Here is a 108,789-nt window from a genome sequence, read left to right as displayed (position 1 = left end):
TGAGCAGTTCGCGTTCGATCATCGTCGGCCTCAGGCATCGTCCAGGACCACCCCGTTGCGCGCGCCTGCGGCAGCGACGGCGGGGAGTTCCTCCAGTGGGAGTTCAGCATAATTCATCACGCGCAGCAGCATCGGCAAGCTCAGCGCGGAAACGCGGCGTGACGGCGTCCCCAGTCTGGACAGCTGCGCGGCGAGGTTGCTTGGGCTGGCCCCGTAGAGATCGGTCAGGATCAGCACGCCCTCGCCGCCATCCACGCGCCGCATCGCCGCGCTCGCCTGCGGCAGCAGCGAATCGGGATCGGCGTCGAAGGGCACCTCGAACGCGGCCAGCCGCAGCGGCAGGTTGCCGCGCAAGATGGCCTCGACCGAAGCGACCAGCGCGCTGCCGATGCCCGAATGGGTGAGTAGGAGGATGCCGACGGCCATCGCGCCAAGTTAGCAGACGGCGAGGACCGCACGATAGCGCCGCGCGCAATCGTCGTGCCGTCTTGGTGCGAGCGCCGCAAGGACGCTCAGTCCAGCTCCCGGTGGAAGGTCGCGACCTCGGTCCAGCCGCTGTCGCGCGCATGCGCCGCAAGCGCTTCGGCCAGGTAGACCGAGCGATGCCGGCCGCCGCTGCAGCCGACCGCCACGGTCACGTAGCTGCGCGTGTTGGACTGCATGCGCGGCAGCCAGACGTCGAGGAAGCCGGCGACGTGCGCCAGGTATTCGCCCATTTCCTGCCTGGCGAGGAAGTACTCGCGCACCTCGTGGTCGCGGCCGGACAGCGGCTTGAGCCGCGGCTCCCAGTGCGGGTTGGGCAGGCTGCGCGCGTCGAACACGAAGTCGGCATCGGCCGGCAGTCCGCGCCGGTAGGCGAAGGATTCGAACAACAGCGACAGCGACGAATCCAGGGTCAGCCCCAGCTCGGTGATCACGCGGTGACGCAGCTGGTGGACGTTGAGTTCGCTGGTGTCCACCACCACGTCGGCCAGCGCGCGCAGCGGCTTGAGCGCCTGCCGCTCAAGCGAGATCGCGTCGGCCAGCGCCAGCCCGAGGTGCGTGAGCGGGTGGCGCCTGCGGGTGTCGGCGTAGCGCCGGAGCAGGGCCGACTCGGCTGCGTCGAAGAACACCAGCTGCGGTTCGAGCCCCATCGCGCCGACCGCCGACAGCCATTCGGGCAGGTTGCCCAGGTCGCCGCGGTTGCGCATGTCGATGCCCACCGCCAGCTTCTGCTCGGCACGCTCGGGCCGGGCCGCGGCACGCACGAAGTCGGGCAGCAGTTCGGCCGGAAGATTGTCCACGCAGTAGAAGCCCAGGTCCTCCAGGGTCTTGAGCGCGACCGATTTGCCGCCGCCGGACATGCCGGTGACGACCAGCAGCGCGGCGGGCATCCGCGGCGTTGCGTCGTCGTGCCTGGTGGGCTGCGCCGGTGCGCTCATGGCAGGACCGGCTCCTCGCCGCTTTCCAGGAAATGCGAGTGCCGCGCCAGGAAGGCCGCGGCCGGGTCGATGCCCTTCGCGCGCAGGATATGCGTGCGCGTTGCCGCCTCGGTCAGCACCGCGAGGTTGCGGCCCGGCATCACCGGCAGGGTGATCATCGGCACGTCCAGGTCGAGCACGCGGCGCAGGCCGAGGTCGCCGGTGAGGCGCACCATGCCGTCCTCGTGCGGCTGCGGTTCGGCGCCCGGCCGGGCCAGGTGCACGATCAGGCGCAGGTACTTGTTCCGCTTGACTGCGGTGTCGCCGAACATCTGGCGGATGTTGAGCACGCCCAGGCCACGCAGCTCCAGCAGGTCCTGCAGCAGCTCCGGGCAGGTGCCGTCGAGCACGTCCGGCGCGATCTGGGTGAACTCGGGCGCATCGTCGGCAACCAGCCGGTGGCCGCGGCTGATCAGCTCCAGCGCCAGCTCGCTCTTGCCCGAGCCGGACTCGCCGGTGATCAGCACCCCGATCGAGTAGACCTCCATGAACACACCGTGCAGGGTCACCCGCGGCGCCAGCGCGCGCGCCATGTGGTACTGCAGGTGGTTGAGCAGTTCGTGGCCGCGGCGCGGCGAAATCCACAGCGGCGTCTGCGATTCCTCGGCGGCCTCGCGCAGGTCTTCGGGGCAGGACTGGCCTTTGCCGATCACCAGCGCCAGCGGCCGGTACTGCATCACCCGTTCGATGGTTTCCCAGCGCAGGCGCGAATCCAGGCCATCCAGCCAGGACAGTTCCTCGGTGCCCAGGATCTGCACCTTGTTGGGATAGATGATGTTGAGGTAGCCGGCCAGCGAGGGCCGCCGTGCATTGGTTTCCACCGACTCCAGCAGCCGCGACTGGCCGGCCTGGCCGGCCACCCAGCGCAGCCCGAGGCGCTCGTGCTGCTGGGCGAACAGTTCGCTGGCGGAGAGGCTCTGGTTCATCGGGCTCCGGCCGCGCGGTGCGCCACTGGCGGGGGCAGCAGCAGTTTGCGCAACTGCGCCACGTTGCGGGCCTCGCGCAGGCGCGCGCGGAATTCCGGGTCGGCCAGGCGCTCGGCCACGCCGGCCAGGTGCTCCAGGTGCAGCTCCGGGCGGTCGTCGCTGGCGGTCATCGCGAACACCAGGTCAACTGGCATGCCATCGCGCGCGCCGAAGTCGACCGCGCGCCCGAGCCGCAGGAACGCGCCGCGCCCGTGCAGGCTGTCGCTGCGCGCATGCGGGATGGCGACGCCGTGCCCGATCGCGGTGCTGGCCACCTGCTCGCGCCGATGCAGCGCCTCGGCCAGTTCGCGCGCCTGTTCGGGCGATCCGCCGGAGAGCAGGCGCGCGGCGTCGTCGAGCACCTGCTCACGGGTGCCGGGATCATCCAGCACCACGATGCGCCCCGCGCTGAGCAGGTCGGTCCAGGGCATGCCGGTCTCCGCCGGGGGTCAGCCGAAGCTGCCGTCGCGCGCGGCGCTGGCGCCGCGGTGGTGGTCGTTCTGCTTCTTGTGGTGCTTGAGCAGCAGTCGGTCGAGCTTGTCGGCCAGCAGGTCGATCGCGGCATACATGTCGATCGCGCTGGCGTCGGCGTGCAGGGCCTTGCCGGCCAGGATGAGGTTGGCTTCGGCCTTGTGGTTGGGCTTGTCCAGGCAGAGCTGCACGCGCACCTCGAACGGACGCTCGACGTGACGCCCGAGCCGCTCGAGCTTGGTTTCCACATATTCGCGCAGGGCCGGGGTCACTTCGACGTCGTGGCCGTAGGTCTGGATCTGCATTGGCTGCCTCCTGTCTGTGGAACCCCAGCATGGCCCAAAGCGGGTTGCCGCGGGTTGAAGACAGGTTAACGCAGCGTCCCGCGCGCGGCGACCGACAGGATCATGGACACGGTGCCGCAGAAGGGCTTCAATGGATCCTCACGCGCTCGTGCGAAGCGCCGATGTGCAGGGCTTCGCGGTACTTGGCCACGGTGCGGCGCGCCACCGGCACGCCTGCGGCCTTGAGCGACTCGGCCAGGCGCGCGTCCGACAGCGGCTTGCGCGGATCCTCGGCCTCGATCAGGACGCGGATCATCTGCTGGATGGCCACGCTCGAGGCCTCGCCGCCGCCGCCGGTCTCGATCCCCGACGCGAAAAAGTCGCGCAGCGCGATGGTGCCGCGCGGGGTGTGCACGTACTTGCGCGCCACCGCGCGCGACACCGTCGATTCGTGCATCCCGATCTCGGCGGCGACCGCGCGCAGGGTCAGCGGCCGCAGCGCGCGCGCGCCGAATTCCAGGAACCCCGACTGCTGGTGGATCAGGCAGCGCACCACCTTGAGCAGGGTCTCGCCGCGCGCCTCGAGGTTCTTGAGCAGCCAGCGCGCCTCCTGCAGGCGCCCGCGCAGGTAGCCCGCATCCTCGCCGCTGGCGTGCTTGATCATGCGCTCGTAGGCCTGGTGGATGGTCAGCCGCGGCATCGAGCCGTTGGCCAGCATCGCCAGCCAGACCCCGTTGCGACGCACGATCACGCAGTCCGGGACCACGTAGTTGTCCGCGGGCACGTCGCCGATCTGCGAGCCGGGGCGCGGGTCGAGCGAACGCAGCAGCGCCAGCGCGGTCTCGGCCTCGGCGGTGCTGCAGCCCAGTTGTTCGCACACGCCGGGGACGCCGAGCCGAGGCAGGCGGTCGATCAGGGTGGCGGCGACGCGCAGCGCCAGCGTGCGGCCGGGGGTGTCGGCAGGCAGGGTGTCGAGCTGGATGCACAGGCATTCGGACAGGTCACGGGCGCCCACGCCAACCGGGTCCATGCGCTGCACCTGGCGCAGCACGGCGAGGATCTCGTCGTCGCCGGGTGCCGGCTCGGGATGCATGGCCGCGGCGATCTCGGTGAACGGCGCACGCAGGTAGCCGTCGTCGTCGATCGCGTCGATCAGGACGGCGCCGATGCGGACATCGCGCGGGGAGAGATGGCTCAGGTGCAGCTGCCAGGCCAGGTGGCCGTGCAGGGTTTCCGATTCCGCCATGCGGCTGGCCGCATCGCCCTCGTCGTCCTCGCCACCGCGGCCGCTGCCGGCGCTGTATTCGAAGCTGCCGCTGTCGGGCCAGTCGATCGCGGACTCCTGCTCGCCCGCATCGTCGGGGGCAGCGGGAGCGGGGCCCGCCTCGCCGCTGGCGGAGGCCTCGTCCTTGTCGTCGGTGGCGGCTGGCGCGGCGTCTTCGGCCCAGTCGAGCAGGGGATTGCTCTCGACCGCGGCCGCGATTTCGGCTTCCAGCTCGATCACAGGCAGCTGCAGCAGGTGCAGCGCCTGGCGCAGCTGTGGCGTCAGGATCAGCTGTTGACCCAGCGATGTCTGGAGGCGCGGCTTCATCGTCCGTGGATCCCCTGGACGACGTGCACGGCTACAGGCGGAAGGATTCCCCGAGATAGACCCGGCGCACGTCTGGATTGGCGAGGAGCATGTCCGGAGCCCCCTGCGCGAGCACACTTCCTTCGTTGAGGATATACGCCCGGTCGCAAATGCCCAAGGTCTCGCGCACGTTGTGGTCGGTGATCAGCACGCCGATGCCGCGTTGCTTGAGATGCTCGACGATGCGCTGGATCTCGCCGACCGAGATCGGGTCGACGCCGGCGAAGGGTTCATCGAGCAGGATCAGGCGCGGACGGGCCGCCAGCGCGCGCGCGATCTCCACGCGCCGCCGCTCGCCGCCGGACAGGCTGGCGCCGATCTGGTCGGCGACATGGGTCACCTGCAGTTCGTCGAGCAGGCTGTCGAGCTCCTTCCTGCGCCCGGCGCGGTCCAGGTCCTCGCGCAGCTCCAGCACCAGCATGATGTTGTCGGCCACGCTGAGCTTGCGGAACACCGATGGTTCCTGCGGCAGGTAGCCGACGCCGCGGCGCGCGCGCAGGTGCATCGGCTCTGCGGTGATGTCGTGGCCGTCGAGCACGATCCGGCCCTCGTCGGCCGGCACCAGGCCCACGATCATGTAGAAGCAGGTCGTCTTGCCGGCGCCGTTGGGGCCGAGCAACCCCACCACCTCGCCCGCGTCCAGGGTCAGCCCGAAGTCGCTCACGACCTCGCGCTTGCCGTAGCGCTTGCGCAGCCCTTCGGCGACCAGCATCAGTCGCCTTTCCCGTCGACGGGCGTGGCGCTGGCCGGCGGGCGGTTGCGCGGCTCGAACTGCAGGGTCACGCGCCCGCCTTCGCTGCCGCCGCCGCCCTGCACCTGGCCGGTGCGCATGTTGTAGACGATGCGCTCGCCGGCGATGCTGCCGCGGCCCGGCTGCTGCACAACGGCGCCGCCGGTGAATACCACCGTGTCCTGCTGCAGGTCGTAATCGACCTGGGCGGCGGAGGCGTTCATGGTGCCGCCGTTGTCCATCGCCTGCTTCAGGCGCACCGGCGAACCGGTGAGCTTGGCGGCGCGGATCTCGCCGTCGCCCTGGCGCAGGTCGGCGCGCGCGGCGTCGATCACCAGCGAACCCTGGACGATGTGGACCGCGCCGGTCAGCACGCAGGGCCCGGTGTCGGTGACGGTGCAATCGCTCCGGTTGGCCTGCACCTGCATGGTCTGCTGGCGGTCGGTGGACTTGCCGTGTGCGGCGCCGATGCAGGCGACGGCAACCAGGCAGATGGCCAATCTAGCGGCGTGTGGGGTCATTGTTCAGGCTCACCTTGGACAGGAGCTGGATGCGCTTGCTGGCCAGGTCGGCCTCCATTCCGGTACCGCGCATTGTAGTGCCGGGGGTAGTGATGGTCACGACGGTCTCGGACGTGGCCCGGTTTTCCTCCGGGTAGACGTCCATCTGTTCGGTCCGGACCACGGTGGGCCGGGTGGCGCCCATCGGGCTGTCGGCCACGACGTCGCCGCGCAGCTGGACCAGGGTGCTCTTCTCGTTGACCCAGCCGGTCTTCGAGCGCACTTCCCAGCGGCTGCCGTGCTGGTCGGGCATCAGGAACAGCGGCGTGACCAGTTCGAGCGTGCGTGCGCCGGGGGTCTGCTGCAGTTCCGGCGCGCGCAGCGAGAAGGTCTCCTGCCCGCTGCTGTCGAGCGTGACCACCTCGAAGTCGCGCAGGATGTAGTCGGAGCGGACGGTTTCCTCCGCCTCCTCCACATCCGGGCTGTCCCCGCGCCATGCGAACCAGCCGCTCAGCAGCGCGCCGGCGAGCAGCGACACGATGAGCCACAGCCGCCAGTTCATCCCTGGCGGTCCTCGAGCAGCGCCGCGACGCGTCCCTGGGCATGCAGGATCAGGTCGCACAGCTCGCGCGCGGCACCTTCGCCGCCGCGCGAGGGCGTCACCCAGTGCACCTGGTCGCGGATCCAGTGGTGCACGCTGGCCGGCGCCACCGCGAAGCCGGCGATGCGCAGCACGGTGAGATCGGGCAGGTCGTCGCCCATGAAGGCGACCTCCTCGCGCGCCAGCCCGAGGCGGGTCCGGATCTCCTCGACGCAGGCGACCTTGTCGTGCACGTCGACATGCGGCTCGGCGCCGAGTTCACGCGCGCGGTTGGCCGCCACCAGGCTGTTGCGGGCGGTGACGAAGGCCACGGTGACGCCGGCCTTGCGCAGCTGCATCAGCCCCTGGCCGTCGAGCACGTTGAAGGCCTTGGACTCGCGACCGTCCTCGTCGAACCAAAGCCGTCCGTCGGTCAGCGTGCCGTCCACGTCGAAGCAGGCCAGCCGGATCCGGGCGGCGCGTTCAACGAGTTCGGCGGGATATTCGGGACGGTCGTGGGGCACGTCTCACCTCGGATGTCGGGAAGGAACCTGGACAGGAAACAGGGTGCGGGCTTTACCGGCCGCGAACCACGCTGCAGCCGCGATCACACCACACGCGCCCGCAGCAGGTCGTGCACGTTCAGCGCACCGACCACGCGCCGCTGCGCATCGAGCACCAGCAGCGCGTTGATCTTGCGGGTTTCCATCAGCCGTGCCGCCTCGACGGCAAGCGCGTCGCTGTCGATGGTCACCGGGTCGCGGGTCATCACGTCGGCGATGGCGGTGGCGTGCACGTCGACGCTGCGGTCGCCGAGCGTGCGACGCAGGTCACCGTCGGTATAGAGGCCGAGCAGCACGCCGTCGGCATCGACCACCGCGGTCACGCCCAGCCGCTTGCGGCTCATCTCCAGCAGCGCATCGCCGAGCGAGGCATCGCCGGGTACGCGCGGCACGTCGTCGCCGGTGTGCATCACGTCGGCGATGTGCAGCAGCAGGCGCCGGCCCAGCGCGCCGGCCGGGTGCGAGCGGGCGAAGTCGTCGGCGGTGAAGCCGCGCGCCTCCAGCAGGGCGACCGCCAGCGCATCGCCCATCGCCATTGTCGCGGTGGTGCTCGCGGTCGGCGCCAGGTGCAGCGGGCAGGCCTCGTCGGGCACGCTCACGTCCAGGTGCACGTCGGCGGCCTGGGCGAGGGTGGAGCGGGGGCGTCCGGTCATCGCCAGCAGCCGGTTGCCCTGGCGCTTGAGGGTGGGCAGCAGCATCAGGATCTCGTCGGACTCGCCCGAGTACGACACCACCAGCACGATATCGGCGTCGGTCACCATGCCCAGGTCGCCATGGCCGGCCTCGCCCGGATGCATGTAGAACGCCGGGGTACCGGTCGAGGCCAGGGTCGCGGCGATCTTGCGCGCGACGTGGCCGGACTTGCCCATGCCGGTGCAGACCACCCGCCCCGAAGCGCCCAGCACCAGGGTGCAGGCGCTGGAAAACGCGCCGTCTATGCGCGCGGCGACGGCCTCCAGGCCGCGGCCTTCGACCTCGAACACGCGACGCCCGCTGGCGGCGAAATCGGGTGCTGCGGGCGAGGGTGTGGGGTGCACTGCCATATCCGGTGGCCGGTCTTTCCGATAATCTAAGCCGTTCATTTTAGGCGCTTGCCGGCGCGAATGGTCCGCCACCTGGCTGGCGCGCGTGCCCGGCTCATGCGCGCTTCAGCAGGAATCCCCCCGTGACCCCCGATTTCATCCGCGATCTGATCCAGCAGGGCCTGCCCGGTGCCCGTGTCGAAGTGTCCGGCGACGACGGTGTCCACTTCGAGGCGCTGGTCGTCTCCGACGCCTTCGCCGGCAAGCTGCCGCTGGCCCGCCACCGCATGGTCTACGCCACCCTCGGCGAGCGCATGGGCGGCGAGATCCACGCCCTGGCGCTCAAGACCCAGACCCCGGACGAGGCGGCGCGCGGCTGATGGACAGGATCATCGTTGAAGGCGGCGTCGCGCTGAACGGGGAAGTCCGCATTTCCGGCGCCAAGAACGCGGTGCTGCCGATCCTGTGTGCGACCCTGTTGGCAGACGCGCCGGTGGAGATCGCCAACGTGCCGCACCTGCATGACGTGCGCACCACCGCGCGCCTGCTCGGCGGACTGGGCGCGGGCATCGGCCACGACATCGCCGCGGGCATCGTCCGCGTCGATCCGTCCACGGTCGACAGCCACCTCGCGCCCTACGAACTGGTCCGCACCATGCGCGCCTCGGTGCTGGTGCTCGGGCCGCTGCTGGCGCGCCATGGCGCGGCCGAGGTGTCGCTGCCGGGCGGCTGCGCGATAGGCTCCCGGCCGGTCGACCTGCACATCAAGGCGCTCGAGGCGCTGGGCGCGGAGATCGTGGTCGAACACGGCTTCATCAAGGCGCGCGCGGGGCGCCTGCGCGGCGGCCACGTCGATTTCGAAATGGTCAGCGTCGGCGCCACCGAGAACGTGCTGATGGCCGCGACCCTGGCCGACGGCACCACCACCATCGACAACGCCGCGTGCGAGCCGGAGATCGTCGACCTGGCCGACTGCCTGGTGAAGATGGGCGCGCGCATCGAGGGTGCGGGCACCTCGCGCATCACCGTGCACGGCGTCGACCGCCTGCACGGCGCGCGCCACGAGGTGATCGCCGACCGCATCGAGACCGGCACCTTCCTCGTCGCCGGCGCGATCACCGGCGGCCGCGTCACCGCCACGCATGCGCGCGCCGATACGCTTGGGGCGGTGCTGCACAAGCTGGCCGAGGCCGGCGCCGAGGTGACCGTGGTGAACGACCGCATCACGGTGGACATGCACGGCCGCAGGCCGCGGGCGGTGGACATCGTCACCGAGCCGCACCCGGGTTTCCCGACCGACATGCAGGCGCAGTTCATGGCGCTGGACTGCATCGCCGAGGGCGTCGCCACCATCGACGAGCGGATCTTCGAGAACCGCTTCATGCACGTCAACGAGCTGATGCGCCTGGGCGCGGACATCCACATCGAGGGCAACCGCGCCACGGTGACGGGCGTGCCGCGGCTGAGTGGCGCACCGGTGATGGCGACCGACCTGCGCGCCTCGGCGTCGCTGATCCTGGCCGGCCTGGTGGCCGAGGGCGAGACCACGATCGACCGCATCTACCACCTGGACCGCGGCTACGAGCACATCGAGCGCAAGCTGTCGGGGCTGGGCGCGCGGATCCGGCGGGTGTCCTGAGCATGCGCGCGCGATCCCGCAGCCGCTTCTCGCCACGCCGCAAGGCGCTGCTGGCGGCGGTGCTGTTGTTGCTTGCAACGATGTTTGCGCTGCGCCTGATGGGCATCGCCGGCTTCAACGGCACCCAGCCGCGCGAGATGGACTGGAACGACGACGGCGTGGCCACCCGCGACGAGATCCTGCAGGGCTACACCATCATCGCCATCCAGGAAACCCGCGAGGGCCTGCGCACCTGCCGGCACTACGCGCGCCTGCGCGATCGCCAAGCGCCGTTCCGGGTGGAATGCCGCGTGGAGTTCGGCAAGCAGGACGCGGAAGCCGCGGAGTAGCAGACGGCCCGCGCGAATCGTCAGCCGGAACGAAGTGCCGGCTGCACAAGCTGTCATCCCGAACGGAGTGAGGGATCTGCTCCTGCCCGGGGATCCCTCACTTCGTTCGGGATGACCAGGTTCGTTACGGGATGACCAGGTGCGATGATCAGGCCGCCGTCAGCGCACCGACTGCAGCTTCAGGTCGATGTGGTCGCGGCCACCGCGCTGCTGCAGGATTCGGGCGGGAACCGGCAGTCCATCCACGATCCATGCGGTGATGCTGCGGTCGTCGTCCGTCCAGGCCACCTTGGTGGCCTTGTGGCTCTTGCCACCGACCGTGACCTGTTCGGTGCCTGCCGGCTGGAAGACGCGACGGCGCACGCGACCGTCCTCGACCAGCCGGTAGCTCAGGTCCCTGCCGGCCTTGAAATCGCGCACCAGCGCGAGGTTGAGCAGCATGCCGTCGACGTCGCCAGCCTGGAGCTTCACCGGCCCGCGCCGGTCGTCCTTGACGTCGCCGTCCCACGTGGCCTGCCCGCTGGCCCAGTCGTAGGTCGCGTCGACCGAGCGCTTCTTCACCAGCATCGCCGCAAGGCCCGATTCGCCACCCTGGGAATCGTTGCCGGAGAGTGGACGCCACTGGTCGCCGTCCGCTTCGAACACCGTGCTCTGCGCCATGCGCGCGCCCGCGCCGCTCACTTCCAGGCTGTACTTCCAGCGGTCATTGCCTGCCGGGGCCAGGGTCATGCGACCGTTGGCCTGCATGCCCATGTAGTTGGCGCTGTAGTCGGCGCTGAACGGTTCGACTGCGGAGGCGGCCACCGGCGCGCCGGCGACGGCCAACACGAAAGCGCAGGCGGCGGCCTGGAGCGGGCGCCGGAACATGGTCGTGGTCTTCATGGTCATTGTATTCCCTGGTATTCGATCAGGCGCAGGTCGACGGCATCCTCGCCGTTCTCCCGCTGGAGGATGCGCACCGGCGTTGGCACGCCGTCGGCAATCCAGAAGATGGTTTCGTCGTTGCCGCCATTGGTGCGCTCCACGCGCATGGCCTCGTAGCGCAGCTCCGAAACGGTCACCGGCTCGGTCTGGTCGGCGACGCGGTACGCATGGTCGCGTACCCGCCCGCCGTCCACGAAACGGTAGTGCAGGGCCTTGCCGGGCTCGGCGTCGCGGATCACGGCCAGGTTGATCAGCAGGCCGCTCATGTCGCCGTACTGGATCGCCGCCGGCTCGCGGCGCTCCTTCTTGATGTCGCCGGTCCACTGCGCGGTGTTGCTGCGCCAGTCGTAGGTGCCGGTGATCCTGCGGTCGAACAAAAGCGCCTTGCGCACCGTGCTCTGCGACAGCGGACGATAGATGTCGTTGGCCACGTCGAACACCGTGCTCTGCTCGAGGTTCAGCCGGACGATGCCGGCCAGGCCCCGGTTGCCGCGGATCCCGAGGTCGACGCGCCAGCGTGATGCCGGGTCATCACGCACAAGGCGCATGGTCGCGGTGCCGGCGGGCTTGCCTTCGTACCAGGCCTCGTAGCTCGCCACGAACGGCTGCAGCGCGTGATCGCCGGTCGCCGGGTCGGGCACAGGCGACTGGGCGGCCGCGCGGCCGGACACGGCGACGCAGAGCAGGGCGCTGGTGGCGAGGGCAACGATGGAGGGGTTCAGGCGCATTGGCCCGACATCATGCAAAGGCGTTATTGGACGACAGCTGAAGCGGCGCGGTCCGTTCACCCCGGATATGGACGCTGTCTTCACGCAGCATGACGTCGCGATCGGCGAACAGCCGCAGCGTGGCCAGCAGCAGCGGGTGTTCGCGCACCAGCACGCGCGCGGAAAGCGCGTCCTCGTCGTCGCCAGGCAGCACCGGCACGCGCGCCTGCGCGATCACCGGGCCGCCGTCCAGGTCGGCGGTGACGAAATGCACGCTCGCACCGTGCTCGGACACGCCGGCCGCCAGCGCCTGCCGGTGCGTGTGCAGGCCCTTGAATGCGGGCAGCAGGGACGGATGGATGTTGACGATGCGGCCGGGCCGGGGCGCGATCGCGCAGGCGTCGATGAGGCGCATGTAGCCGGCGCAGACGATCAGGTCGGGCGCGACCGCGTCCACCGCCTGGAACAGCGCCTGGTCGAATTCCGCGCGCGAGGCGAAGTCGCGCGGCGACAGCGCCTGCGCGTGCGCGCCGGCATCACGCGCGCGCTGCAGCGCGGCGGCACGGGGGCGGTCGGAGAACGCGCCCACGACCGTGGCGTTCAGCGCGCCGACGGCGATGGCGTCGAGGATCGCCTGCAGGTTGCTGCCACGGCCGGAGGCGAGTACGGCCAGGCGCAGCGGCGCGGAGCGATGGGCGGCTGGCGCAGGAACGCCCGCCGCCTGCGCAGCGCCCGTACCGGCGTCCGCGGACGCGGCGGCGCGCGGGGCCATTCCCTGCTCGTGGTTCCCCATTCCCCGCGCTCAGCCGATGCGCACGCGTCCGTCGTCGCGTGCGGCGACGACCTCGCCGATGCGCCAGTGCGCCAGCCCCAGCCGCGCCAGTTCGCCGCCCAGCGCGGCCACGGCGTCGCGATCGACCAGCAGCACGAAGCCGATGCCGCAGTTGAAGGTGCGCCACATTTCCTCGCGCGCGACGTTGCCCTCGCGCTGCAGCCACTCGAACACCGGCGGCAGGGTCCAGGACGCGGCATCGATGTCCACGCCCAGCCCGTCCGGCACCACCCGCACGATGTTCTCGGTCAGGCCGCCGCCGGTGATGTGGGCCATGGCGTGGACGGCCGGGCCGTGCGCGCCGCGCAGCAGTCCCAGGATCGGCTTGACGTACAGGCGGGTCGGCGCCATCAGCGCGTCGGCCAGGCTCACGCCGCCGACGTCGAGCGAATCCGGGCGCCCGGCGCGGTCGTAGATGCGCCGGATCAGCGAATAGCCGTTGGAGTGCGGGCCGCTGGAGGCGATCCCGACCAGCACGTCGCCTTCGCGCACCGATGCGCCGTCGCGCAGCTCGGACTTCTCCACCGCAGCCACGCAGAAGCCGGCCAGGTCGTACTCGCCGGGCGGGTACATGTCCGGCATTTCCGCCGTTTCGCCGCCGATCAGCGCGCAACCCGACAGCTCGCAGCCCCTGGCGATGCCGCCCACCACGGCGACCGTGGTGTCCACGTCGAGCTTGCCGGTGGCGAAGTAGTCGAGGAAGAACAGCGGTTCGGCGCCCTGCACCAGCACGTCGTTGACGCACATGCCGACCAGGTCGATGCCGATGGTGTCGTGGCGGCCCAGCTGCTGGGCCAGCTTGAGCTTGGTGCCCACGCCGTCGGTGCCCGAGACCAGCACCGGTTCACGGTACTTGCCCGACAGGTCGAACAGCGCGCCGAATCCGCCCAGCCCGCCCATCACCTCGGGCCGGAAGCTGCGCCTGACCAGCGGTTTGATGCGTTCGACGACTTCGTTGCCCGCGTCGATGTCGACGCCGGCGTCGCGGTAGGTCAGGCCGGGGGAGGCAGGGGGAGGGGTGGTCACGGTGCGCAGCTCGGCCGGGCGGCCCGCGATTCTAGCAGCCGGGGGCGGCTCGGCCGGCCCCGGCGGGAGGGCGGGGGCAACCGTGCAGGGGCTTTGTGGCACCATTTCGCAACGCTGGGCTGCGGTGAAGGATTGTCGGATGCGATTGGCTGTGCGGGGTGCGTGGATGATCGGGTGGGTCGGGCTGGCGCTGCTGCTGGCGGCGCCCGCGGCTGCGCAGCGCGTGGAGGGCGACCGCGCCAACGCGGAAGGCCTGTACGAGGCGGAGGTGCCGGTGCGCACCCAGGCCGAGGCCGAGCGCACGGCCGGCCAGGCGCGCGCGCTGGCGCAGGTGTTCGCCAAGCTGTCCGGCGATCGCAGCATCACCAGCCGCCCCGGCGTGGCCCAGGAACTGCGCCGCGCGGCCGACTACGTCGACGGTTTCGACTACCGCCAGGACGAGAGCATCGGCGCCAGCGGCGCGCCGAGCTTCCGCACCATGCTGGTGGTGCGCTTCGTGCCCGAGGCAATCGATGCCCTCGCCGCAGCGCTTGGCCTGCCGGTGTGGCCGCAGCCGCGGCCCAAGCCGGTGGTGTGGCTGGCGATCGATGACGGCAAGGGTCCGCGCCTGGTCGGCCTGCAGCAGAGCAACGCGGCGCGGCCGCTGCTGCAGCGGGCGATCGAGCGCGGCTACCGTCTCGGCCTGCCTACGGGCAGTGCTGCCGAACAGGCTGCGGCGGCTGCGATCTGGCGCGGCGACACGGCCGCCATCGCGCGGCTGTCATCGCGCTACAACCCGCCGATGCAGCTGGTCGGCAAGCTCTACCGGGATGGAGCGGGCTGGAAGGCGGACTGGATCTTCGTCGACAACGGCCGCGTGCTGTCGCGCTGGTCCGAGTCGGAGGGCGACGCCCGCCGGCTGATGGCCACCGGCGCCGACGGCGCGGCCGACGCACTGATCAAGCGCTACGCAAAGGCCACGGCCCCGTCCGATCCGGTGGTGCAGCGCATCGTCTTCACCGGGCTGCGCGGTGGCGGGGATTACCTGCGGCTGTCGGCCGCGCTGCAGCGCATGTCGGTGGTGCGGGCAATCCGTCCGACGCTGGCCAGCGGCGACCGCCTCGAGGTCGAGCTGGACCTGCTGACCGGCATGGCCGGCTTCCGGCGCATGGTCGACGAGGCCGTGCTGCTCGAGGTCGAGGGCGGCGACGAACTGGCCGCGCCGGTCTTCCTGCTGCGCTGACCCTACGGAGCCGCACCGATGCAAGACACTCCCGCGACCGTCGACATCGCGCGCTTCCTCAGGCGCCTGCAGTGGGGCCTGGTCGCCTTCGCGGTGCTGTGGCTGATCGCGTTGCTGGGGCCGATCCTCACTCCGTTCGTGCTGGCCGCCCTGCTGGGTTGGCTGGGCGATCCGCTGGTCGACCGGCTCGAGGAATCCGGACGCTCGCGACCGGTGGCGGTGACCCTGGTCTTCGTGCTGATGGTGATGCTGGTGGTGCTGGTGGTGCTGATCCTGGTGCCCATGATCGAGGACCAGGTGGTGACCCTGGTCAATGCGCTGCCGGAGTACCGCGACTGGTTCATGCGGACCGCGTTGCCGTGGCTGGAGGCGCGCACCGGCATCGAGATCACCACTTGGCTCGACCCGCAGCGGCTGATCGAGCTGGTGCGCTCGCATTGGGCGGAGGCCGGCGGCGTGGCGACCACGGTATTCGGCTACCTGTCCAGCTCGGGCTTCGCCTTCGTGGCCTGGATGATCAACATCGTGCTGGTGCCGATCCTGACCTTCTACTTCCTGCGCGACTGGGACCTGCTGGTCGAGCGGGTGGCCGCGGTGATCCCGCGCGACCACATCGACACGGTCTCGCGGCTGGCGCGCGAGTCCGACGAGGTGCTCGGCGCGTTCCTGCGCGGCCAGTTCATCGTGATGCTGGCCCTGGGCGCGATCTACGCGATCGGGCTGTCGGTCGTGGGGCTCAAGCTCGGCCTGCTGATCGGCATCATCGCGGGCCTGATCAGCTTCGTGCCCTATCTGGGCGCGGCCGTCGGCATCGTGCTGGCGGTGCTCGCGGCGCTGGTGCAGGCGCAGGGCTTCGACCTGCAGCTGCTGGTGCTGGTGGGCGTGGTGTTCACCGTCGGCCAGCTGATCGAGAGCTACATCCTCACCCCGCGCATCGTCGGCGACCGCATCGGCCTGCATCCGGTGGCGGTGATCTTCGCGATCATGGCTGGTGGGCAGCTGTTCGGCTTCGTCGGCATGCTGATCGCGCTGCCGGTGGCGGCGGTGGGCAACGTGCTGCTGCGCTTCGCCCACGAGCGCTACACGCAGAGCCGGCTGTATGCGGGCGACGGTCCGAAGATCGTGCTCGAAGGCCAGCGCTCGGCGGGTGGCATCGTGCTCGAGGACGACATCGGCGACGCCCCCGACGCCCCCGACGGCCGCGGCGACCGCGACGACCGCGGCGCCTGAACGGTGATGCAGGCCGCCTCGCCGCAGCTGCCGCTGGCGTTGCGCTATCCGCCCGACCAGCGCCTGGAGACCTTCCACGCGCGCGACGCCTCGCTGGTCGCGCAGCTGCGCGCCTTCGCCACCGGTACCGGTAGCGACCGCGCGCTGCTGCTGGCCGGGCCCGCCGGCACCGGCAAGAGCCATCTCGCCCTGGCGGCTTGCGCGGAAGCGGATGCCGCCGGGCAGCGCGCCGGCTACCTGCCGCTGGCCAGCGCGGCCGGGCGCCTGGACGAAGCGCTGGAGTCGCTGCACGCGCTCGACCTGGTCGCACTGGATGGCGTGGAGGCGGTGGCCGGCAACCGCGACGACGAGGTCGCGCTGTTCCACTTCCACAATCGCATGCATGACGCCGGCCGGCGCGTGCTCTACACCGCCCGCGCCACGCCCGATGCGCTGGGGCTGCTGCTGCCCGACCTGCGCTCGCGGCTGGGGCAGTGCACGCGCCTGGTGCTCGAACGGCTGGACGATGAAGGCCGTGGCGAAGTGCTGCGCCTGCGCGCGCAGCGCCGCGGCCTGCAGGTTGACGCGGCCGCGATCGACTGGCTGCTGCGCCACGCCGACCGCGACCTGTCCGGCCTGACCGCCCTGCTCGACCGTCTCGACCGCGCCTCGCTGGCCGCACAACGACGCATCACCGTGCCGTTCCTGCGCGAGGTGCTGGGCGCGTCGGGCCAGGGCTGACGCGTTTCAGGCGGCGCCGAGCGTCGCATCCAGCTGGGCCAGCCGCTGCGGGGTGCCCACGTCGGTCCACGCGCCGGGATGGTGCTCGCCGGTGGCCGTGTCGCGCCGCATCGCCGCGCGCAGCAGCGGCGCAATGCGGAACCGCGGCGGCGTGGCATCGACGCCGGGCACTTCGCCGATCACGGCGCGCCAGTCGCGCAGCAGTCGCGGACGGTAGACGCCGATGCCGGAGAAGGTGAGGCGCTGGCCGTCGTCGTCGCGCAGGCGCCCGTCGGGCTGCAGCACGAAATCGCCCTGTGGGTGGTGCGGGGGGTTGTCGACCATCACCAGGTGCACGTCGCCGGCGGGTTCGCGCGGCAGGCGCGCGAAGTCGAAGTCGGTCCAGATGTCGCCGTTGACGGCGATGAACGGCGCCTCGCCCAGCCACTCCAGCGCCCGCAGCATGCCGCCGCCGGTTTCCAGCGGCACCGGGCCTTCATCGGAATACGCGATGTGCAGGCCAAACGCCGCGCCGTCGCCGAGCGCGGCGGGAAACTGCGCCGCCAGCCACGAGGTATTGACCACCACCTCGCGCACGCCGGTCGCGGCCAGGCGCTCGAGGTGCCAGGCGATCAGCGGCTTGCCGCCGACGCGCAGCAGCGGCTTGGGCGTGGTGTCGGTCAGCGGACGCATGCGCTCGCCGAGGCCGGCGGCGAAGATCAGGGCCTTCATGCCGATGCGCCGTTCATGCGGTTGCGGCGCCGGCGCTTGCCATCGCCGCGCGCACGCGCGCGTCGATGAGCGCGGCCAGCGGCGCCAGCTGCGGGTGGCACGGCAGCACGGCGTCGAGATAGGCGATGAAGCGCGGCGCGTCGGCGATGTATTTGGGCTTGCCGTCGCGATGCTTCAGCCGCGCGAAGATGCCCAGCACCTTGAGGTGGCGATGCACGCCGATCAGGTCCAGGTCACTGCGCCACTGCGTCAGCGGCGGCACCGGCAGGCCGGCGCGCGTGGCCAGGGCGTGGTAGCGGCCGTGCCAGTTGGCCACGCGCGAGTCGGGCCAGCTGGCGAACGCGTCCTTGAACAGGCAGGCCGGGTCGTAGGCGATCGGGCCGCGCACCGCGTCCTGGAAATCGAGGACGGCGACATCGTCGCCGCAGGGCATCAGGTTGCGCGGCATGTAGTCGCGGTGCACCAGCACCTGCGGCTGGGCGAGCGCGGATTCGACCAGCACGCGGTAGACCTCGTGCAGCTGCGCGCGCCGGGCTTCGTCGAGTTCGATGCCCAGGTGCACGCCGAGGAACCACTCGTCGAACAGCCGCAGTTCGCGCAGCAGCAGGGCCTCGTCGTAGGCGGGGAAGCCGTCGGGCAGGTCGATCGACTGCAGGTCCACCAGGCGCGCCATGGCGATATCGAACAGGGCGTCGGCGTTGCCTTCGTCCATGACGTGCAGATAGGTGTGCACGCCGAGGTCCTCGAGCAGCAGGAAGCCTTGCGCCAGGTCCTGCGCGATGACCGCCGGCACCCGCAGCCCGCCGGCCTGCAGCAGGTCGCGGATCGCCAGCCAGGGACGCACGTCCATCAGCTCCGGTGGCGCATCCATCAGGATCAGGCTGGGGCTGCGCCCGGTGCTGCGCCAGTAGCTGCGGAAGTCGGCATCGAACGACGCGCGCTCCAGGCCGGTGTCCGGCTCCGACAGCGCGGTGCGTATCCAGTCAATACGTTGCTGGTCGCGATCAAGCGTGGCGGTCGTTGCGACCATGGGTTCTCCTGCAGGGCGGCTGGCGGCGGGGCAAAGGGTAAACTGCCGCGCATTCCCTAGCGAGAGATGGCATGAAACTGCAGCCGGTATTGTTGTCGGGCGGATCGGGGACGCGGCTGTGGCCGCTCTCGCGCGAGGCCTACCCGAAGCAGTTCCTGGCGCTGGCCGGCGAGCATACGATGCTGCAGGACACGTGGCGCCGGGTCGCGCCGCTGGCCGCAACCGCGCCGATCGTGGTCGCCAACGAGGAACACCGCTTCCTGGCGGCCGAGCAGCTGCGGCTGGTTGGCGTCGAGCGCGCCGACATCGTGCTCGAACCGGTCGGGCGCAACACCGCGCCGGCGATCGCCGCGGCCGCGCTGCAGGCGATGGCGGGCGGCGAGGATCCGCTGCTGCTGGTGCTGCCGTCCGACCACGTCGTGCGCGACGAGGACGGCTTCCGCGCTGCGGTGCGCGCCGCCATGCCTGCGGCCGAGGCCGGCGCGCTGGTCACCTTCGGCATCGTGCCTTCGGCGCCGGAAACCGGCTTTGGCTATATCCAAGCCGGCCCCGGCGAGGGTGTGCGCCCGGTCCTGCGGTTCGTCGAGAAGCCCGATGCAGCGACCGCGGAGGCTTATGTCCAGGCCGGCGGCTATTTCTGGAACAGCGGCATGTTCCTGTTCCGTGCCTCGCGCTACCTGGCCGAACTCGAGCGCTTCCGCCCGGACATGCTCACGGCGGTGCGCCAGGCTTTCGACGCCGCCACGCGCGACGGCAATTTCATCCGCCTCGACCGCGAAGCCTTCGCCGCCTGCCCGTCGGACTCGATCGACTACGCGGTGATGGAGAAGACCGCTGACGCGCGCGTGCTGCCGGTGGACTTCGGCTGGAACGACGTCGGCTCCTGGTCGGCGCTGTGGGACGTGAGCGAGCACGACGGCGCGGGCAACGCCCACCACGGCGACGTGATCGCGGTCGATTCGCGCAACAGCTATGCGTATGCGCGGCGCCTGGTGGCGCTGGTCGGCGTGGACGACCTGGTGGTGGTGGAAACCGACGACGCGGTGCTGGTGGCGCACAAGGACCACGTGCAGCAGGTCAAGGACGTGGTGGCGAAGCTCAAGTCCGACCAGCGCAGCCACGCGGTGCTGCATCGCGAAGTGCATCGTCCCTGGGGCAGCTACGACTCCATCGACCAGGACGAGGGCTTCCAGGTCAAGCGGATCAAGGTCAAGCCGGGCGCCCGCCTGTCGCTGCAGTCCCACAAGTGCCGCGCAGAGCACTGGATCGTCGTGCGCGGCACCGCGCGCGTGACCCGCGACAACGACGTGTTCGAACTTCACGCCAACCAGTCGACCTACATCCCGCTGGGCGCGAAGCACCGGCTGGAGAATCCCGGCACCGAGATGCTCGAACTGATCGAAGTGCAGTCGGGCAGCTACCTGGGCGAGGACGACATCGTCCGCTACGAGGACGTGTACGGCAGGTCATAGGGTCAGCGTGAGATCTGTCATTTCGACCGCAGGGAGAAATCTGCCATCCGGACGATGAAAGCAGGTTTCTCCCTGCGGTCGAAATGACAACCTGATGGTCAAGTCAGAACCCGGCGGTTGAATGACAACTGCCTGGCCGGAAAGACAGCCAGCTCGCGGATCCCGCGCGACCGCACGCCGCCCGGATCCGCCCTGCTCAAGCCGGATAGATGCGGTGCCGCTGCACGCGCACGCCGATCGCGTCGCCGGGTGCGGGCGGACGCGCGTCCGGCGAGGCCACCAGGTCGATCTCGAGATTGCGCGGCTGCCCGGCCAGCGCCAGCTCCAGGGTGATGCGGCCGGCGTGGTGCTGGACCGTCGCAACCCGCGCATCCAGGCCTTCGCCGGGCGCAGCCGGCAGCGCGTCGTGCGGCCGCAGGTGCAGCCTGGCCGGTCCGTCGGCGAGGCCGGCGGCCTCGAACGACGCGGACTGTCCGTCCACCAGGAAGCGCCCGGCCTCGACCCGGCCCTCCACCACGCTGGCGCGGCCGATGAAGTCGAACACGTAGGCCGAGGCGGGCGCGTCGTAGATCTCGCGCGGCGTGCCGGCCTGTTCGATGCGGCCGTTGCGCAGCACCACCACGCGGTCGGCCAGCTCCAGCGCCTCGTCCTGGTCGTGGGTGACGAAGACGGTGGTCTGCCCGGTCTGGTCGTGCAGGCGCCGCAGCCAGCGGCGCAGCTCGATGCGCACCTTGGCATCCAGCGCGCCGAACGGCTCGTCCAGCAGCAGCACGGTCGGGTCGATCGCCAGCGCGCGCGCCAACGCCACGCGCTGCTTCTGCCCGCCCGACAGCTGCTCCGGATAGCGGTTGCCGTGTTCGGGCAGCTGGATCAGCGCCAGCAGCTCGTCCACGCGCCGGCGGATCGTGGCGCGGTCAGGCCGGCGGCGGCGCGGCCGGCTGCGCAGGCCAAAGGCGATGTTCTCGGCCACGGTCATGTGCCGGAACAGCGCGTACTGCTGGAACACGAAGCCGACGTTGCGCTCGCGCAGGCTGAGCTGGGTGGCGTCGGTATCACCGAAGCGCACGCGGCCACCGTCGGCCGGCAGCAGGCCGGCGATCACGCGCAGCAGGGTGGTCTTGCCCGAGCCCGACGGGCCGAGCAGGGCGACCAGTTCGCCCGCGCCGATGTGCAGGTCGACCTTGTCGAGCGCGATGGTCGCGCCGTAGCGCTTGTCGACGCCCTCGATCCGCAGGTCCACGCCGTGGCCGTTGCTGTCCATGGCGCGATGATCGTCGATCGCCCCGCCATCCGCCCGTGAATCCGGCACTGGCGCGCCGCCGTCCGGCGAGCGCGGCAGGCGGGTCTGTGGCAGGTTTTCATCGATCAGCAGCATGCGGGTGTTTCCGGGGCAATGGATGGGGTCATCGGTGCGGGCGTGCCTGGTTCAGTGCCTGCGACGGGACTGCGCGAGTCCGTCCGCATGCCGCGCCTCCAGCCAGAACTTCAGCACCAGCGTCACCAGCGCCAGCCCGGCCAGCAGGGACGACACCGCGAACGCGCCGGTGCTGTCGAACTCGTTGTAGAGGATCTCGATGTGCAGCGGCAGGGTGTTGGTCAGGCCGCGGATGTGCCCGGACACCACCGACACCGCGCCGAACTCGCCCATCGCGCGCGCGCCGCACAGCAGCACGCCGTACAGCAGACCCCACTTGATGTTGGGCAGGGTCACGCGGAAGAACATCGTCCAGGCGTTGGCCCCGAGCGAGCGCGCCACCACCTCCTCTTCGCTGCCCTGCTGCTGCATCAGCGGCACCAGCTCGCGCACCACGAAGGGAAAGGTGATGAACAGCGTCGCCAGCACGATGCCCGGGCGCGCGAACAGGATCCTGATCTCGTGTTCGCGCAGGAACTCGGCGAACCAGCCCTGCGAGCCGAACAGCAGCACCAGGCACAGGCCCGCGACCACCGGCGACACCGCGAACGGCAGGTCCACCAGCGCCAGCAGCACGCGCTTGCCCGCGAACTCGAAGCGGGTCAGCGACCAGGCCGCGAACACGCCGAACACGGCGTTGACCGGGATCACGATCGCGGCGGTGAGCAGGGTGAGCTTGAGCGCGGCGATCGCGTCGGGCGTGGTCAGCGCCGCCCACCAGGTGGAGAAGCCTTCGCCGAACGCCGACAGCAGCACCATCAGCAGCGGCAGCACCACCAGCAGCAGCATCGACAGCACCGCGCCGCCGATCAGCAGCCTGCGCAGCCACGGCGGCGTGTCCAGCCCCTGCGCGGAATGCACGTTAGCCATCCTGGCGGCTCCTGCGCTCGTGCCGGAACAGCAGCGGGATCAGGTTGATCGCCAACAGGCAGGCGAACGAGGCCGCCAGCATCAGCGCCGCCAGCGCAATCGCGCCGTTGTAGTCGTATTCCTCCAGGCGGATGGTGATCAGCAGCGGCGCGATCTCGGTCCGGTAGGGCTTGTTGCCGGCGATGAAGATCACCGAGCCGTACTCGCCCAGGGCCCGCGCAAAGGCCAGCGAGAATCCGGTCAGCAGGGCCGGCAGCAGTTCGGGCAGCACCACCCGGCGCAGCGTGGTCAGGCGCGAGGCGCCGAGCGAGGCCGCGGCCTGCTCCTGGTCGTAGCCAAGCGATTCGAGGATCGGCTGCACCGTGCGCACCGCGAACGGCAGGCCGATGAAGACCATGGCGATGACGATGCCGGCCAGCTGGTAGGCGATCTGGATGCCGAGCGGCTCCAGGTAACGGCCGATCCAGCCGTTGGGCGCGTAGATCGCGGTCAGTGCGATGCCGGCCACCGCAGTGGGCAGGGCGAACGGCAGGTCGACCAGCGCATCGAGCAGGCGCCGGCCGGGGAAGCGGTAGCGCACCAGCACCCAGGCCACGAGCGCGCCGACCACCAGTGCGATCAGCGCGGCGACGAAGGCGGTGCCGAAGCTCACCTTCAGCGCCGCCTGCACGCGCGGGTCCTGGATCGCGCGCAGCCAGCCGGCGCTGCCCAGGCCTGCGGCGCGGAAGGTCAGCGCCGCCAGCGGCAGCAGCACCACGACGCCCAGCCAGGACATGCCCAGGCCCAGGCTCAGTCCGAAGCCGGGGAGGGGACGTCGCCAGCGCGGACGCGGGAGGGAGGGGAGTGCGAGGGTGCTCATGGGTCCGGCTGTGGGCGGTGTGGTTTGCGTGGCTGCGGATTGGCGGCCGGGAGGCGGAGGGTGGCAAAGTTCCCGGGGGAGATCTCTCACTTCGTTCGAGATGACAATTTAAGGATTGCGGGACAATCTCGGGTCGGACCGGTCGAAAGCCCTGCTAGCGCAGCGAGGGATCTGCTGTTGCCGGGGATCTCTCACTTCGTTCGAGATGACAGCTTGTGCATCACTGCGGCTGGTAGATCCGGTCGAAGAAGCCACCGTCGCCGAAGTGCAGCTGCTGCGCCTTGGCCCATCCGCCGAACGCCTCGTCGATGGTCACCAGCGGGATCGGCCTGAAGTGGGCGGTGGCGCTGGCCGGCACCAGGTCCGGGCGCGACGGGCGATAGTGGTGCTTCGCCGCGATGCGCTGGCCATCGGCGCTGTACAGGTGCTGCAGGTAGGCCTCGGCCAGCTTCTGCGTGCCGCGGCGGGCGACGTTGCCGTCAACCACCGCGACGGGGGGCTCGGCCTTGATGCTGAGGCTGGGATAGACGATCTCGAACTTCGCCGCCGTGTCGCCATCGGCCAGGGCCAGCAGCGCCTCGTTTTCCCAGGCCAGCAGCACGTCGCCCATGCCGCGCTCGACGAAGGTGGTGGTCGAGCCGCGCGCGCCGGTGTCCAGCACCGGCACGTTGGCGAAGAGCTTCTTCAGGTAATCCACCACCTGGTCGCCCTTGCGGTACTCGCGCGAAGCCCAGGCCCAGGCGGCCAGGTAGTTCCAGCGCGCGCCGCCCGAGGTCTTGGGGTTGGGCGTGATCACGGCGATCCCGGGCTTGGCGAGGTCGCCCCAGTCGACGACCTGCTTCGGGTTGCCCTTGCGCACCAGGAACACGATGGTCGAGGTGTAGGGCGAGCTGTTGTTGGGCAGGCGCGCCTGCCAGTCCTTGGCCAGCAGGTCGGTGTTGTTGGCGATCGCGTCGATGTCGGCCGACAGCGCGAGCGTGACGACGTCGGCTTCCAGGCCGTCGATCACCGAGCGCGCCTGCTTGCCCGAGCCGCCGTGCGAGGCGCGCACGATCAGGGTCTGGCCGGTATCGGCCTTCCATTTGGCGGCAAAGGCGGTGTTGAACTCGGAGTAGAGCTCGCGGGTGGGGTCGTAGGACACGTTGAGCAGTTCGACATCCTGTGCGCTTGCCGACCCGGCCAGGGTGGCAAGGCCGAGGACCACGGCACCGAGGATGCGCTTGGCGGTTGTGTGCATGGGGATCATCCGGAAAGGGGTCAGAAGGAGAACTGGGCGCGGGTGAAGAAGGTCTTCTCGTCTTCGCGGTCGCCGCCCGCGGCGCCGCCATCGAAGTCCGCCTGCGCGTAGTTGGCCACCAGCTTGAGGTTGTTGTTGAGGTACCAGTTCAGGCCGACGGTCCAGGCCGTGGCCCGGCTGGCCGCGCTGCCGGGATCGGCATACAGCGGGAAGGCCGCATCGTCGATGTCCAGCCGCCCGTAGCGCGTGATCAGTTCGAACGCGCCCCAGCCGTCGTCACCCGGGGCGAAGGGGTGGTTGGGTTTGACGCCGCGATAGGCGGCCTTCTCGCCGGTCAGCACCCAGCTGCCGAGCAGCTGCCAGGCGCTGTGGTCGAGCGCGGCGCGCGCGCCCGTGGCAGTGTCCAGCACGTCCTGGCTGGAGCGGATGTACTCGCCCAGCAGCCCAACCGGCCCTGCGTACCAGTAGGCCTGCGGCGACCAGCGCGCGTGCGTGCCATCGGCGGCTGCGCTGGCGCGGTAGCCGAAAAAGGTCGCCTGCCCGGGCGTGCGGTAGCGCGGCAGGAAATTGTTGCCGCTGCCGTGCTTGTCGCCCGTGCTGGCGCCGATGCCGAAGCCCAGCCCCGACAGTGCGCCGTCGCCATCCTTCCAGGGTTCGAAGAACAGGCGGCCGGCGACTTCGAAGTCGTTGTCAGGGTTGGTTGTGGGACTGTCGCGGCCGTCCACCGCGCCGTTGTAGACGCCAAGCACGTAACCCAGCTTCGAGTCGGCCACGCTGCCCTGCAGCTGCACGCCGATGTCGCGATTGGGCGCGATCTCAGAGGGCAGGCCGCGCTCGACGAAGCCCAGCGCGCTGCTGCTCTGCAGCCGCTCCAGGCCGACCGGCAGGGTCGACTTGCCCAGTCGCAGCGTGGCGGCCGGGCTGAACTTCAGGTCGACCCAGGCATCGACGATGCTGGCGCTGTCGCCGGCGAACTCGGGGGTGAGGCGGAAGCCGACCAGATCGCCCCAGCTGCCCTCCAGCGTCGGCCGCAGCACGCGCCAGAGGAAGGTGTCGTTGTGCGCGATCGCGTCGTCGCCGATGAAGAAGCGGCCGTCGCCCTGCGCCAGCACGCCGAGCTTGAGCTGGGCCTTGCCGTCGGCGCTGCGGATCGAGGCGCCCTTGTCGGTGGACAGCGTGATCTCCGGGGCGGGCGGCTTCGCGGCCGGCGGCGGCGCGGCCGCCACGGCGGTGGCCTGGCGGTCGCGCTCGTCGAGCCCGGTTTCGATTGCGCGCAGGCGGCGCTCGAGTTCGGCCAGTTCAGGATGCGCGGGGCTATCGGCCGGCGCGATGCCGAGCCTGCGCTCGACGATGCGCAGACGTTCGGCGATCTGCTCGGGCGTGGGCGCGGTTTCCTGCGCCAATACCGCGGACGACAGCAGCGCCAGGCTCAGCGCGAGGGCGGTGCGGCGCGGCAACAGGTGTCTTGTAGGTGGGGATGGTCTGGACAAGCGCATGGCGTTTCCTCGGGTGTCGCTGGGGAAGCGCCTCCGGTCGTCCGGTCGGCACGGTGGAAGGGAGGTGGCAGGAACAGCGGCTGCGGCATCAATCGCCGAGCCGCAGCTTCTGGCTGCGCGTGATCTGCACGATCCGCGAGGAGTGCACGACCACCTCGACCTGGCCGTAGGACAGGTCGCGGACGGCGTCGAGCACGGCGCGTTCGGCATCGCTGATCCGGTAGCCGTCGCCGCGATCGGCGGCGACGGGGGGAACCGGGTCAAGGGGTGGAGTGGGGAATCGACTCATCGTGGCGATGCCCGTGCTGGGTGGGTGTCAGGCGGCGTCGCGCGCGCCTTCGACGCCGGCCAGCCACTCGTCGTCGGAGCCTTCGTTGACCCCGGCGAACAGCGGCGTGGAGAAGTAGCGCTCACCGGTGTCGGGCAGGGTCGCCAGCAGGACCGAGCCTTCCGGCGCATTGGCAGCGACCTTGAGCGCGGCGGCCACGGTGGCGCCGGAGGAGATGCCGACGAACACGCCTTCCTCGGTGGCAAGCCGGCGCGCGGTGTCCAGCGCTTCGTCGTCGGTCACCGGCAGCAGCTCGTCGTGCACGGTGCGGCTGAGCACTTCGGGCAGGAAGTCCGGGGTCCAGCCCTGGATCTTGTGCGGCGCCCACTCCTTGCCGCCGAGCAGCGAGGCCCCGACCGGTTCGGTGGCGATGATCTTCACTTCCGGGCGCGCGACCTTGAGCACCTCGCCCACGCCCGTCAGCGTGCCGCCCGTGCCCCAGCCGCTGACGAAATAGTCCAGGCGCCGCCCGGCGAAGTCGCGCAGGATCTCGGCTGCCGTGGTCTGGCGGTGGTAGGCCGGGTTGGCCGGGTTGGTGAACTGCGAGGCAAGGAACCAGCCATGCCTGTCTGCCAGTTCCTTCGCCTTTTTCACCATGCCGGTGCCGCGCTCGGCGGCCGAGGTGAGGATCACCTTGGCGCCGTAGGCGCGCATCAGCTTGCGGCGCTCGATCGAGAACGTCTCGGTCATCACCGCCACGAAGCGGTAGCCGCGTGCTGCCGCCACCTGCGCCAGCGCCACGCCGGTGTTGCCGGAGGTCGCTTCGACGATGGTGTCGCCGGGCTTGAGCACGCCGCGCTGCTCGGCATCGAGCACGATCCCGATCGCGAGGCGATCCTTGACCGAGCCGCCGGGATTGAATGATTCGACCTTGGCGTACAGCGTGACGTGCTTGGGCGCGATGCGGTGCAGCCTGACGATCGGGGTATCGCCGATGGTGTCGAGGATGCTGTCGTAGATGGCCATGGTGTGTGCCTCGTTGTCGTGAGTGGAACGGTCAGGCAGCGTCCGCGAGCGGGACGTCGGGCGTGCCGAGCGGAGCGGCGCCGAACCAGTGCAGGGCACCCGCCAGCCCGGCGACTTCGCCGACGATCAACAGCGCAGGCGACTGTACGGCGTGGTGCCTGGCGAGGTGTGACAAATCGGTTAGGCGCCCGTTGACCACGCGTTGCTGCGGGCGCGTGCCGTTCTCGATCAGGGCGAACGGCGTGTCCGGCGCGCGTCCGTGCGCGATCAGCTGCGCCTGCACGGTGTCGAGCCGCGACACGCCCATGTAGAACGCCAGCGTCTGCCGCTCCTGCGCCAGCGCAGGCCAGTCGAGCGTGTCGTTCCCGTCCTTGGCGTGGGCGGTGACCAGGCGCACCGACTGCGCGTGGTCGCGGTGGGTCAGCGGGATGCCGGCATAGGCGGCGCAGGCGGCCGCGGCGGTGATGCCGGGCACCACCTCGTAGTCGATGCCGGCCGCGCGCAGCGCCTCCAGCTCCTCGCCGCCGCGGCCGAACACGAACGGGTCGCCGCCCTTGAGCCGGACCACGCGCCTGCCCGCGGACGCGTGCTCGACCAGCAGCGCGTTGATGCCGTCCTGCGGCACCGAGTGGTGCCCGGCGCGCTTGCCGACCTCGATGCGCTCGGCATCGCGTCGCGCCAGGTCCAGCACTTCGGCGCTGACCAGGCGGTCGTAGAGGATCACGTCGGCCTCGTTGAGCAGGCGCAGCGCGCGCAGCGTCAGCAGGCCGGCATCGCCTGGGCCGGCGCCGACCAGCGCCACCTGTCCCCGCTGCCCCGGGTCCAGCGGCGAACCCGGCTCGGGCTTGCCGCCTGCATTGGCGGCTGGCTTCAGCAACGAGTCGAGCAGCCGCTCCGCCTCGATATGCCGGCGCCTGCGCAGCAGGCCCTGCAGCGGGCCCGACAGCAGGCGTTCGAAGCCGCGGCGGCGCGCGGCCAGGTCCGGCCAGCGCGCGACGATGCGCTGGCGGTGCCGCGCCAGCAGCCCGGCCAGCGTGCCGAAGGATTCATCGAACTGGGTTTCCAGCCGCTCGCGCACCAGCCGCGCCAGCATCGGCGCGCCGCCGCCGCTGGAAATCGCGATCTGCAGCGGGCCGCGCTCGACCCGTGCCGGCAGGTGCACGCGCGCCAGCGCCGAGTCATCGACCACGTTCACCCAGATGCCACGTGCTTCACCGGCTTCGGCGACCGCGCGATTCACCTCGGCATCGTCGGTCGCGGCGATGGCCAGCCAGGCGCCATCCAGCCAGGCCGCTTCGAACACGCCCGCAAGATGTTCGATGCGCCCGTCGAGGGCCTGCGCCGCCAGCGCCGGCTCCAGCGCCGGGGCGCCCACCCGCACCAGCGCGCCGGTGTCGTGCAGGGCCTCGACCTTGCGGACCGCCACTGCGCCGCCGCCCACGACCAGCACCCGGCGGCCGCGCAGGTCGGCGAACAGGGGGAACAGCCTGGCGGTGGAGGATGAGTCGGGCATCGGCACGGAAAGCGGGCTTGTGAGCTGGCGACGCTAGCGACTGCCGGGGCGCCTGAGGAAATGGCGACGGGTGCTGCGCTTATTCCGGCAGGGCATAAGCGACTGCCGGCGCGGCGTGGACAGCCCGCATGGGCGCGGCTATGATCCGGCCTTCCATCTTTCCATCATGATGAAAGGATGAAGTTGCGGCGGAAACCAGCGCCGCGCGGACTCGCGCCATGACCCTTACCCAGCTGCGCTACCTGGTCGCGATCGCCGATTCAGGGCTCAACATCACGCTTGCCGCCGAACGCGTGCACGCCACCCAGCCGGGCCTGTCCAAGCAGCTCAAGCAGCTCGAGGACGAGCTGGGCTTCCAGCTGTTCGTGCGCCGCGGCCGCAGCCTGGACTCGATCGCCCCGGCCGGCGAGCGCGTGCTCGAGCACGCACGCCGGATCCTGGCCGAGGCGGGCAACATCCGCAGCTATGCCGCCAACGAGCGCGGCGAGTACAGCGGCCGCCTGCTGCTGGCCACCACCCACACCCAGGCGCGCTACGTGCTGCCGCCGGTGATCGCGGCGATCCGCCGCGAGTTCCCGCGCGTGGACGTCGACCTGCAGGCCGCCAGCGACGCCGAGGTCCTGCAGCACCTGCACGATGGCGCCGACCTGGCCTTGATCAGCACCGCTGGCGGCACCCCGCCCGGCGGGCTGCCGGTGCCGCTGTACCGCTGGCGGCGCGTGCTGCTGGTGCCGCTGGCGCACCCGCTGGCCGAGCTGCAGCGCGCGCCGACGCTGGCCGAACTCGCGCGGCATCCGCTGATCAGCTACGAATCCTCGACGCGCGGCGATTCCTCGATGCGCCGCGCCTTCACCGCCGCCGGGGTCGAGCCGCAGATTGCGATGACCGCGCGCGATGCCAACCTGATCAAGACCTACGTGCGCGCCGGCCTCGGCGCCGGCCTGCTGGCGGAAATGGCGGTGGGGCCGCGCGAGGACGACGACCTGCGCATCCTCGAGGCGCCGGCCGAGATTCCCGAGTGCATCACCTGGGCCGTGATCCCGCGCGGCCGCGTGCTGCGCGAGTACGCCCTGGCGCTGCTGCACGGCGTGGCGCCACAGCTCGACCGGCGCGACCTGCGTCGCGTGCTGGAAGGAAACCTCGATGCGGACTGGCCGCTGCCGCCGACCTGGCGGGAACTGAGCCAGGCGATCACGATCTGAGGCTGCCTGGACGGGCAGAGCCAGGCGAAGATGCGCCAGGCCGCGCGATTGCGAGCTGGGCCGATCGCTTCGCCCCTCAGTCTTGCACCACCGAGATATAGGCGCCCGTGCTGCCGACCTGGAAGGTGTCGTTGTCCACCCGCCGCACCGGCGTGCCGTCGGCGAGCGTGTAGACAATCCGCGCCGCACCATGGTCCGGATCGTCCTTGCCCTGTTCCGGACCCTCGAGGCGCTGGATCACCTTGTGCCGGTTGCCGGCTTCGTCCTGCGCGTAAAGCGTCTGCGTCATGCCTGATCCTCCGTGGGTCGGGGCAGCATCAACGCTAACGACGCCGTCGAAGGAACGCGTGAAAAAAGCACGACCGTCGCGTTAAGTGCAGCCGCTCCGCGAATCGACAGGCTGCGCGTCGCACTGGCAACGCCGCTACGGTGCAGCCGTTGCCTTGCCCGCGGCGGACGCCGTAGGACTCCGGTGGTAGACGGCGTCGCGGAAGCGCTTGTGCAGGTCGGTGCCGCCGGGCGGGATGGATTGCGTGAACAGCACCGCGACGATGTCGTTCGCCGGATCCACCCAGAACAGCGTGTTGGCATAGCCGTCCCAGAAGAACTCGCCGACCGCCCCCGAAGCCTCTTCGGCATTGGCCGGGGGCGAGTGCCGCACCGCGAAATCGATCCCGAAGCCGACCTGGCCCTTGCCCGGCAGCCACGAACGGTCGCTGACCTCCGCCGGCAGCATGTCGGTGGCCATCAGCGCAACCGTGTCCGCGTCCAGCACGCGCGCGCCGTCGAAGCTGCCGCCGTCGAGCAGCATGCGGCCAAAGCGCATGTAGTCGTCGAGGGTCGAGACCAGTCCGTAGCCGCCGGGTGCGGCCAGGGTCCATTCCCGGTAGGCGTTGTCGAGCGCGGGCGAGTCGGGCAGGCGGGTGAACCCGCCGTCGGCGTACTCGTACATCGCCGCCATGCGTCCGCGCCGATCTTCCGCGACGTGATAGCTCGTCTCGCCCATGCGCAGCGGCTCAAGCACGCGCTCGCGCACCAGCTGCGCGTAGGGCTTGCCGGCCAGCACTTCGGCCAGCCGCGCCTGCACGTCGACTGAAATTCCGTACAGCCAGCGCGTGCCGGGCTGGTAGGCCAGCGGCAGCGCGGCAAGGCGCGCGGACATCTGGGCCAGGCTGATGTCGCGCGAATCCACGCCCGCCTCGCGGAACAGCCGCGCCGGCGTGTCGTCCTCGAACGACGCGGCGAAACCGGCGGTATGGCGCAGGATGTCGCGCACCAGGATCGGCCGCTCCGGCGCGACCAGGATCGGCTTGCCGTTCGCATCCTCGCCAGCATGCACCTGCACCGCGGCGTACTCGGGAAGATAGGTCGACAGTGGCTCGTCCAGATCGAACAGGCCCTCCTCGTGCAGCGACATCAGCACCACGCCGGTGACCGGCTTGGTCATCGAATACACCTGCGCCAGTGTGTCGCGCGCCATCGGTCGCCCGGCCTCCCGGTCGGCCATGCCGAAGGCGCCGAAATAGACCTCGCGTCCGCGCTCGTGCACCAGCGCCGACACGCCGACGGCGCGGCCTTCCTCGACGATCTCCTGCAGTACCGCGTCGATGTGCGTGGCGTCGACGACCGGCGCGCGCTGTACGTCGGCGGATGCAACGTCCGCGGCGGGCGCGATGTCCGCATTGGGTTGGCAGGCGGCAAGCAGCAGGCCCAATACGGCCGCCAGACGGATTTTCATGCAGGATTCCCCGGAAAGATGTCGGCAAACGCCTCGCGACGATCGCCGCACGAGTATGCGGCCCGGCCACGCATCGCTCCCGCTGCAGCGCAGCGTCGATGCAGATGCAACCATCGGGAGGTTGGAGCGGGCCAGGTGACGGCAGGTTGTGCATGCCGGGTCCATAGTGGACGGCCCCTTCCAACTGGAGCCGCCATGAAGGCCGTCCGCTTCATTGCCCCCGGCAGGCCCGCCGAGGTCGTCGACCTGCCCGAACCGCGTCCCGCAGCGGGCGAGATCCTGCTGAAGATCGGCGGCGCCGGCGTCTGCCATTCCGACCTGCATGTGCTCGAACAGGGCCTCGGCTTCGAGGGGCCGTTCACCCTTGGCCACGAGAATGCCGGCTGGATCGCCGCGCTCGGCAGCGGCGTGGAAGGCTGGAAGGAGGGCGACCCCGTCGCCGTGTACGGGCCGTGGGGCTGCGGGCGCTGCCGCACCTGCCAGGGTTCGGCGGAAAACTACTGCGAAAACCACGCATCGATCCCAGCCTTTGGCGGCGGCCTGGGTGCCGATGGCGGCATGGCCGACTACATGCTGGTGCCGTCGCCGCGCCTGCTGGTGCCGCTGTCCGGGCTGGACCCGGTGGACGCGGCGCCGCTGAGCGATGCCGCGCTCACGCCCTACCACGCGATCAAGCAGGCGCTGCCGATGCTCACGCCCGACGTGCACGTGGTGGTGATCGGCATCGGTGGCCTCGGCCACATGGCGGTGCAGCTGCTGCAGGCCACCTGCGCGGCGGAGGTGATCGCCTGCGACCTGGACGACGACAAGCTCGCACATGCGCGCGAGATGGGCGTGCGCCATACCATCAACACCGGCGATGCCGATGCGGCGTTCGAGCAGATCCGCGAGATCACCGGGCCGCGCGGCGCGCGCGTGGTGCTGGACATCGTCGGCGCGCAGCCGACCGTGGACCTGGCCGCGCGCATCGTCGGCCGCGACAGCCGCATCAGCATCATCGGCCTGGGCGGCGGTGTGCTGCACTACGCGGCCAACCAGCCGCCGTACGGCTGCCAGGTGAGCGTGCCGTACTGGGGCACGCGCACCGAACTGATGGAGGTGATCGCACTGGCCGCGAGCGGTGCGATCCATCCGTTGATCGAACGCCACCGGCTGGAAGACGCGCCCAAGGTCTACGAGCGCCTGCAGGCGGGCAAGGTCAGGGGCCGGGCCGTGCTGGTGCCCTGAGTCGACGTGCCGCCGGCGCGCTCAGGCCGGATCGGCGAGCGCGCGGGTGGGTGCCCGCGCATCGCTCGCACGCACCACGCGGTTGCGGCCGCGCAGCTTGGCTTCGTACAGCGCCTGGTCGGCGCGCAGCACCAGTGGCTGTGCCTGGGTGCCGTGGTCGGGACAACCGGCCACGCCGATCGACAGCGTGGTGCACATCGACTGGCCCGCTGAAACCACCTGCAGCGACTCGAAGGTCGCGCGCAGTTCCTCGGCCATGTCCAGCGCTTCGGCCACCGGCGTGCCGGGCAGCAGCATCAAGAACTCCTCGCCGCCGTAGCGGCAGGCGATCAGGCCGTCGTCGCGCACGCGCTCGCGCAGCAGGTCGGCCAGGCGCCGGATCATCTCGTCGCCGGCCGGATGGCCGTAGGTGTCGTTGATGCGCTTGAAGCGGTCGATGTCGATCAGCACCAGGGTCAGCGGCACGCCGGACTGGGTGCAGCTGGCCAGCTCGCGCTCCAGTGCATCGTCCAGGAAACGGCGATTGTGCAGGCCGGTGAGCGGATCGCGCTCGGCCTGTTCCTGCAGCTGCGACTGCAGACTGGTGATCTCGGCCAGCTGCTTGCCGAGCTGCCAGCGGCTGTCGCGCAGCTTGATGCCGCGGCGATGGGCGTCGTTGGCGAAGAACAGCAGGTAGGCGGTGAGCAGCACGATGCACAGCAGCGAGGTGTGCAGCTCGGTGTGCGGCCGGAATTCGAGCCCGTTCACCAGCGCCACCACGGCCGCGCCGGCAACCAGCGAAGCGATGCCCTTCCACATCCCGGGCACGCCCATGAAGATCACCACGTTCAGGCACACACCGACGAAGAGCGTGAAGCTGATCCACAGCGGCAGGCCCCAGACCGCGATCCAGGCGCCCAGCAGCACGCCGTCGAGCAGCAGGTTCTGCAGCTCCGCGCGCAGCGGATCGGGCGAGCGCGCGGCGCGCCAGTACACCAGCTGCGGATAGACCAGCAGCTGCAGCGCCAGCAGCGTCCACATCAGCGGACCGGCCTGCAGGTAGGCCAGGTGGGGGCCGAGCACGAACAGGCCGAGCGCAAAGAACAAGGACCGGTTGCGCCGGTTGAGCGTGACGACCCAATGGAGCTTGCCAGCGTGCACTGCATCCCCCCCTGTCTGCCGCGAGTCTTCGATCGCTGCGGCGCATGGATGTTCCATGCGGATCAGTATTGTAACGGGGCATCGCACGTGAGCGGGACGACGAAGCCCGGCGACCCCTGGCGCTGCCGGTCCGTGATTCCCGGTGCCGTCGCCGGCGTGGTCACGATGGCGCGGGGGCCGCAACCGGGGTGGGACAGATTGGGCGAAGCGCTATCACAGCCGGCCGCGAAGGTGCCGCGAAGACCGTATCGCGGCTGGCTATCATGCGGGCATGAAGAAGATCCTGATGCTGTGCGCGCTTGCGCTGCTGCTGCTCCCGTCCCCGCCGGTGCTGGCACAGGGCCAGTTCCGGGTGCTGGTGGTGGCCGCCCCCAACCGCTACCACCATGACTACACGGTGGTGGCCAAGCCGCGCCTGGAGCAGATGGCGCGCCAGCACGGCTTCGACCTGGACTGGAGCTGGAACACCACGCCCTTCGATGGGGACCTCTCCGCGTACGCCGCGGTGATGCTGCTCAACACGCCCGGCGATGAGCTGGCGAAGGGCCAGCGCGGCGCGCTCGAGGCCTACGTGCGCGCAGGCGGCGGGGTGGTGGCGGTGCATCGCGCGCTGATCTTCAACCCGCCGGGCGACTGGCCGTGGTTCGAGCGCATGATCGGGCGCGCGTTCCGTATCCATCCGATGGTGCAGACCGCGACGGTGCGGGTGGAGGATGCGTCCTTCCCGGCCACCTTCGGCCTGCCCGCGCGCTGGATCTGGAGCGACGAGTGGTACGAGTTCGACGCGCCCCTGGTCGAAGGACTGCACACCGTGCTGTCAGTGGACGAGTCCAGCTACGACCCGACCCGCATCTGGCCGGGGCAGGTCGCGCGCGGCATGGGCAGCGAGCACCCGGTGGCCTGGTACCACGCCTACGACGGCGGCCGCGTGTTCGTCACCGCGCTGGGCCATCCGCCGGCGGCCTATGACGATGCGGCCTACCTGCAGCACCTCTACGGCGGGCTGTGGTGGGCGGCAACCGGCCGCGGCGTCAGCGCGACGGCGGACTGACCGCCTCGCCGCGCTGTTCGCGCAGCCAGCGCATCTGGTTGCGGAAGGTGTCGGTCCAGTAGAGCTCGCGGTTGTCGGCGAGGAAATCGAGCAGTTGCTCGTGCGCCTGCGCACTGATCGACAGGTGGTCGCCGCCGATGCCGTGGAAGGTGAAGTTGACCATCGTGCCGCGCCGGCCCGCCTCCTCGACCAGTGCGATCAGCTCATCGCCGCTCGCGTCCACCGGCGCGGTCACCGGCACCGCGGACGGATCGAGGGTGCGCATGTCCGGCACGATCGCGCCGCCGACCATCTTGATGCCGAGGAAGAGATCTCCGACTTCGGCGATGTAATCGCCATCGCTTGCCATGCGGTCGCCGCAGGGCGCGGTGAAGGTGAACTCGCTGCTGCCGTCGATGGCGTGCAGCATGGTGTTGGCGACCTGCAGTTGGGCGCGCATCTGCGCCACCGTGGTGGCGTCGAGGTCCTGCGCCGGCTGCACCCACTCGCGCCCCGGCCCCCGCGCCGAGCACTGGTGGAACAGGCTGTGGTTGCCCAGCTCGTGGCCGTTGCGGGCAGCCGCGCGCCATGCCTCGAGCCGTTCGCGCATGGGCTCCGCAGCCAGGGTCAGGTAGAAGCTGCCCTTCAGTCCGTGCCGGTCGAGCGCCGGAATCGCCACGTCCAGCTGCGTGGGCAGCGTGTCGTCGTAGGACAGGCTGACCGCCGCGCGCTGGCCCTGTGGCCAGGCAAAGGCGCCGTCGTCCGCCGCCGCGCCGGTGCTTGCCAGTGCCAGTGCCGCGCAGGCCAGGCCGATCCGAAGTGCTGAGCGCATCATGTTCCCCCGTTGCATTCCCCGAAGGGCGCATGGTGCCGCAGATGGCCACCCGCCGCGCGCCCGACGCCGCCGTCGGGCGGGCCACGGTCGTGCCGGCGGATTGCTGCATCGCATGCGCAGGCATTCCGCGCGGCGCGGCGCGCGGTTATCGTGGCCGGTTCCCCGCACCCCGGTGTCCCCCTTGTCCCCCGATCCACGACGCGCGCAGCAGCGCGCGACCCGCGCCGCCTTCTTCATCCCCGGTTTCGTCATCGCCACCTGGGCGCCGATCGTGCCCTTCGCCAAGCTGCGCGCCGGGCTGGACGATGCGCAGCTGGGCCTGGTGCTGCTGTGCCTGGGCCTCGGCTCGCTGGGGGCGATGCCGCTGGCTGGCGCGCTGGCCGCACGCCAGGGCTGCCGCCGGGTGATGCTGGCCGCCTCGCTGCTGATGCTGGCGCTGCTGCCGCTGCTGGCGGTCGTGTCCGATGCCTGGCAGCTGGGCGGCGTGCTGCTGCTGCTCGGCGCTTCGATGGGCGCGATGGACTGCACCATGAACATCCAGGCGGTGGTCGTCGAGCGCGAAGCCGCGCGGCCGATGATGTCGGGCTTCCACGCCTTCTACAGCATCGGCAGCCTGGCCGGCGCGGTGCTGGTGACGCTGATGCTGGGCGCGGGCGCTCCGGTCATCGCGGCAACGCTGGCGGTTTCTGCGCTGGTGCTGCTGCTGGCGGGCGTGTCGTCCGGCGCCTGGCGCGGCGAACGCGCGCCGGGTGGCTCGGCGGTGTTCGCGCTGCCGCGCGGCGTGGTGCTGGGCATCGGCCTGGTGTGCTTCGTGAGCTTCCTGGCCGAAGGCGCGATGCTCGACTGGAGCGCGGTGTTCCTGCACGAGGTCAAGGGCGTCGAGCTGGAGCGCGCGGGCTGGGGCTTCGTGGTGTTCAACCTGGCCATGACCGCGACCCGGCTGGCCGGCGACGGCGTGGTGGCCCGGATCGGCCGCGTGCGCACGGTGCTGGTCGGCGGGCTGGTGGGTGCCTCGGGCCTGGCGCTGGCGATGCTGGCGCCCGATCTCGGCACCGGCCTGGCCGGCTATGCGCTGCTGGGCGTGGGCTGCGCCAACATCGTCCCGGTGATGTTCACCCTGGCGGGCGAACAGACCCGGATGCCCGGCCACCTGGCGATCCCGGCAGTCACCACCCTGGGCTACGCGGGCGTCCTGGCCGGGCCGGCCCTGATCGGCTTCGTCGCGCAGGGCGCCTCGCTCACCACGGCGCTGCTGCTGGTGGCGCTCGCACTGGCCATCGCCGCCACGCTGGGCTCGCACATCGGGCGCCGCAGCGGCTGATTCGTGCGCTGCGGCACGCTGTCACCAGACCTTCTCGAATCGGCAACGAGATATTGACGTTGCGCCGCCTAGGATGCGCGACCCGCAGACGGCGGAAGCATCCACGAGAGGTGTGCCGGTGACCCACGCCAGTACCAGGATTGAAGTGAAGCCCGACATAGAAGGTGGCTGGGCGGTGACACGGGACTGCATCATCGACGGCTACTTCGTCGACATCCGTGCCGCGAACGATTACGCCAGCGCCTGCGCAAAGCGTGCGCAGCGTGCCGGCATCACGGTGAGTCTGCAGGTCGCAGCGGCGCAGCCGTCGTCCACCGAGGCCGCGTAGCCTGCCAGCGGCGCGCAGGGTCCCGCATGCAGCGGAGATTTCTCCCTGCGGTCGAAATGACAGGATTCTGTGCGGCAGATCGCTCGCCTGTGTGCGGACAAGCGCGGCAACGCCCGGCCAGGACCATCAGCGGGAGCGCCGCCTCAGTACTGGTCGAGCAGCACCGGATCCGGCGGCGCTTCGGGTTCGGGCGGCGGCGCCGGGAGGGCCGATGGCGTTCCCGGCAGGTAAAAGCCGACGCGGTCGAACAGGCGCGTATAGAACTCCTGGTTCTGCACGGTATTGCTGCCCACGCGCACCAGGTTGGCGTTGCCGCCGCCGATCGGCACCGGCACCGAGAACGAGCCGATCATGCTCACGCCCAGGCTGGCCGAGCTGGACTGACCCTGGAGCGCGTAGCGCTCCTGCACCGCGTTGATGAACACGATCGCGCCGCCGTCCACCTGCGGCACGCAGGTCGCGCGCACGTTGAGCTGGGTGTGGATGTCGGACTCGGGCTGGAAGTGCTTGGACGCCTCAAGCGCCTCGGGCGCCATCAGCTTGATGATGTAGCCCTGTCCCAGCAGCGCACGCCGCGTCGCTTCGCAGGCCACGTCCGGCGCGACCGGATAGCTGCGCGCGTACGTGTCTTCGGCCCCGAACACCTCGCCCAGCGGCGGCGCCTGCGAGCGCAAACCGTTCGAGCCGCAAGCCGCCAGGGCGAGCACGGCAACGGCGACGAGGGCAATGGATCGGCGTGGCGGGGAGCTGCAGCGCATCGGGACGCGGTAGGCACGGAGAGGCGGGGATTCTAGCGGGCAGGCGATGCAGGAGGCCTGAATCCCGGTCCTGGCGGGCTGCTACAACGGGCTGACCCGGAACTTGCGCCCCTTGATCTTGCCTTCGCGCAGCGCCGACAGCGCGCGCGCCGCGTGCCTGCGGTTGATGGCGACATAGCTGCGGGTGGCGAACACGTCGATCCTGCCGATCGCATCCTTGTGCAGTCCCGCGTCGCCGGTCAGCGCGCCGACGATGTCGCCTGCGCGCAGCTTGTCGACGCGGCCGGCGTCGATGCGCAGCGTGGCCATGGCCGCGGGCTGAACATCGTGCGCCGGGCCGGTGAGGGGCTCCAGCTTTTCCCAGCGCAGCGCCTGCTGCTGCCGGTCCTCGATCATGTGCGCACGCGGCAGTTCGCGCGGCGCGCACAGGCTCAGCGCCAGGCCGTCGCGGCCCGCGCGCCCGGTGCGGCCGATGCGGTGCAGGTAGGTATCGGCATCGGTGGGCAGCTCGTAGTTCACCACCGCGCCCAGGTCTTCCACGTCCAGCCCGCGCGCGGCCACGTCGCTGGCCACCAGCACGCTACAGCTGCGGTTGCCGAACTGCACCAGGACCTCGTCGCGATCGCGTTGCTCCATGTCGCCATGCAGGGCGAGCGCGGAAAAGCCGTAATGCGTCAGCGAGCCGACCACTTCGACGGTGTCGGCGCGGGTATTGCAGAACACCACCGCCGACTCGGGACGATGGAGCAGCAGCAGCGCTCCCAATGACTGCGGGCGGCGCGCGCGGTCGATCTCGTAGAACAGCTGCAGGATCGTCGCCGGCTGGGCGCCGCCATCGATGCTGACCTCGAGCGCATCGCGCAGCATCGTGTTGCCCAGCGTGCGGATCGCCTCGGGAAAGGTGGCCGAAAACAGCAGGCCCTGCCGCTCTTTCGGCAGGCGCTTGACGATGTCGCGGATCGCCTCCTCGAAGCCCATGTCGAGCATGCGGTCGGCCTCGTCCAGCACCAGGGTGCGCACCCCGTCCAGGTGCAGCGCCTTCTTCTTCACCAGCTCCTGGATGCGGCCGGGCGTGCCGACCACCACGTGGGGGTCGTGCGTCAGCGAGGCCAGCTGCGGGCCCAGCGGAATGCCGCCGCACAGGATCGAGAGCTTGAGGTTGGCGATGCCGGTCGCGAGCTTGCGCAGCTGCTTGCCGACCTGGTCGGCCAGTTCGCGGGTGGGGCAGAGCACCAGCGCCTGGGTCTTGATGCGCGCAGGGTCGACGCGCGACAGCAGGCCCAGGCCGAACGCCGCGGTCTTGCCGCTGCCCGTGGGCGCCTGCGCGATCACGTCGCGACCCTCTAGGATCGCGGGCAGGGACTGCGCCTGCACCGGCGTCATCGCCGAGTATCCGAGCGCATCGATGCCCTGCAGCAGGGCCGGCGGCAGGGCAAGGGTGGTGAAGGCGGGTGCTGTACTCATGCGCCATGATCGCAGGTCATGGCGGCGAGGCGGCCTGTCGCGACGTAATGCACCGGAATCTCCGGCTGCGGACCGGGTTGTGAAGGCGCGCCATGAGCCCCTAGTGCCGCGTGCGGGCCCGCCGCGGCGGTTCCGGCGCCGCAACGCTGCCCGGTCCGTGCCTTTCCAGACCACAATCCCCATCCCCCCACGACCGACTCCGCGAGGCCGCGCGATGCAAAACGAACTGACCATTGCGGTGGGTGAACTGCACCAGGGCATCGGCCACCACCACTGGCACGGCAAGACGTTCCGCCAGTTCTGGGACTGGTTCAACCATCGCTGCATCCAGCTGGTCGGCGCTGCCGGGCAGGACGAGCTGGACGAACTGGAAGCCGCGCTGCTGGAGGTGCGGGCCGCCGTCGAGGATGGCGGCTACATGGTGTCGTCCGATCGCCTGGACGAGGTCATCGAACCGCCGATGTAGGGTCGGCCCGCACTCAGTGGGGCACGGTGGGATCAATCGGCTGGTCGGGCACGGGGTCTATCGGACGGTCCGGGATCGGGTCGACCGGCTGGTCGGGCACCGGATCGATGGGCTGGTCGGGCACAGGATCGATCGGCTGATCCGGAATCGGGTCGCGGGCCGGATGCGGAGCCTGGCCGGGGATCTCACGCTGCTGGGAAGCCATGCGGTACTCCGTGGAGAGCAGGCGGAGCGGACACGCTAGCGGACGCGTGCGTGCGCAAGGGGTGAACCCCCGCCCCGCCAGCCGGGCCGAGGCGTTACGATGCTGCGCCGCCGGTCGCCCCCCAAGATTCCGTATGAAGGCTCAACTTCCCGATCTGCCTCCTGCAGCATGAGCCAAGCGTCGAGCCTGGCCGATGCCAGGGTCGAAGCCCGGATCGAACGCCTGCAACCCTGGATCGCCGCGCTCCTGAGCGCGCTGCTGCATCTGGCCTGCCTGTTGCTGGCGCTGCTGGCGCCGCCGATCACGGTGAGCGCGCCGCAGGGCGCCTCCGGCGGCAGCGTCACCCAGGTCGACTTCATCGGCGAGACGCCGCCGCAGCCCGTGCCCACGCTCGCCGCGCCCGCTTCGCCGGACCAGCCCGCGCCTGCGCCGCCGGCCGCCTCGCGCCTGCAGTCCACGCCGGTCCAGCTGGCTGACGCGCCGGTGCCGCCGGTCTCGACCGATCCCGCGCAATCGCCGCTGCCGGCCCGCGAGCGTCCCGCGCGGCCTGCCACCGTCCCGCGCCCGCAGGCCGCCGTCGCGCCGCCCGCGGTGCCGCCACCGACATCGCGACGCCCCCAGCACCGCTGGGGCCAGCCGCCGGGCATGCTTCCCCGCGACACCGCGCCGGTGCACGCCGGCCCCACCAGCGGCCCGGGCAACGACCGCAGCCGCCGTCGCGACAGCCCGTCTGCACAGCCCAGCATGGAAGCCGGCGGCTACCAGGTCTATTACGACCTGGCCAGCGAGAGCCGCCTGCGCGAATGGCGCGACCAGGGCATGACCGAGGTCTTCATCCCGCTGCCGGGCACCCGCGACTACATGATCTGCCCGCTGGAAACCGCGCTGCGACGCGAGTCCGGCCCCTGCCGCCTGCTGCCTCCGGACGCGCCCGAACTCGCCGACATCGGCGACGCACGCCAGGTGATCACCATGCACCAGGTATACCGGCGCGGCGAGCTGGTCTGGCGCGGGCCGCGGCCCTACCGCTGAGCGGATCACCGCTGCCGCGCCAGCGCTGAAGACGCATCCCTGCAAGGCGTCAGCAGCGCCGCTTGCCGCACCGCTGCGCAGCCCCGGCGCAGTGCGATGCAACTGCCCCGTCATATGTACCCCGTAGCCTGTGCGCGTCCGGTCAAGCCGGACCGAACGGACCTCGAGACTCGGGGTCCTTTTTTTCTGCGTGCGCAGGCACGCAACGGGGACAGCAATCACATGACGCATCGCAATCCGCCATCGTGCCGCTTCAGGGTGCGGCCCACTACGCTGGGACGCGCCATCCGTCGCCTGCTCATCGCCGGCCTCGCGGCCGTCCCGCTGCAGGCGCTTGCGCAGGATGCGCCCGACGCGGTCGAACCCAAACAACTGGACGCGGTCAGCGTGACCGGCAGCTACAGCCGCAGCCTCGAGCGCGCGGTCGACCTCAAGCGCGACAACGTCGGTTTCTCCGACTCCATCGTCGCCACCGACGTGGTGGATTTCCCCGAGCAGAACCTGGCCGAGGCATTGCAGCGCATGCCGGGCGTGACCATCGAGCGCAACAAGGGCCTGGGCACGCGGGTCAACGTGCGCGGCCTGCCATCGGAGTACACCCACGTCTCGATCAACGACCTCGCCACGGCTTCCGGCAGCGGTGGTCGCGACGTCGAGTTCGACATCTTCGCCTCCGAGATCATCCAGCAGGTGACCGTGCAGAAGTCGCCCACCGCGGCCGACGAGGAGGGCGGGATCGCCGGCTCGGTGCAGATCTCCACCGCGCGGCCGTTCGACTACACCGGACGCAAGCTGGCAGTCTCGGCCGAGGGCGCGCACAACTCGATCTCCGGCGAGACCGATCCCAAGTTCTCGCTGCTGGCCAGCGACACCTGGGGCGACTGGGGCGCCCTGGTATCGTTCTCCAGCGCGCAGCGGACAAACCGCACCGATGCCAACTCGGGCATCAACTTCCGCCCGATGTCGCGCTTCCTGGGGGCCTCGGGCACCCGTGGCGAACAAGCGCAGGCGGTGCTGGAGCGCGATGCGGGCGTTGTCGTGCGCGACCGCGGCGACAGCGCCGAAACCAACCTCATCATCTTCCAGGACAAGGTTGGCGACCGCGTCTTCCTCAACGACCAGGACAAGTGGGGCGCCACCGCCTCGCTGCAGTACCGCCCAAGCCATGCCTTCAGCCTGTCCTTCGACGCGATGCTCGGCGGCTACGACACGGTCGAGGACGAGTACGATGCCGCGGCCTATTCCGCGTCCAGCCGCAGCACGCTCGAAACCATCCACGAGTACGACGCCACCACCCTGGCCGAGCACGGCATGGTGGTGCTGCGCGACGTGTCCTATACCGCCACGCAGCACGAGTTCCTGAGCAAGCAGCGCATCAGCGACAACGACTACGCACAGTACAGCCTGGCGCTGGACTGGCGCGGAGACAGCTGGAGCATCGACGCCATGGCAGGCTACTCGGGCGCGGACCGCACCGTGGACTACGCCAACCTCAAGCACGTGGCCTATGCACCTTCGCGCACCCGTTGGACAGACCGGGGCGGCGAGACCATCCCCAGCGCCAATCCGGCGACCATCGACATGTACGACGCGCCGGAGAGCTACCTGTTCGAGGCCTACGAGACCAGCCTCGAGCAGGTGAGCGACGACAAGTACGCAGCGCAGCTCAATGTGGGCAGGCAGCTGGACCTGGCCTTCCTGCCGGCGCTGCGCCAGGTGCAGTTCGGCACCCGCTATACCGACAAGTCCAAGCAGCGCCAGTACGGGCAGCGCAACATCCATGGCCCCGCGGACGGCGACAGTTCCTGGGCCAACGTACGCACCCTGGCCGACAGCGTGCTGCGCCCGGTTGCCGACATCGTCCCCGGTGGCCGCTACCGGGCCCGCGACCTGGCCTGGAGCCAGGTTGCCAACGACGACGCACGCGCCACCTTCCGCTACCCCGGCTTCGACACGCCGTTTGCCGACGGTGAGTACTACCGGGTGGACGAGGAGGTGGCCAGCCTGTACGCGATGGCGGACTTCGCCTTCGACCTGGGCCAGGTGCCGGTGACGCTCAACGCCGGCGCGCGCTACGTGGACACCTCGGTCCTGTCATTTGGCTACCACCCGGTGCAGAACCCGGACGGCACGCCGGGCTTCACCGACGATCCGGTGTCGCGCGAAGGCAACTACTCCAAGCTGCTGCCGGCACTGAACCTTACTGCGGAGCTGTCTGACGGACTGCTGCTGCGCGCCGCGGCCTCCGAAACCCTGATGCGCCCGGCGCTGACCGACCTGGCCTACAAGCGCACCGCCAGCTGGAGTTCGTTCCGTTTCACCGACGGCAATCCGGGCCTGGAACCCACCTCCGCCCAGCAGTGGGAGATCGGCCTGGAGAAATACCTGGACAACGGCGGCCTGCTGGCCGCCTCCTACTTCCGCAAGAAGATCGAGGGCGTGGTCGTCAGCGCCCTCACCGGCGTGGTCCCGAACGTGGCCGTGTACAACGCCAACGGCACGCTCAACGGCCACTACGACTTCGACGTCTACCAGCCGGTGAATGCTGCAGGGGCCTATGACGTCGACGGCGTGGAGTTGATCGGACACCTGCCGCTGGGTTCGCTGCATCCGGCACTGCAGGGGTTCGGCGTCAACGCCAACTACACGGCGCTGGAGAGTTCGCTGGCCGGCGAGTCTTCGCTCGGCATCCGCACGCCGATGCCCGGGCTGGCGGAGAAGACCTGGAACCTGACCCTGTACTACGACAACGACCGCTTCGACGCGCGCATGTCGCACAACCACAAGGGCGAGTACGTCGAGGGCCTGGGCTACAACATGTATCCGATCTACCGCGATGCCTACGGGCAGACCGATGTCTCGATCGGCTACCGGGTGGGCGACAACGTCAAGCTCAGTCTCAAGGCCATCAACGTCACCGACGAGGAGACCACCGGCTACACCATGGATCCCTCGTTCCCGACGATGTACGAGCTGTCCGGGCGCCGGGTCAGCCTGGGCGTGCGGGTCGACTTCTGATCCGGGCAGGACGGTAGCGGGCGTGAGGACATCCGGCAACGGCGCGGCGATGGTGCTGCGGGCCGCTTGCGCCCTGCTGCTGGCTGCAGCCGGTGGCGTCGTCCATGCCTCCGGCGGAGCGGCGGCGCAGGACGTGCCGCCGGCGTCCCCGCCGGCGTCGCTGCGCATCGCGTTCATGCCCGACGTGCACTTCCACGATGTCTACGCGGGCTTCGAGGACGGCTCCTTCCCGGGCGTGCGCAATCCGCGCAACGGGCGCAACGCGACCATCCGCCCCATGCAGGCGCAGCTGGCATCGACGCGCCTGTTCAACGAGAACTACTTCGCCTTCCTGGCCGCGCTGGACGATGCCATCGCACGTGGCGCCAGGCTTGTCGTGCTGCCCGGTGACTTTTCCGATGACGGCCAGCCGGTGCACATGCGCGGGCTGGCGCGGATCCTGGATGCGTACGCGGCACGCCACGGCGTGGCGTTCTTCGCAGCGCCGGGCAACCACGACCCGGTGCGCCCGTATGACCAGGCCGGTGGCGATGATTTCCTGGGAACCGACCCGCTCACCGGCGAGATCGGCGTCGCCCAGCCGGTGCACAGTCGCGGCGGCAGCGAGGCCTGCCGCACGTCCTATGCCGGTCCCTGGGCCAGGATCGGCGCGGCCTGGTGCACCGAGGAAATCCGCAGCCTCGGTCATGCCGGCATCACCGCCATGCTCGCGCGCCACGGCTTCATGCCGCAGCCGCAGTACCTTTATTACGAAACGCCCTACAGCCACTACGCCCATGCCGATTACGACCACGCCACCGCACTGGCGCAGGCTGGCTGGGAGCGGCGCCGCCATGTGGTGTGCGGCGAAGCGGCGGCGCCCGGTGCGGCGGGTGGCCGGCGCGCGTGCAGGATGGTGGCCGACGCCAGCTACCTGGTCGAGCCGGTGTCCGGTCTGTGGCTGGTGAGCCTCGATGCCGGCATCCATGTGCCCACGGGGCGGGGGCGCGATGACTTCACCGGCTCGGGCAACCAGGGCCATGACGCCATGCTTGCGCATCGGCCGCACGTGATTGCGTGGCTTGCCGATGTGGTGGCACGCGGTGAGGCGCTGGGCAAGCAGGTGCTGGCCTTCAGCCACTTTCCGATGGCCGAGTTCTACAACGACGCCTCGGATGACATCGCTGCGCTGTTCGGCGACCGGGCCATGCAGCTGGCGCGGCGGCCGCGGCAGGACACCACTGCCGCGCTTGCCGCCACGGGCCTGAGGCTGCACGTTGGCGGCCACATGCATCTCAACAACCTGGCCGTGCATCGCGGCGGCAGCAGGGTGCTGTTCAACGTCCAGGCGCCGTCGCTGGCGGCCTATGTTCCGGCCTACACGCTGATGACGCTCGACGGCAGCGAACGCGCCGAGGTGCGGACCGTGCGCCTGGACGATGTACCGCGCTTCGACGAACTGTTCGACCTGTACCGGGCCGAACACGCACGGGGACAGGCGCAGTGGGACGTGTCCATCCTCGAAGCCACCAGCTACCGCGATTTCACCCGTCGCTACCTGGATGAGCTGGTGCGCCTGCGGTTGCTGGACGAGGACTGGCCCTGCGAGATGCGCGAACTGGTCAGGAGTCCGCTGTCGGGGGCCGACCTGCTGGTGTGGTCGCAGCTGCGGACCACGGTGACGCTCGGGCAACTGGCCGCTGCCGGCACGCGCGGCGGCCTGACGCCAGCGTTCTTCGACTGTCTGTACGACGCGGGCGACCAAGGCGCACCAGCCGCCGACTTCGCGGCAGACCTCGCCATGGCCACGTTGCAGGCACGTGCGCTGGCTGCGGCGGAGGGCATGCGGCTGGAGCACTTCGCCCAGTGGACCGCGCTTGAGCTGGCCACTGATTTCTTCCGCCTGGCCAAGGCCGGGGATCTGGCTTTCGCCGACATTCCAGCCGCGCGCGCGGCGCAGTATCGGCTGCTGGCCCGGGTGCTCGCGCCGAGCAGCGTGCAGCTGCGGATGGAAGCGGGGCGGCCCAGCAATGCCAACACCCCCGACGAACTGTTCCAGGCGCGCTTCCGGCCGCTGATGGCGCTCCTGCTCACGCTCGCGGCCGGCGAGCGTACTGCGCATGTGCGCCTGGACCTTGCCAGTGGCGAGGTGACCGACCTGTCGGGACAGCCTGCGCCCTTGTGATGCGTTGATGGCGGGCATGCTGAATCGACAATGCTGCGCACGCACGTTCCCGATTGCTGCAGTGCACATGACAGCGCTGGTCCACACGTGCACGCAGACCAATTCGAATGCGACTGCATCACAGTGTTGGCGCATATCGGCTGCGCCCGGCGCACGGTGCGCAGAAACGCGAACCAGTTCGCGTTTCCGGCCGCGCCTACCTGCTACTAATCCGCGCGCTGAATGGTAGCGCTACCATTCAGCTTGGACGCAAGCAGAGCATTACGCACTCGCAGTACCCAGGGAGGGGCTGTCGTGTTGAAGCAATCGATTCCACGCACTCGTGCGTGGCGCCATCGCGTTTCGCCGTCGACGTCGCGGCAGGCACGGTCACAAAGGTGGCGCGGCATTGCCCCCGGTCCTGCATCCGCAGGGCATCCATCATCCATGCAATCCCTTCAACGGACCCACGGACCGCGGCACGCCGAGGCCACACGGGCACCACTGCATTTGGAGACTCAAGATGATGAAGTTCAACACACACGGCAGTCTTGCCACCACCGTCCTGGCCTGCGCCATCGGCGTAATGGCCGGCAGCGCACACGCGCAGACCCTGACCAGCAATTCCACCGGCACGCATGACGGCTACTACTACACCTTCTGGAAAGACTCGGGCAACGCCTCGATGACGCTGCACCCGGGCGGCCGCTACCAGTCGCAGTGGAGCAGCAACACCAACAACTGGGTCGGCGGCAAGGGCTGGAATCCGGGTGGCCCGCGCGTGGTCAACTACTCGGGCTACTACGGCGTCAACAACAGCCAGAACTCCTACCTGGCGCTGTACGGCTGGACCCGCAGTCCGCTGATCGAGTACTACGTCATCGAGAGCTACGGCTCCTACAACCCGGCCAGCTGCTCGGGCGGCGTCGACTACGGCAGCTTCCAGAGCGACGGCGCGACCTACAACGTACGTCGCTGCCAGCGCGTCAATGCGCCCTCGATCGAGGGCAACAGCAGCACGTTCTACCAGTATTTCAGCGTGCGCAATCCGAAGAAGGGCTTCGGCAACATCTCCGGCACCATCACCGTGGCCAACCACTTCAACTACTGGGCCAGTCGCGGGCTCAACCTGGGCAACCACGATTACATGGTGTTTGCCACCGAGGGCTACCAGAGCCAGGGCAGCAGCGACATCACCATCAGTTCCGGCACGGGCGGCGGCGGTGGCGGTGGCAACACCGGCAACAAGACCATCGTGGTGCGCGCGCGCGGCACCGCCGGCGGCGAGAACATCTCGCTCAAGGTCAACAACGCCACCGTCGCCAGCTGGACGCTGACCACCAGCATGTCGAACTACACGGCGACCACGTCGGCGTCGGGCGGCTCGCTGGTGGAGTTCACCAACGACGGCGGCAACCGCGACGTGCAGGTGGATTACATCAGCGTCAACGGTGCGGTCCGACAGTCCGAGGCGCAGAGCTACAACACCGGCGTGTACCAGAACGGCCAGTGCGGCGGCGGCAGCGGTGGCAGCGAGTGGCTGCACTGCAATGGCGCCATCGGCTACGGCAACCTCTGACCGGAGGCGCGGCCATGGCCATGTTCCGCGCATCCCTGCCTGCCCTGGCGATCACGGCAGCGCTGGGTCTGGGAACCGGCGCCCTGGCCGTCGTGCTGGCGGGCGGCAACGCCCGCCAGTGCGGATCCGGCGACGACAGTGCGCTCGCGGCACGCGTCGCGGAACTGGAAGCCGAACTTGCCCGCAGGCCGACGGCGTCCACGTCGGCCGTTGCCACCGCGGGGAGCCGCGCAGGGCAGGGCGCGATACGTGCAGCGGGTGGCCGGCAACAGCATGCCGGCCCCCTTGCGGTCGCGTCCCCTCCGGACGTGGACCAGCAGCTCAAGGACCTGCTGACCCTGGCCTGGAACGATCACCGCGGCATGCGCGAGAAACTCGACGACTTCATCGCCGCGCATCCGGGCAGCGAGGGCATCGCCATCGCCAGCAAGGGCGTGTTCGAGCTGGTCGACAACCGCGACGTGCTGCCCGACACCGCCCTGGCCGAGCTCTACCTCGAGCAGCAGGACCCCGCCTTCAAGCGCGTGCTGGCCCAGGTCGCCTCCACGCGCGGCGACAACAGCCTGATCGAACTGCACATCGCCGAAGCCGCTGCCGGACTGCACGGCGCCACGCCTGCCGAACGCCAGCAGGCGCTGGTGGAACTGGCCCGCAGCCGCCATGTCGCCGCCGCCGATCGCGCAGCGCCACTGCTGCGCGACCGCGACACCGGCGTGGTGCTCGATGCGCTGTTGGCGCTGCGCGCCACCGGCAACCAGCGCCACGTGCGCATGGTGGAAGGCCTGCTCGACCACCCCGACGAATCCGTGCGCTGGCTGGCCGCGGATGTCGGCCGCGACCTGCGCATGCTCAGCAACGAGGCCCGCACCCGCATCGACGAGGGCGAACTGGCGGCGGAACTCCCGCCGCTGCCGCTGGCCGACGCAAATGGCGTCCAGCGCTGCGGGCCCGCGACGGGCTGAGAACAGCCGCCCGGGCTTCGTCGCCACAGTTGTACCCAACTGTGGAGCGCCAGATGGCTGCGAGGTCCAGAGCGCACCTTCTTCGTCCGGCATACAAGCATCAGGACGGGACGCCGTCAGTCGCTGCAGACGCATGTCGAACCCGTGGGCCAAGCGCGCACCGGGCAGACAGTCACTCGTACCGCGAGCGCGAGCAGATACACAGTTGCACCGCGCCCAGGCCGACTGCGCGAAGCATCGTCAACGCGCGAACTCGTCGCACAACCGGCGGCTTGCATCAAGGGGAACGTTGCGTGGGGCAACAGCCTTGGAGGCTGATTGTGTAAAGGAGCTGTCATCGCAGCTGCCCATCATTGCGGGCTCGCGTCACGCGTTGGATCGGGGAGCGGTCCATTGATTCGTGTGACGTTCGCATGCGCTGGCCGCCAATGGCGGAGCGGATGCGTGTGCAGGAGGCACTCCCCGTAGTTTGGTGCGTTCCGCATGGAAGTGGCGTCCGCTGCGAAAGCCCATTCCCATGTAATCGAGAACGAGTTCCCCATGCCAGCTTTGATGAAGACCGCGCTGTCCAGCGCGGTGATGGTCGCCTTGTGCCTCGCGCCGCAGGCAAACGCAAACGCAAACGCAAACGAACCCGCGCCCTCGCAGTCTCCAGCAGGCGCGATCGACTCGACCGGGACCGGCTCGATCCTCGGCCGTGTCTACGATCCGGCCACCGGCGGCTACCTGCGCAATGCGCGCATCAAGATCGATGGCCGCCAGGTGGCGACATCCACCGACCGCGGCGAGTTTCGGGTCAACGGCGTGGCGGCGGGCAGCCATCTGGTGACGGTGGAGTACACCGGCTTCGGCACCGTGCAGCAGGAAGTGGCGGTGCGCCCCGGCCAGGCCAGCGAGCCTGTCTTCGAGATGTACAGCTCGCAGGCCGACACCACCGGGGCAGTGTCACTGGACGTGGTGCAGGTGGTCGGCGCCCGCGAGGGCGATGCGCGCGCGATCATGGAGCAGCGCGCCTCGATGAACATCACCAACACCCTGTCGGCGGACAGCTTCGGCGAAATCGCAGACGCCAACCCCGGCGAGTTCCTCAAATACATGCCGGGCGTGGACTTCGACGTGGTTGCGGACGATGCGCCGCGCAACATCTCGCTGCGCGGCCTGCCGGCCAAGTACACCGGCGTGACCCTCAACGGCATCAGCCTGCCGGGCATCGACGCCAACTCGTCGAGCTCGCGCACCTTCAGCTTCGAGCAATCGGCGCTGGCCGGCGTGGATTCGATCAACATCTACAAGACCACCAGCGCCGACATGGACGCGAACGCGCCCGCCGGCACCATCGATATCCGCACCAAGCGCGCCTTCGATGCCAAGGGACGCCGCATCACCGTGTCGGTGGGCGGCAATACCCATGACGGCCTGTGGGACAGCAAGAACACCGGCTGGATGGAAGGCGGATACGACAGGAAGTTCCTGCCCTCGACCACGATCAACTATTCGGACGTGTTCATGGACGGCAGGCTCGGTGTCGCCGCCGGCATCAGCAGCGTCACCAGCCTGGTCGAGCACGCCCAGATCAACTCCGGCCGCAATTACGTTGCCACCGCGGCCAGTCCCTATCCCTATGCGGTGACCTCGATCGCCGGCGCCGGCTACGACCGCGAGTACAACCGCCGCGTGGCGCAGCTGGGCGTGGACTTCAAGGCCACCGACGAGCTGATCCTGTCGCTGGCGGCCAGCGTCAGCCGGGGCGACATCGATCCGAACACGATCACGCCGACGTTCTCCAACTCCCGCGCCTCCAGCGGCGACCCGTCGCTGGACTGGACCACCCGCTACGCCGCCGGCGCCACGACGCTCAACACCAACAACGCCTACACCTACAAGCTGGGCTACTCGCGCAACTTCATGCCCGGCTTCGTCTGGCAGAACGAGCGCTTCAAGATCGACGGCACCTTGTTCTCCGCCCGTTCCGAGAGCCGCTACGACTCGGGCAAGAAAGGCCAGGTGTCCGACGTGCTGAACGACGTCACCACGAGCGGCAACTACAGCGCATCGCGCAGCAGCTGGATGCACCAGGACTGGCAGATCCAGCAGCTGGACGGGCCGGACTGGGCGCTGCCGGAAAGCTACAGCTTCGGCACCTATGCCGGCGCACTGGGCAACTCGACCCGGCCCTCGGTGCGCACTACCACCGGCAGCCGCGCCGACCTCGACTATGGCGGCGGCGCGATCAACTTCGAGTTCTACAACGACATCGGCGAGGTGCCGGTCACATGGAAGACGGGACTGAAGTCGACCCAGGCAGACTATGCGTTCGGCAACACATCCGACGCCAACATCTGGACCTACAACGGGCCGCTGGGCAATACCGAGTTCCTGCAGGCGGTGCAGAGCGAAAACGTCTGGCACAGCAGTTCTTCCGGCATGGATGTCCGCACCCTGGGCGGCGGCGACCTCTACATCTACAGCCTGAGCAAGATCTACGGCCTCATGCAGGCCAACCCGGAACAGTGGTTGCACGCCATCACGCCGGCGCGCTGGTACAACGCCAACATCGCCAACGACAACAGGATGGACGAGAACATCAACTCCGCCTACTTCATGGGCACGGCGGAGTTGACCGGCAAGCTCAAGGTGCAGGCTGGCCTGCGCTGGGAGCAGACCCGCACCACCGGTTACGACTTCGACCCCCTGAGCCGGAGCCAGGTGGTGGCGGCAGGCCACGCGGTCAACGCTTCCACCGGCCGTGCAACCACGATCGAGGGCCTGGAGTACCAGTACTTCACCAATCCACGCCGCCGCAGCGAGTCCAGCTACAACGACTTCTTCCCCAGCGGCTCGATGAAGTACAGCTTCAGCGACGGCCTCGACCTGCAGGTGGGCTACAGCCGCACCATCCTGCGGCCGGAAGTGGGCGACCTGGCCGGCGTGTGGTCGATCAATTACGGCACTGAGGACGGCAACGTGCTCAGCGCGCCCAACGTCAACCTGCTGCCCGAGTATTCGGACAACCTGTCGGTGCGGGTGGTGAAGTATTTCGAGCCGGTGGGCCTGGTCGGCTTCGGCCTGTTCCACAACAGGATCAAGGATCTGATCAACGACGTGAACATGACGCCGGAAGAGTTCGGATACACCGGCGACGAGCCCATCGACCTGGTCGCCACCCGGGCCAACCTCGAAGACGACATCAGCATCAACGGCTACGAGTTCGAGTTCAACCACGCGATGGATTACCTGCCCGGCGCACTCGGCGGGCTGACCGTGCGCGGCTCCTACACGCACACCAATCCTTCGGTGGTCATGTCGCGCGTGGCCCAGCAGGTGGCCAACCTCGGCCTGGGCTGGCGTCACGGGCCAGTGCGCCTGAGCCTCAACACCGTGTGGAGTGACGAGAAGGATCGCGGCCCCACCGGCAACGTCACCAATGCCCACGGCATCGTGATCAACCAGAAGCAGCCGTTCGACGACTACCTGGAAGTCAACATGTCCGGCAGCTACACGCTGGTGCCGCGGACCAGGGACGGCTGGCTCAGCCTCGACGCCTTCTTCAGCGTCAACAACCTGTTCGACCAGAACCGCCATACCGTTTACTCCAACGGCGAAACCGGCCTGGGCGACAGCGGTCACCACAGCCAGATCTACATCACCAGCGGCCGTCGCGCCTCGGTGGGCCTGCGCGCCCGCTTCTGAACCCGCACCCCGGCGGCGGGCGCCCCCCGCGGCGCGTCCGCCGCCGCATGACTGGAATCGACAACCCTCATGACATCCCCCTATTTCAACCGCAGGAAGTTCCTGCTCGGCGCCAGCGCGATGGCGGTTTTTGCGGGGCTCGGCCCGGCCGGCACGCTGCTCGCCGCGCCACGCTTCGCCCACAACCCGTTCGCGCTGGGCGTGGCCTCCGGTGATCCGCTGCCCGATGGCTGCGTTCTCTGGACCCGACTCGCGCCCGAGCCCCTCGCCGAGCACGCAGGCATGCCGATGGTCGCGGTGCCGGTGCGCTGGGAGGTGGCGGAGGACGACCGCTTCGATCGCATCGTGCAGCAGGGCCAGGCGCTGGCCCGACCCGAGCTGGGCCACAGCGTGCACGTGGAGGTCGAGGGCCTGCGTCCGCATCGCCGCTACTGGTATCGCTTCCACGCAGGAACCGAGACCAGCAGCCCGGTGGGCACGGTGCGCACCGCACCCGAGGCCGGTGCGCGCGTCGATCGCCTGCGCATCGGCGTGGCCGGCTGCCAGCACTGGGAGGCCGGCTACTTCACCGCCTATCGCCATCTGGGCGAGGAGCACGATCTCGACGCCGTGTTCCACTACGGCGACTACATCTATGAAGGTGCGGGCAAGGCACCGACGGAGGCCGACGGCGCGCGCATCACCCGCCGGCACGCGGGCGGCGAGATCTACAGCCTCGACGACTACCGCCGCCGCTACGCCCAGTACAAGACCGATCCCGACCTGCAGGCCGCACATGCGGCTGCTGCCTTCCTCAGCAGCTGGGACGACCACGAGATCGACAACAACTGGACCGCGGCGCTGGACCAGGACGGGGTGCCGTCCGAGGTGTTTCTGCTGCGACGCCACGCCGCGATGCAGGCCTGGTACGAGAACATGCCGGTGCGCCGCGCGCAGTTCCCGCGGCCCGACGGCCTCACCATGCACCGCCGTCTCGACTACGGCGGGCTGCTGCGCGTGCATGTGCTCGATACCCGCCAGTACCGCAGCAAGCAGCGCTGCGATGCCACCCTGCTGGCGAGGCAGCGTCCCTGCCGCACGGGCGACGAGAGCGGCGCCGGGCAGGTGATCGGACAGGCCCAGGAGCGCTGGCTGTCCGAGGGCCTGGGGGCTGACGCGCGCTGGCACCTGCTGGCGCAGCAGGTGATGATGATGCCGTTCGTGTATCCGGAATCGCGGCCGGCCGGTCCGCTCAATACCGATTCCTGGAGCGGTTATCCGCAGGCACGCCAGCGCCTCATCGACCAGATCGCGCAGCGACGGATGGGCAATGTGATCGTCGCCACCGGCGACGTGCACAAGCACCACGCCGGGGTGGTGCCGTCCAACCCGGATGACCTGGCGAGCGCGCCGGTGGCCACCGAGTACGTCACCACCTCGATCGCATCCGGTGGCGACGGCAACGACATCCCGGAGAGCTGGGAAAACGTGTCGTCTCAGAATCCGCACTCCGCGCTGCTCAACAACCGCCGCGGCTACCAGCTGTTCGAGATCGATGCGAAGCATTGGCGGACCGACGTGGTGGCCGTCGATCAGGTGTCCGAGGCCGGCGGCGGCAAGCGGGTCGTGGCGAAACTGGTGACCGAACACGGCCGCCCGGGCGTGATGCGGGCATGAGCGGGCAGGGGGCGCAGACGCGTGCTGCATGGCCCGGGATCCTCGCGGCGCTGATGCTGGCGTCGCTGGCAGGCGCAGTGCAGGCCGCGCCGGTGCTTCCGGCAGGTCCGGGCATGGACGGCGAGGCCATGATCGGCACGCCGCTGCCGGCCTGGTCGGAGGGCGAGCTCGACATCCACCACATCAATACCGGGCGCGGTGACGCGCTGCTCTTCGTCTTCCCCGACGGCACCAGCCTGCTCAAGGACGCCAGCGGCAAGACCGTGGAACGGGCGCCGTTCTCGTTCCCCACCCGCCCCGCTGCCTCGCGCCCGCCCGGCGAGTGGGTGGCGCGCCACGTGCAGCGCGCCCTGCCGCAGGGCGCGCGTGGCCTCGATTACGCGCTGCTCTCGCATTTCCACGGCGACCATATGGGCGCCATCGACGCGCAGTCACCAGTCAGCCGACTGGCCGGCGACTACCGGCTCAGCGGCATCACCCAGGTGGCCGAGCTGCTGCCGATCGCACGGCTCATCGATCGCGGCTGGCCTGGATACGACACGCCCAGCCCCATCAACACGCCGACCATGGACAACTACCGGCGCTTCGTCGACTGGCAGGTGCGCCACCGTGGCCTGGTGATGGAGCGCTTCCAGCCCGGCCGCAACGACCAGATCCGGCTGCTGCGCAAGCCCGCGGCCTACCCGCAGTTCGAAGTGCGCAACCTCTACGCCAACGGCGAACTCTGGACCGGCGCGGACAGCGGAGTACGAAGCCTTGCACCGCCGGGCCATGACGCTGCGTCAGGGCCGCAGCTCGGCGAGAACAAGCTCAGCATCGCCTTCCGCCTGCGCTACGGCCGCTTCGACTACTTCAGCGGCGGCGACCTGTCCTCCATCGACGAGGAGACGACGGCCCACCCGCCTGCCTGGCTGGACGTGGAAACGCCCGTCGCGCGGGCGAGCGGCCCGGTCGACGTGCTCAAGGCCAACCACCACGCCAGCTGGGATGCCAACAGCGTGCCCTTCCTCGCCGCCCTGCAGCCGCGGGTGATCGTGGTCACCGCGCGCGCCGACGGCCATCCGGCCGTCAACACGTACCGGCGCATGACTTCGCAGAAGATCTGGCCCGGCGCGCGCGACATCTTCATCACCCATCTCTCGGTTGCAACCGCCACCACCACCTACGGCAGCGCCGAGGCGGCCGGCACGCAGGGCCACGTCGTGGTGCGTGTCGCGCCCGGCGGCGATGCGTACCGCGTCTTCATGCTCGACGACCGGGACGAGTCGATGATGGTCAAGTCCGTGCACGGCCCGTACGCATCGCGATAGGCGTGCGCAGGCACGATCAGGGCGGGGGCGGGAGACTCCCGCGCCTCGCCGGGAATGACAGGGCCTCGGTTCATCCGGCAACCTGCGGGACACTACAGCCGCTGCCGCGCTGACCGACCCGAGCCCCCACATGTACGACCTGCTGCTGCCCAAGCACGTGCCTTCGCTGGAGCTGGGCGACTACGACTGGCGCGACGGGCTGGCGCTGCACCGCCTGCCGGCCGCGCCCATCGAGGCCAGCTGCCAGCTGGCGGCGCCGCCCCTGCTGCTGGGCGCGTCGACGCCGCTGTTCCACCGCAGCGTCCTGGACTTCCTGCGCGAATGCGGCGCCGGCAACCTGCCGTCGGTGCAGGTCGCGCTGCGTACGCCTGCCGCCGTGCTCGACGACTGGCACGCGGTGAACGTCGTGGGCACGATCCCGCTGGCCAGCTTCGTGCTCGAGCTGCCGCCGGTCGAGGTCTTCGCGCATCGGCGCCAGGCCGGCGCGCGTGCGGCGATGGCGCATTCGGCCGCCTCTGCCGCAGCTATCGCCCGGGCGCCGCCGCTGCCGCGCCCCACCGCGCTGATCACGCGCCTGGCCGAGGGCAACCATCCGCTGCTGATCCGCAGTGACGTGATGGCCCAGCTCGACGCACGCTTCAACCGCGAGGCGGGCGGCGCGATCGTGCACCGGGTGCGCTTCGACGACCTGCGCTTCTGCGATCTGTACAGCGACGCCCGCTTCGAAGCGCTGATGGCCGAGGCCGCCACAGCGCTGCGGACATAGCCGGGGACACTCGATGGCGGCGCGGGCGGCCCTGATGCAGCGGCGTTCACGGTGCCGCAACCGGTGCCGGGGTTAGGTTCCAGCGTCCCCCTCGCTGGAACCTCCCATGTCCGATCCCGCCGAACTCGAAAACAAGCTCTGGAAGACCCTCAAGTCCGACATGACCCTGATGCTCGGCGTCGACGGACTCGAAGACGGCCACACCCGGCCAATGACCGCGCAGCTCGAACACGAGGGGCGCGGCCCGATCTGGTTCTTCACCTCCACCGACAACGCGCTGGTGCACCACGTCGGCACGCCGCACCGCGCCGTCGCGGCTTTCGCCGCCAAGAACCACTCGCTGTTCGCCAGCATCGGCGGCAGCCTCACCGTCGACACCGATCCCGCGGTGGTCGAACGGCTCTGGAATCCCTTCGTCGCCGCCTGGTACACCGGCAAGGACGATCCCAAGCTGGCCCTGCTGCGCCTGGACCCCGACCAGGGCGAGGTCTGGCTGAACGAAAACAACCTGTTCGCGGGCGTGAAGATGCTGGTGGGCATCGATCCGAAGCAGGACTACAAGGACAAGGTGGCCAAGGTCGACCTGGGCTGAGCGCGCCGTGCAGGGGCGGCGGCACGTCCATGACAACCCCCGCAGCGCCAACCAGGAGGCCCCCCAGCGGGGGGCCTTTGCGTGCTCCCAGGTGCAGAAGGGCGATGCCGGGGCCGTTGCGCCCAAGGCCGCGCCACCCCCGGGCCGGGTCCCTTTTCCGGATGAACGATCCCTATCGGCCCCAACCGCCGGTCGCGCAGGTAGTAGCGTTTGCCCAGAAGTGCTGTATGGTACGCCCACTGTTCAAAGCGGGATCACGGTACATCGTGGCTCCGATGCGGTAGATCACAGGTTCCAAGGTCGGTGACGGCCTCTCCAGACGATCCGCTACATCGCTTCGCGTTACCCCTTGCTCGATACAGTCCGGCACCGCACACCGCGGGCCGTGCATCCTCAAACTGATCCAAGGAGTAACACCATGTCTGAACGTCAAACCGGCACCGTCAAGTGGTTCAACGACGCCAAGGGCTTCGGCTTCATCACCCCGCAGAGCGGCGACGACCTGTTCGTCCACTTCCGTTCCATCCAGGGCAGCGGCTTCAAGTCGCTCCAGGAAGGCCAGAAGGTGTCGTTCAAGGTTGCGCAGGGCCAGAAGGGCCTGCAGGCTGAAGAAGTCCAGGCCGAGTAAGTTCTACTCGCGTCTGCACCGCGCAAGCGGTACCAGGGACCCCGGGCGGCAACGCCCGGGGTCTTTTGTTTTGGGTGTACGCCCAGGCGCCGAGGGCAGCCCAAAAAGCGTCCTGAAAGCGGCAGGAACATCCGCGCCACCCGCGCTCAGCGCTCCCGCAGGCCGAACAGCGCCTGTGCATTCCCCCACCTGATCTTCGCCTTCTCCTCGTCCGTCAGGTCGAGCCGCGCCAGCGCCTCCACGGCCGCGGCCAGGCCCATCTGCGGATAGTCCGAGCCCAGCAGCACGTGGTCGATGCCGACGTTGCGCAGGGTCCACACGAACTCCGCTTCCAGCGGCGAGTCCGCCAGCAGCACCGGCCCTGAGATGTCGAAGTACAGGTTGTCCATCGCGAAGCCGTCGGCGGTGCGCACCAGCATCAGGATGTTCCAGAACCGGAAGTTCATCCCGCCGATATGCGCGAGGATGAACTTGGTGCCGGGCACCCGCGCGGCCAGGTTGAACAGCTTCTCGCTGTCGCCGGGCAGGATGTTGGCGTTGTCCGTCAGCACCACCAGGCCCAGTTCGCCCGCCCTGCGCACCAGGGTTTCGACCCGCGGGTCGTCGACATCGAAGCGCTGCGTGTGCGCGTGCAGCTTGAGCACCCGCACCCCCGCCGCCGCCACGCGGGCGAGCTCTTCCAGCGCGGCGTCGCCGTCGTAGGGATGGACGGTGGCAATCGGCAGCACCGACGGATGCGCCCGTCCCAGCGCGATGATGCCGTCGTTGCCCGCCCGGATCGCGTCGATGTCTCCCGCGCGCGCCTGCTGTGGCCCGCCGAACCACATTGCGCCGACGCCGCCCAGCTCGATGCCCGCCTCGCGCGCCTCGGCCTGGTAAGCGCGCAGCGAAGTTTCGCCTTCGCGCAGGTGGACGTGCATGTCGAACACCGGCCCGCTCGCGGTGGCGGCCGCGGAGACCAGCAGCAGCGCCATGGCCAGCAAGCCGCCGGGCAGCTTCGCGCCGGGAATGCGTAGATCCCGCGGGGCCGGCTGCGCGACCGTGGGTCGGGCCTGGCGTCGAAAACGGTTCATCGGATTCTCCGGGGATGGTGCCAGTCGAGCGTTGCTGAAGGTGCGCGTGACCGCGTCAGGCGACGAGGGCAACCCGGCAAAAATACCAGTTGCGCGGCCCGGACCAGGCCGCAGGGGCACCGGAGGGCTCGCGGGCCTCGCCTCCCGGTGCACGCTTCACTTGCCGGGCCGCACTGCAGCGCAGCAACGCGCGCGCCCTAAAGGATCCCCCCGGCCGGCCGCTATCACGGACAGGCCCCACGCGGGCCCCATCTCGACGGGGGAGACATCGATGACCGCACGACCGACCGTGCTCCTGTGTGACGACTCGCGCGCGCTGCGCATGCTCGCGGCCGGGCAGCTGGACGAGGCCGGGTTCCAGGTGGTGGGCGAGGCCGGCAACGGGCTGGAAGCAGTGAAGCAGTACCAGGCGTTGCGTCCGGACCTGGTGCTTCTGGACCTGGTGATGCCCGAGTGCGACGGCCGCCGTGCGCTGGCCCGCATCCTCGAGCTGGACCCGCAGGCACGGGTGGTGATCCTCAGCTCGCTCGGTGCGCAGAGCGACATCGAGGAATGCCTGCGCCTGGGCGCCCGCTCCTACCTGCAAAAGCCCATCGACCCCGAGGCGATGGATCGCGTGCTCCACCAGGTGCTCGCCTGACAGGCGCGCCGTCCGACCTTTTCCGTAGAGGGCACGAGATGTCAGCGAAATTCCTGGGCCAGTTCCTGTTGGAGCGCGGCGTCATCGCTGCGCCGCAGCTGCTGGCGGCGATCGACGCGCAACGCGCATCCAACCCGCTGCTGGGCGAACTGGCGGTGCGCCAGGGGCTGCTGGACGAGGCCCAGGCGCGGCGCATCAACCAGCGCCAGCGCGTGGAGGACCGCCGCTTCGGCGACATCGCGCTCGAGATGGGCGTGCTGGACCAGGCGCAGCTCGATGCGCTGCTGGACACACAGAAGGCCGGGCGCAAGCTGATCGGCCAGGTGCTGGTGGACCAGGGCGTGATCGACGCCGGACGCCTGGAGGCGGAACTGGCCCTGCACCGCTCCGGCCAGGACCAGGCCCGCAACGCGCTGGACCGCGTCGTCGCCAGCCATCCGCTGGGCGGCCTGGCCACCAGTGTGATCGACCTGTGCGGGCGGCTGTTCCCGCGCATGCTGGGCAGCCAGTGCCAGGCCGCCACGGTGCTCTCCCCGCAGCAGCTGGACATGTGGCCCTGCGTGGCCCATGTGCGCGTCGAAGGCGACCATCCGTTCGAGATCGGCCTGGCCTGCGACCTTGCCACGGCGCGTGCGCTTGGCTGCGCCCTGCTCGGCATCGCGCCGGACAGGTGCGACGACGAACTGGCCGTGGACGCGCTGGGCGAAATGGTCAACGTGTTGATGGGCTACGCCGTGAGCGAGGTGCTGCCGGACGAGGACGCCTCCTATCGCGCGCTGCCGCCGGACACCTCGGTGCCGGCCGCAACCCTGGCCGCCGATCGCGAGCGCAGCATCGCCGTCCTGATGGGATCGCAGCTGGGCGACTTCGTGCTGCTGCTGGGACGTCCGGCGTAACGCCTGACAGGGCTGCAGTGTGCGTCCTCGCTGCTGACGCAGCGGGTTCCCAATGCGTTCCCTTTTCCGCGCCGCGCGGACCACGCAATCAGGCCGAAGCGGCGATCCGCTGCACCAGCCGCGCCTGCAGCTTCTCCAGCTCGCCGCGGTCGGCTTCCTGCGCGGCGTGGATGCCCACGCCTTGCCCGGCATAGCGCGGCACGATGTGCATGTGGATGTGGAATACCGTCTGCCCCGCCGCAGCGCCGTTGAACTGCGCCACCTGCACGCCGTCCGGCTGCAGCTCGTCGACGATCGCGCGCGTCAGCCGCTGCGCCACCGTCATCACCTGGCACAGCGCCCCGGTATCGACGTCGAGCAGGTTGACCGCAGCCGAACGCTTGGGAATCACCAGGGTATGGCCGGGCGATTGCGGATACAGATCGAGGAAGGCGAGCACGTTCTCGTCCTCGTAGACCTTGTAGCAGGGCGCGTCGCCGCGAATGATCCTGGCGAAGATGTTCTGCGGATCGTAGGGCGTGTCCAGGCTCATCGAAGGCTCCTTGGGTGAGGTAGGCCGCGCCCGGTGCGGGCGGGCTGGTTCCATGTGGACGCCGGGCGGGCGCCGAGGCGTGACCGGGTCACTCGAGTATCGCGATCGGACTGACGATGGTCGAACGCCGGCCCGCGCGCCCCCGTCTCTCCAGCCCAGGGGCTTCCGACACAAGGCGACCCTGACTGGCGCTTCCTCAGGCGTCGTCCTGCGCCAATACGTGCACCCCGATCCCCTCATCGGGATCCACGTCCAGCACGACCGTGATCGGCCGGCAGCAGACGTGGCAGTCCTCGATGTACCGCTGCGATCCTGCGCTGGTGTCCAGCGCCAGGCTGATGACTTCACCGCAGTAGGGGCATGCAATGTCGTGGAGATCGAGCATGGTCGCCTCAGCCCAGCAGCTCGACCTCGAACTTGAGCGTGGCATTGGGCGGAATCACCCCGCCCGCGCCGCGTGCGCCATAGCCGAGGCTGGCCGGGATGATCAGGACGCGCTGGCCGCCGACCTTCATGCCCTGCACGCCTTCGTCCCAGCCCTTGATCACCATGCCGCCGCCCAGCGGGAAGATGAAGGGCTCGTCCCGGTCCTTGCTGGAATCGAACTTCGCGCCCTGCTCGCCGTCCTGGTAGAGCCAGCCGGTGTAATGGACGGTGACGTTGCTGCCAGGCACGGCGTCGGCGCCGTCGCCCACGATGGTGTCTTCGAACTGCAGGCCGGAGGCCGTGGTGGTGAATGCCATGGGGGTTCTTCGTAGGTGCGTGGAGATCCACGGGGCCGCGTAGTTTAGTGCCCCCGTGCCACCGGGGGGCCGTCGCCGCCTTTGGTCGTGGCATGATCCGCACGAGCACGCGGCTGCGCTGCGCGCCGATCGGAGGATGACGATGCCGACAACCGTCAAGGCGCGCCCCTTGCCCTGGCTGCCTGCTCGATGGCCACGGGTGCTGCGCTGGTGCATGGGCGTGGCGCTGTCGCTGGTGGTCGCGTGGGAGGCGCTGTCGGTCGCCTACGCGCCGCTGCCGGCGCCGACGCTGCGGCTGGTCGCGGCGATCGCGTTCGCGGGCTTCGGGCTGTGGGCGCTGTGGCGCTCGCCGGCACGCTGGCCGATGGCGCTGGTCGCGGCGCTGATCGCGGGCTGGGTGCTGGTCTGGGTCTCGATCAAACCTTCGCAGGATCGTGACTGGCGGCCGGATGTGGCGGTGATGTCGCGCGTCGCGATCGACGGCGACCGCGTGCGCATCAGCGGCTACCGCGACTTCGAGTACCGCACGGCCGACGACTTCGACGAGCATTGGCGCGAGCGCGAGATCGCGCTGTCGAAGATCAGCGGCATGGACTTCTACGTCTCGTACTGGCGCGAGGGGCCGGTGGCGCACACCTTCCTGAGCTTCGAGATCGAAGGCGAGGACCCGGTTGTGGTCTCGATCGAGACCCGGCCGGAGAAGGGCGAGGGTTTCGAGCCGATCGCCTCGCTGTTCAAGAATTTCGAGCTGGTCTACGTGGTCGGCGACGAGCGTGACATCGTCAAGGTGCGCAGCAACCACCGCGACGAGCAGGTGTTCATGTATCACACCAACCTCAGCGCGAACGCGGCGCGCAACCTGTTCCTGGTCTACGCCAGGCGCATCAACGAACTGGCCGACGCACCCGAGTTCTACCACCTGCTCAGCAACAGCTGCACGATCAACATCGTGCGCTACGCAAACCTGGTCGGCCGCAACGGGCGCCTGGATATCGGCCACGTGCTCAACGGCTGGAGCGACCGCTACCTGTACCGCAGCGGCGTGGTCGACACCTCGCTGCCCTTCGACACTCTGCGCGCACGGTCGGCAATCAACGAAGCCGCACAGGCCGCAGCCGACGCGCCTGATTTCTCCGCGCGGATCCGCGAAGGCCGGCCGATGCCGGAGGGCCGCGCGCGCTGATTGTCGAGGGAGCTATGCCCGGTGCTGCTGCTTCCGGCCGCCGGGCAGCCCCGGCGTTCAACCGCTCGCTGCGTCATCCGGAATCAGGCCGGCCTCGGCCAGCATCGCGTGGACGCGCTCTTCGACATAGGCCTCGTATTCGGGCGCCACCTGTTCGGTCAAGGGGCGCGCTTCGCGGGAGAACGCTTCGAGTACCTGCCCGGGCGGCAGCTCGCTGCACAGCGCCTGCATGCGGGCGGACAGGCGGGTCAGGGCGGCGTCGATCTCGGCCTTGGTCTTCATGGCCTGCATCCTGTGCGGCAGCGTGTCACGACGTTGTGTAATCGACATGTTGCGGCGTTTTGCCCCCCGGCCGCGCCCATCGCCATGGAGCCGCGAAATTGGTCCATCGCGTCCCCGACAGAGCCGCTACGTGCTCAGCTCGCCCGACACGTATTCGCTTAGCTCTCTGGTGTTTCGGACAAACTCCGCCTCCAGATCGATGCCGCATTTGTTTGCAAGCACGATGATCGACCACAGGCAGTCCGACAGTTCGTGGCCAAGTTTCGCCTTGCAGTCGTCGATATCCCGGATGCCGGCGTCCGCCTGGATCAGCTTGGCCAGATCGCCTACGTCTCCCACGAAGCCAAGCGCAAGTTCCGCCGTGGTCCAGACGCGCCCGTATTTCTTGATCTCCAGTTGCTCGTAGAGATCGTTCAGCCGTAGCGCCGACTTCCCCAGCTCACTGAACTTCATGTTGATTGCATACCCCTATGCGCTGCCGGACGAAGACGCCTGCCTGATGACTTCGCCAGATCGCCGGCGGGACTACCAAGTCGTCGCCGTCGATTGAAGCAGATAACGGGCGGGGGAATCCAGCCATGCACGTCGAACTCGTCCCCCGCACCTGTTCCGCGAAATTGTGTAATGTCCGGACTCTTGCCCACTCAATGAGCCTTGCCATGCACCTCCGAGCTTCCGCTTTCCTGCTGGTCTTGCTCGGCATGTGCACAGGCAGCGTCTACGCCCACTTCAGCGTGGACATGAGCGATACGCACAAGTCACGCTATGGCCCCGGCGAGATCAAGAGTGCGCCTTGTGGACGCCCCGACGGCGATCCGGGCAAGAATGTCTACACGTATTCGCCGGGCGAGACGATCAACGTGTCGTGGGTCGAGTACGTCGGGCATCCGGGTTATTACCGAATCGCCTTCGACAACGACGGAGACGACGGCTTCAAGAATCCCGCGAGCATCAAACCGGCGGGTCGCGCCTGCACTGCAGGGGAGCCCAACTGCGGGAAAGGCGACTTCTACAACAACGACACCGTCCTGATCGACGACTTCGGCCGGCACGACGATTCTCCGCACGGCAAGCGCTATTCGGTCGACGTCAAACTGCCCGCCGTGGAGTGCAAGAACTGCACCTTGCAGATCATCCAGGTCATGACCGAACTCGCCAAAGCACCTTACGACCCGTCCGCGGAGGACGCCGATGATCTCTACTACCAATGCGTCGACCTGAGGCTGCAGGGCGAGCGATAAAGGGGTCGCTCCACCCGGACACCTTTCTCTGAAGCGCCTCTAGCGTCTCTAAGAAGTCGACTCTGACCCCCGTTTGCAAGGCCTTGATTGATGAGCCGACATATCGCTCTACTTGTTCTGATCCTGACGAGTGGCTGTAGCGATGACAAACTCCACATCAACGCACAGACCTTCTCTGATCAACACAGTTGCAACAGGGTTGCCCAATGTGGAGCTCTTGTAGAGCTGAGCTGCCATCCAGAAACCGATGGCCCGGTTGTCTACTTCAACAATACAAGTGGCGAGGTGGTCATGAGATGTGGTGGCGCTTGCGATGTCGCGCCTGGATCAGCGGATGACCCAAAACTCTGTACTGCATGTCCACCTCCAGAATGGCGTGCATGCAGCAGATCCAGGGAAACGAATCAGGGGTCGGATTAGTGCTTCCGCATTCCGCAGAGAAAGCCGACTCCGACCCCTGTTTCGGCGTCGGCCAAAGGCCAGACGCAAGAAAGGCGGGCCGAAGCCCGCCTTCCTGTGCCACCTCAGCGGATGGGCTTGCGTTTACTCGTTGGCTGCGGCACCGACGGTCAGGCCGCTGGCGTCCACGTTGGACACGCCCTTGATCTCGCGTGCGATCCGCGTCGCGGTATCGATCTGCGCCTGGCTCTCGACCTGCCCGCGCAGCGTCACCACGCCGTTGAGCGTATCGACGTTGATGTCGAGGCCGGACACCTCCGACTCGGCAAGCAGCGACGACTTCACCTTGGTGGTGATCCAGGTGTCATCGACCGGCTGGTCGGAATCCAGTCCATCGCCCGGGCCGGCATCGGCAGTGGCGCCCATGGCCGGGTCGGTTGTGGTCGCGTCGGCGGTGATCGGAGCGACGGGGGGCGCGGTGGTCTGGTCGGCCGGCGTCGTGGCCGGGGTGATGTCAGCGTTGCCGTCGGCCGCAGCCTGGTTGTCACGGTCGGCCGCGCAGCCGACGGCGAGCGCCAGCGCGGACGACAGGGCGATGGCGAGGGGAATGCGGGAAGTCTTCATCGGGATGCTCTGCATGTGGGGACCCCCGGAGTGTGGGTACGGCCCTGTCCACGACGCGTGACCGCGAATCCGCTGGCGTTAAGCCGCCGTAAGCAAAGCGGGGCGGATGAGTGAAATCTCGTGCGGCGCCGGGCCACTGGCCTCTGGCGGCGAGGCTGGGCAACCAAGGCGCTGGTCGCGCGCCTTGCCCCTTTGAAGACGAAGTTGGCCGGCTCCAGGTCGCCCAGGGGCTCATCCGAGTACGGTTTCTCCCGCCCGCGAGAAAGTCGACTCTGACCCCTGTTTCTGTTGGACGGCAACATGTACCGGGCCCCCTTTTCTTTTGCCGTCCCGCCTGCTTTGACCCAGGTCAGGGCGCGGGCGGGCGAGGCCCGCCAAAGTTGGCGGACGCACCGGAACCGGCGAGGCGTCGGACTTCCGGGACATTTGGCACATACACGCGAGGACAAGGCAGCACAATGAACATGGATCGATACCACCGCGACGACGCGACGATCCTGCGACAGATCCACACCCTGCGATCCCTGTCGCAGGCCGGCATCGACGAGAACGCCGACCGCATCAGCGCGGCCATCGTCGACACGGCCAGCCTGATCAAGTTCCACCTGGCCGCCGAGGAGCAGGTGCTGTACCCGCGGCTGGCCAGATCCGGCGTGCCCGAGGTGGAGGCCCTCAGCACCCGGTACCGAGCGGAGATGCGCAGCCTGGCCGGAGCCTTCGCCAGGTTCGTCGACCAGTGGCGGGTACCGGCGCGGCTGCAGCGCGACCCGGAGGGGTTCCGTGACGACGCCAATACCGTCCTCAAGGCCCTCTACGAGCGCCTGCGTCGCGAGGACCGGGAGTTGTATCCCGCCGCCGGGCAGATCTGAACCGAAGCCCGCGCTTGCGGGCGCGCGCGGCCTGCTCACCGCATGGCGGCGGGGAAGCGTACCCGACACTGCGGCCCCGCATCGGGCGCAAGCCACGGAGCGCCTGCCACGGGGAGAACCAGGTTGCGCGCAAGCCCTTTCCGGTCGCGCGCAAGCGAAATTGGCTTGCGCGCAAGCCAGTGGCTGCTGCGCGCGGGCGACATCGGCTCGTGACCGGGCAGAATCCGGTCGTGGACGACACGCCCTCCGCCCGATCGCATGCCGCGATGGGTTGCGCGCAAGCGGAATTTTCTCGCGCGCCAGCGAAACCCGCTTGCGCGCGAGTCGCGTTTGCCTGCCGCCGAGGGAAATCCGCTTGCGGCGCGTGCCGCACCGCCATCTCCCGCTCGCCGCCGGCCGGCGCTACTGTGCGCCCAGCGCTGGCCGAGCGGTTGCCCGAGCTCGCCGAATACGTCCCCGTCCAACCCGAGAGGTGTCCCATGCGCAAATGGATGTCCATCGCACTGCTGTCGCTGTCGTCGGTCGCCGTCTTCGCAGGCACCCCGCTGCCGGATGCACCGCACGTGCTCGTACACGGGGAAGGGAAGGTGAGCGTGGCGCCGGACTCGGCGATCGTGACCATGGTGGTGGCGCACCGGTCGGCGGACGCTGCCGAGGCCAAGCGCGTGGTCGACCGCGCGGTGAATGCCCTGCTGGAAGCCGCGCCGCGCTTCGAGGTGAAGCCAGACGAAATGTCTGCCTCCGACCTCGCGCTGCGCGAAGATGAGGACTACGACCAGCACGACCGCCGGCTGCCCACCACGCACGTCGCCACGCGCGAGGTCAAAGTGCGGCTGGACGACCTCGACCGCCTCGGCCCGTGGACGGACGCGGCGCTGGCGGCTGGCTTCACCGGCATCTCCGACATCAGCTTCGAGTCCACCCGCGAGACCAGCCTGCGGGAGGACGCGCGTGCGCGCGCCGTCGCCGACGCGAGGGAGAAGGCAGGCGGGCTGGCGTCGGCCTTCGGGGGAAGGTTGGGCCCCGTGTACAGCATCAACAGCCTGGGCACGATGCAGTCGGACGGCTATGGCAACACGTCGCTCGACCGCGTCGTGGTGACGGGCTCGCGCATGGACACCGGCCGCTACCTACAGCCGAAGATCGACGTGACCGAGCGCGTGTCGGCGGTGTTCGAGATCGTGCGCTGATGCGACAGGCGTGAGTACGCCTGATCTTCGATCAAGCAGAAAATGTCCCTGACACTGAGGTTTGTCCCTGACATCATTTCCGCTGCTTTCCTCGGCGCAGAGCGCTGGGGCATCGACGACATCGCCCTATACTCGTGGACCCGCAGGCTATCAACCGAAGGACCCCGATCATGACCGATCGCAGCCGCCGAGATGTCATCTTCGCCGCCACCGCCCTGGCTGTCGGCGTGACCGCCACCGGCTCCCGCGCGGCCGCTTCCACACCTGCCAGCAAGGCATCGTTCCCGCCGATCGTGCACCACGTGTTCTTCTGGCTGAAGAATCCGGATTCCAGGGAGGATCTCGCCAAGATGCTCGCCGGATTGCGAACGTTGGCGGGCATCGACACCGTGCGAGGCATCCACATCGGCGTGCCGGCGGATACCGAGCAGCGCGGCGTCGTCGACGGCAGCTACAGCGCCTCGGAAATCCTGTTCTTCGATGATGTGGCCGGGCAGGACGCGTATCAGGTCCATCCCATTCACAAGCAGTTCGTCGCCGACTGCGAGCACCTGTGGCAGCGCGTGGTCGTGTATGACGTCAAGGCCGTCGCGCCGTAACTCGTTCGCTCCCGGAAAGTGGCAGGTGCATCTTGTACGTCGCGTCGCGGCACGCATCCAGCGACTCGGCCCGGGTCGGGTCGGCGACCATGCGTTCGATGTCGATCTGGCTGACGACGACCCCATGAATTTCCACGTGGAGCGTGAATGGCGAAAGCTGGCGGGGTTGCCGCTGCATCTGCCACTGCGAAAAATCATCGCTCCGGTGCAATACCACGCTCAGATTCGCGTCGAGTTTCCAGCTCTGGCACACCTATCCTATCGGTCGCCTCCCGCTGCCTAGTTGGTGAGATGAAACAGAGCAGGCCACGACAGATTAATTCCCTCCGTCCCCTTTGTTCTGGGTTCACGCACCTGCCGTTCGACGCCGGCCGAACAGGTACCAGCACAGCCACAGGCCGCCGGGCAGCACGATCAGGGCCAGGATCGCCGGCCACGGCTTGTCCACCGAACTGCGCGAGCCCGAGAACGCGGCGATGGCGGCGTACGGCACGGTGCCGATGCAGAAGCCGGCAATGAACCGGCGCAACGGCATGCGCGTGGCGCCGGCCAGACAGCAGCTGACCTCGGGCAGGATCGGCAGCGCTCGGCAGACCAGCAGCACGAACATGCCGCGCTCGGCGAACACCGCCCGGATCGCGTCCAGCCGCGCCGGGTCGCGGTAGATGCGCGACAAGATCGCCGTGCCGTGCCGGCGGCCGAGCGCGTAGCCGCATATTCCAGCCGACAGCATCCCCACCGAAGCTGCAGCGGCTCCGAGCGGCGCGCCGAGGAAGTAGCCGGCCAGGATGGCAAGGGTCAGCGTCGGCATGGCCACGAACAGGTCCGCGAACAGCAGTGCCACCACCACGCCGGCCACGTACAGGGGCTCGACCGCGTGCGCCTGCGCAAGCCATCGCCGGATGTCGTCCAGGGTCAGCAGGCCGCTCCACCGCAGCACGACGAACCCCATGGCGAAAGCCGCCGCGAGCGCCAGACCGATCCGCAGCAGGTCGCGCGCGCCGGGGCTCATGCGCGCCTCAGGATCGCGGCCGGGATCGCCGGGGAGATGCGCGTCAGCAGCGGCAACCAGCGGGCCTTGCCCACGTACACCTCGTCGCGGCCGCGGACGATGCCGTCCACGATCTGCGCGGCGGCGCGGTCGGCGCCCAGTTTTCCGCGACCGCGCCCGGTGGTCATCGGCGTATCCACCAGCGGCAGGATCGCTTCGACCACCGCCACCGGCGTGCCTGCCAGCTGGTAACGCAAGCCGCGCGAAAGCGCATGCAGCGCGGCCTTGGTCGCGCAGTACACCGCCGAATCGCGCTTGGGATGCAGGGCCAGCCCCGATCCGATGTTGACGATGCATGAGGGCCGTCCGTGTGCGCGGAACAGCCCCAGTGCGTGATGGGTGAGCCGGGCCGGGGCCACGAAGTTCACCGCGGTCTCGCGCGCAATGCCGGCCGGTTCGAAATCGGGATCGACGAAGCGTGGCGTGAGTTGGATGGCGGCGTTGTTGACCAGCACCGACAGTCCGGGGTGCTCTGCGGCGATGCGCGCCCAGCACGCGTCCAGCTGCTGCGCATCGGCCAGGTCGCAGGCATAGGCGTGGCTGCCCGGCAACGCGTGGCGGGCCTGCTCCAGACGCTCGGACGAGCGCGCCAGCAGCGCCAGCCGGTGACCCATCGCGTGCAGCCTGCGCGCCAGCGCCAGGCCCACGCCGCTGCTGGCGCCGGTGATGAGGACGGTGGCGGGTTCGGATAGCATCACAGTCAGTCCGCGGTTTGCAGGCGCGCACTGTGCCGCCGGCACGGCGAGGTCCGCATTAACCCGGGTTTATGCCCGTCCCGGAGTGCACCCATGTCGGCCGAGCGTCCTGATCCCGCCGGGTTTGCCGAATGGCTGCAGGCGCATCCGCCGCTGCGGCCGCACCTGCGCCGCCTGCAGGTGGCCGCCGGCGAGCCTGTGTTCCGCCAGGGCGATCGTTGCAGCGATGTCTTCGTGCTGCGCTCGGGCCTGGTGAAGATCGCCTACGTCACCCACCACGGCAGGGAGCGGGTGAAGAGCTTCATCGCCGACACCGGCCTGTTCGGGTCGCGCAGCGCGCAACTTGAGGGTGTAGGCAGCCCGTTCGCAGCCACGTGCCTGGAGGATTCCTCGCTGGCCGTGGTTCCGTATCCGGTGTTCCGGGCGGCGGCGCTGGCCGATCCCGCGCTGATGCGCACCATGTTCGCCTTCAACGAATGGCTGGCGATGAAGAAGGAGCGCCGCGAGTACGACCTGCTGTGCCGTTCGGCCGAAGAGCGCTACCGCGTCTTCCTGGCGCAGGAATCTGCGCTGGCAGATCGCCTCACCCAGGGCGACATCGCCCGGTACCTCGGCATCACCGCGATCGCACTCAGCCGCATCCGGCGACGCCTGGCGATGACGACTGCGTAGCGCGTCTCATTCCGTCGCACCGCCGAGGTCCATCGAGAAGTACTTCGCTTCCCACGCCATGCCCTCGCGCTCGTAGAAGTGGTGCGCATCGGTGCGTCGCAGGCCCGAGACCAGGCGCACCTGGCGGCAACCCTGCGCGCGGGCATGGTCCGCGATCCAGGCCAACAGGGCGCGGCCGTGGCCGCGCGAGCGGTCGGCTTCGGCCGTGACCAGCTCCTCGACCTCCAGATAGCGGCCGGTGTGCAGCCACTCCCCGATCCGGATGCCCGCGAGTGCGCGCAGGCCTCCGTCCTCCAGCCCCACCAGCCGGTAGCCGCTGCCGGCCATCAACCGGGACACCGTGGCCACGTAGTCCTCACGCTGAAGGTGCGGGCGCAGCACGGACATCAGCTCGCGCTGCGCTTGCCCGGGCTACGCTGGCTTTGGCCTGGGGCGGTCGAACAATGCATTCAACGTCGCGCCCGGGATCGCACCTTCCAGCCCGGCGAAGCTGCCCTGTTCCTGCAGCAGCCGGGTGGCTTGCATGAAGCCGCCCCAAGCGGTGCGCGCCAGTGCACCGCCCAGGCTGACCCGGCGCACTCCCATCGCGGCGATGTCCTGCAGGGTGAATGCACTGGGGCCTCCCACCAGCAGGTTGATCGGCTTCGGTGCCACCGCGGCCACCACTGCCTCGATGTGTGCACGCTGCACGATACCGGGCGCGTACAGGCAGTCCGCCCCCGCATCGGCGTAAGCACGCAGGCGCACCAGGGTGTCTTCGATATCGGGCTGGCCGACGAAGAAGTTCTCGGCGCGTCCGATCAGCATCACATCCGCACCGGAACGATCGATCGCCGCGCGCGCGGCACGCAGCCGGACCAACGCCTCGTCCAATGGTTTGAGCGGCTGCAAAGGATCCGGATTGGCGTCTTCAATGGACAGCCCGGCTACGCCGGTGTCGATCGCGCGCAGGACGGCCTGTTCGACGTCGGCCGGGGTCTTGCCGAAGCCATCACCAAAATCCGCGTTCAACGGCAGGGCAGTGGCCTCGGACATTTCACGCAGATGCGCCAGCACCTGTTCCAGGTCCTCAGCCCCATCGGCCTTGCCCTGGCTCCACGCATGGCCGGCACTGGTCGATGCCAACGCCTTGAAGCCGGCGCTCTGCAGATAGCGCGCGCTGCCGCGATCCCAGGGGTTAGGCAGGATGAAGCAGCCGCTCCGGTGCAATGCGCGGAATTGGCGACGGCGTTCGCCGGGATCAGGCATGGACATACGGGGAGCCTCCGGGAATGGCCGATGCGGCGTTGCCAGGTCTGCGGAGCGAAGGTAGTGCACCGCGTCCGCGACAGGCGTCGCGCCTATAGTCAGCGAGTAGCCCGGATTAAAGACAGCGGGCGCGCCGCCTCACGCTTGAACTCGGCCGTGAACTGTTCTCTCTTGCCCATCGAACACCTCCGGGACCATTGTCCTCGTTGCTAGGTGTCCGAAGTGCCGGGGCACTCCAGGGTAGCGTTCTGGCCAGGACTGGTGAGAAAGTCGACTCTGACCCCTGTTTCGACCCCTGTTTCGCGGACCCCTGTTTCGCGTTGTTCGCCGTTCTTGATCTGCAACGCCTCGTCAAGGAGAAACTCGTACAGCTGTAGACGCCGTCGGAACTCCGCCGCGAACCACCCGATGATCCAGAGCATGACCGCCATCAGCGCCAGTATTGCCAGCCAAAAAGGCACAGCCAGAAGGTCTTGCCAATTGCGCAACAGCACCAGTATGGACAGCATCAATGGCAGCAAGCCGAGGCGCTCGACGCCCCCGAGCATCATCACAAGCCGGGAATTCAACCGCGCTTGGCCCATCCCGGCATAGCGCCGCTGACGCTCGAGCACACCACGTGGATACGCGGCCAGTCGGCCAGCCAGCGCGAGAAGCTGCGCTGCATCGTGATCGAACTGCTCAATGAAGCCGCGCCGTTGGTGGCGGAACTGATTGAACAGTACCCAGAGATTTCGAACGAATCCCGGGGCAAACCCGATGAGGGCTGTGATCAGTCCAAGACGTGCCAGCGTCACCATCCAGAAGGCGGGCTCCAACCACTCGATCAGCAGCGAGGGCAGCAAGCCCAGGAACATTCCCACCGTGCCCACGGCGGTCAAGGGCTTCGCCCATTGCGGAGAATTCAGGACCGACACCGGGCCCTCCGGCATGGCTTCGATCAGCGCATCCAGTGACTTGAAGGTCAGCTCGGGCTTGTGTTCGCTCTGGGTCATCGTGTTCTTCTGCTGGGAGAACGGGGCGGGCTGAACTCTGGGCAAGCGGTCACCACAGAAATGAACCTGACCCCTCTTCCCCCGCTTCTCTCCCAGTTTCAGATTCTTGTCAGGCAAGGAGAAAGTCGACTCTGACCCCTGTTCTGAGAAGAACTACACCCGGCCCCGTTCTTCCCGCAGCGCGTTCGCGCGTGACCTGGGCTGGTTCGCAACGGAGCGGTGGCCGGTTGTTCGGCGCTGCGCTGACGTGCTGCGGAGGCAAGTACACCTGGCCCCGTTCTTCTGGCGGCGAAATAGTGACCCCTGTTTCGCAGTTCTTCTCTAAACCGATCTCGGCGGCGAAATGGTGACCTCTTTTCACTTATGCATCTCTTTCCACTAAAGCTTGCTCATAGCCCCAAGCTTCCCACATCCTCCGCTCTGCATAGTACAAATCGCGATCCACCAAGCGTTGGCGAAAGCGTTGTATGTCGAATGCTTTGGCGGAAAAGACGTACCTGTCAGCGTTCTCGATGATGATCTGTGAGATGAGCTCCGTAGTGGTTGCGTCGAGCGGTCGATCTTCGGTCGGCGCTCGCCTGCCAACGCAGACATGCATGATGTGCGTGGGAGACAGTGGTAGCAAAACGTCGCCATTGGGAACTCCCCAGCCGCCGGACAAACTATAGTTATAACGACTAAAGTAATTAAGGCGAATCAGGGGATTATCTGATGTTGGCCATGTATAGCCTGGTGCGGATCGCCTGATCGACCAGCCCTTATAAGAAATTTTGTCTATGGTGCTGGTCAGCAGGTGACGAAGACCCCAAAGCCAGAGCTTGCGTCCTACTACGGTTTCGGCCCTAAGCAAGCCTACTCCGCCTTCCTCCTCCTCAACCCGCACTCTTAGAGGAAATCCTGAACTGACCGACTCTCCCGGGGCGACCGCTAATCTATCCTGTTCCAGCTTTTTCACGGCGTTTCGAAGAATCTGGTCCAGCTGAGTCGGCAGATCCTTTGCTTGTCTGCGAAGAAAGTCTCTTAGTCGAGCGGGCGTGCGAACGTCTTGGGCGAAAGCGAATCGAATAAGCGCGCGCCATTCATCTTTCGTCATTCCCGAGTTGGCAATTGCGCGTTGAATGCTAGCTTCTGCGGGAGCCTCAAATCGGCAATCCAGCCACCGCTCAAACTCGTCGTTTTCTGTGCCTCCAACGATCTGAGTGTAGAGATGCTCGTGAAACGCAATGCCCTTCAGTGAGTGGTGCTTCCATGGCGCGATGCGATCGTTGGGAACGAGTAGGCTATACGTGGCGACCTTGCCGTCGGTCGCCCACTGCTTGAGGTAAGTTTTCGGAACATAATGATTCTTGATGCGCAACTGATGCATGCCTCGCAAGAACTAGGCTTGTGCGACATCGGGCGGGGCAAAATATGCCCAAGGCTGCGTCGCAGCATATATTCGATTCTTGCCAAAGAATTGCAGGCTTAACGAGCCCATCCATGAGGCAGCAGCCGACGCCTCAGGCAATGAAGAATGTTCCATATCTCTATGTGCCTTGGTTCGTCATCTTGCTGCTTTTTGGCGGCGATTTCCGCCTAAGCAGTGGGCCGCGTGTCGGCAAGGGCCATTTCGTTCCTAAGCTCATGCAACTGCCAGGCTCCCCTTTTTGCCTGATCCAGCAAAAAAATGATTAGGGAAAAGTCTGCAATCAAGAAGCCGATGGTTCTGAAGCCGTCAAATCCAACACCTTGTGCCCATGCTATGGGCAGCGCGATTCCCACAGAGGCGCAGGCCGGAATCATCGACAGTTCAAACTTGAACCTTGTGACCATGGACTTGAGATAGCGATGTGCGACATAGCGGTCAGTGGCAGGGGAAAAGAGGTAGTCCATCCACTGCCGATCAAACTCGTCCGGCGAGACATTCTTGCTTTGGCAAACGTGTGGGTCGATGATCGCAACTTCGATGTGTGCCCCAATGTCCTCAAGAACCATGCCCGCTACCAAGGCGATGGCAATTATGAAAGCTGCTGAGATCAGGCCAGCCGAGTTCCAGTGGCTAGAGTGAAGTAATTCCGGCCAGAAGAACCAGCCGAGCCATGGAAAAGTAGCAGTAAGGCCCGGGAGTAAGATGACCATCACGACGCGAAAGACATCCGGCTTCAGAGGGCTGGTCAAGTCCATTTGATCTGGTCGCGTCAGTAGATGGGTCCGTAATGAGAATGTCTTGCATACGGCGGACAAGAAAAGAAAGGCGCCCGTTCACCTCTGAACGACCGACTCATCTTTATTTACGCAGCTATGCCATCCGATTCACCCGCACTTGCTATACCCACAATTCAAACAAGTCGCACACCCATCCATGATCACCAGCGCCTTCGTGCTGCACTTGTGGCACATCGTGGCGCTGGGCGGGAAGCTGGTGCCGTCGCCGGTCACTGCGATGTCTTCCAGCGGCTCCGGGTAGCCCGGGTCTTCCGGCGTGGCGTCTATGTCAGAGTTTTTTTTTGACCGGTCTTCGTACTGCTTGCGCTTCTCGGCGATCATGGCCTTCTGCGCGGCGCTCATATCGGGGTCGTGGAGCATGCCGATCGACTTGAGGTGGTCTTCGACGATGCTGCCGAGTTCAGCGACAAGACTGGGCATGTACACGCCGCCGGCCTTGAAGTAGCCGCCCTTGGGGTCGAACACGGCCTTCATCTCTTCCACCAGGAAGGTCACGTCGCCGCCCTTGCGGAACACGGCGCTCATGATGCGGGTGAGCGCGACGATCCACTGGAAGTGCTCCATCGACTTGGAGTTGATGAAGATCTCGAACGGGCGGCGGTGCTCGTGCTCGTTGCCGGCATTGAGCACGATGTCGTTGATGGTCACGTACATGGCGTGCTCCACCAGCGGCGACTTGATCTTGTAGGTGCTGCCGATCAACACCTCGGGGCGCTCGATGCGCTCGTGCATCTGGATGATGTCGGCTTTCTTGGGCAGCTCGGCCTCGACCTTCTCGCGCGGGACGGCAGCGCCGGCAACGGGCTTGTCCTCGGGGATGACGACGGCGTAACCGGTGATTTTCTTGTCGATCTTGACGGCCATTGCGTGGTTCCTGGTATTGCGGTGCTGCTGGGGGAATGGATGGCGGGAGCGGCTATTGGCTTGTGGCGGTCTTGCGGGCGACGGTCTTCTTTGTCGCCGGTTTTGCTGCCTTTTTGGCCGCCTTTTTTACCAGCGTCTTCTTCGCCGGCGCCTTGGCCACGGCGGTCTTCCTGGCAGCTGTCTTTGCCGGGGCCTTGGCTGGCGGTGCCGACAAGGCGGCCCGCTTCTTCGCCGCGGTGGCCGGCACGGCGGCCTTCTTCGCTGCGGCCTTGCTGGTGTTGGCGCGCTTCCTGGCCGCGGCCCGCTTCTTCAGCGCGGCGGCGTCGCGCCGGCCCTCTGCGCTGGTTTCGGCCAACGACTGCTTGGTGGCTTCGATGCGCTTGCCGACGCTCGCCCTGGCTTTGCTGACGGCGGCCTTGGCCTTGGTGGCGGTCTGCACGACGGCCCGTTCGGCCTTGGCTGCGGTCTTCTTCGCTTTTTTCACCGCCTTGCTGGTGCGCTCGACCACGGTCTTGCCGATGTCCTTCGCCGTGACGGCGAGGGCGCCGGCGGCACTGCTCAGGGTTCCGTTGACCCGTTGGCGCTTGCTCATGGGTTGGTCCTCGTCGGGTGCTGCTTCGGTAATCGGGGGGTGGGCAAGGCCCGGGAACGTGGTGCGAAAGGACTGCGGTGGGGGTTTGGCGACCTGGGGCCCCCACCCCGGCCCTCCCCCGCGGGCGGGGGAGGGAGCACAGCGGAAGGGCAGGGCTTCAGAACTTGCCGTGACCCTTGCCACGGCGGCAGCCGTCAGAACTTTCCGTAATAACCCTCTTTCAATGCGTCGAACAGGTTTGCGGCGGTGTGGGTTTCGCCGTCGTATTCGATCTGTTCGTTGCCCCTGACCTCGACCACGCTGCCGTCCTCGAGCTCGAAGCGGTAGGTGGTGTTGGCAAGGTCGGCGTCCTTGACCAGCACGCCCTGGAAGGCGGCGGGGTTGAAGCGGAAGGTGGTGCAGCCCTTCAGCCCCTGCTGGTAGGCGTAGCGGTAGATGTCCTTGAAGTCTTCGTACGGATAGTCGGTCGGGACGTTCGCGGTCTTGGAGATGGACGAGTCCACCCACACCTGCGCGGCGGCCTGCACGTCGACGTGTTCCTTCGGATTGATGTCGTCGGCCGAGATGAAGTAGTCGGGCAGCTTTGCGTCGGCTTCCTCGGCGTAGGGCATGGCCTTGGGGTTGACCAGCTCGCGGTAGGCGAGCAGCTCGTACGACCAGACGTCGACCTTTTCCTTGGACTTCTTGCCCTCGCGGATCACGTTGCGGCTGTAGTGGTGCGCGAAGGATGGCTCGATGCCGTTGGAGGCGTTGTTGGCCAGCGACAGCGAGATGGTGCCGGTGGGCGCGATCGAGCTGTGGTGGGTGAAGCGCGCGCCGGTCTCGGCGAGCTGCTCGACCAGTTCCGGCGCAACCTCGGCGATCTTCTGCATGTAGCGGCTGTAGCGCGCGTGCAGCACCTTGCCTTCGATCTTCTGGCCGATCTTCCAGCCGTCCTTCACCATCTCCGGGCGCTTGCGCAGCATCGCGGCGGTGATCTCGAACTGCTCGGACATGATCGGCGCCGGGCCCTTTTCCTGGGCCAGGGTCAGGCCGGTTTCCCAGCCGGCCACCGCCATCTCGCGGGCGATGCGGCCGGTGAACTCGCAGGACGCGGCCGAGCCGTACTTCATGCGCAGCATGGTCACCGTGCTGCCCAGGCCGAGGAAGCCCATGCCGTGGCGGCGCTTGCGCATGATCTCGTCGCGCTGCTGCTGCAGCGGCAGCCCGTTCACCTCGACCACGTTGTCGAGCATGCGGGTGAACACGCGCACCACTTCCTTGTATTCCTCCCAGTCGAACGCGGCCTTGTCGGTGAACGGGTCGCGCACGAACTTGGTGAGGTTGACCGAACCCAGCAGGCAGGCGCCGTAGGGCGGCAGCGGCTGCTCGCCGCAGGGGTTGGTGGCGCGGATGGTCTCGCACCACCAGTTGTTGTTCATCTCGTTGACCTTGTCGATCAGGATGAAACCCGGCTCGGCGAAGTCGTAGGTGGACACCATGATCATGTCCCACAGGTGCCGGGCCTTGAGCTGGCCGTAGATCCTGCAGGCGACCATGCCGTCGTCGCGGCTGATGTAGCCGTCGGTGTGCGGCCAGTCGCGCCAGACCACGGTATCGGCGTCGGCCAGGTCGAAGTCCTCGGCCTCCTTCTCGCTCACCGGGAACACCAGCGGCCAGTCGGCGTCGGTATCCACCGCCTGCATGAAGCCGTCGGTGATCAGCAGCGACAGGTTGAACTGGCGCAGGCGCCCGTCCTCGCGCTTGGCGCGGATGAAGTCGCGCACGTCCGGGTGGCTGACGTCGAAGGTGCCCATCTGCGCGCCGCGGCGGCCGCCGGCCGACGAGATGGTGAAACACATCTTGTCGTAGATATCCATGAAGGACATCGGGCCGGAGGTGTGCGCGCCGGCGCCGGCGACGAAGGCGCCGCGCGGGCGCAGCGTGCTGAATTCATAGCCGATGCCGCAGCCGGCCTTCAGCGTCAGGCCGGCCTCGTGGACCTTGTCCAGGATGCCGTCCATCGAATCGGTGATCGTGCCCGAGACGGTGCAGTTGATGGTGCTGGTGGCGGGCTTGTGCTCCTGCGCACCGGCGTTGGAGGTGATGCGGCCAGCCGGGATCGCCCCGCGGCGCAGCGCCCAGAGGAAACGCTCGTACCAGTACTTCTGCTTCTCGGGCGTGGCTTCGGCCTCCGACAGCGCCTTGGCCACGCGCTGGCAGGTGCCGTCGATGTCGGCATCCACCGCCACCCCGTGCTTGGTCTTGAGCCGATATTTCTTGTCCCAGATGTCCTGCGAAGCGGGTTGCATCGGGATCTCCCGTTCGGCTTGGGTCTTGACGGCTTCCAGACGGACCGTACTCATTGCGTCTGCTGTCTCCTGTACCGGCCCGGGTGCGTGCCCGGGCCATTGTTATGGTCGATGCCGGGCCGCGAAGGACGCCGACACGGTCGGGGGCGGTTTGCGCGTCAAACGCTCGCGCCCGCCCCCTGGATACTTGCTTTTGGTGTCTTGCGTGGCCCTGTGAGCGGCATCCGCGCGTCCCCCTGGTCGATCGGATGGCGGATTCGCCATTTTGCCGAAAACCCCACGCCTTGGGATAGGCCTGGAGGCCAAACCCCAACATGTTGTGGAGGGCCGAGCCAAGCTACGCGCGGCCCAGGGCGAAGTCAACCGCGATGGAGCGGATCGGACGAGGTCACAGACGCAGCCACGGAAAACCGCCGTGTTCAGGCTGGATGGAGGGTCGCGGACGGACAATTCCGGCCCCGTTCGTGGTGCAGTGCGGCGCGATGGCTGCGCAGCCGGGCTTGTCCGGGCGGCGCCGCGCGCCCATCTTCACCGCTCCCACCGCCCAGCCGCGAGCCGACCATGCGCCCAGCTCCCACCCTGCTCGTGCTTGCCGCCGCCGCCGCGTTTGGCGGATTCGCTGCCACCGTCATCCGCGATGCCGTGCAGTCGCCGGCGCGGGCGGCCGAACCGGCCACGGCGCAGGCGGTGCCGATGGTCGCGGCCCTGCCGATGGCGGTCGAGGGCCAGCCGATGCCGTCGCTGGCGCCGATGCTGCGGCGGGTGACGCCCTCGGTGGTCAGCGTGCAGGCCGCGCAGCGCCGACAGGTGAGTCCGTTCGGCAACGATCCCTTCTTCCGCCGCATGTTCCCGGACCTGTCGCAGGAGCGCATCGCGCGCTCGCTGGGGTCGGGCGTGGTGGTGGATGCGCGCAACGGCTACGTACTCACCAACCACCACGTGATCGAGAACGCCGACGAGGTGTCGGTGACGCTGGCCGACGGGCGCACGCTCGAGGCCGAGTTCATCGGCTCGGATCCGGACACCGACGTGGCCCTGATGCGCATTCCCACCGAGGGCCTGACCGCGATCCCGCTGGCCGGCGGCAGCCAGCTGGCAGTCGGCGATTTCGTGGTCGCGGTGGGCAATCCCTTCGGCGTCGGCCAGACCGTCACTTCGGGCATCGTCTCGGCGGTGGGCCGCAGCAACGTGCCGGGCGTGGGCTACCAGAACTTCATCCAGACCGATGCCTCGATCAACCCGGGCAACTCGGGCGGTGCGCTGGTCAACCTGCGCGGCGAGCTGGTGGGCATCAACACCGCCAGCTTCAATCCGCGCGGCAGTGCCGCGGGCAACATCGGCCTGGGCTTCGCGATCCCGGTCGAGCTGGCGCGCAACATCATGCAGCAGCTGGCCAGCACCGGCACCGTGCAACGCGGCACCCTGGGCATCGACACCCAGGCGGTGGACGCGCGCCTGGCCGCGGGCCTGGGCCTGGCGGATCCGCGCGGCGTGGTGGTCACGCGCCTGCACGGCGACTCGGCCGCGGCCGCGGCGGGGCTGCGCACCGGCGATGTGATCGTGTCGGCCAACGGCCAGCGCATGGACGATCCGGTGTCGTTGCGCAACTTCCAGGGCCTGCAGCCGCTGGACGCGCCGGTGACGCTGGAGGTGCTGCGCGACGGCAAGCCGCGCACGATCAGCGCGCGCCTGCGCGCGATGCCGCGCGATGGCGCCAGCTTCGATGATCGGCTCACCGGCGCCACCTTGTCCGACCTGCCCGAGGCGGTGCGCCGGCAGAACCCGGATGCGCGCGGCGTGCTGGTGGAAAAGGTCGACGCCAAGGGGCGCGCGTATCGCAACGGCCTGCGCGAGGGCGACTACATCTTCGCCGCCAACAGCGGCGAGTTCCGCGACCTGGCCGGCTTCCGCGATACATTGGCCGAGCGCCCGCAGCAGCTGCTGCTGCGGATTTCACGCGGCGGACGCGTCGGGAACCTGATCATGGAGTGACCGGCATCCAAGCCGGACTCCCCCGCAGCGCCCCCACACACCATGGAGAACACCGCAATGACTCCCACCTCGACCGACGCACTCAAGAGCAACCTCGGCCAGACCGGTGCCAGCCTCAAGACCGCCGCGACCGACGCGGGTGGCGCGGTCCGCAGCGCCGCTGCAGCTGCCGGCGAAGAACTGCGCGCCGGGGGTTCGGCGGTCAAGGCCGACCTGGCCGATTCCGCACTGGCCGGCATCGCCGCGCTGGAAGAAGGCGGCACCGTGGCGCGCGAGCAGGTCGACGCGCTGATGGACAAGGGCAAGGATCTGATCGACAGCGCCGCGGACCTGATCCGCGAGCGTCCGATCGCTTCGTTCGGCGTGGCCTTCGCGGCTGGCTGGATCATCGCCAAGCTCGCCCGCGGCAACGACTAAGCGTCCGACGTGGGCGCGGAAGCAGCCAGCGCCGGCGCGACGCCGGGCGCGGACGACGGCACCAAAGCGCAGGGCATCGATGACGCCCTGCGCGAACTCAATGCCGCGCGTCGCGAGACCGTCGACGCCGCCCGCGGCACGGCAAGCGCGCTGCGGCGGCTGGCCGCGGCCGATTTCGCGCTGGCCCGCAGTGCGGTGGGTCGCAGCCTGGCCTGGGCCGGGATCGCGGCGCTGCTGGGCAGTTCGGCCTGGCTGCTGCTGACCGGCGTGCTGGTGGCCGGCCTGCATGCGCTGGAGCTGGAATGGGTCTGGTGCCTGCTGATCGTGGCGGTCGTCTACCTGGCTGGCGCCGGCCTCTGCGCCTGGCGCATGCGCGCTTATCTGGAGCACATGGGCATGCAGGCCACCCGTCGCCAGCTCTCGCAGCTGCGCGGCAAGCCTGCGCAGGAAGAAGCGGCGCCACCACCACCGATGCCCGCGCAGCAGGGAGTGGAGTGATGCGTTTCGACGACCTGGTCCAGCGTGTCCACGACACCGAACGCGCGCTCGAACTGCAGCGTTCGCACACCCGCAACAGGTGGCGCGGGCTGCGTACCTCCTGGCGCGAAGGCTGGACGCCGACGCGGATCGTGCTGGCCGGCCTGCTCAGCGGCTTCCTGGTCGGGCGCGTGCAGCCGGTGCGCAAGGTGGTCGGCCTGCCCGCATCGCGCTGGGTGCAGATCGGCACCAGCCTGTGGACCCTGGCCGCCTCGTTCAAGGCCAAGGATGCGGCGACCACTGCCGAAGCCGCTGCCGGCGAAGCGGGTGTAGCCGCGCACGTCGCAGCTGATACGGCCATCGGGACGGGTGCCGCTGTCGCTGCGGGGACGGCCGACATTGCACGGGCGGCAAGTGTCGCGGCGCAGGGCTTTTCGCCTGCCGCGTCGCCCGAGCGCCCCAGCGCTTCTGATTCGCGCCGCCGTGCCGATCCACAGTGGCAAACCGAACCGCGCCCGGCGGAAGCCGCGACCGAGCTGTCGGAGCGCTAGGCAAGCGGGCTGGCCATCGGACTGCCTCGCCAAGGCCTGTCATCTATCAGGCCTGTCATCTATCAGGCCTGTCATCTATCAGGCCTGGCATCCGAGGTGCGTCATTTTTGTCGGGCTGACGCCGATCACTTCTGTCATTTCGTTTGGGGCTTCTGTCATTTCGACCGAGACTTCTGTCATTTCGACCGAAGGGAGAAATCTCCTTCAGCCGCGTCCGCAAGATTTCTCCCTTCGGTCGAAATGACAATCCCTGCGATCGAATGACAATCCCTGGTTGTCCGGATCCGGGTGACGTCAGCATCCGACCGGGCCACACTGCGAATCGCCGCCATCACGTCGCCATGCGCCAGGGCGCCGGATGATCGCGACCCTCACCGCCGAAGACCGCCATGCCCCACGACGCCACGCCCCCCGTGCCCGCGCCAGACGTCGTTGCGCCCGAAGCCGCGGTGCCCGCGCCTTCGCCGCGGCCGCGCAGTCCAACCGCGCTGGTGGTGCTGGCCACGCTGGCGGCCGGCTACACGCTCTGGGCCGCACAGGGTCTGCTGCTGCCGGTGCTGCTGGCGATGTTCCTGGCCCTGGTCGGCAATCCGATCATCCGCATGCTGCGCCGGCTGTGGGTTCCACGCTTCCTCGCCGCCGTGCTGGTGCTGTGCGGCGGGCTGGCCGTGACTGGCGCGCTGGCCTACCACATGCTGCCCTCGGCGATGGCCTGGGCGCGCGAGGCGCCGCGCGAGATGCGCCAGTTCGCGCCGAAGCTGCGCGAGCTGGTCAAGCCGATGCACGAGGCCAACAAGGCCGCCGAGAACTTCGCCCGCGCCGCCGGCGGCGAGACCGGGCGCCAGCCGCAGGTGGTGCGCACCGCGGTGGACGATCCCTACAGCAAGCTCGCCGAGACGCCGCGCTTGCTGGCCTCGCTGCTGGCCGTGGTGTTGCTGACCTTCTTCTTCATGGTCTATGGCGAGAACCTGCAGCGCAACGCGATCGCGCTGATGCCCGGACGACAGCAAAAGAAGTTCACCGTCGAGATCCTGCAGTCGATCGAGCGCGAGGTCTCGCGCTACGTGCTCACCATCAGCCTGATCAACACCGTGGTCGGGCTGCTGTTCGCAGGTGTGCTGGTGCTGTTGGACTTCGCGCTGTCCGAGGCGCTGCTGTGGGGCACGATGGTGGCGCTGCTCAACTTCGCACCCTATGTGGGCCCGATGATCGGCATGGTGGCGATACTGCTGGTCGGCTTCATTACTTTCGACGAGTTGTGGCAGGCGCTGGTGCCTGCCGCGGTCTACCTGGTGCTGCACACCATCGAAGGCCAGCTGGTGACGCCGATCGTGCTGGGACGACGCATGGCGCTTTCGCCGCTGGTGCTGATCCTGGCGCTGATGGTGTTCGGCTGGCTGTGGGGGATCGTCGGCCTGCTGCTGGCTGTGCCGCTGCTGGTCTGCGTGAAGCTGGTGCTGGCGCGCGTTGACGGGATGGAGGGCTGGGCGCGGCTGCTGGAGTGAGCGGCCCCGCGCACGCTGGCGGCTACAATGCAGCGGTGACTTTCCCCGTTCGCGCGATCACCATCGACCTCGACGACACGCTGTGGCCGTTCGCACCGATCGGCGTGCGCATCGAGCGCGTGCTCGATGACTGGATGCGCAGGCACAGTCCGGCCACCGCGGCGATGTTCCCGATTCCCGAAATGCGCGCGCTGCGCGAGCGCGTCTGGCGCGAGCATCCGCAGCTGGCGCACGACCTGGGCGGGATGCGGCGGCTGACGCTGGAACTCGCGCTGCGCGACAGCGGCGCCGATCCGGACTTGCTCGATGCTGCATACGAGGCTTTCTACGCCGAGCGCAACCGGGTGGAGTTCTATCCCGACGCGGAGGACGCGCTCGCCCGCATCGCCGCTCGGCTTCCCGTGGTGGCGCTGAGCAACGGCAACGCCGACCTGGCGCGGGTCGGCATCGAGCGCCATTTCGCGTTCCAGCTGCACGCCTGCGAGCACGGTGCCTGCAAACCCGATCCGGGCTTCTTCCTCGCCGCCTGCGCGCGGCTGGGGCATCCGCCGGGCGACGTGCTGCACGTGGGCGACCACGTCGAGACCGACGTGGCCGGGGCGATGCGCGCGGGATTGCGCGGCTGCTGGATCCGCCGCGACGACAATCCGGGCGGCCATCGCGCCTGGCCGCTGCCGGAGCTGCCCCCCGACCTGGAGTTCGACAGCCTGACCGGCCTGGCCGACTGGCTGGATGCGCAAGGCCCCGGCGCGGCACACTAGTGCGATGACCAAGACATCTTCCGGCGGCGCGCCCGCCCGCAGCGACGCCGCGCGTGCGCTGCACATCGTCCACGCAAGCGGATTCGCGCAGTGGCGCGCCACCCAGCCGGCCGCGATCCAGGCCTGGCTCGACGCGCAGGGCTTCGACGCCGCGGCCGGCACGCATGCGCTGCTGCCGGGTGCGGACGGCATCGCCGGCGCGGTGATCGGCGTCGGCGACCGGCTCGATCCCTACGCCTATGCGCATGCGCCAGCCGCGCTGCCGGCGGGCGACTGGTCGCCGGCCACCCCGCTTGAACCGGCACAACTGCAGGCGCTGCAGCTGGGCTGGGGCCTGGGCGCCTACCGCTTCACCCGCTACAAGCCCGGCGGCAAGGCGCCGGCGCAGCTTGCGCTGGACGCGCCTGACGCCGAGGTGGTCGACGTGCTGGAGGCCTGCGTGCGCGTGCGCGACCTGGTCAACACGCCGACCCAGGACATGGGCCCTGACGAGCTGGAAGCGGTCACGCGTGCCATTGCCGAGGCGCACGGCGGCAGCTTCGAGAGCATCGTCGGCGACGAGTTGCTGGCGCAGAATTTCCCGGCGATCCATGCGGTCGGACGCGCCTCGCATCGCGCGCCGCGCCTGCTCAAGGTGCAGTGGGGCTTCGATGGCGATGCCGCCGCGGCGCATCCGCACGTGGTTCTCGTCGGTAAGGGCGTGTGCTTCGACACCGGCGGACTGGACATCAAGCCTGCCGACGGCATGCGCAACATGAAGAAGGACATGGGCGGCGCCGCGCATGCGATCGCCCTGGCCGGGCTGGTGATGGCGCGCGCGCTGCCGCTGCGCCTGACCCTGCTGGTGCCGGCGGTGGAGAACGCGATCGGTCCGGATGCCTTCCGTCCCGGCGAGGTCGTGGCCACGCGCAAGGGCGTGAGCGTGGAGATCGACAACACCGACGCCGAAGGCCGCGTGGTGCTGTGCGACGCGCTGGCGCTGGCCGGCGAGCTGGGGCCCGACCTGATCCTGGATTTCGCCACGCTGACCGGCGCGGCGCGCATCGCGCTGGGGCCCGACCTGCCGGCGCTGTTCGCCAACGACGACGCGCTGGCCGACGACTGGCTCGACGCCGGCGGTCGCGTGCGCGATCCGCTGTGGCGCATGCCGCTGTGGCGTCCCTACCTGCGCTATCTCACCAGCAATATCGCCGACCTGGCCAACGCCGGCTCGCGCATGGCCGGCGCGGTTACCGCCGCGCTGTACCTGGAGCGCTTCGTGCCCGAGGGCACGCCATGGGCGCACCTGGATGTGTATGCCTGGAACGACAGCGCCCGCCCGGGCCGTCCGGCCGGCGGCGAAGCGCTGGGCCTGCGCGCGGCCTGGGACATGCTCAAGGCGCGCGCAGCCGGCTGATCCTCAGCGCAGCCAGCCGCGCTTGGCGGCGTGTTGCGCGTAGACCAGCAGGAATGCGGCGATGCCGGCGATCAGCAGGCTCATCGCCGCGCCCGATGCGCCGGAGGCCTGCCAGGCCGGCGTGAGCAGGTACAGCACGCTCATCTGCACCAGCACCGCGGCCAGCGACACCGCCAGTACCGGGATCGCCCAGCGCCTGCGCAGGAGCAGGCCGAGCGAGCCGATCGACCCGGCAAACACGGCGATGCCGTAGAACACCGCCAGCCAAGACGGCATGGCCTCGTAGACCGTGCGCTGCGCCTCGGGCAGCGCGGCGATCTGCTCGGGGCCGAGCCCGGTCTGCAGGAAGAACATCGCCACGCCGGTGAGGTTCCAGGCGAACCCGGCGATCGCGATGACGCGGAACAGGGTGGGGACGCGGGTCATGGCGGGCTCCATCGGCAGTGGATGTGGCTGCGATCCTACGCCGTGGCGGCGGATGTCGCGCGACAAGCGTTGGCCACGGATCAACGCGGATGACGCGGATCAAGCGGTGCGGGGGAGCGCATTGGAACAGGGACGCGGGCGGTCTCCGTCAGCCGACCCTGGCCGAAACGGGACTATGCGCGGGATAGGTTCGCGGCCCGTGCTGCCCGGGCCGCAAGCACGGGCGGCGGACGGCCGGTACGTACTGCCGCCCTGCAGGCGTGCCCGGAATATCTACTTGCGTCATCCGCGTTGATCCGCGTTGATCCGTGGCCCAAAGGCTTCAAGCGAGCCGGCGCCGTGGAACGCACCGGTCTGCCCGCGCTATAGCCAGCCCTTTTCGCGCGCCAGGCGGTAGGCCTCGATGCGGTTGCCGACGCCGAGCTTGCCGATGGCCTCGGACAGGTAGTTGCGCACGGTGCCGTGCGAGAGGTTCAGGCGCGTGGCGATCTCGCCGGCCGCCAGGCCTTCGCCGGCCAGGCGCAGCACCTGGCGCTCGCGGTCGCTCAGCGGATCGGCTTCGCCCCAGGCTTCAAGCGCGAGCTGCGGGTCGATCGCGCGGCCACCGCGGTGCACCTTGCGCAGCGCATCGGCCAAGTGCTCGGCGGGCGCGTCCTTGAGCAGGTAGCCCGACACGCCGGCATCGAGCGCGCGCCGCAGGAAGCCGCCGCGGGCGAAGGTGGTGACGATCACCACCTTGACCGGCAGCCCGTGGCGCTGGATGCGCTGCGCGAGCTCCAGGCCGGTGAGGCCGGGCATCTCGATGTCGGTGACCAGGATGTCGGGCGAGAGCCGCTGCAGCTCGCGCCATGCGGCTTCGCCATCGCCGGCATCGCCGACCACCTCGATGTCGGCTTCCATGCCCAGCAGCGCCGCCAGCGCACCGCGCAGCATCGCCTGGTCTTCGGCGAGCAGGATGCGGATCACTGGATAGGGCAGGGCAGCGGCATGCCGGAACGTTAGCAGTTCCCGTTGCCTCGATGTCTTGTAGGAGCGGCTTCAGCCGCGATTGGGCGTGCGGATGTCGCGTCACCTTCGTTCGCGGCTGAAGCCGCTCCTACACGGGCACGGAGGGATCTTGCGGCGGGGTGAGCGCGTCGTCGTTCGCCGCCAGCGGCACGCGTGCCTCGATAGCGGTGCCGCCATGTTCACCTGCGCCGATCTGCAGTCGGCCGCGCACGCCCTTGATGCGTTCGCGCATGCCCGACAGTCCATTGCCCGGCACGATCGCGCCGCCGCGGCCGTCGTCGACGATGCGCAGCACCGCCTCGCCCGCCTCCATGCCGAAGCTGGCTTGCGCGCGCTGCGCGCGGGCGTGGCGCTGGATGTTGGTGGCGGCCTCGCGCACGGTCATCGCCAGCGCGGACTCGACCCCGGCCGGCAACGCATGGCCGGTGAAGCCGTCGTCGAAGCGGTAGTCGAAGGCGATGCCGTCGGTTTCCAGCAGCAGCCTGGCCGAAGCCAGTTCCGCGGCGATGCCCGCGGCGCGGATGCCGCTCACCGCCCGCCGCACCTGCGACAGCGCATCGCGCGCCACGCGGCTGACCTCGTCGATCTCCAGCCGCGCCGCGACCGGATCGCGTTCCAGCAGCCGGCCGGCGAGGTCGGACTTGAGCGCCACCATCGACAGGGTATGCCCGAGCAGGTCGTGCAGGTCGCGGCCGATGCGCTCGCGCTCCGCCAGCGACGCCAGGCGCCGCACTTCGTCATGCGACAGGCGCAGCGCGGCGTCGCGCTCCATGCCCATGCGATCCACCACCACCAGCACGCCGACGATCGCGGTCACCGTGGGCATCCACACCAGCGCCTGCCACGGGTAGCCGATGTGCAGCGCATAGGCCATCAGCAGCGCATTGAGCGCCAGCAGTACCACTAGGTAACCTGCCAGCGGGCCGCCGCGCCGCGGTTGCAGCATCACGCAGCCGAACACGAAGTAGCTCAGCCCCGACGGGTACCAGGGCAGCAGCGCGAAGCACAGCGCCACCAGGCCAAGCGCGCAGGCGTAGGCCCTGCGTGGCGATTGCACCACCGTCAGGACGTAGAGCAGCACGAACAGCGGATACGACAACAGCGTCAGCCACGCCCACTGCGTGCTGTAGCCAAAGCTTCCGCCGGCGAAGGCGGGCGTGAGGAACACCCACACCGACCACACCATGTGCACCAGCGCCAGCCACGGCGACCGGCCCATGCGCTGGTCGAGCGCAGCAAGCGAGCCGGGCTGCGGCTGCAGCCAGCCGGGCAGGACAACGCGACGTGGAAGGTGGAACCCGCTCATCTGCATCGGTGCTCGATTGAAACCCCCGCCCCGCAGTCGCGGTCCCTGCCGTACGGCGCCCGGCTCATTCGGCCGCCGACAGCCGACGCTGCGCCAGCACGAAGCATGCGCCGGTCACGGCCGCCAGCGCCAGCACATGCAGCCAGGCAGCGCCGCCGCTGTCGTGGCCGACCACCTTCTGCGCCAGCTGGGCCAGGTGCCAGGCCGGCCAGACCGGCGCCATCCGCGCAATCCATTCCGGCAACATCGACAGCGGCAGCCACAGTCCGGCGAGGAAAGCCATCGGCAGGTACAGCGCATTGAGCAGGACCGGTGCCGCATTGCCGCCGACCAGGGTCCCGATCCACAGGCCGATCGCGGCAAAAGGCAGCACGCCCAGCACGTTCACCGCGAGCAGGCCTGCCCACTGCGCAGGCGCGAGCGAAACACCGGCCAGCGTCACCGCCAGCAGCGCCAGCACGATGCTGATGATCACCGCGAACAGCGCCGCCATCACCATCCTGGCCAGCAGCAGCGCGCCCGGCGGCGTGGGCAGGGCGCGGCGCAGTCGCAGGTAGCCGCGTTCGCGGTCCATGGCGATGGTGACGCCGAACCCGAACATCGCCGCGCCGATCACCCCGAACACGCCATAGCTGGCCAGCAGATACTCGGCGGCCGCCTGGTTGCCGCGGTTGAGCAGCACGCCGAACAGCACGTAGAACAGCGCCGGAAACACGATGACGGGCACGCAGTACGCGGGCTCGCGCAGCATCCGCAGCAGTTCGCATCGGATCTCGAACAGGTAGGGGCGCCACGGCGCCTGCGTGCGCGGGTGGGAGATGGCGTTCATGCGGCCTCCGCCTGGTCGGGCCTGGTCAGGGCGAGGAAGGCGTCGGCCAGGCCGGCGCGGCGGATCTCGAGATCGCGCAGCCCGGGGTCGGCCTCCAGCAGCTGGCGCACCACCGGTTCGGCCGGCTCGGCCACGATGCGGAGTGCCCCGCCTTCGCGCAGCGCCTGGCGCACGCCCGGCCATTGCGCCACCCGGGACGGCGCGAGCGTGGACACGCAGTGGATGCGGCGCAGCGACACCCGCGCGCGGATCTCGTCCACGCTGCCTTCGGCAAGCAGGCGGCCGGCGTCGATGACCGCCACGCGGTCCGACAACGCCTCGGCTTCCTCCAGATAATGCGTGGTCAGCAGCACCGCGCAGCCCTCGTCGACCTGCTGCCGCACGGAGGCCCACAGCGCCTGGCGCGCGCCGATGTCCAGGCCGGTGGTGGGCTCGTCGAGGAACAGCAGTCGCGGCCGTCCGCAGATGGCCAGGGCGAACTGCAGGCGGCGCTGCTGGCCGCCCGACAGTGCGCCATAGCGCCGGCCGAGCAGCCCCTCCAGCCCTGCGAAGGCCACGCACTCGTCCACGCTGCGCGGCTGCGGGTAGCCGCTGCGCACCAGAGCCAGCACCTCGCCGACGCGCAGGCGTTCGGGAATGCCGGCCGACTGAAGCATCGTGCCGCATTGGCGTCGAACCGCAGCCGTGCCCGGCATGTCGCCGAGCACGCGCACCTCGCCGGCATCGGCCTTGAGCAGGCCCAGCAGCAGGCCGACCGCCGTGCTCTTGCCGGCCCCATTTGCACCGAGCAGCGAGGTGACCTGGCCGGCATGCAGCGACAGGTCGAGTCCGTCGAGCGCGATCTGGTCGCCGTAGCGTTTGCTGGCGCCGCGCAGTGCGGCGAGTGGTGTTGCAGTTGCCATGGGCGCACTCTCGGGACATGGGGCCGGAGTGGAGTCTGTCGGCCCGGCCCCGGGTGTGACATCGCCTGCCGTCAGCCGAAGCATGTGACAGCTGTCAGCAGCCACCGCCGGCCGCGGCAGGTAGTCTGGCCGCCGTTGCTCGCGATCACTGGGTCACAATGGCCGCTGGCCTCCGTCCTGTCCTTCGATGAATACCAACGCCGACCTGCTCAACCAGCTCCGCATCGACCGCTCGCCCGGCCCGCCGCCCTCGCGCAAGGGGCTGTGGATCGCGGTGGCTTCGGTCGTTGTCATTGCCCTGCTCGCCCTCGCCGGCTGGTGGTTGTTCGCCCGCGAGCGCGCGCTGCCGGTGCAGACCGCGACGGCGGTGTCGCTCGCCGCGGGCAGTGCGCCTGCTTCGGTGCTCGATGCCTCGGGCTACGTGGTGGCCAGGCGCATGGCCACGGTGTCGTCCAAGATCACCGGACGCGTGCGCGAGGTGCGGATCGAGGAGGGCATGCAGGTCGAGGAAGGGCAGGTGATGGCCACGCTTGATCCCATCGATGCCGATGCGCAGCGCGCGCTGTCCGCCTCGCAGCTGGGCGCGGCGCGCAGCGACATCGCGCGGGTGCAGGCGCAGCTGGCCGAAGCGGAGGCCAATGCGCGCCGCCTGGATGCACTGGTCGGCGAGCAGCTGGTATCGAAGGCGCAGCACGACCAGGCAGTCGCCAATCGCGACGCGCTGCGTGCGCAGCTGGACAGTGCGCGCCGCAACGCGAATGTCGCCGCTGACGGCCTGCGCATCGCCGAGATCGGCGTGGACAACACCGTGGTGCGCGCGCCGTTCTCGGGCGTGGTGATCGCCAAGGCCGCGCAGCCGGGCGAGATCGTGTCACCGCTGTCGGCCGGCGGCGGCTTCACCCGCACCGGCATCGGCACCATCGTCGACATGGATTCGCTGGAGATCGAAGTCGATGTGGGCGAGGCCTACATCGGCCGGGTGCAGCCGAAGATGCCGGTCGAGGCCACGCTCAGCTCCTATCCGGACTGGAAGATCCCGGCCGAGGTCATCGCCATCATCCCCACCGCCGATCGCGGCAAGGCCACGGTCAAGGTGCGCGTGGCGCTGAAGGAAAAGGATGCGCGGATCGTGCCGGACATGGGCGTGACCGTGAGCTTCCTGGAAAAGGAGGCCGAGGCCGGCAGCGAGCCCAGGCGCGGCGTGCGCGTGCCGGATGCGGCGGTGGTGCAGCGCAATGGCGCGGCCGCGGTGTTCGTGGTGGGCGCGGACAACATCGTCGAGCTGCGCAAGGTCGAGGCGGGTGGCAAGGCGGGCGAGGACCGCGAGGTCGTCTCGGGCCTGGCCCCGGGCGAGACGGTGGTGGTCGATCCACCGGCGGAGCTGGCCGATGGCGCGGCGGTTTCGACGGGTAAGGAATGAAGCACGGCAACGCCAAACGTAACTCTTGGCGTCCGCTGCCAGTTCGGGCTTCTGTTGTTGTTTCGCGTTCCTGTTGTCACTTGAGTTTCTGTTGTCATCTCGAGCGCAGCGAGAGATGACAAAAACGACTTTCGATCCTGCTGTTGCTCCACGTGACAAACCCGCGCGATGCGGCGAACCACTCCGCATCGCATGACCTTCGCCGGGGCATCCCGGCCACGACACCACAGCGAGGCAAGCCATGGCATCCCTGGTATCGATCCGCAGCCTGACCAAGACCTACCAGCGTGGCCCGGAAAAGGTGGAGGTGCTGCACGGCATCGACCTGGACATCGAACAGGGCGACTTCGTTGCGCTGATGGGCCCGTCCGGCTCCGGCAAGACCACCCTGCTGAACCTCATTGGCGGGCTGGATTCGCCCAGCGCGGGCAGCATCGAGGTCGACGGCCAGCGCATCGACCAGCTTGGCGGTGGCAAGCTCTCGCACTGGCGCAGCCAGAACGTCGGCTACGTCTTCCAGTTCTACAACCTGATGCCGGCGCTGAGCGCGCAGAAAAACGTCGAACTGCCGCTGCTGCTGACCAGTCTCGGCGGCGCGCAGCGCAAGCGCAATGCGCAGATCGCGCTGCAGCTGGTGGGCCTGTCCGACCGGGTCTCGCACAAGCCAGGCGAGCTCTCGGGCGGGCAACAGCAGCGCGTGGCGATCGCGCGCGCGATCGTGTCCGACCCAAAGCTGCTGATCTGCGACGAGCCCACGGGCGACCTCGACCGCCAGTCGGCCGAAGACATCCTCGGCCTGCTGCAGACGCTCAACCGCGAGCACGGCAAGACCATCGTGATGGTCACCCACGATCCGAAGGCGGCCGAATACGCCAGCCACACCCTGCATCTGGACAAGGGCAGCCTGGTCGAAAGCCAGGCACACGCGGCATGAATTTCCGTCATCCCGAAGGGCTCGGGACGAGATGTGGAAAGGGAGTCGAGCGATGAAATACTTCCACCTGATCTGGGCCGCGCTGTTCCGGCGCAAGGGCCGCACCTTCCTGACGCTGGCCTCGATCCTCGCCGCGTTCCTGCTGTTCGGCATGCTCGACGGCATCCGCTCCACGTTTGCCCAGCTGGGCCAGAACGCGGACGGCGCGCAGCGGCTGCAGACGGCATCGAAGCTGTCGATCGTCGAAACCCTGCCGTTGTCGCTGGAGTCGCGCATCCGCCAGGTCGACAACATCGAGGCGGTGACCTGGGCCAACTGGTTCGGCGGGGCGTACCAGAACCCGCGCAACCAGCTGTTCACCTTCGCGGTGGCGCCCAATTACCTCGACCTCTATCCCGAGACCGAGGTCGAGCCTGCGCAGCTGGAGAAGTGGAAGGCCACGCGCAACGGCATCCTGGTCGGCCGGCAGATGATGACGCGCTTCGGCTGGGAAGTCGGGCAGACCATCCCGCTGCAGTCGACGATCTTCCCCAACAGTGACGGCACCCTCAACTGGGCGTTCGAGATCGCCGGCGTGCTCAAGGCGCGCGACGAGAAGAGCGCCGGATTCACCGAGGCGCTGATCCTGATGCACTACGGGTACTTCGAGGAGGCCACGCCCTACGTCGACGACAACGTGGGCTGGTACATCAGCCGCGTGTCCGACGTGAACCGGAGCGACGCGGCAGCCAAGGCCATCGACGCGCTGTCGCAGAACTCGCCGCACGAGACCAAGACCATGAACGAGCAGGCCGCGTTCGCGGCCCAGCTCAAGCAGATGGCCGACATCGGCCTGATAGTGGGTTCGATCATGGGCGCGGTGTTCTTCACCCTGCTGCTGCTGACCGGCAACACCATGGCCCAGGCGGTGCGCGAACGCACCTCCGAGCTGGCGGTGCTCAAGACCATCGGCTTCAGCAGTTCCAGCGTGCTGGGCATGGTGCTGGCCGAGTCGGTGCTGCTGGTGCTGATCGGCGGCACGCTCGGGCTTGGCCTCGCCGCGGTGCTGGGTCCGGCCGTGGGCGCGGCCAGCAAGGGCGCGATCAACCTGCCGCCGATCGGCTGGGAAAGCTGGGCGCTGGGTCTGGGGCTGATGCTTGCCATCGGCCTGCTGGTGGGTGCGCTGCCTGCGCTGCGGGCGATGCGCCTGAACATCGTCGATGCACTGGCCGGCCGCTGAGAGGAAACAGACCATGTCATTCATCCGATCCTTCCTGCGCGGCAGTCTGATCTTCGGCCTGCTGGCGATCTTCCTCGCCGCCTGGATCCTGCTGCCCTGGCAGGCGCTGCTCGGCGCCGCGGTGCTGTTTGCGCTGTGGATGGCCTTCACCCGCACCGGCCGCCAGGCCGCGTCGGTCACCTGGGTGGGCGTGGCCACGCTGCGCCAGCGGCTGGGCGCATCGTCGGTGGTCGTGGTCGGCATCGCCGGCGTGGTCGGGGTGCTGGTCGCGCTGCTGGCGATGGCCGAGGGCTACCGGCACACGGTCAACAGCAGCGGCAGCGAGGACACCGCGATCGTGCTGCGCGGCGGCTCGTCGGCGGAGTTGATGTCGGTGATCTCGCGCGACGCGATCACCGCCATCGAGCGCGCGCCGGAAATCGCGCGCGATGCCGAGGGCCGCCCGCTGGCCTCGCCCGAGCTCGTGGTCTCGGCCAACGTGCCGCGCCGGGACGGCGAGGACGGCAGTGTGACGCTGCGCGGCGTCGGCGCGATGGCCTTCGCGGTACGGCCCAACCTGCGGCTGGTGGAGGGCCGCAGGTTCGAGACCGGACGTCGCGAGCTGGTGGTCGGCACCGGTGCGCAGCGCCAGTTCGCGGGGCTCGATCCGGGCAGCCAGGTGCAGCTCGGCAACCAGGCCTGGACCGTGGTCGGCGTGTTCGAATCGGGCGACGCGATGTCGTCGGAAATGTGGGCCGACGCCGAAGTGGTGGCGTCGACTTACCGCCGTGGCAGCAGTCGCGCCTCGGTCTTCGCCAAGCTGACCGACCCGGGCGCCTTCAACGCTTTCAAGGCCACCCTGGCGGCGGATCCGCGCCTGCAGGTGGAGGCCGACACCACCGCCGCCTACTTCGCCAAGCAGTCCGAAGGACTGACCAAGGTGCTGCGCATCATCGGTATCGTGGTCGGTTCGATCATGGCGATCGGCGCGGTGTTCGGTGCGCTCAATACCATGTTCGCCACCGTGGCATCGCGCGCGCGGGAGATCGCGACCCTGCGCGCGATCGGCTTCCGCGGCATGCCGGTGGTGGTGGCGGTGCTGCTGGAGACCATGCTGCTGGCCCTGCTTGGCGGCCTGCTCGGCGGCGTGCTGGCCTGGCTGGTGTTCAACGGCTATACCGCGTCGACCATCGCAGGCGGCGTGGCCACCCTGAGCTTCGAGTTCCGGGTGTCGGCCGGGCTGCTGTGGGAGGGTCTGAAGTGGGCGCTTGCGATTGGCTTCGTCGGCGGCCTGTTCCCGGCGCTGCGCGCGGCCACGCTTCCGGTGACGGACGCGCTGCGGGCGATGTAGGGCTGCTTTGCTCCCTCCCCCGCAGGCGGGGGAGGGAGCCAAAGCGGGATCGGCGCCGGACTAGCCCAGCACACCCGCCTCTCGCAGCGCGGTTTCCACCGCCGGCCGGTTCGCTGCATCGAGTTCGGTCATCGGCAGGCGCAGCGCGCCGCCGCAGCGGCCCAGGCGCGACAGCGCCCACTTCACCGGGATCGGATTGGCCTCGATGAACAGCTGCCGGTGCAGCGGCAGCAGGCGCAGCTGGATCTGCATCGCGCGTGCCACGTCGCCGGCCAGCGCGGCGACGCACAGTTCGTGCATCAGGCCCGGCGCGACGTTGGCGGTGACGCTGACGTTGCCGTCGCCGCCGCACAGCATCAGCGCGACCGCGGTGGCGTCATCGCCCGAATACACGCGGAAGCCCTCGGGCCGGTCACGCACCAGCCATTGCGCGCGCTCGATGTTGCCGGTGGCTTCCTTGATGCCGGCGATGCCCGGCACCTGCGCAAGGCGCAGCACCGTCTCGTGCTGCATGTCTGCGGCGGAGCGGCCGGGCACGTTGTAGAGCACGATCGGCAGCTCGCCGGTGGCCTCGGCGATGGCGCGGAAGTGCAGGTACATGCCTTCCTGCCCGGGCTTGTTGTAGTAGGGCACCACCTGCAGCTGGCTGTCGGCGCCGACCGCGCGCGCGAACTGCGCCAGCGCGATCGCCTCGCGCGTGGAGTTGCCGCCGCAGCCGGCCATCACCGGCACGCGGCCGGCCGCCTGCTCGACGGTCACGCGGATGATCTCGCAGTGCTCGTCCACGTCGACCGTCGGCGATTCGCCGGTGGTGCCGACCACGCCGATGCAGTCGGTGCCCTGTTCGACATGCCAGTCGACCAGCGCGCGCAGCGCGTCGTAGTCGACGCTGCCGTCGTCGTGCATGGGCGTGACGAGCGCGACGATGCTGCCGCGGGGAAGGACGTGCGAGGGAGTCATGGGTCTGGGCGCTGCGTGGGGTGAACCGGCGATTCTAATGCTGAACGCAGGCCGCGCTGTCATCACCCTGTCATACGGGCGCGGTAGATGGCGGCGCGCGGCGACCCTAACCTTTGCAACCGTTTCCCTGCGAAGGAGTCGCGATGCGCCGCCTGTTCCTGCTCTGCCTGTGTGGCTGCGTCCTGCTGCTTGTCGGCTTTGCTTCGCCCGACGGCGCTCGCGCACTGGGCGCGCAGCTGGTGGCGCCCGGTGCGACGTCGCCGCTGCTGCCGGTGCAGCGCATCGACGAGGCGCTGGCGCGGCTGCCGCATCGCGAAGGTTTCGTGCGCAACGCAGATGGCGTGCCGCTGTTCTGGCGCGCGCTCGATCCGGGCGATTACCGGCTCGATTACGCCTACAGCGCCGGCGACACCCAGCACATGGATTTCGAGCTGGATTTCTCCACGCCGCAGGCCGCGACCGCGCCGCGCGGCACCGTGCTGCTGCTGCACGGCTGGATGATGGACGGCGGCTCGCTGCTGCCCTGGTCGCTGCAGCTGGCGCAGGCCGGCTATCGCACGATCAGCCTGGACCTGCGCAACCACGGTCGCTCCGGCACCGCCCCCTCGGGCTACGGCCTGCGCGAGGCGCGCGACGTGGCCGACGTAGTGGCGGCGCTGCGCGCGCGCGGCGAGATCGTCGGCCCGCTGCACCTGATGGGCGTGTCGTATGGCGCGGCGACTGCGATCTTCGGCGCGCGCGAGCTGGGCGCGCAGGTCGCGACCGTGGTGGCGCTGGAATCGTTCGACAACGCCGCCGGTGCGATCCGCGACATGGTGCCGCACATGCTGCACAAGGCGCCGGAGACGTTCGCCCAGCAGTTCAGCCATCGCTGGCTGCGCTGGCAGCTGGACGACGCGGCGCTGGAGCGTGCGATCGACAGCGCCGGGCAGACCCTGGAGCTGTCGCTGGATCGCGTCGATGTCGGCGCTGCGCTGGCCGCCGTGCCGGCCTGCGTGCTGCTGCTGCATGGCAGCGACGATGCCCACGTGCCGGTCGCGCATGGCCGTGCGCTGGCCGAGGCCGCGCCGCGCGCGCACTACATCGAGGTGCCCGGCGAGGACCACATCAGCCTGCCGATGCGCCTGGACCTGCTGGCGCCGACGGTGATCGACTGGCTCGACAACGCCAGCCCGCATCGCTTCTGCCCGCCGCCACTGGCGCTCGCCGGGCCGGCGTTCGCACATGCGTCCTGACGCAAAGGCCCGGACGTAGACCGGGCGCCTACGCCTGCTGCGCGACGATCCGCCGGCGCGCGGCGCGCACGCCGTCGATCGCGAAGATCGCAAGCCCGGCCCAGATGAAGGCGAAGCCTGCGGCACGATCGATGCCAAACGCCTCGCCGAAGAAGAACACGCCCAGCAGCAGCTGCAGCGTCGGCCCCAGGTACTGCAGCAGGCCGACCACGCTCAGCGGCACACGCCGCACCGCATAGGCGAAGAAGATCAGCGGGATCGCGGTCAGCGCGCCGCCCAGCACCAGAAACACGTCAGTCCAGCCGCCCCAGCGCAGCGAGAAGAAGCCGCCGTTGCCGCCCAGTTCGATCCAGGCCAGCAGCGCCAGCGCCGGCACGAACACGAACATGTTCTCGACCCCGAGCCCGCGCACCGCCTCGACCGCGGCGAACTTGCGGATCACGCCATACAGCGCGAACGAGCCGGCCAGGCACAGCGCGATCCACGGAAAGCGGCCGTAGCCTGCGGTCAGCCACGCCACCCCGCCGCCGGCTAGCGCCACCGCGATCCACTGCGCGCGCGACAGCCGCTCGCGCAGGAACACCACGCCGATCAGCACGTTGAGCAGCGGATTGATGAAGTAGCCCAGGCTGGCCTCGATCACGTGCCCGCTGTTGACCGCCCACACGTACAGGCCCCAGTTGAACGCGATCAGCGTGCCCGACAGCGCCAGCATGCCCGCCAGCCGCGGCTGCACGATCACCGCGCGCAGCCAGCCTCGGCCCTCGCGCAACGTCAGCCACGCAGCGACCAGCACCGCGCACCACACCGCGCGGTGCAGCACGATCTGCAGCGACGGCACCTCGCGCAGCAGGTGCCAGTACAGCGGCATCAGCCCCCAGATCACGAAGGCGGCCACCGCGATCCACAGGCCGCGGCGGTCCAGCACAGCCGGACTCATGCCTTCGCGCCTGCGGGCGGCACGGTGGGAGCCGGCCTGCGCGACCTCGCCAGCGTGATCGCGACCACGCCCAGCAGCACGACGCCCATCGCGCCGATGTCCTGCGCGCCGAAGCGCTCGCCGGCCAGCCACGCGCCCAGCAGTACCGCGATCACCGGATTGACGTAGGCATAGCTGCCGGCCAGCGCCGGGCGCACGTGGTGCAGCAGCCAGATGTAGGCGCTGAAGCCGACCAGCGAACCGATGCTGGCCAGGTAGCCGACCGAAAGCAGGCCGCGCGCGTCAGGCCAGCCGTCAAAGCGCTCACCCAGCGCCAACCCGACCACCAGCATCACCACGCCGCCGCACAGCATCTGCGCGGCCGCGCCCATGAACGGGCTGGGCAGGTCGCGCCCGCGGCTCCAGACCGAGCCGTAGGCCCAGGCCACCGCCGCCACCAGCAGCGCCACCAGCCCGCCGGGCGTGGCGCTCAGGCTGCTGCCGGCATTGAGCCAGGCCACGCCGGCAAAGCCGATCGCCAGGCCCAGCCATTCCACCCGCCGGGGCCGCTCGCCGCGCAGCGCCGCGAACAGCGCCATCCACAGCGGCATCGAGGCGACCGCCACCGCGGCCAGGCCTGAGGACACGGTCTGCTCGGCCACGCACACCAGGCCATTGCCCACCGCAAGCAGCAGCACGCCGACGAAGGCCGCGTTGCGCCACTGCATGCGGGTTGGTGCGGGCATGCCGCGCAGGCGCAGCACCGTGTACAGGAACGAACCCGCGATCACGAAGCGCACGCCGCCCATCAACAGCGGCGGCCAGCCGCCTTCCAGCGCAAAACGGATGGCGAGATAGGTCGAACCCCAGACCAGGTACACCGCCGAAAGCGCCAGGACGATGGCGAGCGGTGACGCGGACGCGGGGCCGGCCGGTGCAGGGGAAGCGCGCATCGGGAACCGGGGGGAGAGTGGGGTGCCGCGTGCATGCGGCGGATGGGCATTCTACGGCGCGACGCCGTTCCGGCGATGGAACACGGTGCCTGTGGTGATGCTGCGCGGTGGCAGCGGGTGCAGGGCTGCATGAACCCCCAGCGCCGCCTCACATCACCAGCGCAGCCCGCAGCGTCACCGCATCGTCCCACTGGTCGCGACCGCGCAGCGGCACCAGTTCGACCAGCACGTCCGCACCGATCACCTGCGCGCCCTGCCGGCGCAGCAGTGCGGTGGCCGCGCGCAGGGTACCGCCGGTGGCAAGCACGTCGTCGACCACCAGTACGCGCGTACCCGGCGGCACCGCGTCGACGTGGACCTCGAGCCGGTCGCTGCCGTATTCCAGACGATAGCCTTCCGACAGCGTCCGCCCGGGCAGCTTGCCCGGCTTGCGCACCGGCACGAAGCCGCAGCCGAGTTCAAGCGCCAGCGCCGCGCCGAGGATGAAGCCGCGTGATTCGATGCCCGCCACCGCATCGGGCGGCGCGTTGCGCCAGGGCGCCGCCATCGCCGCCACCGCCGCGGCGAACGCGCGCGCATCGGCCAGCACCGGGGTGATGTCCCTGAACGTGATGCCGGGCTTGGGGAAGTCGGGCACGTCGCGGATCAGGTGGGACCAGTCAGACACGTTCGCGTTCCTGCAACAGGTGGACCCGCATGCTAACGCCAGTGCCGCAGCCTTCGCGCTATCGTGGCCGCCCTTGATCCGAAGGAGCGCGCCATGCGCCTGCTGCCGACCCTGCTCCTGCTGCTGTCCGCCGCTGCCGCTGGCGCGGCCACGCCCACATCCACGTCCTACGGCAAGGCGCTCCCGGCTGGCGACGCCGTGCCAGTCTCGCAGGCGATCAACGCCTTCGACGCCCACGCCGAGCGCCCGCAGCACTTCAGCGGGCGCATCACCGAGGTCTGCCAGGCCAAGGGCTGCTGGATGATGCTCGAGGATGACGGCAAGGCCGCCCGCGTGATGTTCGGCCAGCACGATTTCCACATCCCCGGGGACACCACCGGCACGGCCGTGGTGCACGGCGTGCTGACCCGCAAGCAGCTCACGCCCGAGCAGGTCGAACACCTGGGCGCCGACAGCGCCAGCGGCGTCGCCGTCGATCCGGTGGAATACCGCATCACCGCCGACGGCATCGAAATCGCGTCCTGAGTTGTGGCGCGGCACGCGCCGCACAACATGGACGCATCCCGCCCCGCGTTGAACCCTTCCCCCGCCCGCGGGGGAAGGGCAGGGATGGGGGCGGGCCGGTCGCGATGGATCCTGGCGCGCGCGATCCCCGCACTCCTTGCCTTGGCGCTGGCCATGCCCCAGGCCGAGGCGCGCACCGTCTACCGCTGTGTGCGCGAGGGCACCGTCAGCCTCGCCACGGCGCCCGAGCCGGGCTCCAAATGCGAGGCCCGGCAGATCGACGACAACGCAGTGCAGACGCCCAACCTGTGGGGTTCGATGGGCGTGTTCAGCGGCACGCTGTACGAGCGCGAGCAGGACGGCAAGCTCGTCTACGGCACGCGCAACCTGCCCGGCTCACGCGTCTACCTGCGATTCACCGCTGTCACGCCGCCGGGCGAGCCCGCGCATGAAGGCCTCGGCCGCGTCGGCGCGCCGCAGCTGGCGCCGTTCGCCGCCGAGTTCAAGGCCGCGGCGAAGGCCACCGGCGTGGAGGATGCGTGGCTGCGCGCGGTCGCGCATGCCGAGAGTGGATTCGATGCCGAGGCGCTTTCGCCCAAGGGCGCGCAGGGCGTGATGCAGCTGATGCCCGAAACCGCGGCCGAATATGGCGTGGCCGATCCCTTCGATGCCGCGCAGTCGATCCGGGCCGGCGCCCGCCACCTGCGCAGCCTGATGCGCCGCTATCGCGACGACCGCACGCTCGTGCTTGCCGCCTACAACGCCGGCATCGGCGCGGTGCAGCGCCACGGTGGCGTGCCGCCGTATGCGGAAACGCAGTCCTACATCGTCAAGGTCCAGGCCCTGCACGCACGCTATCGCGAGGCGATGGGCATCCGTCCGCAGCGGCCGGCGCAATAGCCGGCCGCCCAGGCGATCAAAGCCCTCAGCCTTTCGGCGTCAGCCGCAGCAGGCGTCCATCCTTGCCGTCCTCGATCACCCACAGCGCGCCGTCCGGGCCCTGGCGCACGCCGCGGATGCGCGCACCCATGGCATAGCGCTCGGCCTCGCGCGCGGTCTGGCCGTCGAACTCGATGCGCACCAGCGACTGCGACGACAGCCCACCGGCGAATGCATTGCCCTGCCACTGCGGGAACAGCTCGCCCGAATAGAACACCAGGCTCGAAGGCGAGATCACCGGCGTCCAGGTGATCGCGGGCGCGTTGAATTCCGGGCGCGTGTCGTGGTCGGGGATCGGGCGGCCGTCATAGTGGTCGCCGTTGGAGACCACCGGGTAGCCGTAGTTGGCGCCGCGCTCGACCCGATTGAGCTCGTCGCCGCCCTTCGGGCCCATCTCGATGTCCCAGGGCTGGCCGCTGGCGTCGAAGGCCAGACCCAGCGGGTTGCGGTGGCCCAGCGACCACACCTGCGCGGCAACCTCGCCCTGTCCGGCGAAGGGATTGTCGGATGGCGCGCTGCCGTCGTCCTCCAGGCGCAGCACCTTGCCCATGCTGGACTGCATGTCCTGCGCAGGATCGAACTTCTGCCGGTCGCCCGAGGAGATCCACAGCTTGCCGTCGTGGAACACGATGCGGTGCGCGTAGTGTCCGCCGCCGGTGACCTTGGGCACCTGGCGCCAGATCACCTCGAGGCCTTCGAGGCTGCCGCCGCCGGCCTCGTCGGTCACCAGCCGCGCACGCGCGACCGCGGCGCCGGCGGTGTCGCCGTCGCCCTTCTCGGCGTAGCTGACGTAGACCAGGCCGTTGTCGGCGAACTGCGGATGCGGCACCACGTCGCCGAAGCCGCCCTGGCCGCCGTAGACCACCTCGGGCACGCCGCCGATGTCGCCGGCGCGGCCGCTGGCCACGTCCACCAGCTTCAACGCGCCGGGCCGTTCGCTGACCAGCAGGCGACCGTCGGGCAGGAAGGACAGCGCCCAGGGTTCGTTGAACGAGGCGATGGTCTGGGCGGTGAACGGCCCGATCTCGCGGGACTCGCGGGGGGCGGCATCCGCCACCTGTGCCGCGCCCGCCGTGGCCTCGACCGATGTTGCAGGTGCGTTGCCGTTGCCGGCACCGCAGGCGGCGAGCAGCGCCATGGAGAGCAGGGTGGTGGTCAATGCGGGTCGATGCATCGGAGGCTCCTGGCCGTGAATTCGGGTCGGGGCATGATAGCGCCCGTGCGGCCAAGGCCTGCGCTGGACGGCATGTCCTGCGCGCGGCTGATCGACCTGAACGCCTGCCCGCGGCAAACGTCCTCTTAACTCCGTCCATGCATCGGTCTTCATGGCGCGCGGGCAAGGTGTGCCCCGTGCGGAAGCGGTCGTCATCGACGTGCAGCCCCGCGCCACACTTCGATTCCCCCACGGAGATATAGCGAATGAAGAATGCACGCAAACCCCTGTCCGCGCTGATCGCGCTGGGCGCCGCCCTCGCCATCCCGGCCGCCTTTGCCCAGGACGCGACGGCACCGACCACGCAGGCGCCGCCGACCGATCCGACCCAGTCCACCGCGCCCGCCGCCGAGCAGAAGCCGCTGACCTGGGCCGACCTCGACGTCGACGGTAACGGCACCCTCAGCCAGACCGAGGCCGGCGGCCTGCAGTCGCTCTCGCAGGTGTTCGGCGACGCCGATTCCGACGCCAACGGTGAACTGACGCCGGACGAGTACAAGGCCTTCGTCGCCCGCAACAACGCGGCACAGCCGGAGGCGTCGGGCGGCACCGACTGACGCATCGGCCATTCCGTCCGCATTGACGGACCTGCATCGGCGTCCTCCGGGCCGCCGATGTCTTTTGCGCGGACATATACTGCCGCCATGACAGTGATCGACATGGTCGGCTTCGACGCCGACGACACCCTGTGGCGCAGCGAGGACTACTTCCACGCCGCGCAGGAAGAATTCGAACGCATCGTCGGGCGTCACGTCGACCTCGGCGACAGCAGCCTGCGCGATCGCCTGTATGCGGTGGAGAAGGGCAACATCGCGGTGTTCGGCTATGGCGTGAAGGGCATGGCGCTGTCCATGGTCGAGGCCGCGGTCGACATCACCGATGGCCGCATCCCCGCGCGCGACCTACACCGCATCGTGCAGATCGCCAAGGACATGCTGCGCCACCCCGTGGAGCTGCTGCCGGGCGTGCGCGAAGCTGTGGAGGCGGTCGCGGCCGAGCACGCCGTGGTGCTGATCACCAAGGGCGACCTGTTCCACCAGGAGGCGAAGGTGCGCGACAGCGGCCTGGCCGCGCTGTTCCGCCGCATCGAGATCGTCAGCGAGAAGGACGTGGACACCTACGCGCGCCTGCTCGATGAATTCGGGATTCCCGCCGACCGTTTCGTGATGGTGGGCAATTCGCTGCGATCGGACATCGTGCCGGTGCTGCGCCTTGGCGGCTGGGGCGTGCACGTGCCCTACCACCTGACCTGGGCGCACGAGAACGAAGCCGACGACGTCTCCGGCCACCCGCGCCTGCGCCAGGTGGCCAGCGCCGCGCAACTGCCGCAGGCGCTGCGCGAGCTCATTGCGTCCGCGGCGCCGACGGCACTCGCGGGCTGACATGGCGCGCCGCGTGCAAACGATCCGACTCGTCCTCGCTGCGACCCTGGCCTGCGCGCTGGCCTCAGGCGTGGCCGTCGCGCAGGAGGGCGCAGGTTCCGCGCAGGAGTCTTCCGACGAGGCGCTGGAAGCGGGTACCGGCGACGACTGGATCGACGCGCGGCTGCGCGACATGGATGCCTACGCGGCGCGTCATCGCGATGCCTTCATCGACGAGATCGTGCGCTACCTCGAAGCGCCGCGCCCGCTGCTGGACGAGGCGCTGACCGCGGGCGGCATGCGCCCGGGCGATGTCTATTACGCCTGCGCGCTCGCACGCGCCAGCGGACGCGCCTGCCGTACCCTGGTCGATGCCTGGCTCGACGCTGCCGGCGCCGGCTGGGAAAGCGTGGCCGAGCAGCTCGAGCTCGAGCTCGGTACCAAGCTGCATCCGCGAATCCGCGAGGATATCGGCGCAAGCTACAGGCGCTGGGCACGTCCGATCGACTGACCGGACCTGCGGGCGCTTGCAGGGCGGCTTCAGTGCGAAGCTTTGAGGCTGGGCTTGCAGGGCGAATGCGTGGCCGTAGCGGCGTGTCTACCTGATCGGCATGTCGCGGCTGAAGCCGCTCCTACAGGGGCGAACAGCGACGCGGCCGCGGTGATTGCGCAGCGGATGATCGAGAACTGCGTAACGGCCTCCGCGCGCCCGATCAATGAACTGGCGGCGGGTTGCGGGAGCGGGCGACGGAAAATGAACGGCCCAGCCGCACGTTCAGCGGCGCATTTCCCCTTGACGACGCCTGCACCTTGCGCGGCGTAGAACAAGCGGGCCGATCTCGCCGGCCGACAGAACTTCAAGACCCAGGCCCACATGGACACGCATACTTTTTCGCAAGACGGCGGGGACACCGGCGGCTTCCCGATTGCCTACGAACACGAAGACCCCGTTTCGCTCGAACTCTTCCGCGACCTGCTGCACCGTTGCCTCTCGATCGAAGACGACGTGCGCTTCTGGGATTACCTTGAGCAGGGCATCCGCACGATCGAGCGCGGCATGACGCCCGAGGCCATCGCGCGCTTCGAATATGCCGCCGACTACGTGCTGGTTTTCCACGGCATGCCCGGCTGGACATCGATGAAGCATCGCGAAAACACCAATCGCACGGCTGCCCCCTCCCTCGGGATCACCTGATCCGCCGCGCGACCCGGCACGGGCATGAGGTGGTCGGCGTGCGCTTCGACCGCCAGGCTTCTCGCGCCCTTGACGCCTGCGCTGCCTAAGGTGTCCGCCCCTGGATGCGACGGACGGATGCAGCGCATGATCGACGTGGCCATCGTGGGCGGCGGCCCCGCAGGGCTCACCGCCGCCGTCTACCTGCAGCGTTTCCACCGATCGTGCCTGGTGTTCGATGCAGGCCAAAGCCGCGCGCGCTGGATACCCGAAAGCAACAACTGCCCGGGCTTCCCGGGCGGCATCTCCGGTGACGAACTGCTGCGGCGGCTGCACAAGCAGGCCAATGACGCGGAGGTGCCGTTCGAGCCGATGCACGTGGAGAAGATCACACGTGAGCCGGGCGACGGGGGCGGCTTCACCCTGTACTCGGGCGAACGCACCTGGACCGCACGCATGGTCATGATCGCCACCGGCCTGCGCGACCGCCTGCCCGGAGAATGGGCCGAACAGGCGCTGGCCTGCGGCGCGCTGCGGCTGTGCCCGATCTGCGATGCGTTCGAGGTCAACGACCGCCACATCGGCGTGTTCGGCGACAGCGCCGACATCGGCGCGCACGCAAGCTTCCTGCGCACGTTTTCCGCCAAGGTCTCGGCGTTGCCGCGCGACGGCGGCGATGGCGGCGAGGACGGCGCGGCTGCGCGCGCGGCCGGCGTGCGCTGGCTGGGCGGCGGCGAACTCGAGTTCGACGGTGCGCGTTGCCGCTATCGCAGCGACGCGGGCGCGGTCGAGTTCGACACGGTGTATTCCTTCCTCGGCTTCACCACCTCGGTACCGGCGGGCGGGCTCGCGATCACCCGCACACCCACGGGCGAGATCATCGTCGACTGCCACCAGCAGACCGATACGCCGGGCCTGTACGCCATCGGCGACATCGTCGGCGGACTCAACCAGATCTCGGTGGCGGTCGGCCAGGCCGCTGCGGCCGCCACCCACGCGCACGGCGAACTTCCGCCCGTCCCGCGTGCGGCGGCGGTCGCATGAACCCGGACATCATCGGCTGGGTCGCGTCTGCGATCCTGCTTGCCACCCTCATCCGCCAGATCCGCAAGCAGGTCGCCGACGGCGGCGCCGGCGTCTCGCGCTGGCTGTTCATCGGCCAGATCCTGGCCTCGATCGGCTTCATCGCCTACAGCGTGATGCTGGGCAACTGGGTGTTCATCGTCACCAACACCTGCATCCTGATCACCGCGATCGTCGGCCAGTGCTTGCGACCCAAGCCGGCTTGATCCTGGACCCGCCGGTCCGGCCCTGTCGGCCGGTCAGGGGCGCGGGAGCTGGAGCAAGGCGCGCAGGCCGCGCTTGTCGAGCTTGTTCGCGCCGGTGCGCGGCAACTCGTCCAGGACCTGGATGCCGACCGGACGCTTGTACTTGACCAGCGACTGTTCGCACCACGCCAGCAGCGCGTCGACGTCGATCCTCTGTCCTTCGTGCGTGACCACGAACGCATACGGGCTCTCGCCCAGGCGATCATCGGCGATCGCGACCACGGCGACATCGCGCACCTGCGGATGCTGGCGCATGTGGTCCTCCACCTGTCGGGGATACACGTTGTAGCCACCGACGAGGATCATCTCCTTCCTGCGATCGACCAGGTACAGGTAGCCGTCTTCATCGGTGTAACCGATGTCGCCGGTATGCAGCCAGCCGTCCGGATCCAGGCCGCTCTCGGCGGCGTTTTCCTGCAGGCGGTAGCCGCGCATGACCTGCGGCCCGCGCACACAGGCCTCGCCCGTTTCGCCACTAGCGACCGTGCGCGCAGGATCGAGGATGTCGACCAGCTTGAGTTCGATCCCCGGCGCCGGATGACCCACCGACAGCGGACGCTGCGCGCGGGCGCGCCAGTTGAACACCAACGGTGCACCTTCGGACATGCCCCAGCCTTCGAGCAGCGGAGTGCCGACCCGGTCCATCCACGCCTCGCGCAGCGGCTGCGGGCAGGGCGCGCCGCCGGTGAGCGCCAGGGTCAGGTGGCCCAGGTCGGCCGAGGCGAATTCGGGCGAGGCCAGGAGGCCGGCGTAGATCGGCGCCGGCCCGCCTGCGAACACCGTGGCACGCTGGCGCGAGAGTTCCTGCAGCACCTGCTCGGGCTGGTAGCGCGGCAGCAGGATCAGGGTCGAGCGCAGGTAGATCGGCGCGAGCATCGCAAAGCCCAGGCCCCAGATGTGGAACAGCGGGGCCACGTCGAGCACGCGTTCGACGTCGTAGCGCAGCTCCCAGCCGGTGCAATGCGCGCGGATCGAGAACAGCAGTCCGGCATGGCTGTGCTCCACCGCCTTGGACAGACCGGTGCTGCCGCCGGTGAAGATCAGCAGGGCCGGGTCCTCGCCGGACAGGTCCGAGCACGCGGCGAGGATCGCCGCCGCCGGATCGGCGTGCGCATCGTCGAGGGCTTCTGCGGCATCCAGGAGAAACAGCGTCGCGCCGGCGGTATCGGCGGCCAGGTCGGCTGCCACCGCCGCGCTGGCGGCGTTGTGCACGATGATGTCGGGGGCCTGCGTGGCGAACAGCGTGGCGAGCTCGCTACGGCCATAGAAGGGATTGAGGGGCGTGTAGCGCATCCCCGCGATGAACGCGGCGAACGAACACACCAGGCACTCGGCACTGTTGGACAGCGGTGCGGCCACGATCGCGCCGCGCGGCAGGCGCTGCTGCAGCTGCGCGGCGAGCCGCACCGCGCGCTGTCCCAGTTCGCGGTAGCTCATCTCGCGCCCGCCGATGACCAGAGCGGTGCGCTCGGGCGCGCGGGCGACCGAATCGGCCAGCATCGCGGCCAGCGTCGGCGGCGCATGCAGGGCGGGGTTCACCTGCGCGATCTGGCGTGCCGCGACGGATGCTTGCATAGTCTCTCCACGGATCGGTGTACCGCAATATCGATATATCATATAACAAACACCCCGGAGGAATACGTGGCGGCCAAGAAGCAGGGCGGAAGGAAGGAAGTCGCGGACACGGGGCTGCTCGACGTTGTGGATGTCGGACCGGTCCAGGCGCACATCGGATTCAAGCTGCGGATGGCCCAGGTGGCCGTGTTCCGCAACTTCGTCCAGGCATTCCGCCCGTTCGACCTGCGGCCGGGGCACTATTCGGCCTTGAAGCTGGTGGCGACCAATCCGGGCATGCGGCAGCAGCGACTGGGCGAAACGCTGGAGATCAAGCGACCCAACCTCGTGCTGCTGGTGGCCGAGCTGAAGAAGCGCGGATGGCTTGAGCGCCGTCGCAGCCGTATCGACAAGCGCTCCTATGCGCTGCATCTGACGGCCAAGGGCGAGGCCCTGGTCGAGTCGGCGGACGCCGCGCACGAGGTCCACGAGGCGCGCTTGCGGACCCTGCTGGGCAACGATCTGCGGCGCTTCTGCCAGGCCCTGGACAGGATCCGCACCGAGCTGTCCACCGACTGAGCGTCCGCATCGCCGCCATCCCGCCGGCCACTCCCGCCGGCGCGCGACGCTGGCGGGGCCTGGCGCCCGCCCCGTCATCGCGCTGCCGCCCCGCCATCGCGCGCCGGGCGCCGCCTCGCCGCCTCGCCGCCCGGCCGCCCGGCCGCCCGGCCGCCCGGCCGCCCGGCCGCCCGGCCGCCGCCGCCGCCGCCGCCCGCCGCCGCCGCCCGCCGCCCGCCGCCGCCCG

115 protein-coding genes (1 of these 115 only partly in view) are annotated in these 108,789 nt (G+C 69.1%); 53 read left to right on the top strand and 62 right to left on the bottom strand.

The window, feature by feature from the left end:
- The 12 genes from ACW5DW_RS16065 to ACW5DW_RS16010 all read right to left on the bottom strand — a co-directional run.
- Positions 1–22, bottom strand: the start of a protein-coding gene (locus ACW5DW_RS16065) for an HPr family phosphocarrier protein (protein WP_457020270.1). Its footprint begins 248 nt before the window's first position; 22 of the gene's 270 nt are visible here — the first part of the coding sequence; its start codon is at positions 20–22; its stop codon lies beyond the left edge, outside the window.
- Positions 23–30: 8 nt separating this feature from the next.
- A complete protein-coding gene (locus ACW5DW_RS16060; RefSeq protein WP_457020269.1) occupies positions 31–426 on the bottom strand; it encodes a PTS sugar transporter subunit IIA in 396 nt (131 codons plus the stop codon).
- Between the two features lie 86 nt (positions 427–512).
- The gene (gene rapZ, locus ACW5DW_RS16055; protein WP_457020339.1) at positions 513–1,373 is read right to left on the bottom strand and encodes an RNase adapter RapZ; all 861 of its coding nucleotides are present in this window, start codon (positions 1,371–1,373) and stop codon (positions 513–515) included.
- 44 nt (positions 1,374–1,417) lie between these two features.
- Positions 1,418–2,386 carry an HPr(Ser) kinase/phosphatase gene (gene hprK / locus ACW5DW_RS16050; RefSeq protein ID WP_457020267.1) on the bottom strand — a complete coding sequence of 323 codons (969 nt, stop codon included), beginning with the start codon at positions 2,384–2,386 and terminating at the stop codon, positions 1,418–1,420.
- A complete protein-coding gene (locus tag ACW5DW_RS16045; protein WP_457020265.1) occupies positions 2,383–2,856 on the bottom strand; it encodes a PTS sugar transporter subunit IIA in 474 nt (157 codons plus the stop codon). The genes hprK and ACW5DW_RS16045 overlap by 4 nt, the downstream gene beginning before the upstream one ends.
- A gap of 18 nt (positions 2,857–2,874) precedes the next feature.
- On the bottom strand, positions 2,875–3,201 hold the full coding sequence (hpf, locus tag ACW5DW_RS16040; protein ID WP_457020263.1) for a ribosome hibernation-promoting factor, HPF/YfiA family: 327 nt from the start codon (positions 3,199–3,201) through the stop codon (positions 2,875–2,877).
- A gap of 127 nt (positions 3,202–3,328) precedes the next feature.
- Entirely contained in the window at positions 3,329–4,771 is a 1,443-nt protein-coding gene (locus tag ACW5DW_RS16035) for an RNA polymerase factor sigma-54 (protein ID WP_457020262.1), read from the bottom strand.
- Positions 4,772–4,802: 31 nt separating this feature from the next.
- Positions 4,803–5,522: an LPS export ABC transporter ATP-binding protein gene (lptB, locus tag ACW5DW_RS16030; protein ID WP_457020260.1), complete on the bottom strand. Its 720-nt coding sequence runs from the start codon at positions 5,520–5,522 to the stop codon at positions 4,803–4,805.
- The gene (gene lptA, locus ACW5DW_RS16025) at positions 5,522–6,061 is read right to left on the bottom strand and encodes a lipopolysaccharide transport periplasmic protein LptA (protein ID WP_457020259.1); all 540 of its coding nucleotides are present in this window, start codon (positions 6,059–6,061) and stop codon (positions 5,522–5,524) included. The genes lptB and lptA overlap by 1 nt, the downstream gene beginning before the upstream one ends.
- Positions 6,042–6,602, bottom strand: a complete 561-nt coding sequence (lptC, locus tag ACW5DW_RS16020; RefSeq protein WP_457020258.1) for an LPS export ABC transporter periplasmic protein LptC — start codon at positions 6,600–6,602, stop codon at positions 6,042–6,044. The genes lptA and lptC overlap by 20 nt, the downstream gene beginning before the upstream one ends.
- Positions 6,599–7,144: a KdsC family phosphatase gene (locus ACW5DW_RS16015; protein WP_457020256.1), complete on the bottom strand. Its 546-nt coding sequence runs from the start codon at positions 7,142–7,144 to the stop codon at positions 6,599–6,601. The genes lptC and ACW5DW_RS16015 overlap by 4 nt, the downstream gene beginning before the upstream one ends.
- Before the next feature lie 83 nt (positions 7,145–7,227).
- Positions 7,228–8,226, bottom strand: coding sequence for a KpsF/GutQ family sugar-phosphate isomerase (locus ACW5DW_RS16010; protein ID WP_457020255.1), 999 nt, complete (start codon positions 8,224–8,226; stop codon positions 7,228–7,230).
- Between the two features lie 122 nt (positions 8,227–8,348).
- Here ACW5DW_RS16010 and ACW5DW_RS16005 point away from each other — a divergent pair, with 122 nt between their 5' ends.
- From ACW5DW_RS16005 to ACW5DW_RS15995, 3 genes are read left to right on the top strand one after another with little or no spacing between them, the layout of a single operon-like run.
- Entirely contained in the window at positions 8,349–8,585 is a 237-nt protein-coding gene (locus ACW5DW_RS16005; protein WP_457020253.1) for a BolA family protein, read from the top strand.
- Positions 8,585–9,844 carry a UDP-N-acetylglucosamine 1-carboxyvinyltransferase gene (gene murA, locus ACW5DW_RS16000; RefSeq protein WP_457020252.1) on the top strand — a complete coding sequence of 420 codons (1,260 nt, stop codon included), beginning with the start codon at positions 8,585–8,587 and terminating at the stop codon, positions 9,842–9,844. Before ACW5DW_RS16005 ends, murA begins: the two co-directional genes overlap by 1 nt.
- A gap of 2 nt (positions 9,845–9,846) precedes the next feature.
- Positions 9,847–10,173 (top strand): EF-hand domain-containing protein, encoded by a 327-nt coding sequence (locus ACW5DW_RS15995; RefSeq protein WP_457020251.1) that lies wholly within the window; start codon positions 9,847–9,849, stop codon positions 10,171–10,173.
- Between the two features lie 159 nt (positions 10,174–10,332).
- On the opposite strand, the gene ACW5DW_RS15990 is transcribed toward ACW5DW_RS15995, so the two are convergent.
- The 4 genes from ACW5DW_RS15990 to purM are packed head-to-tail and all read right to left on the bottom strand — an operon-like array spanning position 10,333 to position 13,767.
- Positions 10,333–11,055, bottom strand: a complete 723-nt coding sequence (locus ACW5DW_RS15990) for a DUF3108 domain-containing protein (RefSeq protein WP_457020250.1) — start codon at positions 11,053–11,055, stop codon at positions 10,333–10,335.
- A 2-nt stretch (positions 11,056–11,057) separates the two neighbouring features.
- Positions 11,058–11,825, bottom strand: coding sequence for a DUF3108 domain-containing protein (locus tag ACW5DW_RS15985; RefSeq protein ID WP_457020248.1), 768 nt, complete (start codon positions 11,823–11,825; stop codon positions 11,058–11,060).
- Between the two features lie 10 nt (positions 11,826–11,835).
- On the bottom strand, positions 11,836–12,576 hold the full coding sequence (purN, locus tag ACW5DW_RS15980) for a phosphoribosylglycinamide formyltransferase (protein ID WP_457020246.1): 741 nt from the start codon (positions 12,574–12,576) through the stop codon (positions 11,836–11,838).
- A 30-nt stretch (positions 12,577–12,606) separates the two neighbouring features.
- Positions 12,607–13,767 carry a phosphoribosylformylglycinamidine cyclo-ligase gene (gene purM / locus ACW5DW_RS15975; RefSeq protein ID WP_457020244.1) on the bottom strand — a complete coding sequence of 387 codons (1,161 nt, stop codon included), beginning with the start codon at positions 13,765–13,767 and terminating at the stop codon, positions 12,607–12,609.
- A gap of 61 nt (positions 13,768–13,828) precedes the next feature.
- On the opposite strand from purM, the gene ACW5DW_RS15970 reads away from it, so the two are divergent.
- From ACW5DW_RS15970 to hda, 3 genes are read left to right on the top strand one after another with little or no spacing between them, the layout of a single operon-like run.
- Positions 13,829–14,884, top strand: a complete 1,056-nt coding sequence (locus ACW5DW_RS15970; RefSeq protein ID WP_457020243.1) for a DUF2066 domain-containing protein — start codon at positions 13,829–13,831, stop codon at positions 14,882–14,884.
- Positions 14,885–14,902: 18 nt separating this feature from the next.
- Complete coding sequence (locus tag ACW5DW_RS15965; protein ID WP_457020242.1) at positions 14,903–16,114, top strand: AI-2E family transporter; 1,212 nt, start codon at positions 14,903–14,905, stop codon at positions 16,112–16,114.
- 6 nt (positions 16,115–16,120) lie between these two features.
- Positions 16,121–16,834: a DnaA regulatory inactivator Hda gene (hda, locus tag ACW5DW_RS15960; RefSeq protein WP_457020241.1), complete on the top strand. Its 714-nt coding sequence runs from the start codon at positions 16,121–16,123 to the stop codon at positions 16,832–16,834.
- Between the two features lie 6 nt (positions 16,835–16,840).
- Here the strand turns inward: hda and murU are convergent, their stop codons facing one another.
- Positions 16,841–17,545: an N-acetylmuramate alpha-1-phosphate uridylyltransferase MurU gene (gene murU / locus ACW5DW_RS15955; RefSeq protein ID WP_457020239.1), complete on the bottom strand. Its 705-nt coding sequence runs from the start codon at positions 17,543–17,545 to the stop codon at positions 16,841–16,843.
- A 13-nt stretch (positions 17,546–17,558) separates the two neighbouring features.
- A complete protein-coding gene (locus ACW5DW_RS15950) occupies positions 17,559–18,575 on the bottom strand; it encodes an aminoglycoside phosphotransferase family protein (RefSeq protein ID WP_457020238.1) in 1,017 nt (338 codons plus the stop codon).
- Positions 18,576–18,646: 71 nt separating this feature from the next.
- On the opposite strand from ACW5DW_RS15950, the gene ACW5DW_RS15945 reads away from it, so the two are divergent.
- Positions 18,647–20,047: a mannose-1-phosphate guanylyltransferase/mannose-6-phosphate isomerase gene (locus ACW5DW_RS15945; RefSeq protein WP_457020237.1), complete on the top strand. Its 1,401-nt coding sequence runs from the start codon at positions 18,647–18,649 to the stop codon at positions 20,045–20,047.
- Between the two features lie 196 nt (positions 20,048–20,243).
- On the opposite strand, the gene ACW5DW_RS15940 is transcribed toward ACW5DW_RS15945, so the two are convergent.
- The 8 genes from ACW5DW_RS15940 to cysG all read right to left on the bottom strand — a co-directional run bounded on the left by ACW5DW_RS15940 (position 20,244) and on the right by cysG (position 28,730).
- Positions 20,244–21,287: a sulfate/molybdate ABC transporter ATP-binding protein gene (locus ACW5DW_RS15940; protein ID WP_457020338.1), complete on the bottom strand. Its 1,044-nt coding sequence runs from the start codon at positions 21,285–21,287 to the stop codon at positions 20,244–20,246.
- A gap of 186 nt (positions 21,288–21,473) precedes the next feature.
- Positions 21,474–22,331: a sulfate ABC transporter permease subunit CysW gene (gene cysW, locus ACW5DW_RS15935; protein WP_457020235.1), complete on the bottom strand. Its 858-nt coding sequence runs from the start codon at positions 22,329–22,331 to the stop codon at positions 21,474–21,476.
- Positions 22,324–23,190 carry a sulfate ABC transporter permease subunit CysT gene (gene cysT, locus ACW5DW_RS15930; RefSeq protein WP_457020232.1) on the bottom strand — a complete coding sequence of 289 codons (867 nt, stop codon included), beginning with the start codon at positions 23,188–23,190 and terminating at the stop codon, positions 22,324–22,326. The genes cysW and cysT overlap by 8 nt, the downstream gene beginning before the upstream one ends.
- A gap of 220 nt (positions 23,191–23,410) precedes the next feature.
- Positions 23,411–24,427 carry a sulfate ABC transporter substrate-binding protein gene (locus ACW5DW_RS15925; RefSeq protein WP_457020230.1) on the bottom strand — a complete coding sequence of 339 codons (1,017 nt, stop codon included), beginning with the start codon at positions 24,425–24,427 and terminating at the stop codon, positions 23,411–23,413.
- 20 nt (positions 24,428–24,447) lie between these two features.
- Entirely contained in the window at positions 24,448–25,923 is a 1,476-nt protein-coding gene (locus tag ACW5DW_RS15920; protein WP_457020229.1) for an OprO/OprP family phosphate-selective porin, read from the bottom strand.
- Between the two features lie 88 nt (positions 25,924–26,011).
- Positions 26,012–26,212, bottom strand: coding sequence for a DUF2292 domain-containing protein (locus ACW5DW_RS15915; RefSeq protein ID WP_457020227.1), 201 nt, complete (start codon positions 26,210–26,212; stop codon positions 26,012–26,014).
- A gap of 27 nt (positions 26,213–26,239) precedes the next feature.
- Positions 26,240–27,217 (bottom strand): cysteine synthase A, encoded by a 978-nt coding sequence (gene cysK / locus ACW5DW_RS15910; RefSeq protein WP_457020226.1) that lies wholly within the window; start codon positions 27,215–27,217, stop codon positions 26,240–26,242.
- Between the two features lie 31 nt (positions 27,218–27,248).
- Complete coding sequence (cysG, locus tag ACW5DW_RS15905) at positions 27,249–28,730, bottom strand: siroheme synthase CysG (protein WP_457020224.1); 1,482 nt, start codon at positions 28,728–28,730, stop codon at positions 27,249–27,251.
- Positions 28,731–28,948: 218 nt separating this feature from the next.
- On the opposite strand from cysG, the gene ACW5DW_RS15900 reads away from it, so the two are divergent.
- Entirely contained in the window at positions 28,949–29,932 is a 984-nt protein-coding gene (locus ACW5DW_RS15900) for a LysR family transcriptional regulator (protein WP_457020223.1), read from the top strand.
- Between the two features lie 76 nt (positions 29,933–30,008).
- On the opposite strand, the gene ACW5DW_RS15895 is transcribed toward ACW5DW_RS15900, so the two are convergent.
- Positions 30,009–30,221, bottom strand: a complete 213-nt coding sequence (locus ACW5DW_RS15895; RefSeq protein WP_457020221.1) for a hypothetical protein — start codon at positions 30,219–30,221, stop codon at positions 30,009–30,011.
- 135 nt (positions 30,222–30,356) lie between these two features.
- The gene (locus tag ACW5DW_RS15890; protein ID WP_457020220.1) at positions 30,357–31,670 is read right to left on the bottom strand and encodes a serine hydrolase domain-containing protein; all 1,314 of its coding nucleotides are present in this window, start codon (positions 31,668–31,670) and stop codon (positions 30,357–30,359) included.
- Between the two features lie 195 nt (positions 31,671–31,865).
- Here ACW5DW_RS15890 and ACW5DW_RS15885 point away from each other — a divergent pair, with 195 nt between their 5' ends.
- Entirely contained in the window at positions 31,866–32,897 is a 1,032-nt protein-coding gene (locus ACW5DW_RS15885; RefSeq protein WP_457020219.1) for an NAD(P)-dependent alcohol dehydrogenase, read from the top strand.
- 21 nt (positions 32,898–32,918) lie between these two features.
- Here the strand turns inward: ACW5DW_RS15885 and ACW5DW_RS15880 are convergent, their stop codons facing one another.
- On the bottom strand, positions 32,919–34,094 hold the full coding sequence (locus tag ACW5DW_RS15880; RefSeq protein WP_457020217.1) for a diguanylate cyclase: 1,176 nt from the start codon (positions 34,092–34,094) through the stop codon (positions 32,919–32,921).
- Positions 34,095–34,308: 214 nt separating this feature from the next.
- On the opposite strand from ACW5DW_RS15880, the gene ACW5DW_RS15875 reads away from it, so the two are divergent.
- Positions 34,309–35,088: a ThuA domain-containing protein gene (locus ACW5DW_RS15875; RefSeq protein ID WP_457020215.1), complete on the top strand. Its 780-nt coding sequence runs from the start codon at positions 34,309–34,311 to the stop codon at positions 35,086–35,088.
- Here ACW5DW_RS15875 and ACW5DW_RS15870 read toward each other — a convergent pair.
- A complete protein-coding gene (locus ACW5DW_RS15870; protein ID WP_457020214.1) occupies positions 35,069–35,899 on the bottom strand; it encodes a polysaccharide deacetylase family protein in 831 nt (276 codons plus the stop codon). The genes ACW5DW_RS15875 and ACW5DW_RS15870 overlap by 20 nt on opposite strands.
- Positions 35,900–36,083: 184 nt before the next feature.
- Here ACW5DW_RS15870 and ACW5DW_RS15865 point away from each other — a divergent pair, with 184 nt between their 5' ends.
- Positions 36,084–37,223 carry an MFS transporter gene (locus tag ACW5DW_RS15865; RefSeq protein ID WP_457020212.1) on the top strand — a complete coding sequence of 380 codons (1,140 nt, stop codon included), beginning with the start codon at positions 36,084–36,086 and terminating at the stop codon, positions 37,221–37,223.
- Positions 37,224–37,368: 145 nt separating this feature from the next.
- Positions 37,369–37,551, top strand: coding sequence for a hypothetical protein (locus ACW5DW_RS15860; RefSeq protein WP_457020211.1), 183 nt, complete (start codon positions 37,369–37,371; stop codon positions 37,549–37,551).
- A gap of 143 nt (positions 37,552–37,694) precedes the next feature.
- Here the strand turns inward: ACW5DW_RS15860 and ACW5DW_RS15855 are convergent, their stop codons facing one another.
- The gene (locus tag ACW5DW_RS15855; protein WP_457020209.1) at positions 37,695–38,258 is read right to left on the bottom strand and encodes a DUF2242 domain-containing protein; all 564 of its coding nucleotides are present in this window, start codon (positions 38,256–38,258) and stop codon (positions 37,695–37,697) included.
- A 132-nt stretch (positions 38,259–38,390) separates the two neighbouring features.
- On the bottom strand, positions 38,391–39,773 hold the full coding sequence (dbpA, locus tag ACW5DW_RS15850; RefSeq protein ID WP_457020208.1) for an ATP-dependent RNA helicase DbpA: 1,383 nt from the start codon (positions 39,771–39,773) through the stop codon (positions 38,391–38,393).
- A 214-nt stretch (positions 39,774–39,987) separates the two neighbouring features.
- Here dbpA and ACW5DW_RS15845 point away from each other — a divergent pair, with 214 nt between their 5' ends.
- Positions 39,988–40,239, top strand: a complete 252-nt coding sequence (locus ACW5DW_RS15845; RefSeq protein WP_457020206.1) for a hypothetical protein — start codon at positions 39,988–39,990, stop codon at positions 40,237–40,239.
- A gap of 13 nt (positions 40,240–40,252) precedes the next feature.
- On the opposite strand, the gene ACW5DW_RS15840 is transcribed toward ACW5DW_RS15845, so the two are convergent.
- A complete protein-coding gene (locus tag ACW5DW_RS15840) occupies positions 40,253–40,444 on the bottom strand; it encodes a hypothetical protein (protein WP_457020204.1) in 192 nt (63 codons plus the stop codon).
- A 168-nt stretch (positions 40,445–40,612) separates the two neighbouring features.
- Here ACW5DW_RS15840 and ACW5DW_RS15835 point away from each other — a divergent pair, with 168 nt between their 5' ends.
- The 11 genes from ACW5DW_RS15835 (at position 40,613) to ACW5DW_RS15785 (ending at position 57,820) form a co-directional block, all read left to right on the top strand.
- The gene (locus ACW5DW_RS15835; RefSeq protein WP_457020202.1) at positions 40,613–41,476 is read left to right on the top strand and encodes a type II toxin-antitoxin system RelE/ParE family toxin; all 864 of its coding nucleotides are present in this window, start codon (positions 40,613–40,615) and stop codon (positions 41,474–41,476) included.
- Positions 41,477–41,698: 222 nt separating this feature from the next.
- Complete coding sequence (locus ACW5DW_RS15830) at positions 41,699–44,494, top strand: TonB-dependent receptor (protein WP_457020200.1); 2,796 nt, start codon at positions 41,699–41,701, stop codon at positions 44,492–44,494.
- A gap of 22 nt (positions 44,495–44,516) precedes the next feature.
- Positions 44,517–46,658 carry a metallophosphoesterase gene (locus ACW5DW_RS15825; RefSeq protein WP_457020199.1) on the top strand — a complete coding sequence of 714 codons (2,142 nt, stop codon included), beginning with the start codon at positions 44,517–44,519 and terminating at the stop codon, positions 46,656–46,658.
- Between the two features lie 505 nt (positions 46,659–47,163).
- A complete protein-coding gene (locus ACW5DW_RS15820; RefSeq protein WP_457020198.1) occupies positions 47,164–48,216 on the top strand; it encodes a glycoside hydrolase family 11 protein in 1,053 nt (350 codons plus the stop codon).
- 14 nt (positions 48,217–48,230) lie between these two features.
- The gene (locus ACW5DW_RS15815; RefSeq protein WP_457020197.1) at positions 48,231–49,178 is read left to right on the top strand and encodes a hypothetical protein; all 948 of its coding nucleotides are present in this window, start codon (positions 48,231–48,233) and stop codon (positions 49,176–49,178) included.
- 540 nt (positions 49,179–49,718) lie between these two features.
- On the top strand, positions 49,719–52,868 hold the full coding sequence (locus ACW5DW_RS15810) for a TonB-dependent receptor domain-containing protein (protein WP_457020196.1): 3,150 nt from the start codon (positions 49,719–49,721) through the stop codon (positions 52,866–52,868).
- Positions 52,869–52,937: 69 nt separating this feature from the next.
- On the top strand, positions 52,938–54,524 hold the full coding sequence (locus ACW5DW_RS15805; RefSeq protein ID WP_457020194.1) for an alkaline phosphatase D family protein: 1,587 nt from the start codon (positions 52,938–52,940) through the stop codon (positions 54,522–54,524).
- A complete protein-coding gene (locus ACW5DW_RS15800; protein ID WP_457020193.1) occupies positions 54,521–55,834 on the top strand; it encodes a ComEC/Rec2 family competence protein in 1,314 nt (437 codons plus the stop codon). Before ACW5DW_RS15805 ends, ACW5DW_RS15800 begins: the two co-directional genes overlap by 4 nt.
- A 130-nt stretch (positions 55,835–55,964) precedes the next feature.
- The gene (locus tag ACW5DW_RS15795; RefSeq protein ID WP_457020192.1) at positions 55,965–56,600 is read left to right on the top strand and encodes a hypothetical protein; all 636 of its coding nucleotides are present in this window, start codon (positions 55,965–55,967) and stop codon (positions 56,598–56,600) included.
- A gap of 106 nt (positions 56,601–56,706) precedes the next feature.
- Positions 56,707–57,192, top strand: a complete 486-nt coding sequence (locus tag ACW5DW_RS15790; RefSeq protein ID WP_457020191.1) for a pyridoxamine 5'-phosphate oxidase family protein — start codon at positions 56,707–56,709, stop codon at positions 57,190–57,192.
- Between the two features lie 418 nt (positions 57,193–57,610).
- Positions 57,611–57,820, top strand: a complete 210-nt coding sequence (locus ACW5DW_RS15785; RefSeq protein WP_457020190.1) for a cold-shock protein — start codon at positions 57,611–57,613, stop codon at positions 57,818–57,820.
- Between the two features lie 146 nt (positions 57,821–57,966).
- Here ACW5DW_RS15785 and ACW5DW_RS15780 read toward each other — a convergent pair whose 3' ends face one another.
- Positions 57,967–58,893 carry an amidohydrolase family protein gene (locus ACW5DW_RS15780; protein WP_457020189.1) on the bottom strand — a complete coding sequence of 309 codons (927 nt, stop codon included), beginning with the start codon at positions 58,891–58,893 and terminating at the stop codon, positions 57,967–57,969.
- Positions 58,894–59,164: 271 nt separating this feature from the next.
- Here ACW5DW_RS15780 and ACW5DW_RS15775 point away from each other — a divergent pair, with 271 nt between their 5' ends.
- Together ACW5DW_RS15775 and ACW5DW_RS15770 are read left to right on the top strand one after the other, a co-directional pair.
- Positions 59,165–59,533 carry a response regulator gene (locus ACW5DW_RS15775; RefSeq protein WP_457020188.1) on the top strand — a complete coding sequence of 123 codons (369 nt, stop codon included), beginning with the start codon at positions 59,165–59,167 and terminating at the stop codon, positions 59,531–59,533.
- 38 nt (positions 59,534–59,571) lie between these two features.
- Positions 59,572–60,429 carry a chemotaxis protein CheX gene (locus tag ACW5DW_RS15770; protein ID WP_457020186.1) on the top strand — a complete coding sequence of 286 codons (858 nt, stop codon included), beginning with the start codon at positions 59,572–59,574 and terminating at the stop codon, positions 60,427–60,429.
- A gap of 88 nt (positions 60,430–60,517) precedes the next feature.
- Here the strand turns inward: ACW5DW_RS15770 and ACW5DW_RS15765 are convergent, their stop codons facing one another.
- From ACW5DW_RS15765 to ACW5DW_RS15755, 3 genes are all read right to left on the bottom strand, one after another.
- Positions 60,518–60,961, bottom strand: coding sequence for an HIT family protein (locus ACW5DW_RS15765; protein ID WP_457020185.1), 444 nt, complete (start codon positions 60,959–60,961; stop codon positions 60,518–60,520).
- Between the two features lie 196 nt (positions 60,962–61,157).
- Positions 61,158–61,346, bottom strand: a complete 189-nt coding sequence (locus tag ACW5DW_RS15760; protein WP_457020184.1) for a CPXCG motif-containing cysteine-rich protein — start codon at positions 61,344–61,346, stop codon at positions 61,158–61,160.
- Between the two features lie 7 nt (positions 61,347–61,353).
- A complete protein-coding gene (locus ACW5DW_RS15755) occupies positions 61,354–61,704 on the bottom strand; it encodes an FKBP-type peptidyl-prolyl cis-trans isomerase (RefSeq protein ID WP_457020182.1) in 351 nt (116 codons plus the stop codon).
- 136 nt (positions 61,705–61,840) lie between these two features.
- Between ACW5DW_RS15755 and ACW5DW_RS15750 the strand changes: the two genes are divergently transcribed.
- Positions 61,841–62,887, top strand: a complete 1,047-nt coding sequence (locus ACW5DW_RS15750) for a lipoprotein N-acyltransferase Lnb domain-containing protein (RefSeq protein ID WP_457020181.1) — start codon at positions 61,841–61,843, stop codon at positions 62,885–62,887.
- Positions 62,888–62,944: 57 nt separating this feature from the next.
- Here ACW5DW_RS15750 and ACW5DW_RS15745 read toward each other — a convergent pair whose 3' ends face one another.
- Positions 62,945–63,169, bottom strand: a complete 225-nt coding sequence (locus ACW5DW_RS15745) for a hypothetical protein (RefSeq protein WP_457020180.1) — start codon at positions 63,167–63,169, stop codon at positions 62,945–62,947.
- Between the two features lie 126 nt (positions 63,170–63,295).
- On the bottom strand, positions 63,296–63,622 hold the full coding sequence (locus ACW5DW_RS15740) for a nucleotide pyrophosphohydrolase (protein ID WP_457020179.1): 327 nt from the start codon (positions 63,620–63,622) through the stop codon (positions 63,296–63,298).
- Between the two features lie 125 nt (positions 63,623–63,747).
- Here ACW5DW_RS15740 and ACW5DW_RS15735 point away from each other — a divergent pair, with 125 nt between their 5' ends.
- On the top strand, positions 63,748–64,410 hold the full coding sequence (locus ACW5DW_RS15735; protein WP_457020178.1) for an SCE4755 family polysaccharide monooxygenase-like protein: 663 nt from the start codon (positions 63,748–63,750) through the stop codon (positions 64,408–64,410).
- A 543-nt stretch (positions 64,411–64,953) separates the two neighbouring features.
- On the opposite strand, the gene ACW5DW_RS15730 is transcribed toward ACW5DW_RS15735, so the two are convergent.
- Positions 64,954–65,433 (bottom strand): BON domain-containing protein, encoded by a 480-nt coding sequence (locus ACW5DW_RS15730; protein WP_457020177.1) that lies wholly within the window; start codon positions 65,431–65,433, stop codon positions 64,954–64,956.
- Positions 65,434–65,897: 464 nt separating this feature from the next.
- On the opposite strand from ACW5DW_RS15730, the gene ACW5DW_RS15725 reads away from it, so the two are divergent.
- From ACW5DW_RS15725 to ACW5DW_RS15715, 3 genes are all read left to right on the top strand, one after another.
- Positions 65,898–66,302 carry a hemerythrin domain-containing protein gene (locus ACW5DW_RS15725; RefSeq protein WP_457020175.1) on the top strand — a complete coding sequence of 135 codons (405 nt, stop codon included), beginning with the start codon at positions 65,898–65,900 and terminating at the stop codon, positions 66,300–66,302.
- A gap of 230 nt (positions 66,303–66,532) precedes the next feature.
- Complete coding sequence (locus tag ACW5DW_RS15720) at positions 66,533–67,492, top strand: SIMPL domain-containing protein (RefSeq protein WP_457020174.1); 960 nt, start codon at positions 66,533–66,535, stop codon at positions 67,490–67,492.
- A 170-nt stretch (positions 67,493–67,662) separates the two neighbouring features.
- Positions 67,663–68,091, top strand: coding sequence for a Dabb family protein (locus ACW5DW_RS15715; protein WP_457020173.1), 429 nt, complete (start codon positions 67,663–67,665; stop codon positions 68,089–68,091).
- Here the strand turns inward: ACW5DW_RS15715 and ACW5DW_RS15710 are convergent.
- The 3 genes from ACW5DW_RS15710 to ACW5DW_RS15700 all read right to left on the bottom strand — a co-directional run bounded on the left by ACW5DW_RS15710 (position 68,072) and on the right by ACW5DW_RS15700 (position 69,837).
- A complete protein-coding gene (locus ACW5DW_RS15710) occupies positions 68,072–68,344 on the bottom strand; it encodes a hypothetical protein (protein WP_457020171.1) in 273 nt (90 codons plus the stop codon). The two genes, ACW5DW_RS15715 and ACW5DW_RS15710, sit on opposite strands and share 20 nt — an antisense overlap.
- Positions 68,345–68,437: 93 nt before the next feature.
- Positions 68,438–69,103 (bottom strand): TVP38/TMEM64 family protein, encoded by a 666-nt coding sequence (locus tag ACW5DW_RS15705; RefSeq protein ID WP_457020170.1) that lies wholly within the window; start codon positions 69,101–69,103, stop codon positions 68,438–68,440.
- Positions 69,100–69,837: an SDR family oxidoreductase gene (locus ACW5DW_RS15700; protein WP_457020169.1), complete on the bottom strand. Its 738-nt coding sequence runs from the start codon at positions 69,835–69,837 to the stop codon at positions 69,100–69,102. Before ACW5DW_RS15700 ends, ACW5DW_RS15705 begins: the two co-directional genes overlap by 4 nt.
- Positions 69,838–69,930: 93 nt before the next feature.
- Here ACW5DW_RS15700 and ACW5DW_RS15695 point away from each other — a divergent pair, with 93 nt between their 5' ends.
- Positions 69,931–70,509: a Crp/Fnr family transcriptional regulator gene (locus tag ACW5DW_RS15695; RefSeq protein ID WP_457020167.1), complete on the top strand. Its 579-nt coding sequence runs from the start codon at positions 69,931–69,933 to the stop codon at positions 70,507–70,509.
- A gap of 6 nt (positions 70,510–70,515) precedes the next feature.
- Here the strand turns inward: ACW5DW_RS15695 and ACW5DW_RS15690 are convergent, their stop codons facing one another.
- The 8 genes from ACW5DW_RS15690 to ACW5DW_RS15655 form a co-directional block, all read right to left on the bottom strand.
- Positions 70,516–70,896 carry a GNAT family N-acetyltransferase gene (locus tag ACW5DW_RS15690; protein WP_457020166.1) on the bottom strand — a complete coding sequence of 127 codons (381 nt, stop codon included), beginning with the start codon at positions 70,894–70,896 and terminating at the stop codon, positions 70,516–70,518.
- Positions 70,897–70,920: 24 nt separating this feature from the next.
- Positions 70,921–71,763, bottom strand: a complete 843-nt coding sequence (locus ACW5DW_RS15685) for an isocitrate lyase/PEP mutase family protein (RefSeq protein ID WP_457020337.1) — start codon at positions 71,761–71,763, stop codon at positions 70,921–70,923.
- A gap of 203 nt (positions 71,764–71,966) precedes the next feature.
- Positions 71,967–72,752, bottom strand: coding sequence for a hypothetical protein (locus ACW5DW_RS15680; protein ID WP_457020165.1), 786 nt, complete (start codon positions 72,750–72,752; stop codon positions 71,967–71,969).
- 361 nt (positions 72,753–73,113) lie between these two features.
- Positions 73,114–74,118 carry a DUF4238 domain-containing protein gene (locus ACW5DW_RS15675; RefSeq protein ID WP_457020163.1) on the bottom strand — a complete coding sequence of 335 codons (1,005 nt, stop codon included), beginning with the start codon at positions 74,116–74,118 and terminating at the stop codon, positions 73,114–73,116.
- Between the two features lie 209 nt (positions 74,119–74,327).
- Complete coding sequence (locus ACW5DW_RS15670) at positions 74,328–74,909, bottom strand: hypothetical protein (RefSeq protein ID WP_457020161.1); 582 nt, start codon at positions 74,907–74,909, stop codon at positions 74,328–74,330.
- Positions 74,910–75,044: 135 nt separating this feature from the next.
- Positions 75,045–75,821, bottom strand: a complete 777-nt coding sequence (locus tag ACW5DW_RS15665; protein WP_457020159.1) for a TSCPD domain-containing protein — start codon at positions 75,819–75,821, stop codon at positions 75,045–75,047.
- 52 nt (positions 75,822–75,873) lie between these two features.
- Positions 75,874–76,413 carry a hypothetical protein gene (locus tag ACW5DW_RS15660; protein WP_457020157.1) on the bottom strand — a complete coding sequence of 180 codons (540 nt, stop codon included), beginning with the start codon at positions 76,411–76,413 and terminating at the stop codon, positions 75,874–75,876.
- 194 nt (positions 76,414–76,607) lie between these two features.
- Complete coding sequence (locus ACW5DW_RS15655) at positions 76,608–78,758, bottom strand: adenosylcobalamin-dependent ribonucleoside-diphosphate reductase (RefSeq protein WP_457020155.1); 2,151 nt, start codon at positions 78,756–78,758, stop codon at positions 76,608–76,610.
- 507 nt (positions 78,759–79,265) lie between these two features.
- On the opposite strand from ACW5DW_RS15655, the gene ACW5DW_RS15650 reads away from it, so the two are divergent.
- The 7 genes from ACW5DW_RS15650 to ACW5DW_RS15620 all read left to right on the top strand — a co-directional run bounded on the left by ACW5DW_RS15650 (position 79,266) and on the right by ACW5DW_RS15620 (position 85,803).
- A complete protein-coding gene (locus ACW5DW_RS15650; protein ID WP_457020153.1) occupies positions 79,266–80,696 on the top strand; it encodes a Do family serine endopeptidase in 1,431 nt (476 codons plus the stop codon).
- 57 nt (positions 80,697–80,753) lie between these two features.
- Complete coding sequence (locus ACW5DW_RS15645) at positions 80,754–81,113, top strand: hypothetical protein (protein WP_457020151.1); 360 nt, start codon at positions 80,754–80,756, stop codon at positions 81,111–81,113.
- A 9-nt stretch (positions 81,114–81,122) separates the two neighbouring features.
- A complete protein-coding gene (locus ACW5DW_RS15640) occupies positions 81,123–81,611 on the top strand; it encodes a phage holin family protein (protein ID WP_457020149.1) in 489 nt (162 codons plus the stop codon).
- On the top strand, positions 81,611–82,141 hold the full coding sequence (locus ACW5DW_RS15635) for a hypothetical protein (protein WP_457020147.1): 531 nt from the start codon (positions 81,611–81,613) through the stop codon (positions 82,139–82,141). Before ACW5DW_RS15640 ends, ACW5DW_RS15635 begins: the two co-directional genes overlap by 1 nt.
- 389 nt (positions 82,142–82,530) lie before the next feature.
- Positions 82,531–83,646, top strand: a complete 1,116-nt coding sequence (locus ACW5DW_RS15630; RefSeq protein ID WP_457020145.1) for an AI-2E family transporter — start codon at positions 82,531–82,533, stop codon at positions 83,644–83,646.
- 35 nt (positions 83,647–83,681) lie between these two features.
- Entirely contained in the window at positions 83,682–84,407 is a 726-nt protein-coding gene (locus tag ACW5DW_RS15625; protein ID WP_457020143.1) for an HAD family hydrolase, read from the top strand.
- A gap of 4 nt (positions 84,408–84,411) precedes the next feature.
- Positions 84,412–85,803 (top strand): leucyl aminopeptidase family protein, encoded by a 1,392-nt coding sequence (locus ACW5DW_RS15620; protein ID WP_457020142.1) that lies wholly within the window; start codon positions 84,412–84,414, stop codon positions 85,801–85,803.
- A gap of 3 nt (positions 85,804–85,806) precedes the next feature.
- Here ACW5DW_RS15620 and ACW5DW_RS15615 read toward each other — a convergent pair whose 3' ends face one another.
- The 5 genes from ACW5DW_RS15615 to ACW5DW_RS15595 all read right to left on the bottom strand — a co-directional run bounded on the left by ACW5DW_RS15615 (position 85,807) and on the right by ACW5DW_RS15595 (position 90,274).
- Positions 85,807–86,229 (bottom strand): hypothetical protein, encoded by a 423-nt coding sequence (locus ACW5DW_RS15615; RefSeq protein WP_457020140.1) that lies wholly within the window; start codon positions 86,227–86,229, stop codon positions 85,807–85,809.
- A 363-nt stretch (positions 86,230–86,592) separates the two neighbouring features.
- On the bottom strand, positions 86,593–87,195 hold the full coding sequence (locus ACW5DW_RS15610) for a response regulator (RefSeq protein ID WP_457020139.1): 603 nt from the start codon (positions 87,193–87,195) through the stop codon (positions 86,593–86,595).
- A 130-nt stretch (positions 87,196–87,325) separates the two neighbouring features.
- Positions 87,326–88,543 (bottom strand): sensor histidine kinase, encoded by a 1,218-nt coding sequence (locus ACW5DW_RS15605; RefSeq protein WP_457020138.1) that lies wholly within the window; start codon positions 88,541–88,543, stop codon positions 87,326–87,328.
- A 64-nt stretch (positions 88,544–88,607) separates the two neighbouring features.
- Entirely contained in the window at positions 88,608–89,372 is a 765-nt protein-coding gene (locus tag ACW5DW_RS15600) for an ABC transporter permease (protein ID WP_457020137.1), read from the bottom strand.
- Positions 89,369–90,274 carry an ATP-binding cassette domain-containing protein gene (locus tag ACW5DW_RS15595; protein ID WP_457020136.1) on the bottom strand — a complete coding sequence of 302 codons (906 nt, stop codon included), beginning with the start codon at positions 90,272–90,274 and terminating at the stop codon, positions 89,369–89,371. The genes ACW5DW_RS15600 and ACW5DW_RS15595 overlap by 4 nt, the downstream gene beginning before the upstream one ends.
- 187 nt (positions 90,275–90,461) lie before the next feature.
- Here ACW5DW_RS15595 and ACW5DW_RS15590 point away from each other — a divergent pair, with 187 nt between their 5' ends.
- The 4 genes from ACW5DW_RS15590 to ACW5DW_RS15575 all read left to right on the top strand — a co-directional run bounded on the left by ACW5DW_RS15590 (position 90,462) and on the right by ACW5DW_RS15575 (position 95,177).
- Positions 90,462–91,694 (top strand): efflux RND transporter periplasmic adaptor subunit, encoded by a 1,233-nt coding sequence (locus tag ACW5DW_RS15590; protein ID WP_457020135.1) that lies wholly within the window; start codon positions 90,462–90,464, stop codon positions 91,692–91,694.
- Positions 91,695–91,935: 241 nt separating this feature from the next.
- The gene (locus tag ACW5DW_RS15585) at positions 91,936–92,628 is read left to right on the top strand and encodes an ABC transporter ATP-binding protein (RefSeq protein ID WP_457020134.1); all 693 of its coding nucleotides are present in this window, start codon (positions 91,936–91,938) and stop codon (positions 92,626–92,628) included.
- Between the two features lie 52 nt (positions 92,629–92,680).
- On the top strand, positions 92,681–93,847 hold the full coding sequence (locus ACW5DW_RS15580) for an ABC transporter permease (protein WP_457020132.1): 1,167 nt from the start codon (positions 92,681–92,683) through the stop codon (positions 93,845–93,847).
- Between the two features lie 13 nt (positions 93,848–93,860).
- Positions 93,861–95,177 (top strand): ABC transporter permease, encoded by a 1,317-nt coding sequence (locus ACW5DW_RS15575; RefSeq protein ID WP_457020131.1) that lies wholly within the window; start codon positions 93,861–93,863, stop codon positions 95,175–95,177.
- A gap of 60 nt (positions 95,178–95,237) precedes the next feature.
- Here the strand turns inward: ACW5DW_RS15575 and dapA are convergent, their stop codons facing one another.
- Positions 95,238–96,137 carry a 4-hydroxy-tetrahydrodipicolinate synthase gene (gene dapA / locus ACW5DW_RS15570; RefSeq protein WP_457020130.1) on the bottom strand — a complete coding sequence of 300 codons (900 nt, stop codon included), beginning with the start codon at positions 96,135–96,137 and terminating at the stop codon, positions 95,238–95,240.
- A gap of 143 nt (positions 96,138–96,280) precedes the next feature.
- On the opposite strand from dapA, the gene ACW5DW_RS15565 reads away from it, so the two are divergent.
- On the top strand, positions 96,281–97,372 hold the full coding sequence (locus ACW5DW_RS15565; protein ID WP_457020128.1) for an alpha/beta fold hydrolase: 1,092 nt from the start codon (positions 96,281–96,283) through the stop codon (positions 97,370–97,372).
- Between the two features lie 28 nt (positions 97,373–97,400).
- On the opposite strand, the gene rarD is transcribed toward ACW5DW_RS15565, so the two are convergent.
- The 3 genes from rarD to ACW5DW_RS15550 form a co-directional block, all read right to left on the bottom strand.
- Positions 97,401–98,312 carry an EamA family transporter RarD gene (rarD, locus tag ACW5DW_RS15560; protein ID WP_457020127.1) on the bottom strand — a complete coding sequence of 304 codons (912 nt, stop codon included), beginning with the start codon at positions 98,310–98,312 and terminating at the stop codon, positions 97,401–97,403.
- On the bottom strand, positions 98,309–99,244 hold the full coding sequence (gene yedA, locus ACW5DW_RS15555) for a drug/metabolite exporter YedA (protein WP_457020125.1): 936 nt from the start codon (positions 99,242–99,244) through the stop codon (positions 98,309–98,311). The genes rarD and yedA overlap by 4 nt, the downstream gene beginning before the upstream one ends.
- Positions 99,245–99,392: 148 nt before the next feature.
- Positions 99,393–99,953, bottom strand: a complete 561-nt coding sequence (locus ACW5DW_RS15550) for an adenine phosphoribosyltransferase (RefSeq protein ID WP_457020336.1) — start codon at positions 99,951–99,953, stop codon at positions 99,393–99,395.
- Positions 99,954–100,004: 51 nt separating this feature from the next.
- Here ACW5DW_RS15550 and ACW5DW_RS15545 point away from each other — a divergent pair, with 51 nt between their 5' ends.
- Positions 100,005–100,436, top strand: coding sequence for a DUF4920 domain-containing protein (locus ACW5DW_RS15545; RefSeq protein WP_457020123.1), 432 nt, complete (start codon positions 100,005–100,007; stop codon positions 100,434–100,436).
- 153 nt (positions 100,437–100,589) lie between these two features.
- Positions 100,590–101,315: a lytic transglycosylase domain-containing protein gene (locus tag ACW5DW_RS15540; protein ID WP_457020122.1), complete on the top strand. Its 726-nt coding sequence runs from the start codon at positions 100,590–100,592 to the stop codon at positions 101,313–101,315.
- 25 nt (positions 101,316–101,340) lie between these two features.
- Here the strand turns inward: ACW5DW_RS15540 and ACW5DW_RS15535 are convergent, their stop codons facing one another.
- On the bottom strand, positions 101,341–102,513 hold the full coding sequence (locus ACW5DW_RS15535) for a PQQ-dependent sugar dehydrogenase (RefSeq protein WP_457020335.1): 1,173 nt from the start codon (positions 102,511–102,513) through the stop codon (positions 101,341–101,343).
- A gap of 260 nt (positions 102,514–102,773) precedes the next feature.
- Between ACW5DW_RS15535 and ACW5DW_RS15530 the strand changes: the two genes are divergently transcribed.
- From ACW5DW_RS15530 to ACW5DW_RS15505, 6 genes are all read left to right on the top strand, one after another.
- Complete coding sequence (locus ACW5DW_RS15530; protein ID WP_457020121.1) at positions 102,774–103,124, top strand: EF-hand domain-containing protein; 351 nt, start codon at positions 102,774–102,776, stop codon at positions 103,122–103,124.
- 87 nt (positions 103,125–103,211) lie between these two features.
- Positions 103,212–103,949, top strand: a complete 738-nt coding sequence (locus ACW5DW_RS15525) for an HAD family hydrolase (protein ID WP_457020120.1) — start codon at positions 103,212–103,214, stop codon at positions 103,947–103,949.
- 13 nt (positions 103,950–103,962) lie between these two features.
- Positions 103,963–104,439 carry a hypothetical protein gene (locus ACW5DW_RS15520; protein ID WP_457020118.1) on the top strand — a complete coding sequence of 159 codons (477 nt, stop codon included), beginning with the start codon at positions 103,963–103,965 and terminating at the stop codon, positions 104,437–104,439.
- Between the two features lie 363 nt (positions 104,440–104,802).
- Positions 104,803–105,123 carry a hypothetical protein gene (locus ACW5DW_RS15515; protein WP_457020116.1) on the top strand — a complete coding sequence of 107 codons (321 nt, stop codon included), beginning with the start codon at positions 104,803–104,805 and terminating at the stop codon, positions 105,121–105,123.
- Positions 105,124–105,249: 126 nt separating this feature from the next.
- Positions 105,250–106,146, top strand: coding sequence for an NAD(P)/FAD-dependent oxidoreductase (locus ACW5DW_RS15510; RefSeq protein WP_457020115.1), 897 nt, complete (start codon positions 105,250–105,252; stop codon positions 106,144–106,146).
- Positions 106,143–106,391, top strand: coding sequence for a hypothetical protein (locus ACW5DW_RS15505; RefSeq protein WP_457020113.1), 249 nt, complete (start codon positions 106,143–106,145; stop codon positions 106,389–106,391). Before ACW5DW_RS15510 ends, ACW5DW_RS15505 begins: the two co-directional genes overlap by 4 nt.
- A gap of 33 nt (positions 106,392–106,424) precedes the next feature.
- Here ACW5DW_RS15505 and ACW5DW_RS15500 read toward each other — a convergent pair whose 3' ends face one another.
- A complete protein-coding gene (locus ACW5DW_RS15500; RefSeq protein ID WP_457020112.1) occupies positions 106,425–108,005 on the bottom strand; it encodes a class I adenylate-forming enzyme family protein in 1,581 nt (526 codons plus the stop codon).
- A 66-nt stretch (positions 108,006–108,071) separates the two neighbouring features.
- Here ACW5DW_RS15500 and ACW5DW_RS15495 point away from each other — a divergent pair, with 66 nt between their 5' ends.
- Positions 108,072–108,563: a MarR family winged helix-turn-helix transcriptional regulator gene (locus tag ACW5DW_RS15495; protein WP_457020111.1), complete on the top strand. Its 492-nt coding sequence runs from the start codon at positions 108,072–108,074 to the stop codon at positions 108,561–108,563.
- Positions 108,564–108,789: the final 226 nt, after the last annotated feature.

The sequence above is a fragment of the Luteimonas sp. A482 genome (assembly GCF_054072655.1).
The sequence above is the reverse complement of the archived record's forward strand: the minus strand, read 5'-3'. Positions and strand labels throughout refer to the sequence as shown.

What these genes read in the sequence shown, in the direction of transcription:
- ACW5DW_RS16060 (WP_457020269.1), bottom strand. Translation starts at nt 426, where the DNA reads ATGGCCGTCGGCATCCTCCTACTCACCCATTCGGGCATCGGCAGCGCG.
- rapZ (WP_457020339.1), bottom strand. Translation starts at nt 1,373, where the DNA reads ATGCCCGCCGCGCTGCTGGTCGTCACCGGCATGTCCGGCGGCGGCAAA.
- hprK (WP_457020267.1), bottom strand. Translation starts at nt 2,386, where the DNA reads ATGAACCAGAGCCTCTCCGCCAGCGAACTGTTCGCCCAGCAGCACGAG.
- ACW5DW_RS16045 (WP_457020265.1), bottom strand. Translation starts at nt 2,856, where the DNA reads ATGCCCTGGACCGACCTGCTCAGCGCGGGGCGCATCGTGGTGCTGGAT.
- hpf (WP_457020263.1), bottom strand. Translation starts at nt 3,201, where the DNA reads ATGCAGATCCAGACCTACGGCCACGACGTCGAAGTGACCCCGGCCCTG.
- ACW5DW_RS16035 (WP_457020262.1), bottom strand. Translation starts at nt 4,771, where the DNA reads ATGAAGCCGCGCCTCCAGACATCGCTGGGTCAACAGCTGATCCTGACG.
- lptB (WP_457020260.1), bottom strand. Translation starts at nt 5,522, where the DNA reads ATGCTGGTCGCCGAAGGGCTGCGCAAGCGCTACGGCAAGCGCGAGGTC.
- lptA (WP_457020259.1), bottom strand. Translation starts at nt 6,061, where the DNA reads ATGACCCCACACGCCGCTAGATTGGCCATCTGCCTGGTTGCCGTCGCC.
- lptC (WP_457020258.1), bottom strand. Translation starts at nt 6,602, where the DNA reads ATGAACTGGCGGCTGTGGCTCATCGTGTCGCTGCTCGCCGGCGCGCTG.
- ACW5DW_RS16010 (WP_457020255.1), bottom strand. Translation starts at nt 8,226, where the DNA reads ATGGCAGTGCACCCCACACCCTCGCCCGCAGCACCCGATTTCGCCGCC.
- murA (WP_457020252.1), top strand. Translation starts at nt 8,585, where the DNA reads ATGGACAGGATCATCGTTGAAGGCGGCGTCGCGCTGAACGGGGAAGTC.
- ACW5DW_RS15995 (WP_457020251.1), top strand. Translation starts at nt 9,847, where the DNA reads ATGCGCGCGCGATCCCGCAGCCGCTTCTCGCCACGCCGCAAGGCGCTG.
- ACW5DW_RS15990 (WP_457020250.1), bottom strand. Translation starts at nt 11,055, where the DNA reads ATGAAGACCACGACCATGTTCCGGCGCCCGCTCCAGGCCGCCGCCTGC.
- ACW5DW_RS15985 (WP_457020248.1), bottom strand. Translation starts at nt 11,825, where the DNA reads ATGCGCCTGAACCCCTCCATCGTTGCCCTCGCCACCAGCGCCCTGCTC.
- purN (WP_457020246.1), bottom strand. Translation starts at nt 12,576, where the DNA reads ATGGCCCCGCGCGCCGCCGCGTCCGCGGACGCCGGTACGGGCGCTGCG.
- purM (WP_457020244.1), bottom strand. Translation starts at nt 13,767, where the DNA reads ATGGTGCCACAAAGCCCCTGCACGGTTGCCCCCGCCCTCCCGCCGGGG.
- ACW5DW_RS15970 (WP_457020243.1), top strand. Translation starts at nt 13,829, where the DNA reads ATGATCGGGTGGGTCGGGCTGGCGCTGCTGCTGGCGGCGCCCGCGGCT.
- ACW5DW_RS15965 (WP_457020242.1), top strand. Translation starts at nt 14,903, where the DNA reads ATGCAAGACACTCCCGCGACCGTCGACATCGCGCGCTTCCTCAGGCGC.
- hda (WP_457020241.1), top strand. Translation starts at nt 16,121, where the DNA reads ATGCAGGCCGCCTCGCCGCAGCTGCCGCTGGCGTTGCGCTATCCGCCC.
- murU (WP_457020239.1), bottom strand. Translation starts at nt 17,545, where the DNA reads ATGAAGGCCCTGATCTTCGCCGCCGGCCTCGGCGAGCGCATGCGTCCG.
- ACW5DW_RS15950 (WP_457020238.1), bottom strand. Translation starts at nt 18,575, where the DNA reads ATGGTCGCAACGACCGCCACGCTTGATCGCGACCAGCAACGTATTGAC.
- ACW5DW_RS15945 (WP_457020237.1), top strand. Translation starts at nt 18,647, where the DNA reads ATGAAACTGCAGCCGGTATTGTTGTCGGGCGGATCGGGGACGCGGCTG.
- cysW (WP_457020235.1), bottom strand. Translation starts at nt 22,331, where the DNA reads ATGGCTAACGTGCATTCCGCGCAGGGGCTGGACACGCCGCCGTGGCTG.
- cysT (WP_457020232.1), bottom strand. Translation starts at nt 23,190, where the DNA reads ATGAGCACCCTCGCACTCCCCTCCCTCCCGCGTCCGCGCTGGCGACGT.
- ACW5DW_RS15925 (WP_457020230.1), bottom strand. Translation starts at nt 24,427, where the DNA reads ATGCACACAACCGCCAAGCGCATCCTCGGTGCCGTGGTCCTCGGCCTT.
- ACW5DW_RS15920 (WP_457020229.1), bottom strand. Translation starts at nt 25,923, where the DNA reads ATGCGCTTGTCCAGACCATCCCCACCTACAAGACACCTGTTGCCGCGC.
- ACW5DW_RS15915 (WP_457020227.1), bottom strand. Translation starts at nt 26,212, where the DNA reads ATGAGTCGATTCCCCACTCCACCCCTTGACCCGGTTCCCCCCGTCGCC.
- cysK (WP_457020226.1), bottom strand. Translation starts at nt 27,217, where the DNA reads ATGGCCATCTACGACAGCATCCTCGACACCATCGGCGATACCCCGATC.
- cysG (WP_457020224.1), bottom strand. Translation starts at nt 28,730, where the DNA reads ATGCCCGACTCATCCTCCACCGCCAGGCTGTTCCCCCTGTTCGCCGAC.
- ACW5DW_RS15900 (WP_457020223.1), top strand. Translation starts at nt 28,949, where the DNA reads ATGACCCTTACCCAGCTGCGCTACCTGGTCGCGATCGCCGATTCAGGG.
- ACW5DW_RS15895 (WP_457020221.1), bottom strand. Translation starts at nt 30,221, where the DNA reads ATGACGCAGACGCTTTACGCGCAGGACGAAGCCGGCAACCGGCACAAG.
- ACW5DW_RS15890 (WP_457020220.1), bottom strand. Translation starts at nt 31,670, where the DNA reads ATGAAAATCCGTCTGGCGGCCGTATTGGGCCTGCTGCTTGCCGCCTGC.
- ACW5DW_RS15885 (WP_457020219.1), top strand. Translation starts at nt 31,866, where the DNA reads ATGAAGGCCGTCCGCTTCATTGCCCCCGGCAGGCCCGCCGAGGTCGTC.
- ACW5DW_RS15880 (WP_457020217.1), bottom strand. Translation starts at nt 34,094, where the DNA reads ATGGAACATCCATGCGCCGCAGCGATCGAAGACTCGCGGCAGACAGGG.
- ACW5DW_RS15875 (WP_457020215.1), top strand. Translation starts at nt 34,309, where the DNA reads ATGAAGAAGATCCTGATGCTGTGCGCGCTTGCGCTGCTGCTGCTCCCG.
- ACW5DW_RS15870 (WP_457020214.1), bottom strand. Translation starts at nt 35,899, where the DNA reads ATGCGCTCAGCACTTCGGATCGGCCTGGCCTGCGCGGCACTGGCACTG.
- dbpA (WP_457020208.1), bottom strand. Translation starts at nt 39,773, where the DNA reads ATGAGTACAGCACCCGCCTTCACCACCCTTGCCCTGCCGCCGGCCCTG.
- ACW5DW_RS15845 (WP_457020206.1), top strand. Translation starts at nt 39,988, where the DNA reads ATGCAAAACGAACTGACCATTGCGGTGGGTGAACTGCACCAGGGCATC.
- ACW5DW_RS15840 (WP_457020204.1), bottom strand. Translation starts at nt 40,444, where the DNA reads ATGGCTTCCCAGCAGCGTGAGATCCCCGGCCAGGCTCCGCATCCGGCC.
- ACW5DW_RS15835 (WP_457020202.1), top strand. Translation starts at nt 40,613, where the DNA reads ATGAGCCAAGCGTCGAGCCTGGCCGATGCCAGGGTCGAAGCCCGGATC.
- ACW5DW_RS15830 (WP_457020200.1), top strand. Translation starts at nt 41,699, where the DNA reads ATGACGCATCGCAATCCGCCATCGTGCCGCTTCAGGGTGCGGCCCACT.
- ACW5DW_RS15820 (WP_457020198.1), top strand. Translation starts at nt 47,164, where the DNA reads ATGAAGTTCAACACACACGGCAGTCTTGCCACCACCGTCCTGGCCTGC.
- ACW5DW_RS15815 (WP_457020197.1), top strand. Translation starts at nt 48,231, where the DNA reads ATGGCCATGTTCCGCGCATCCCTGCCTGCCCTGGCGATCACGGCAGCG.
- ACW5DW_RS15810 (WP_457020196.1), top strand. Translation starts at nt 49,719, where the DNA reads ATGCCAGCTTTGATGAAGACCGCGCTGTCCAGCGCGGTGATGGTCGCC.
- ACW5DW_RS15805 (WP_457020194.1), top strand. Translation starts at nt 52,938, where the DNA reads ATGACATCCCCCTATTTCAACCGCAGGAAGTTCCTGCTCGGCGCCAGC.
- ACW5DW_RS15800 (WP_457020193.1), top strand. Translation starts at nt 54,521, where the DNA reads ATGAGCGGGCAGGGGGCGCAGACGCGTGCTGCATGGCCCGGGATCCTC.
- ACW5DW_RS15795 (WP_457020192.1), top strand. Translation starts at nt 55,965, where the DNA reads ATGTACGACCTGCTGCTGCCCAAGCACGTGCCTTCGCTGGAGCTGGGC.
- ACW5DW_RS15790 (WP_457020191.1), top strand. Translation starts at nt 56,707, where the DNA reads ATGTCCGATCCCGCCGAACTCGAAAACAAGCTCTGGAAGACCCTCAAG.
- ACW5DW_RS15785 (WP_457020190.1), top strand. Translation starts at nt 57,611, where the DNA reads ATGTCTGAACGTCAAACCGGCACCGTCAAGTGGTTCAACGACGCCAAG.
- ACW5DW_RS15780 (WP_457020189.1), bottom strand. Translation starts at nt 58,893, where the DNA reads ATGAACCGTTTTCGACGCCAGGCCCGACCCACGGTCGCGCAGCCGGCC.
- ACW5DW_RS15775 (WP_457020188.1), top strand. Translation starts at nt 59,165, where the DNA reads ATGACCGCACGACCGACCGTGCTCCTGTGTGACGACTCGCGCGCGCTG.
- ACW5DW_RS15770 (WP_457020186.1), top strand. Translation starts at nt 59,572, where the DNA reads ATGTCAGCGAAATTCCTGGGCCAGTTCCTGTTGGAGCGCGGCGTCATC.
- ACW5DW_RS15765 (WP_457020185.1), bottom strand. Translation starts at nt 60,961, where the DNA reads ATGAGCCTGGACACGCCCTACGATCCGCAGAACATCTTCGCCAGGATC.
- ACW5DW_RS15760 (WP_457020184.1), bottom strand. Translation starts at nt 61,346, where the DNA reads ATGCTCGATCTCCACGACATTGCATGCCCCTACTGCGGTGAAGTCATC.
- ACW5DW_RS15755 (WP_457020182.1), bottom strand. Translation starts at nt 61,704, where the DNA reads ATGGCATTCACCACCACGGCCTCCGGCCTGCAGTTCGAAGACACCATC.
- ACW5DW_RS15750 (WP_457020181.1), top strand. Translation starts at nt 61,841, where the DNA reads ATGACGATGCCGACAACCGTCAAGGCGCGCCCCTTGCCCTGGCTGCCT.
- ACW5DW_RS15745 (WP_457020180.1), bottom strand. Translation starts at nt 63,169, where the DNA reads ATGAAGACCAAGGCCGAGATCGACGCCGCCCTGACCCGCCTGTCCGCC.
- ACW5DW_RS15740 (WP_457020179.1), bottom strand. Translation starts at nt 63,622, where the DNA reads ATGAAGTTCAGTGAGCTGGGGAAGTCGGCGCTACGGCTGAACGATCTC.
- ACW5DW_RS15735 (WP_457020178.1), top strand. Translation starts at nt 63,748, where the DNA reads ATGCACGTCGAACTCGTCCCCCGCACCTGTTCCGCGAAATTGTGTAAT.
- ACW5DW_RS15730 (WP_457020177.1), bottom strand. Translation starts at nt 65,433, where the DNA reads ATGAAGACTTCCCGCATTCCCCTCGCCATCGCCCTGTCGTCCGCGCTG.
- ACW5DW_RS15725 (WP_457020175.1), top strand. Translation starts at nt 65,898, where the DNA reads ATGGATCGATACCACCGCGACGACGCGACGATCCTGCGACAGATCCAC.
- ACW5DW_RS15715 (WP_457020173.1), top strand. Translation starts at nt 67,663, where the DNA reads ATGACCGATCGCAGCCGCCGAGATGTCATCTTCGCCGCCACCGCCCTG.
- ACW5DW_RS15705 (WP_457020170.1), bottom strand. Translation starts at nt 69,103, where the DNA reads ATGAGCCCCGGCGCGCGCGACCTGCTGCGGATCGGTCTGGCGCTCGCG.
- ACW5DW_RS15700 (WP_457020169.1), bottom strand. Translation starts at nt 69,837, where the DNA reads ATGCTATCCGAACCCGCCACCGTCCTCATCACCGGCGCCAGCAGCGGC.
- ACW5DW_RS15695 (WP_457020167.1), top strand. Translation starts at nt 69,931, where the DNA reads ATGTCGGCCGAGCGTCCTGATCCCGCCGGGTTTGCCGAATGGCTGCAG.
- ACW5DW_RS15690 (WP_457020166.1), bottom strand. Translation starts at nt 70,896, where the DNA reads ATGTCCGTGCTGCGCCCGCACCTTCAGCGTGAGGACTACGTGGCCACG.
- ACW5DW_RS15685 (WP_457020337.1), bottom strand. Translation starts at nt 71,763, where the DNA reads ATGTCCATGCCTGATCCCGGCGAACGCCGTCGCCAATTCCGCGCATTG.
- ACW5DW_RS15680 (WP_457020165.1), bottom strand. Translation starts at nt 72,752, where the DNA reads ATGACCCAGAGCGAACACAAGCCCGAGCTGACCTTCAAGTCACTGGAT.
- ACW5DW_RS15675 (WP_457020163.1), bottom strand. Translation starts at nt 74,118, where the DNA reads ATGCATCAGTTGCGCATCAAGAATCATTATGTTCCGAAAACTTACCTC.
- ACW5DW_RS15665 (WP_457020159.1), bottom strand. Translation starts at nt 75,821, where the DNA reads ATGGCCGTCAAGATCGACAAGAAAATCACCGGTTACGCCGTCGTCATC.
- ACW5DW_RS15660 (WP_457020157.1), bottom strand. Translation starts at nt 76,413, where the DNA reads ATGAGCAAGCGCCAACGGGTCAACGGAACCCTGAGCAGTGCCGCCGGC.
- ACW5DW_RS15655 (WP_457020155.1), bottom strand. Translation starts at nt 78,758, where the DNA reads ATGAGTACGGTCCGTCTGGAAGCCGTCAAGACCCAAGCCGAACGGGAG.
- ACW5DW_RS15650 (WP_457020153.1), top strand. Translation starts at nt 79,266, where the DNA reads ATGCGCCCAGCTCCCACCCTGCTCGTGCTTGCCGCCGCCGCCGCGTTT.
- ACW5DW_RS15645 (WP_457020151.1), top strand. Translation starts at nt 80,754, where the DNA reads ATGACTCCCACCTCGACCGACGCACTCAAGAGCAACCTCGGCCAGACC.
- ACW5DW_RS15635 (WP_457020147.1), top strand. Translation starts at nt 81,611, where the DNA reads ATGCGTTTCGACGACCTGGTCCAGCGTGTCCACGACACCGAACGCGCG.
- ACW5DW_RS15630 (WP_457020145.1), top strand. Translation starts at nt 82,531, where the DNA reads ATGCCCCACGACGCCACGCCCCCCGTGCCCGCGCCAGACGTCGTTGCG.
- ACW5DW_RS15620 (WP_457020142.1), top strand. Translation starts at nt 84,412, where the DNA reads ATGACCAAGACATCTTCCGGCGGCGCGCCCGCCCGCAGCGACGCCGCG.
- ACW5DW_RS15615 (WP_457020140.1), bottom strand. Translation starts at nt 86,229, where the DNA reads ATGACCCGCGTCCCCACCCTGTTCCGCGTCATCGCGATCGCCGGGTTC.
- ACW5DW_RS15605 (WP_457020138.1), bottom strand. Translation starts at nt 88,543, where the DNA reads ATGAGCGGGTTCCACCTTCCACGTCGCGTTGTCCTGCCCGGCTGGCTG.
- ACW5DW_RS15600 (WP_457020137.1), bottom strand. Translation starts at nt 89,372, where the DNA reads ATGAACGCCATCTCCCACCCGCGCACGCAGGCGCCGTGGCGCCCCTAC.
- ACW5DW_RS15595 (WP_457020136.1), bottom strand. Translation starts at nt 90,274, where the DNA reads ATGGCAACTGCAACACCACTCGCCGCACTGCGCGGCGCCAGCAAACGC.
- ACW5DW_RS15590 (WP_457020135.1), top strand. Translation starts at nt 90,462, where the DNA reads ATGAATACCAACGCCGACCTGCTCAACCAGCTCCGCATCGACCGCTCG.
- ACW5DW_RS15585 (WP_457020134.1), top strand. Translation starts at nt 91,936, where the DNA reads ATGGCATCCCTGGTATCGATCCGCAGCCTGACCAAGACCTACCAGCGT.
- ACW5DW_RS15580 (WP_457020132.1), top strand. Translation starts at nt 92,681, where the DNA reads ATGAAATACTTCCACCTGATCTGGGCCGCGCTGTTCCGGCGCAAGGGC.
- ACW5DW_RS15575 (WP_457020131.1), top strand. Translation starts at nt 93,861, where the DNA reads ATGTCATTCATCCGATCCTTCCTGCGCGGCAGTCTGATCTTCGGCCTG.
- dapA (WP_457020130.1), bottom strand. Translation starts at nt 96,137, where the DNA reads ATGACTCCCTCGCACGTCCTTCCCCGCGGCAGCATCGTCGCGCTCGTC.
- ACW5DW_RS15565 (WP_457020128.1), top strand. Translation starts at nt 96,281, where the DNA reads ATGCGCCGCCTGTTCCTGCTCTGCCTGTGTGGCTGCGTCCTGCTGCTT.
- rarD (WP_457020127.1), bottom strand. Translation starts at nt 98,312, where the DNA reads ATGAGTCCGGCTGTGCTGGACCGCCGCGGCCTGTGGATCGCGGTGGCC.
- yedA (WP_457020125.1), bottom strand. Translation starts at nt 99,244, where the DNA reads ATGCGCGCTTCCCCTGCACCGGCCGGCCCCGCGTCCGCGTCACCGCTC.
- ACW5DW_RS15545 (WP_457020123.1), top strand. Translation starts at nt 100,005, where the DNA reads ATGCGCCTGCTGCCGACCCTGCTCCTGCTGCTGTCCGCCGCTGCCGCT.
- ACW5DW_RS15540 (WP_457020122.1), top strand. Translation starts at nt 100,590, where the DNA reads ATGCCCCAGGCCGAGGCGCGCACCGTCTACCGCTGTGTGCGCGAGGGC.
- ACW5DW_RS15530 (WP_457020121.1), top strand. Translation starts at nt 102,774, where the DNA reads ATGAAGAATGCACGCAAACCCCTGTCCGCGCTGATCGCGCTGGGCGCC.
- ACW5DW_RS15525 (WP_457020120.1), top strand. Translation starts at nt 103,212, where the DNA reads ATGACAGTGATCGACATGGTCGGCTTCGACGCCGACGACACCCTGTGG.
- ACW5DW_RS15515 (WP_457020116.1), top strand. Translation starts at nt 104,803, where the DNA reads ATGGACACGCATACTTTTTCGCAAGACGGCGGGGACACCGGCGGCTTC.
- ACW5DW_RS15510 (WP_457020115.1), top strand. Translation starts at nt 105,250, where the DNA reads ATGATCGACGTGGCCATCGTGGGCGGCGGCCCCGCAGGGCTCACCGCC.
- ACW5DW_RS15505 (WP_457020113.1), top strand. Translation starts at nt 106,143, where the DNA reads ATGAACCCGGACATCATCGGCTGGGTCGCGTCTGCGATCCTGCTTGCC.
- ACW5DW_RS15500 (WP_457020112.1), bottom strand. Translation starts at nt 108,005, where the DNA reads ATGCAAGCATCCGTCGCGGCACGCCAGATCGCGCAGGTGAACCCCGCC.